Genomic DNA, 96,383 nt, shown 5'->3' with positions numbered 1-96,383 from the left:
GTATAAGTATAAGTGCCATCAGGATTTACCACTACAGTACCATTGGCTGGATCTGTACCTTTCGTAAAGGTCAGTGCATCTCCATCTGGATCTGTACCAGATACGGCACCACTTACCGGAGTATCCCGGATAGTGGTCTTAGTATCACCAGTACCAGTAGGAGGATTATTTGGTGGAGTATTTACTGTGATGTTTACAGTAACGGTTGCTGTACCGCCTTTACCATCACTGATAGTGATAGTGAAAATGTCAGTACCGGTATAACCTGCGGCTGGTGTATATGTATACGTTCCATCAGGGTTTACCACTACAGTACCATTGGCTGGATCTGTACCTTTCGTAAAAGTCAGGGCATCTCCGTCAGGATCTGTACCAGATACAGCACCACTTACCGGAGTATCCCGGATAGTGACCTTAGTATCACCGGTACCCGTAGGAGGATTATTTGGCGGAGGGGTTACTGTAATATCAACAGTAACGGTTGCGGTACCGCCCTGACCATCACTGATAATGATAGTGAACTGGTCTGTACCGGTATAACCTGCGGCTGGTGTATATGTATATGTTCCATCCGTATTTACCACTACTGAACCATGCGCTGGATCAGTGTCCTTCGCAAAGGTCAGTGGATCTCCATCAGGATCTGTACCAGATACTGCACCATTTACCGGGGTATCCTGGATAGTGGTCTTAGTATCGCCGGTACCGGTTGGAGGAGTATTTACAGATGTGATCTGTATAGGGAAGGTTTTTGTATCCTGCAATGGCCCGCCTGCACCAGTATTCCCGTTATCGGAAATATTCACTGTCACTATCACCGTAGCCGGCGGATTGTGCACTGAAGTATAACTGAGATTATTGGCAATAAATGCGTTGATATCTGTTAATGAACCGTTCAGCACCAATGCGTCAGGCGTACCACTCACGGTTACACCTCCGCCGGAAGTGGCGCTGAATGCTCCTGAAGGTACGCTAATGGTAACAGTCACAATACCTGTACCTGCATCAATATCAGTAAAGGATATGCCTGTAATAACTGTTGCCGTTTCTTCGCTGACAGTAGCGCTTGCGGGAACGGTAACCACCGGAGCATCATTCACTGGATCGATAGTGATCGTCATCGTGGACGGCGTAGTGGCATATCCTGCACCATCACTGGCTACCCAATCAAAGCTGGTCGTGCCATTCCAGTCAGCATCCGGTACAAACGTAATATTGCCCAGATCAGCAGCAGGTATTTCCTGTCCAACTGTAACAGCAGCGCCATTTAGCATCAGCGTACCATGCTGTGGCAGGGAAAGCACCTTTATCTTATTCAGTGGGGTGCCGTCAGGATCTGTATAATGACCGGTGAAATCAGTATCCTTGAAAACGAGCGTATTATCCTCATTGGCAGATACGCTACCGTTAGTTACTGTTGGCAATTGATTCGACCCGGCAGTAACCACAAATGTGTAATCTGCTTTGTCTGCATCTGCATCACTATTCTTAATAGTAATAGTAGCAGAATAGATACCTGCCGAATGAGAAGCAGGATCGAAAGTGACTTCAAAAACGGTATTGGCGCCGGCATTTAAGGAACTGGCAGCTGGTTGTATCGTTACCGTAAACCCAGGATCTCCGCTGATGCTTACCAATGGAGTACCTGTCAGCGACAAAGTACCGGTACCGCTGTTCTGAATCGTGAAACTATGCGCGATCGTAGCGCCGGTAGTCTGACCGAAATCAGTTCCGTCGGCAGTATTGGAGGTAGTGCTATTATCCGGAATGGAAATGCCATTACCCGTTACATCAATTTCCGGCTCAGTCAGTACCTTGATGGTAGTCGTGCCAGTGAGGCCGTTGTCAGTACCATCGTTCAGGACCATAGTAATGATACGGTCAGTAGTATTAGGAGTACCGTTCGTGTTTTTATAGCCAAGCAATTTTATGGCGGCTATATAGTCAGCCTGTGATGCACGTCCTGACAGGGTAACTACTCCTGTACCATCACCGGAAATGGTGATACCTGCAGGTAATGTTCCTCCCAGATAAACACCTTCCTGACCTGCATCCAGGATATTGGTCAGCGTAATAGTAGCTCCATATATATCACTACCAGCGGGCGCTATAATAGCCAGGTCTACATCTGCGATATTCGCTGCTGTAGTGCTACCCGCCGTGAAATAGTTCAGGTAGGTGTAACTACCAGTGGCGCCTGAACTTTTATCAGGGTCAGGATCTATAGCAGGACAACTATTTACATTAATTGTCTTTGCAAAGAGATTATTATCGTAATAACATTCTTTATAGAAAGCATCCCGGCCATCCAGGGAGGCCAGGGTGAACGGCGTACCTACTGCATGTCCTACACCACCCGCTACAAAAGTGCCATCATCATTAAGGATCATGTTCAGGTTTATACTCGGATCACTAATGCTGCTGAGATCCACAACAAAGCTGAAAGTCTTGCACTCGCCAACCTTTATGGCCTGGTCAAGCGTACCAACGTACAGCAAGGTGGCAGCAGGATTCACAGTCGGGTCTCCATTATAAAAGGCAACCGGCATTCCCCCTGTAGCATTACCTGCACCAGGATTACATACATTCACCGTTACTTTCAACTGCTTACAGGTGCTTCCTTTTGAGAAGCTCATACCTGACGGGTTAAAGGCAAGATCCGGACGGGAGCCATAGAAGTCTGCAGAAAGCAGGAACTGGTAAGTCTGACTCGCCAGTCCGGTTTGGTTCGTAACAATCAGTTCACTCTTATCTTTAGACAAGGTAAATCTCAGATCATAAGGATAACCTGCCCGGAATCCGACAGTATTAACATGGTCGTGCGTACTAGAGCTGTCCAGCGGCACATTTTGAAACGCATAGTTGTCCTCACGCCTTCCTGTCCCCGTGTTAGATCCCACCTGCTGATAATAATAGCCTGTGGCGGTTTCCGCCGACAGGTCGATATATCCGTATGCTGCCAATGAGTTCTCATTACTTTCTACACTCAGATTTATGGCGTTAGCTGTTTCATTAAAGTAGATAAAGCTGGTACCTGAAGGTATTTTGAACGTCCTGGTAACGCCTGCGGCAGTATAAGTACTGGCGCCAATTGTTCTGATATCAGAATCAATGAATTCGGCGCTCATCCCCTGCCCTGTCCTTTTATAAAATTCAACTGTGTATGCATCATCAAAATCCCTGGCATAGGCCGCATCCCTTTTGATAACGAGGTTCGATCCGGAAATATAGACTTGTGGATTATACAGTCCGACAGCGCCTGTACTGGAATTTTTGGTAGCATAATCTCCGGTGATAGCACCTGAACCCACCAGCGTTCCGGAGTAAGTGCTGCTAAGATTGCTGATCACATAAGTAGATCTTCTGTCTACGGAACCTCCGTTTGCGAGAGTCACAAATCCATTCGTCAACCCCGCATCCAGGTCCATTGTAATATGCAGATTAGAATATCCTTCCTCCGTACCATTGGCGCTATTAAGATCCGCATTACTGGAGTTGATACCTTTTCCGGAAATAGTGAGCAGGCTGGTACCCGCCGGTATCGGAATAACGAGATCCGTATTCAGCGCAGTAGCACCGTGTAAAAGCGCCCGGATCTCTGTAGGTAAAGGATCGAATGAGTTGGTGGTGGGAGAAAGATATTCCACATAATAAGAGGAATTGATACTCGTAGCATTCTCCGTAATCGTCAGTGTCGAACCGGAAACGGTGAAATTCACGTTGTTGAGGTCCGGCGTCTTATCACCCAGCTTACTGGCATTAGGTATCTGCGCTCCCAGAACAACATCCTTCCAGCCATAAACGTTCGTTCCCGTACCATTCGTGAATGTGTTCTTAGCGTAGTTAACAAAACCGGAAGATGTGGATGACGTTAAATCAAGAACAGCATTGATCGTGATAAAATCTTCATCGCCTCTCTCCGGCTCAGGACCTACCGACAGATCTCCCGTTTCAGAAGATACAAATACTATTATCGACTTGGTGCCGGCAGGGATTGTAAAGGTCGGGGCTCCTCCGCCTGGCGCCCTGTATTTGGTTTCCACCCCTAATATATTCGCTTTTTTACCTCCCATGGGGCTACAAGGACTGTAGGGTAACTGGCTGAATACAAGGAAAGGAAAGAGCACCATACTAATGCTTAACAGCACTCTGATGAGATGTGATTTCATAGGTACAACAAAATTTACAGCTGCAGCAAACTGCATGTTCACAGATAGAAAGGGATTACGCAATCATTACTTAAATGAGTAGCCAAGTGCTATTTACCATTTACCGAACAACGTCCCATTAAAATAAAAAATGCCGAAAGTGAACCATTCACACATTCGACAGCACGAAATCCGTACGCAAATATAGATAATATACTAATATATTAAGAAAAAGAAAAGACAAGCCATTTTCACGACTTGTCTTTTCCGCAATTTAATTGCTATTCTAAGCTAAATAAGCACACTTGTTCTCTCCATCTTCTCTGCTTCTTCTCTGCTTGTTCTCTCCGTCTTCTCTCTGGTTCCGGGTGTGTTCGATATAGCCTCCGCGAGCGTCTTACAGCGATTCCTCGTATACATTACCGAACCTGTCGGTGGCTTTTACCGTGATCTTCTTTGCATCTGCAGAAGATTTGGCAAAGAACATATGGTCTGTCAGCGTAGGCTCCACGAACTTATGCTTCTTTGGCAACTGCGGACCTGCGTACAGCTCCACCGCCCAGGGATCATAAGCTACACGGCGTTCCATCTGTCCTTTCAGCACGCCGTCTTCGTACCATTCCACTTTCCACTTATTATCCCAGTTCCATACATTGGCTGAGATTTCATCCGGCGACTCCTTCACTTTTCCTTTCGGATAGACGCGGAGCTGCTTCTCTTTCGGCAGGCCGGTGGATTTGTAATGCCATTTGATATCGGAACCATCCACATCATACACTCCATAACCACCTGGCGTACCATCGCCACAGATAGGCCCCGTCCACCAGGCGCCGCAAACGGTACCGTGGTTATGCTCCATTATATTTCCTTCCTCCCAGTTATCATTAAAATGCGTATGACCACTCATAATGTGCACTTTATATGGCGCCAGCATCTTGTAGAGCTGTTTCCTGTTGGCCACTGTACCACCGCCAATTTCTTCCGGCTTCCCGGCTCTTCTCTGTGCACCGGTGAAAGTCGGGATGTGCAGGCTCAATACGATAGTAACACCAGGTTTCACCATGGCCAGGTCCTGTTCAAGCCATTGCAGCTGATTTTCAGCGATATAGCCGACATAGCTCTTAGCAGCACCCACAAAGAATACGTCATCCAGCACGATATAGTGAATCTCTCCCCTGTTATAGGAATAATAGGTAGGACCAAACTGTTTTTTGAAAGTATTGGAAGATCCCTCATCCGTACGGGCCTCGACATCCATATCATGGTTACCGATCACGTTGAAGAACGGAATGCCGGAGAGGGCAACCGCCTGCTTATAGTCAGCGAATAATTCGAACTCGTCCCACACCAGGTCTCCGCAGCCAATACCATGTATCAGTGTATCTTTAGGGTAAGATTTCACTACTGCCTGCAGATCAGGTACTGATTCCGCCATTAATATCTCCACATCCTTCTTTGATTTCATCTGAGGATCCGCCCATACCACAAAGCTATGTTTACGGTCGTCTACAGTCAGTTTCTCCAGGCTGAAATCATTTTTAAATGAGCGGCTGTCTTTGGTGATCGGTCTGAAGAAATTAGCGATCCCTTTTTCTTCCGGGAAAGCATATCCTGCAGGTACACTGATATACACAAATTCCGCGGTTGCATTGCTCTGTAATTCATACTGTCCGTTCCTGTCTGTCAGCACAATGTTGATACCATCTGTCACCTGTACGCCCGCAATACCTTTCCCTTTGTTGTGTACCTTTCCCTTCAGGGTAATATTTGAAAGATCAATACTTCCGCGTCTGAATAATGGCTTTGCGTTCAGCATTGCCGAAGGCAGCGTCAGCAGCGATCCGGTAATACCTAAGTTCTTTAAGAATTTTCGTCTGTTAAGCGTCATAAACTGTTAATCTTTTGTTTTGAGTACGGTAGATCCCTGGCCTTCAATCTCGGTAATAGCGGAGGATTTGGTCAGCAGGACATTTTTCTGTAATCTTACTCTTGCCCATTTTCCAATTGAAGGATTATAAACCCCACCCAGCATATTGAAATAGCCAAGGTCAGCGGTATTATAGCTAAGCGCACGGACATTGGAACCCTGTCTGTAGAACGGCTGGGATGCCTGTGTGATCGGGTGCTTGATATCGTAGAAGTCAGTATTGGCAATACGATATCCTTTTCCGCTGGAGTACAAACTACCACCTGTAGCAATAAAGACCACATCCACCGGCTTTGAATCTGCTGTAACGGTAGAATCTTTGAATACCGCGATGCCGAATGCGTTACCACTATTCGCCAGTAAACCACCGGTTTTCAGACCGAAACCATCTCCATCATTTTTGGTATAATCGAAAGCTCTGATCCAGTTGCTGCTGCTCATACTGGTAGACCCGGAACCATTGATCGTTTTACCGGAACCTCCAACATAGAAGAAGGAGCCCCTGGCTGCTTTACCTTTGCTCAGGCTGAACTTGTAGGTACGCATATCACCAGTTGCCCAGCCTTTAGATGGATAGCCTGTCGGAGTTGATGCATTGGCATTATTGGTAACAACTACTGCATAAGGAGTAGCCGCAAAATCGATATCGGTTGTAGCCATCATCTGCACATATTCATAGTTTCCATCTCCTCCTTTTACATCACTCATAAAACCGGTAATGATCACAGGCGTTACTTCAATTGTGGAGCTGAGTACCTGTACATCTTTTCCTGTACGTATCCTGAATTCTGGGTTCGTACCGCTTGCATTATTAAAGAGAATACCGTAGTAGTTAGCGTTAAACACTGTCTTTTGCTGAGCAAAAGCAGCGTTAGCTTCTGTATGCAGGGTAATGTTCTCATAACTGTCATTCAGGCTCCTGTCGCCAGACAATACGGCATTTGAATCAGGCAGTGGATCAAAGGTTCCTTTTGCAATCACAGACAATACACTTTCATAAGCGTCGGGATCGGCGATCATTTTGTCAGATGATATTATTGTAATAGGAATGGCATTTCCCGAAGACACTTTTTTAATATCACTGTTTTTGATACCAATGAGCTGCAGGACGCCGTCCACTTTTTTCAATACAGCACCTTCCACGTGAATGATAACAGAATCGCCAGGTACATAACTGGCTGCATCTGCACCCAAAGGAATAGCAATACCCCGCAGCAGGGATAAACGGCGCGCATCCTGTACGATCAATAATCCGGCTGGCAGATTGCCGCCGGAATGATCTGATACTACCATCGCTGCAATGCTGGTAGATCCCAGCATGTTGGCCGTGTTCAGTGTCACATCACCATGTCCTTTATAGAGATTCCTGATATCGTAAAGAGCTATGTAAGGGCTGATCTGACCACCAGGATAGGTTTCTTTTTTGCATCCCCATAAAGAGATCACAGACGATAAAAAGAAGGAGTATATTAAGATCTTTTTCATGACAGTATTTTTCATAATTAATATCAATTATGGTTTTTGCCACCAAACCTGTGTATAGATCTGATCAGGTCCCTGATTGGCAACAGCCAGTTTATAATTTGTAGGATTGGTAGATTGTACATATACCGGATATACCATCCTTGCAGGCATTACGCCGTTGTTCTTCAGACCTGCGCCTTTAGGCAATACCGGATGGCCGGTACGGCGGTACTCAAACCACTGCTGGAAGTCTACGAGGAACAAAGCATAGTATTTCTGCAGATGGATCCTTTCCATCTTTTCATCAAAGGTTAAGCTCTCCATCCACTGAATATCCGCCTCCACCAGGAAGTCCTGTATCTTTTTAGGCCATGAAGGCAGCCAGAGGGTAATACTTGCCAGGGCGCCGTCATTATAATACGTTTCTGCAGAACCGCTTATCCAACCCTTTAACGCCGCTTCCGCCAGGATGAACTTCAGCTCAGCATAGTTCATCATCAAACCCGTCAATGGTTCTGTCATCAGGGAAGAAGATGATGTATTGGAATAGAAATAGCATTTCTTTACAGGATTCTCTCCCGGCGCGTAACCGCTTGGTATACCCTGGTAATTACCGGAATAGGGAGCTATACCCCACCTGTTAATGCCACCAACACCATAGGTCGGGATATCAATGCGGGGATCATTCCAGTCTGACAGGTGGTCTATGAAGAAACTGGCCAGTCCCGGCTGTCTGAAGTCCTGTTCCCTTACGCTCAGTAAAGGAGAAGAATAAGGACCAACACCTGTCCATCTCAGGATAGCCGATTCATCATTGCTTGCCATGATAGGAAAGGTTTCCACTATCTGTTTGATCTTGGCCTTGCAGAACTCCGCCATTTCAGCTTTGCCTGATACTCTCATCAGCAAGCGCAGGTAGAGAGAGTTACCAAACTTGCGCCAGTTAGCTACGTTACCACCATACACAGGATCGCTGGAAGGCAGGATGCCTGTACCCGCTGATAACAGTACGTTTGCCGTATCCAGCTTACTGAAGATATCGGTATAGATATCTTTCTGTGTGTCAAATTTTGGCTCATAGATAGCACTGTCTTTTGCCAGGTTGGATTCAAAGTATGGGATATCACCATAGGTATCTGTCAGTATGGAATAGATCCATGACTGACAGATCAGCGAAATACCCATATAGGACTTATTGTTGTTCAGCTCCTGGCTGGCTACCTTATAGATGTCCTTAAAGTTGGTCAGTTCAGAATATAGGCCGTTATATAAAGCATCTGATACGCCGGGACGATAATCATATCTGAATACCCTTCCTTCTGCATCACTCGGATCTACTGTTACCTGCATTAACTCATTATTAAAACTACGGTTACGCAACATGGTATTTGTCAGTGCTCCCACCAGTGCAGGGGCCAGCAGCTGCTGTGGCAGGGCCGTAGGCGTACCATTTGGATCTGTATTGATCCTGGTGAAATCTTTCGTACAGGAAGAGAGCATAATGCTGCTCACCAGTGCAAGGCTTGTTATTGTGTATATAATCTTCTTCATTGTTTCAAAAATTAGAGTGCAAGTACCAGGTTGAATCCAATTGTACGGGTGGATGGGAACTGACCTATTTCAAACCCTTGCATAATGTCAGAACCATTCAGCGTACCAAACTCAGGATCGAATATTGGCCAGTCTGTCCAGATGAACAGGTTACGGCCATACACGCCGAATGTTGCACGCTGGAAACCGATGCGTTTAGCCAGTTTTGGATTCAGTGTATAATCCAGACGCGCCTCTCTGAATTTAACGAAGTCAGTACGGAAGGTGCTGCCTTCTGCGTTGTCTGTACCAAAGTGAGAGCGGTAATATTCATCGATATCCGTAGCGATCACGTCGTTCTTTCTGAACTTACCATCTCCGTCTGCTATTACACCATTACCAATGATACCATTATATCTTCCAGGCAGTGTGTTGGTTGTTTTACCCTGCTCTGCCAGTTTATAGTGTGTCAGTGAATGTGCTACGCCGCCATATTGTGCATCAAACAAGAGGTTCAGGTGGAATTGTTTGAAGTAGAAATCGTTGCTGAAGCCCAGTTTCCATTTAGGATTGGTGTTACCCAGGTATTTCACACCTTCTGTGAGCAATGCTACACCAGTGGTGCCATCGTAGATTATCTGTCCGTCAGGGGCACGTTGATAACCTCTTCCATATAGATCCCCCATGCTGCCACCTACCTTTGCTAGGAGCTGACCGCCACCTACAGGGCCTGTCTGCAGTACGAGGGAGCTGTCCAGCAGTTTCTCGATCCTGTTACGGTTAGAGGAGAAAACAATGTTTGTATTCCATTTGAATCCGCTCTTCGTGGAAACAGGTGTACCATTCACCGCCAGCTCAATCCCCCTGTTGCTCACCTCACCTGCATTGATCAGGATAGAGGTATAACCGGAAGCACGGTCAACGATACGTTTCAGGTGCTGGTCTTTACTAAGACCTCTATATACCGCCAGATCAAAACCTAAACGGTTGTTAAAGAACTTTGCATTAGCGCCGGCCTCATAGGAAACTGTTCTCAGTGGTCTCAGATCCGGGTTAGCCAGCAGTGATGGGTTTTCCAGGCCACCGCTATACAGGCTGCCCGCTGAAATATAGCTGTAAGCTGTCTGGTAAGCAGTTGTACCACCGCTACCTACACCGGCCGCCGACAATCTGAGTTTTGCAAAGCTCACCGCTTTAGGCAGTTTGAATACTTCTGAAGCAATGAAACTCAGGTTAGCTGATGGATAAAAGAAACCGGCATTGGTAGTACGGCTGGGAGTAGCCAGGGTACTGGTCCAGTCGCTACGGCCTGTGAGGTCGAGGAAGAGAAACTCCTTATAGCTCATCGCCAGCAATCCATAGAAACTGTTGATAGTATAAGTGCTTTTCGCAGGAATCGTTACCAGGGGACCTGCAGCATTCGCCATTGTAAAGATGCCCGGATATGTCAGGGAGTCGGCGCGCACCTCGTCCTTATTATAGTTGTTCTTCAGATTGCTTCCACCCGCAGTCACAGAGAATTCGAAATCTTTTGATACTCTTTTGGCATATTTCAACAGGAAGTCACTGCTGGCCTCCATCGCGAAGATGCTCTGTGTACGGTAACTACCTTTGGGCAGTTTGGCGCCGGCGTCATAAGGACGCTCCTGGGCACGTTGCTCATAGGCAAAGTCTACGGAAGTCCTTACCTGGAAGCTTAATTCTTTAGTGAAATTATAGGTAGCCTGTACGTTACCGGTAATACCATGACGGTTAGTCCGGTTAAGGAACTCATAAGACACCGCGTACGGGTTCTCAGGGAAGGAGCTGAAAGGATATTTGATCACTTTATTCTCCTGACCATTCGCCCAATAGTTTCTCAGCCAGTCCAGGTTGGCATTCGGCTGCCAGAAAATGTACCAGTACATCAGTGACTGGTTACCATAACCGGAACCTGGCAGGTTGTCGCTCCATTTATTGGTATAGTTTACCTTGGAAGAGATCTGCAGTTTGTCATTTACTTTAGAGTTAACAGACATGGATACGGTGTTACGTTTGTAACCGGTATTAGGCACGATCCAGTCGTTGTACACATTAGTGAAAGAGAAACGGGCAGTTGTTTTATCAGTACCACCGTCCAGGCTGATGGTATTAGTTACAGTATTTCCGGTATTAAAAAACTTCTCCAACTGGTGAGGATAAGCCACCCATGGTGTTTTTTCTTTTCCCTGCGCCTGCGTTACAGGATCGTACTGGTAGAACATCTGTCCTTCGAAACGCGGACCATAAGCGGAGCTTGTACCGCTGGTGCTCGCCTGACCGTCCGGAGAAGTGCCATAGGAGTAATAAGTAGCGCCGTCCAGACCTTGCCCATACTCATACTGCAGGGAAGGCCAGCGGTTTACAGACTCCCTGGATGCATTGGAGTTGAAGGATACACCTAAGCCCTTTCTGCGGTTACTACCGGCCTTTGTCACAATGATCAGGGCACCATTGGCGCCACGGCCACCATACAATGCAGCTGCACCGGGGCCTTTTAATATAGTGATAGACTCAATATCTTCAGGGTTGATATCATTCAGACCGCTACCATAGTCAGCCGGCATATTATCACTGCTCGTACCATAGGAAGACTCTCCTGTTACCGCGCTACGGCGACCGCTACTCTGGTTGATCACCACACCATCCACCACGATCAGCGCTTCATTGTCGCCGCTCAGGTTACTCTCACCACGCAGGATGATCTTGTTGGAACCGGTAGGACCTGCATTGGACCGTACCAGGTTCAGACCAGCTACTTTACCGGACAATGCATCTGTCCAGTTGCCTGATATGGCGTCTGTCAGCTGTTCATTCTTTACTACAGTGGCGGCATAACCCAGTGCTTTCTCATCACGTTTGATACCCAGTGCAGTAGTTACCACCACTTCATTCAGCGCTTTGGCATCAGGAACCATCTGCACATTCAGCGCTTGTGTTTCCGATACAGGGATAGCACGGTTGGTATAACCCAGGAAAGAGAATACCAGCGTAGTGCCGGGAGAAGGTATCGCAATGGTATACTGACCGTTATTGTTGGTAATAGTACCCCTGCCGCCATTTTTCGGACGCACATTCACACCGATCAATGCCTCACCTTTTTCATCTGTTACTTTACCACGGATGACAATATCCAGTTGCTTACGCATGATCACGAATGCATTCCCATTGCGAACAAATTCATATTCGGTACTGCGCAGCGCTGTTCTTAATATTTCAGCAACAGTAGCGCCTTTCATATTCACCGATACCTTTACGCCGGTGTTCACTTCATCTTCGCTATGATTAACGAGGTAGGGGGTGTTCTTCTGAATAAACTGGAACACGTTTTTAAGCGGCTGGTTTTCTATTGCAATGTCCAGCTTAGGCTCATTTGATTGTGCATTGACAGATGGCACGAATGCTGCTAAAAATAATAGTACTAACAGCCCCGCAGATCTGATTATTCCTTTCAGTTGCGGACAGCAATTCCCTAGCGGGCCTCCCCGCCTATTTGTACTTTTGTCCATTCATTAAAAAATTTAGCTTTTGTACCGAATTGTTACACCCTGTTACAGTAGGGTAGTTTTTTTATTGTATTAATATCAGGTTGTCTGTAATAGTGTATTTGATATTGCCCATCTGCATCAATTGCTGCATGATATTCTGGATACTGTTGTTCCTGAAAGTAGCAGTAAATCTGCGCTTCAGCAGTGTTGAATCCTTCACGTCAAAACGCACCGCATACTTGTGTTGGAGTACCTGCAATACCTGCTGCAAAGCGGCATCCTGGAAGGCAAACTCTCCCCTTATCCAGGCAGTTGTAGCTGTAGTGTCTATGTCCTGTTTTGTAATTGTCCCTTTATATTTATCTATTACCGAACCATTGCCTGCTGTCAGTTCAAGCCAGGGGCCTATTGCCAAAAGGTTTTCCAATGCGATCTTACCACTGTTTACAGATACGGATGCATGCTTTTCGTCTCTGTAATCTCTTATGGAAAAGGAGGTACCCAGTACCCTCACTCTCATTTGCGGGGTCTTTACAATAAATGGATGAGCCGCATCTTTCGCTATATCAAAATAAGCTTCCCCGTCTTTGAGGTATACCAGACGTTCTGCTCCGTCAAAGTTTTCAGGATAGAGTAATTCACTTCCTCCGTTTATAATAATGCGTGTACCGTCTTTTAATATCAATGTCCCGTGGTTACCATCAGGTACTTTCATAGCACGGAAACGTTTGGCAATCTGCCCTGCGTTCCCGTCCTTGCTAAAAAGACCTGTAGTCTTCCTCAAGAGAAATGTACTACCCACCACCAGCACAAGAATGGCGGCATACTTACTCACCTTTCTCCAGCGTGTCAGCAGCATCACCCTGCCTGCAGGTTTTACCGTCTGCTTTAAGCGGGCCAGTGCAGCGGTCACTTCATCCTCCGGCAACTGGAATTTCCCTTGCTGTAAATAATCCTCCACAGGGAATAACGCCGCATGCTCATCTTCAGTGAGAGCAGACAATGCATGGTGTAACTCCTCTTTTTCAGCGGAGGTCAATTTACCTGATCTGCAATCTTCCAATCTTTTCCGGATGTCCTGTAGGTCCATTTAGCTGACTTTGTTTTGTGTTTATTAAAAGAACCACAAAACAATTGTGTTACCGTCAGCTAATAAGGTTAAGGAATTGTTACCAAAGGAAAAGTAAGCTGGCAAGGCGGGTGCGGAGGGTACGGAGCACTCTGCCGATGTAGCGCTCCACAGTTTTTTCAGAGACGCCTTCCTGCAATGCGATCTCTTTATACGTAAGGCCTTCTTCCCTGTTCAGCAGATAGAAACGGCGGGCGGCTTCTTCCTGGGTATTAATGGTATGGTCGATGATCTGCTGTTGTTCCTTGACTTCCATATGGTTGACAACAGCGCTTGTTTCTATATATACAGTGGCGTAGGCGTCCTGCTGTTTCTTCTCTTTCAGTGTCAGCTTAAGATGGTCCAGGAAGCAGTTCCGCGATATGATCAATATATAACGCAACGCTTCCTCCTCCGCTGCAGGCAGCAGATCCAGTTTCTGCCAGACCTTCAGGTATGCTTCCTGTGCGAGGTCGCGGGCAAGTTCTTTATTATTGCCGATTTTCTCCAGGTATGCGATGGTATTAGCGTAGGTATCTTTGAATAACCTGTCAAAATACATCTCAGGGTCCGATGAAGCACTATGTGTGGTATTGGATCGCATTTTTATTTAACCTGGTATTTACGAACAAAAGTACGCTGCCTTTGTAAAGACAATGTTAAGACTATTGAAACACGAGACCCTGTTGCCGGCATGATAGACATTCAATACATTGACATTCTTGACAATACGCTAATACTCTGACTGGTACTATTTTTCCGGGCGCTAAAATATATGTGCAATGTTAAGCTTGCATTAAGTCATTGTTAACTTTAGGGGATATTTTTATGCTTCTTCCAATCCCGGGAACTGTTGCATATTCCTGCGGAATGTTGAGCCATGTTCTACGCTGTCTTCTGCCGCCCATACGGCCATGGCATATAATACCGGCTTCAATCCCATCCCTGCTTTAGTAAGGCTATACGTAACGTGTGGAGGTACAACTGGTTTAGCTTCCCTGATCAGCAGGTCTTGTGCTTCCAGCTGTTTTAACTGTTGGATCAATACTTTCTCTGTAATATCAGGAATCCCCTTTTTGAGATCACTGTATCGTTTAGGACCGGACAATAACTGGAATAAGATGATAGGCTTCCAATAGCCGCCTATCTTCTCCATTACATATGTTACAGGGCATTCTTCAAAAGCAGATCGCTTATTGGCCTGTATCGTCGAGTTTTCTTTTATCGTTGCCATAGTTATACATACTCCAGGGTAAGTACTTGTACAAAAGTAAGTACAATTCTACTTTTGTCAAACAAAATATAAATGACATGAAAATCACTATTACAGGTTCCCTGGGGAACATCGGACAAAGACTCACCAGCCAGCTGACCGCCAAAGGACACGAAGTAACCGTCATCAGTCACAGCCCTGAAAGGGCTGCCGCTATTACCGCCCTGCAGGCCATCCCTGCCATTGGCCAGGTAAACGATCCTGCGTTCCTGCAGCGCGCATTTGCAGGTGCAGACGCGGTATTTACCATGATCCCGCCTCACTATACAGATGTGATCAATTATATGAAAACAGTAGGCGATCATTATGCCACCGCCATTGCTGCTGCAGGCGTAAAGTATGTGGTGAACCTGAGTGCTATCGGCGCCCATCTGCCAGATGGTCCAGGCCCCACAAAAGGGAACTATTATGTTGAGCAACAACTGAATGCGCTGCCTGGCGTACATGTTTTACACCTGCGCCCCGGCATGTTCTATACCAATTTCTTTGGGGCTATTCCCATGATCATGCACCAGCATATTATTGGTAATAATTTCGGCGCAGATGTAAAAATGGTACTCTCCCACCCACGCGATATTGCAGATGCCGCTGCTGATGCATTAGATTCCCTTTCTTTCAGCGGAAAGAGTGTACGCTATGTAGCAGGCGATGAGAAGAACGGTGCTGAGATTGCAGACATTCTGGGCCGGGCCGTTAACCAGCCGGCACTATCATGGATAACATTTCCTGATGAGGCCCTTTTACAAGGGATGGTAAAAAGCGGGATGAGTGAGGAAATGGCGAAAGTGTATATGATCGAGATCGGCGTTGCTTTAAGAGAAGGAGGACTGTTCGATGATTACCGTCGCAATGAAAGCGACGCTTATGGCAGCATCAGACTGGAGGACTTTGCCGGTGAGTTTGCAGGAGCTTATGCATCACATGCCTGATAAACAAACAAGCCGCGTAATGATTACGCGGCTTGTTTGTTTCAATTATTTCTGAGCGTTCTTAATGCTATCTTTTTTGGCCTGTTCTTCGCGTTTGGCCTTTTTCTTAAAGTATCCTCTCAGCAGGAAATTATGTTGTGCTGCCTCCAGGTCTTCATTCAGTTTGCCGGTACTGATGTTCAGGTTCTTCAGCATCTGTTTCAGATCTTCGCCTGACTGCTGGTCATTCAGTAACACGCCTACGGGAGAATTTGTGCTGTTCAGGTTCTCATTCAGTCCCTGGGTAGTGCTTTTCAGATTGGCGACTACATCATTGGCATTGTTAGCCACAGCATTCATCTGCGTCACTGCAGAACGAAGATTCCTGAATATAGTGGTATCCGTAACCAGGTCGTTAGTGAGCGTACCTTCTTTACGCAGACTGGCGGCATAATCAGCCAGTCCCTGGGTAAGGCGTTCCGTATTATTGGCAGACTTCTGCAGGGAAGCAACGGCCAGGGACATGTTGCTATACAAGGTCTCGTCATTTACCAGTTTACCAATGGAACCTTCTCCATTTAAGATCTTTTTGCTGAGGGTATTCAGATTGCCTGTAATACCCACCAGGTTTTTATTGTTCTCCTGCAGGGTGGCCAGGATCTCATCAGGGCTGACATTTACGGCAACTTTCAGCTGATCGCCGTCCTGGATAGCAGGCAAATTGTCTGAACCGCCGGACAGCGCAATGATCTTGTTACCAACAAGACCATCGGAACCTACTTTTGCCAGTACATCCTTATGTATGAATTTAGCTGAACTTTCTTCTATGTTCATTGCTACTTCTATCTTATTATGCTCGAGAAAAGTGATCTTCTTCACGTTTCCCACCTTTACGCCGGAGTACCACACATTATTACCTGTCTGCACACCGCCAACGTCATTGAAGATGGCGGTGACGCGCACCGCCTTTACAAATGCCTTCTTTTGTCCACCAAGTGTAAGTACGCCTGTGATAACGATCAGCAAACCTATAACTATAAAAATGCCTACGATAACGGCGCGTCTGTTGCTTGATTCTTTCATATCTTACTGTATAAAATTATAATCATAAAATTCCTTGATGAGGTCATCCTGTGTACTGAATACCTCTTCAAAATTACCCTGCTTTACAAATTTCCCTTCTTTCATTACCACGATCTTATCTCCCGTCTGTTTGGCGCAGGCAAGATCATGCGTAATGATGATGGAACTGGTATGAAAGCGGCGTTGTACCTCATTGATCAGGTTATTTATTTCAGTGCAGGTAATGGGGTCCAGTCCTGCAGTGGGTTCATCATACAACATAACATCAGGACGCAGGATCAGCGTACGGGCAATGCCGATACGTTTACGCTGTCCGCCAGACAGCTCTGAAGGCATCTGGTCAATAGTCCTGGCCAGGCCAACGGCCTCCAGTACCACCGTTACCATTCTTCTAACCTGCGCATTGGTGATCTTAGGCGTATTCCGTTTGAGCGGAAAAGCCAGGTTCTCTCCTACCGTCATACTATCGTACAACGCACCATGCTGGAAGCAAAATCCTACTTTGAGACGCAATTCCCTCAACTCCACGCTATCCAGTTTGTCCACTTCCCGGCCCAGTACATTCACCGTACCGGAGTCCGGTGCCAGCAAACCGGCTATGATCTTGATCAATACCGATTTTCCGGTGCCTGAACGTCCCAGTACCACAACATTTTCCCCCTTATGCACGTCAATATCAATACCGCGCAGCACATGATTGCTTCCAAAAGACTTATACAGGTTATGGATGTCAATCACCTTTTCGTTCATATTTATTTCCGGCGTAAATGACTTCATATTTTAACGGATAGAGTTGGCTATTTGAACAATAAATACCTCTTCGAGAAAGATCAGGAACATGGATATCACCACGGAAAGGTTAGCAGCCTTACCCACTCCCTGCGTACCCTGGGTGGCATTATAACCCTGATAACAGCTTACCACACCAATTGTAAAACCAAATACCACCGCTTTAACACCTGTGGTAATGAAGTCGATGAAGTAAATATTTTTAAAGGCTTCCTGGAAAAAGCTGATGAAAGAGGTCTGTTCATTCAGATGGATATCCAGGAAAGAACCCAACATTCCAACGAGGCCCGTGTAGGCCACCAGGATGGGAATAGATATGGTTGTGGCCATTACCCTTGTTACTACCAGGAACTTGAATGGATTGATCGCAGAAACCTCCATAGCGTCTATCTGTTCGGTTACCCGCATAGATGCCAGCTCAGCGCCTATACCCGATCCTACCTTACCGGCTGTGATCAGGGCTGTTACCAGTGGCGCCAATGCCCTGATCACAGCGATCGATATCAGGGAAGGCAGCCAGGAAGTAGCGCCGAATTCTGAGAGGGAAGGTCTGGACTGTTTAGTGAATACAAGACCGGTTATAAATCCCGTCATCGTGATCAGGGCGAGGGACTTATATCCCACCTGATAACACTGACGGATCACTTCACGCACTTCTATGGGTCGTTTAAAGGCTTCCGTAAAGATCCTGGCCAGAAATAAGAAAATGTTGTAAATGTCTTTGAAAAAGCCATCAATACCCTTCGAGATAACTGGTTTCTCCGGTTGTTCAATATTTGAGTCCATTCGCTGTTTTTAAGGAATTGCTAATACAAGTAGCCTGGTATTTAATTACTAAATACAATTTTAGTTCTCGTTTGTTAAACCGGCGGCAAAGGTATCAACAATTCACGGTAAAATTCCAAGATACGGACTTATCTGCAATGGGATTGCATATGTAACTATTTAATAATAAAAATTTAAATGCAGATGTCTTTTAATAGCAGCTAAAATGGCGGGACCTGTAGTCAAAGTTGCACAGTAAAATCCGTTCTGTGCAACTTTGACTACGGATGAGATATTGGTTTATCGTATTGAAAGTCAGCGACAATGCTACGGATCAGCTTACCGGGTCTATCCCCCATTGCTTCATGACGTCATTGCTGAAAATACCTGCTACCGCAGGTTCAATGATCCTGGACCTGACCAGGAGAAACTTATCAAGGCTGTTGCCATACATCCGGCGCAAACGGTCGGGGCCAATAGTGCTCATTTTACCCCAATGAAATGTATAAGGAATATTCAATTGTTCCAGTTTGTTCCATACCGCATCATAAAAGCCCAATGTCTCCGGAGAGAGCACGGCATCCAGCTCCAGCACACAGGTAACGGGTGCAAAACGGGTGAAAGCCAGGGTAGCGGCAGACGATTTCACAAAACGGAAGGCAAAGAGTCCTACAAAGGGTCCTTTCGCTTCATTCGTCTCCATCAGTACATTCACGACCTGCTCTACGGCAGACAGCGGTAACCCAATAGCGGCACTGGCCAGTTTTCCATGTAAAGTGGTATTGTTGAAGATCTCACTCAGCCGGCCAAACTGTTTTTCGTGGATGTTGAGGCTTCCCGCCAGCACCTTGTTGACCATCAGTGGCACCAGTCCTGGTATTACTCCTGCCAGTTTTCCGATGAAACAGGGTGCGTCATCCCCCGGACCTATCCCCGCTGCATTGGCCGTCGGCGGTGTATAATCACTCCGGTAGGGACGTTTATACATAGCGGTCATATAGACCCCGTTTTTCATGTCGTAAGGATTGATCAGCACCTGCATATGAAAAGGCCTCACTCCCGGAAAGGGCAACTTCGGATTACTGAAATCCAGTGTTTTCATCTGCCTGATCAGGGCATCATCATATGGCACACGGCGCTGGTAAGATTCCAGCAGGAAATCGTCTTCTGCCTCTATTAACACGCCATGTACAAAACCCATCGCTCCGATGCCCACCAGTGCCGCATAAAATGCCTCGTCGTCCCGCAATAATGTGGCGCCCAGCTTGTCCGCGAAAGTATCTGCCATGACAGGGTAGGATGAACGTTCCAGCCAGATATGTGTATCCGGACCGGTAATAATATGCAGGGCCACCACACTTTCCTGTATAGCCCCGAAATCCAGCGCCGCGCCATGGGTGCCGGTAGCAATAGCGCCTGCAATGGTTTGTCCGTTACTGGCCCCACTGGCAGAAAGAGACTGTCCACGATCGTGCAGGTGTTTGCTCAGTTCCCATATCCGGTTGCCACACTGTGCCATACACAGGTATTTCGGATCGCGGGTATATTTGGGCGACACGCTGCCTGCTGACACCGTAAAACGGATGTTCAGTGGTTTGGTATTAAGAATGATCCCCTTAGTAGCCGCTATGGGGCTAAATGACCAGCTACCGCCCAGGGCTTTCAATGGGGTATTGGTCTGTATCGCTTCTTTGATGATCTGCTGTATGCCCCGGGTAGCGTCGTTATAAATATCCAATGCCTGACCTGTCGTCTCATTGGCAAGATCATAAAGGTCTTTTATCGGCTGAGTAAACGTACTATGCTCATTTTGCCAGTTGAAGGCGCCGTTTTTAATAATTTTCATAGTGGATGAATGTTGGGGTGAAAGAAATAAAAATGCTTACAAAGGGTCTGTCTGCGGCTGACACGGAGTTGCACACTTCCATTCCAGCGACAGCGGGCAATAGATCCCAAGTGTACAAACAGTTAAGAGCGCATTTCCGAAGTTATTCTTAACACGGACTTCCGCCACACCGTTTACGCCCAGCGAATCGCATACAGGCGTATGGATGATCTGCGGCTTGTTGAGCAGGCCCCAGAATAGGCTGTAAGTCCTGACTTTGTTCATGGGTGTAACACCTGTAGAAGGAAGCGCGTGAGTAGCAATACGATAAGAATAGCAACTACTGGCGCATAGTACCATAACTGTCAATATAACAGCCATGGCAAGATGGTGGAATTTGGGGTAACGCATAGCAATATTTTCTACTAAAATAGGAAATAAAAAGGGTGAAAAGTACCTTCAGATACCTTCCACCCTTTTGAAAATCTCTTATTTTTTAGTAGCGGCATAAGTAACGCCTCCGGCGGAAGCCGGACAGCGCCAGTTAACCAAAGCATAGGAACCGGTGCGCTCGCCTTCCAGACAATAAGCGCTATAGGCATAATTAATATACCCAAGTGGACTTTCCGTCTGGCCCTGCAGCTCCCTGAAAAAGGTGTTCCCCGGATATGAACTGCTGGTCACTTCCACCCTGTAACGGGGCTGCGTATCAATGTGTCCCAGGTAAGACAGGATCTCGACATTATCTGTAATACCCAGATAACCCTCCGTTAAATAATAAGCTCCCTTGATAGGAATTTCATCTATTACATGAGACCATCCCATCCCCCCTCCATTGATGGTATCGATCATCGTGGCAGGGTCTCCGTTTATGTCGTAGGTAAATTTAAATTGTGCAATATTATTGATCCTGTTAAACGAGTTATAGGTGTAAGCCTGTTCCGGATACCAGCCTGCATCATGCGGATGTCTGAGCTGGGAACTGATCGCCCTGTTCTGCATATCGATGGTAGCCCGGAACACGGTATCCATCGAGGCGGAATCTAGCAGGAACAGCTTCCTTCCATTCTTTGCGTACAACACTTTTACGTGATAGCTTTCTTTCTGATCAAACGCTCCGACCGTCACCTGCATGAACCTGATAGTGCCGTCAGGAGCATATGTTTTGTACATCCTGACATATCCCGAATACTGGGGGCACTGGAAATCAGAAACACCCACAACAAGACTCTGGGCATCACAAACAGTTGAATCAACCGGTGGATGATAAGGATCTTCATGTGGAGGTTCTTTAATACAGGCACTCATAAACAGACAGCCAATGACGCTGGTCAGAAAAAGGGGCATCTTTTGCATAGAGGAGATTTTAAGGGGTGATAACGATAGCACAGGAACATAGACGTTGTAAATGTAGGTCAGACTGGCGACACTTTCTAAACAAAAAAACGGGAATACCTTAAACAAGTACTCCCGTTTAATGCACCGGATTTATCCTCACCGGTCATCTCTCTCTATCTGCTGCTGGTGATCCCGGTAACACCCATATCCGTGTCCATGTGCAAAGGCAAAACGCATAAAAAATGCATTCGCCGCAATAAACAATACGATCACCAGTATTGCCGCGACCTTACTCAATGTAGTCAGTGCCGGTTTCTTCGAAAATCCTCCGAAAATATACCCGATAATGAACACCATACAGGTAACGAACAGTATCCGTATGATGATAATAAATGCGAGTCCCATATGTTTACAGTTTTATTTGTAATGACTTAATAGTTCCATATTCTCCGCCTTTCCCCAGTGAGGTGCAGTACCTGCGGTAGCATGTTGCAACTGCGCAAGGCTTTCATTGGCCAGTTGTCTGGCGAGGTTTTTATCGCCTCCCCACATCTTAGGCGTGTAGTACTTTACCCATGCATCTACATATATCGCCCTTGGGTTTTGCGGGCTCAGTTCTTTTGCTTTCTGCAGATACTGTCCTGATAACACTCCAAACTTCCTCCCATATGTCATGGGATTGATGAATACTCTGGTACGGTACACCATACTCATCACGGTGTATAGTTCCGAAAGTTCTTTCTTCTGAGTAGCCGTATCCAGCAGGGCTTTGGCTTTTAATGCCTGTTCCTCTCCCCTCTTACTGTATGGTTCTATTCTCTCTCCATCGTCCTGGTAAAGGAATCCGATCTTTGCGTTACAGAAAGCCGCATAGTAGTAAGGCAGCCAGTCTGCCTGCCGGGCTGCGATCCCGGCAAATTCCTTTTCCAGCGCTTCATAATCCGTCACGCCGGAAGCCTTATCCAGTCTGGCAACTGCATTTTGCAGTTCATTTGTATTGCCGGCCGACTGCGCGAAGTTGCTGTAATAACACAACAGCAGTACCAGCATGGATAACATTGTTTTCTTCATGTTCTTTCTTTTTTGGTTAAAGATGTATTTATAAATGCTCGTTCAGAAAATCGTCCGTACGGTCAATGCCTATACTCATGAATATGCCCAGGTAATAGCCCCGGGTGGCGGGCAGGGTAACGGCTACCTTGTTGCCGTCATCAGCACTGTAGCGATAACCGAATACCTGCCTTGTACCCAGCAGATTGGTTACCCCCATGCCAATGCCTGAAAAGTCCTGCCATTTTCCTTTCTTAAATAACCTGGTGAGATAGGCGATGTGCAGGTTCAACACATTATAAGCGCGCGTCTTACCCTGGTCGAACACCTTGTACCCATCCCCATCTGCGCTGTAACGGATATCATAATAAGGCCGTCCTGCAGCTACAGAATAAGAGACGTTCACATTGGTATTGATGGCCTGGAACATTTTCTTGATGGCAATGGTAGCCGTATGAGGCGCGGCAAAAGCAGGTTTTAATGCATATGGATAATCCAGGAAATTCCGCTTCGTATCCAGGTAAGTGTAAGTGATCCAGTAATCCAGGTCTTTCACGGATCGCTTATCCCGCCAGAAGAGCTCAATGCCTTTGGCGTACCCGTTCCCGCCATTACTAAAAACGGGATAAGTCTTTACGAGTTTGTTATACTGTTTGTAATAGGCTTCCACCCTGAAGAAGCAGTTGTTCTTCTTTCTGGTATAGTTCAGCACATAATGTGTTGCATTCGTAAAATCCAGGTTCCTGTTACTGTACAACAGATCACTCACCGGCTCCTGGTAGAAAATGCCGTATGCCAGGTTGAACTGTCCGCCGTCCTTTAAGCGATAGGCTATACTGGCCCTGGGGGCGATCACCATTTTGTCCAGTAAAGAGGAATATTCCAGGCGGGCGCCTATTCTTGCAGCCAGATTATCTGCAAGACGAATGTCCCCCTCCGCAAAAACTGCCGTCAGCTGATCTGTCAATGCCAGATTGGTATCGTTTCGTACTCCTTTGTCGTTGGCATAAAAATGTTCCGCTCCAAAACGTATTGCCTGGTTGTTGTAGAACATACGGGTGAATACCGCCCTGGCCTGCGCGAAATAAGTGTTGATGTTCCTGTAGAACGCCTTGCTTCTGAAAGGCTCATCAGGCAGATACTGTGTCTCTCCAGCCGCATCTGCCAGCTGATTGACCGTTTTATCCTGGTTATAGCTGAAGGCAATACCGGCGTCTATTTTCCAGTTATCTGACAGAAAATCCCGGTAACTGAGATTCGTATAAGTATTCTTTCCCTTTAACTGAAACCTGTCTTTTAAGTTATTACTGTCTATATCAGGATTGGACATGCCCACATCGCTGTAGCTCCAGTTGGTATACAATTTCAGCATACCCGTCTTGCCTGTTTTCATCCGCAGATTGGCGTCTCCCTGCAGGTACCGCGGACCGCTGAAATAATCCGGCGTCTGCCGCACTATCGAGTTATAAAACGACTGATCACTATAGTTGATATTAATGCCATAACTGCTCCTGTTATTCTTTGCCAGCCGCTGACCACCAATGCCCCAGTTAGCCGGAAAGATGTTGAACCTGGCAGATGATTTCTCCGGCAGGTCCACGCTTTCCATGATCAACGCACTGCTCATGGCCTGACCGTACAAAGCGGAATAACCACCGGAACTGAACAATATTCCCTTAAACAGGAAGGGGTTAATACGTGCATACTGACGGATACCAGGTACAGCAGGATAATTGGGGTTCTTCAGTAGTGTACCGTCAACAAACTGTTTAGTCTCATCGTTGGTACCTCCACGTACAAATAAACCATCCTGCTCCCCGATCTGCTGGGCGCCGGGCAACGCACGTAAAGCCTGGGTAATATCAGCATTGCTGCCCGCCACCGTCACAGCGTCTATCGGCGTCAGGGCAGCTCCCTTGGCCTTGTCGCTGGCGTCAAATGACCCCGCACTGACGCTGACTTCATTTAAGGTCCGCGTATCATGCTGCAGAATAATGCCCAGCAACAGCGGCACACCTGTAAGAACAAGCTCCTTTTTAAATGGCTTATATCCTACGGCAGAAACAGATAATACCCTTTTGCCGCTCGCCTTTGTTTCCAGGCTGAAATAACCTGCACTGTCCGCCTGTGTCTGCGCAACTCCGTTAAACGAGACAGAAGCAAACGGCACAACAGCGCCCTGATCGTTTTTAACAGTTCCGGAGACCTTTTGCTGACCGGCAGCAATATCACATAGTAACGTCAGCAGTAAGACCGGCAGATAGTATTGTAGGGTTGCTTTTTTCATTACCTGTAGTATTTACAGGCAAAGCTAGTTGCTGAAATAGCGGGACGTTTTATAGCGTAGATAACATGGGAAAGTGTTACGACAAGACCGGAAAATGAGTATGATCAGTCTTTGGATAAATTAAGCATCCGCGTCACATTTTCCTTATAGAACTCACTGACAGGTATTTCCTTGTCGCCGATCACAACAAGGTCTCTTTTAACAGCCGTGATCTTCTTCGCAGCCACAAGAAAAGATTTATGTGTGCGTATAAACGCCGGAGCAGGTAATTTCTCTTCCATTGCTTTCATGGTCATGCGGGTGAGCACAGGCTTTGGGGATGATGAGAGGTAAATCTTAATGTAGTCTTTCAGCCCTTCGATATATTCAATATCTGCCACCACAATTTTCACCTGCACATATTCCACGTATACAAAGAAGTCTTTGGGCGCTTCAGATGCTTTATGTTGTAAGCGGAATAACTCATATGCATGGTTGCAGGCCTTCAGGAAACGTTCAAAACTAAAGGGCTTTAACAGGTAATCCACCACACGCAGTTCAAACCCTTCCAGGGCGTATTGTTCATAAGCTGTTACCAGGATCACCATTGGCGGTTGTGCCAGTGATCTTAAAAACTGTAATCCGGTTAGTTTGGGCATCTGTATATCAAGGAAGATGAGATCCACCTGTTCCTGCTGCATTACCTCCATTGCTTCCATGGCATTTTTGCATGTTTTTACCAACTGCAAAAAAGGCACCTGCCGGATGCTGTCTTCCAGCAACTCCCGCACCAGCAGTTCATCGTCTATGGCAATACAACGCATCATGTAAGCACCAAAGTTAAAGTAATATGAAATACCCCGTTCTCATTCCTGATCAGTAGTGTATGTTTATCCCTGTACAGCATGTCCAGCCGCGTTCTTACATTGGATAAGCCAATACCGGAATTCTCATCCTTCTCGGTAACGTTCTCCTCATCAAACCGGTTCTTTACATCAAAAATAAGCTGGCCATCCTTTACCGAAAGCTGAATATCTATCTGCGGATGTACCAGGTAATTTACCCCATGTTTAAATGCATTTTCCACAAAGGGTATCAGCAGCATGGGCTCTATTGTATAGGATTCCGTCTCCTCTTCTGTATCCATCACCGTATTGACCAACACCTCACTGCCAAAACGCAGTTTCTGCAGTTCTATATAACTCTTCAGATAGGCTATCTCTTTGGTGACAACTACCTTCTTTCCCTGCGTATCATACAGCATGTAACGCATCAGATCTGACAGCATGATAAGGGAAGACTCCAGCCGGTCTGATTTCTTCCTTGCCAGTGAAACCAGGTTGGTCAGGACGTTGAACAGGAAATGTGGACTGATCTGGGAACGGAGGAACTTCAACTCAGTAGACAGCTGTTCGGTCCGTCTCTTCTCCTGTTCCTTTTCAAACCGGATCTTGTCTGCTACCCTGCGATAAATGATGCTGATAAAGAAGATGCCAACCGAAGGGCCAAAAATGAATTTGTACGCCGTCATGTTTTTCAATACATCAGGGAACCAGAAAGCCAGTATGTGATATTTCAGCTGGAATGAGATGAACAGGAGCAACATGGCCACGGGAATATACAGCCACCAGTATTTCCGGTTCATCAGCCTGGGATAAAAGAAGAAAGCATTACTATAAAAAATAGCCATATGTATAAACCCCGATATCGTGAAGAACAAACCGGGAATGGGGCCTAACTTATAGTCGTTGGCGGGAGTAGAAACGAGATAGGGCAAAAGCAGTAACATAGCCCAGATAAGGGCATGAATTCCTCCTTCTGTAAGTGCATATTTATTACGTAGTACGATCATTGCTAATAGTAACAAAAATAGCCATTTTAACAGCTATTTAACGGAAGGCGTAGACAAAACGGGAATATGTGTAGATTACCTGCTATCCCGTATCTTCGCGTCAAATCATCCATTAGCAATGAAGCACCTGCTTTATATATTCATCGCCGTTTGTATCTGCTCCTGCTCGCCTAAACGCTCTCCCGGCACCGGGGATAACCACATTTCACCCCTTCCGGACACTACCTTTATATTGGTTCTCAGCCAGGAAGACCGCTTCAACGGTAACGGTAACGGCAAAATAGCTGTCATCAACTCTTCAGACAGTACTATCTCTCCTGCCTGCACCTACGAAGAGATCATTGCCAGGTTTAAACAGATTGCCAGGGCACAAGGCGCAAACCTCGTGAGAATAACCAGCTACAAAAAACCAGGTTATAAAGGGGATTGTGATAAGATCACCGCGCGGCTTTATAAAGTCGATAATGTAAAAGCTTTTGAGCAGAAATTTGAATGGAGCCCTGACCGTAAACTGACCTGGGATGATTTTAAAGGAACGCCTGCACCCAACAGTGATACCAACGTTGCAGCCAGAACCTCCTGCCGCTTCGGTATTCGGATCGATACCATGTATGCATCAGGGAACCGCGTAGTGGTGACCAATGAATTTATCTGTCGCCAGAGCAGCGTAAGACCTGAACGAAAAACGGCAGCCCTGCTGGCGCATGAACAATTACACTTTGACCTTTGCGAAGTATATGCAAGACTACTGCGGAAACAACTGGCCAATACACAACTGACTCCGGCCAATATCAACAGGGTATCAACAGACATCTTTCTGGAAACATACAGAATATACAAGGAAACCCAATGGAAATATGATGAAGAGACGCAGCATGGACTGAAGCCGGAGCCCCAGGCACGCTGGAAAGAAAATATAGGGAAAGAACTCGCCGCCCTGGCCGAATATGAATATTAACCTTGTTTAACATTAAAGCAAGGCATATTAACCTGCTTTTGCAGATGGTGGATCTACCTTCATGTTATTCACGAAGTAACGACCATCATGAGAAAACACTACCTACTACTCCTTGCCTGCTGCTTCACACTCGCCGCTTATGCCCAGCGAAACGGGACAGTTAAAGGCACTGTATCTGACACCATTTCCGGCCAGCCGGTAGCATCAGCTACCATCACGCTCTTCAGGAAAGCAGATTCCTCCCTGATCAGCTTTACCATGACTGACAACAAAGGCGCTTTTCAGCTGTCCGGCATTCCTAACGGAGACTACCGCCTGCTTATTACTCATGTCAAATACCATAGTGTCAGCCGGCCCATTAACATCAACGCCGGCAACCATGACATCAACCTCTACAACATCATATTGAATGACCTTAGCAGAACACTCAATGAAGTCGAGATCAGTGCGGAAGCGCCCCCCGTTACGCTTATTGGCGATACTATTCAGTATAATGCAGGATCATTTAAAACACCACCCAATGCCAGTGTGGAACAACTGCTGAAGAAATTGCCCGGTATACAGATAGATAAAGACGGAACTGTAAAAGCCCAGGGACAGAAAGTCAACCGCATACTCGTAGATGGAAAGGAGTTTTTCGGTACCGATCCTAAACTGGCTACCAAAAACCTGCCGGCAGATGCAGTCGACAAATTGCAGGTATACGATCGCCTGAGCGATGCCGCCCAGTTAACTGGCTTCGACGACGGTAACAGTGAAAAGACCATTAACCTTAAACTCAAACAGGATAAAAGAAAAGGTATGTTCGGTAAAGTAAACTCCGGTGGAGGTACGGATGACAGATATGAAGGACGGTTTAATATCAACTCTTTCAAAGGCGCCAGGCAACTATCCGCTATTGGCATGGGCAATAACTCCAACGCCGAAGGCTTTTCCTTCATGGACCTGATGAACTTTAGCGGGGAACTGAACCGTATGCGTCAGAGTGGTAACGGGACTGCCAGCCTCTCCATCACTGCGGATGATCCTGGCAGCGCCTTAGGAGGGACAGGCAACAATAATGGTATCAAAACTATCTGGGGAGGCGGGATCAATTACAATAATATCATCGGTAATAAAACCGACCTCAGCTCCAGCTACTTCTATAACCGCTATAACCCCTACAAGGAAAGCACCGTGCAACGTCAGTATTTTCTGCCCGATTCCTCCTATTTCTATAACCAGCATTCAACCAGCGATAACCTCAATAACAGTCACCGCCTGAACCTCGGGGCCGATATTGCCATAGATTCCTTTCACTCCCTCAAAATATCGTCTTCTGCAGGCTACCAGGAAGCCCGTACTAAAAGCCACAGCAGCTATGAAACTTTGTGGGAAGACAAACAACTGGCTAACCAGGGATTCAGCGATAATTATTCCAGCGGACATGGCACCAATTTCCGTAACGATATATTATTCCGGAAAAGATTTCCGCTCAAAGGCAGGACCTTTTCACTGGGACTGCAAACAAGCCTGAATAACAGTGAGAATAAGGGCAAATTGCTTTCTGCCAATCACTTCTATAACCATGGAGCCTCCCAACCTGACTACGACTCCATCAACCAGGTCAATACCACCCAGGGCGATCTTAAAGCTTATACGCTCCGCGCCGTTTATACAGAACCGCTGTTCAGACACTCCCTGCTGGAATTGAGCGTCAGCCGAAGTAATACCAGCAGCACTTCCGATAAAACAACCTATGACTATAACAGTCAAACCGGTAAATTTGACCGGCTGAATGAAGATCTGACAAACAATTTCGAAAACACTTACGGTTACACCAACGCAGGCATTCGCTTGCGTACCAAACAAAAGAAATTCAGCCTGGCGGCAGGGCTAAACTGGCAATATGCCACACTAGATGGAAACATCATTGCGGGTACAAAAGATTCCGTCATCCGTAAGACATTCACTAACCTGTTGCCATCTCTCCGGTTTAAATACGATTTCAGCCGCTACCGGAATCTCAGCATCAACTATGCGGCCATGACCAACCAGCCAAATGTATCACAGTTACAGCCCGTTCCCGACATTTCGGACCCGCTTAACATCCGTGACGGCAACCCTTATCTAAAGCAGGAATATACGCATGCGGTACAGCTCAACTACATATCCGTCGATCCTTTCAGGAACAAGAACCTGTTTGCCTTCTTCAACCTGCAGGAGACGCAGAACAAGATCGTAGATGCTCATATGGTGGATTCATCCGGTGTCAAACATACCATGCCGGTGAACGTGAACGGCGTATACAATATGACGGGCGCCATCCACTGGGGTTTACCCCTGCGGGCATTGAAAGGCACAGTCAATTTTAGCAGTAATATGGGATATAGTAAAACAGAACAGTTCATCAATACGGTTTCCAATGCCATCCGCACCTTTACATTGGGGCCTTCAGCACGTATGGACCTGGCCCCTACCGGCAAACTGGATCTCTCATTCAATGCAGGATTCAATTACTATAACACGGCCTATTCCCTGCAGTCTGCCCTTAGCACCAACTATTTTTCCCAGCAATATGAAGGAGAGGTCAACTGGCAATTACCTGCCAGTTTCTATCTGAATACCAGCTTTACATACACTATTAACAACCGCCGTGCAGAGGGCTTTAACAGCAGTATTCCACTGTGGAATGCCTCATTCAGCCGCCAGTTCCTCCGTTTTAACAGGGGAGAATTAAAACTGAGCGTCAATGACATCCTGAACAGGAACATAGGCATCAACCGCAGCAGTAACCAAAACTATATTGAAGACAGCCGGACAAAGAACCTGCAACGCTTCTTCCTGCTGAGCTTCACCTACAGCATTAGTAAGCGTCCTGTCAGGGAGGAACATGGCGGGTTCAATATCATACGGCGCTGAAAGAACACTTTATAACGCAAAAAGGGCTGACCTTTCGGGTCAGCCCTGGCCGTTTGGAAGTCCGCCCACTTCCGGCCAATTCATTCATTGAGCGCTGTCTTTATTTTTGTTTGCAGGTACTATTTGGCGAAGTTGTTCACTTCAATGATCGCATCTGCAAATGCCTGAGGCGCTTCCTGGGGAAGATTATGACCTATACCTCCTGTGATGGTATGATGCGCATATTTGCCTTTAAATTTAGCAGCATATACAGCAGGATCTGGATGAGGGGCACCATTTGCATCTCCTTCAAGAGTTACACTTGGTACTGTAATGGCTGGACCGGTAGCCAGTTTCTTTTCCAACTCATCATATTTTGATTCTCCTTTAGCCAGGCCCAACCTCCAACGGTAATTGTCAATCACGATCTGTACATGGTCAGGATTATCAAATGCAGCGGCTGACTGATTGTAAGTAGCTTCACTGAAGTGCCATGTTGGAGACGCCAGCTGCCAGATCAGCTTATTAAATTCGCGGGTATTAGCCTCGTATCCGGCGCGACCACGTTCTGTTGCAAAGTAGTACTGATACCACCATAACAGCTCAGCTTTAGGCGGCAGCGGTGTCTTATTTGCCTGCTGACTACCGATCAGGTAACCACTTACTGACACCAGTCCTTTTACACGTTCAGGCCACAGTGCTGCCATGATATCGGCAGTACGCGCACCCCAATCAAATCCACCTACCAATGCTTTCTTAATTTTCAATGCATCCATAAAGGCGATGATATCTACTGCCACTACTGATTGTTGTCCGTTACGGGGTGTTTCTGCAGAAAGGAAACGGGTAGTACCATAGCCCCGCAGATAAGGTATCAGCACCCTGAAGCCTTTGGCAGCCAGTATATCTGATACTTCTTTATAACTGTAGATGTCATATGGCCAGCCATGCAGGAGAATAACAGGTTCGCCATCAGCAGGTCCTGCTTCTGCATAACCTACGTCCAGTACGCCGGCCTTAATTTGTTTGATATGATCGAATGAGACGCTGGTAGCTGTAGTGCTTTCCTCACTGGCAGCCTGCCTGTGCTGGGCATTTGCACTATTAAGATTGCCCAGTCCTAATGTTGCGAAGATAAAAGCTGCTGCTCCTAAAAAACGACGGCCAAAAGCTGTTCTGTTGTTCATAGTATTTTTAATTAAAGTTGTCAGGTAATTTTTCGTTCTTCTCATTTGCTCACCCTGCACAACAAAAGTAGATTGACACAGGTTCAACGCAAATCATGGATACCGTAAACCGGACATAATCATCCCTGAATTAGACAATACAAGGACCCAAATCTGACTAAGAACAACATATTGGGGCTGGAGTCGGGCAGAACAATAAATATCCCGGAGCTACACCAAAAAGAACGGCCCTTTTCCTGGTAGAAAAGGGCCGTTTAATAAGCTGAGTTACTGGTCCATGCGTATCATTTTCATTCTGCCTCCATTATTACGCTGCATCTCTGCAAATACCTTGTCCCGCTCCCGGTCAAATTCCCCCGCAGTCACCTTTTTACCTTTGGATGGCGGTTTGATGCTTGCCAGCTCCACATCCCCGGAGATCTCAACCGCTTTATAGGCCGTGCGGCCATTACCAATATCGAGCCCCAATATAAGCCCTGGTAATTGTGCCTGGTATTCCGGGCCAGCCGGTACCGGAATGGCCAGCGTAAACCAGGCAACGATCTCCGACGTATCTGCTACCTCTTTCGTTTTCATCTCTCCGTTTTCCATGGAGGTCGTGGCACGTTTGCCGATAAGCCGGGCCACCGCCTGCTGACAGGGGTAATTGAGGATAGTGCTTGTCTGTCCTGTCAGCTTCCAGTCCAGTTTTCGTACACTGTCTGCCACGATGTAATTCTTTGCCCCAAACTCACGCTGTTCCACCACCTGGCCCGTAGCAAGATTTACATAAGTGAGGTCGTCCGCACCGGCTATCATTGTCTGCACCCGTAATCCGCCGCCACCTTCCTCCATCTCTTCCGGCCTGTCTTCATCCACCGCGCGGCGAAGGCACTGATCATTACCAAATAATACTTCCAGTTTGCTGGTATGTGTGCGCGGAAGCGGTACCGCTCCTGGTTCCATGGCAATGTCCAGCATCATCTGTACCGTACGCGTATACAATACCTTACCCTGTTTTTGCTGACCGTTGACAGTAATGACCGCCAGCCCCAGGGAAATCGTAAAAAATATCTTTTTCATCCTGTGTAATTTTAAGGAAATAAAGCTATCCAGATCTTCCCGCAACACAGGTTAACATGACTTGATTTAATGTTAATTTAGGTTAATGTTCTGATGCCGGGCTCAAAGGAAATAATACATTTGCAACATAGCTATCAATAGCTATACTACCCAACAGCTATATATTCATGCGCTATAAACTTTCCATACCAGTCACCATTTCCCTGATCGCACTCACGATACTGCTGATCACAGCGTTCCAGGTATACTGGCTGAATAAGAATTACCGGGAAGAAGAAAAACTATTCTCCACCCGGACCAATATACTTTTCCGGGAAACCCTCTTCCACCTGCAGGCGTCCAAGCTAAAGCTTGATTCCGGCCTTAGTATCACGGTACAGGACCGCCAGGGCGTAACGCGTATCACCAACGTATTACAGGAACGGCTCAGGGATTCTGCCGGTGCTGCAAGGCCTGCAAAGCGCGCAGTATTTCTGACAGTAAAGGGCAGCCCCGCTTTTCACGATTCATTAAATACGATATACAGTGACACGAACAAGGTCCACCGCGTCAGGGTCGTTGACTTCCTGGCCGGCGTGGATTCTCTCCGCGACTCTCTTACGGTAAAGGAGATCACCAGCCTTTACAGCGAGACCCTCAGGAGAGAAAAAATAAACACGCCATTCACCATTCATACAGTTCCTGTTGATACACCCCGGGATGAAATAATGCCTTTCCCGAACGACTTCGATGGCAATATCGTCACCATTGGTTTCACGAAACCTGTCAGCTACCAATTGGCTTTTAGTAATAACACATGGTACCTCCTGCAACGTATCAGCCAGCCTATCCTTATTTCTACACTGTTACTGAGCATAACAATACTGTCCTTTCTCCTGCTCTACAGGAACCTGAAGCAGCAAAGAAAGCTGGCACAGCTGAAGAATGATTTTATCAGTAATATCACACATGAGCTGAAAACACCCATTGCCACGGTGAGCGTCGCTATCGAGGCACTCAGGAGCTTTGACGTACTGGAAGACAGAGCAACCACCAATGAATACCTGGAAATATCCGCCAACGAAATGCAGCGACTCAGCCTGCTGGTCGATAAAGTACTGAAACTATCCATGTTCGAAAACAGGGAGATCACCTTAAGTAAAGAACAGTTTGATCTCAGAGCACTGGCTGCAAGTGTAATGGAATCTATGCGGCTCCAGTTTGAAAAACACCGGGCGCATACCAGTATCAAAACAAGCGGGCATAACTTCATTATTACGGCAGATAAGCTGCATATCACAAGTGTACTATACAACCTGTTGGACAATGCACTCAAATACAGCATCAAGGATCCTGAAATCCTTATTCATATCCTTGACCATGGCCAATACCTGGAGATACGCGTAACAGACAACGGGATGGGCATTGCAAAAGAGTACAAAGGAAAAATATTTGAAAAGTTCTTCCGTATTCCCAATGGGAACCGGCATAATATTAAAGGTTATGGCCTTGGCTTAAGTTATGTATCACATATTGTACAAAGACACATGGGCTTTATAGAAGTAGAGAGCGAACTGCATAAGGGCAGTACCTTTTCCGTAAAACTTCCCTTTGTAGAAGCCCCTGTTATTTATTACGATAAAAACCGCCAGATCAGGTCTAAAATATTCTAAGGTGAAAACAAAGATTCTATACGTTGAAGACGAACCATCCCTGGGCAAGATTGTAAAAGAAAGCCTGCAGCGGAGAGGATTTGAAGTGGTCATGGAAACTGACGGGGCCAATGTATTGTCCCTGTTCAAACAGATCAACCCGACTGTATGCGTGCTCGATATCATGTTGCCTAACAAGGATGGCTTTGAAGTAGCAGAAGAGATCAGGGCCATTGACCCGGACGTCCCTATCCTATTCCTGACAGCTAAAACACAAACAGAAGATCTTGTTAAAGGCTTTACACTGGGCGGTAATGATTACATCCGCAAGCCTTTCAGTATGGAAGAACTGATTGTACGTATCGACAATGTATTGCGTAAACCAGCAGCAACATCTTCTACCTCCACTGATCATATCAGCATCGGAAAGTTCCGCTTTTATGCCAATCGCCAGGTACTGGCTAATGCCCGGGAAGAGAAAAAGTTGTCGTATAAGGAAAGCGAATTGTTAAAGCTGTTGTACGAAAAACGGAATGGTATCATTGACAGGAAAGAGATATTAGATTTGCTATGGGGGCATGATTCTTTCTTTAATAGCAGGAACCTTGACGTGTATATTACGCGATTACGCGTGCATCTGAAAGAGGATGAAAATCTTCAGATCCTCACAATAAAGGGGATTGGATACAGGTTTGTTTTAACCTAGAGACGATCTACACTATAAAAGCAGAAAGCCCCGTACTTGTACGAGGCTTTCTGCTTAATGCGCTATATCGCTCTCTTTGCGGCATATCTCCTTTACCTCTTCTCCCGACAATGGTGTAGCAAACACCTTCACCTTATCCATATACCCGTTAAATATCCTTTGAAAAGGGAACTCTTCATTCCTTCCCAGCGTCCACCTGTTCAACACGGATAAGTTCTCATGCCCTTCAGGTATTGCATATCCTTTCATTTCTCCGTCTATATATACTTTCAGGCTATCTCCATCACATACGCCCGCAATATGATGCCAGTGATCTTTCCAGTTTTCCGGCAATGGCACGGTACAATCGCCTCTACCCCATCCACCGGCAAAGAAGGTCAGTGTTCTGCCATCAGCTACCTGCAGCACATGTGTATCTCCCTTGGTAAAGATGTCCACCAGTCCGTTGTCAGTACTCTTCGGATAAACCCATGCCATCATTGTAATAGTCGTTCCCATCACATCAAGACTACGGGCATTAGGCACCTCCACATAACAGTCTTTTCCCAGCAGTAATTTACCGGGCTCTTTACGGCCACCTTCCCCGAAAATATGCCCGTGATTCCCTAAACCAGAATTGTCTGATATAAGACTGTCAGATGCCTGTCCGGCTGCCGACAGATCCAGCAGTATCGCATCTTTATTAGCTGTATATACCTTACATCTTTGAGCCACATCCCCAATACTTACCGTATGCCATCCTTCTTGCGCCATAGGGAACTGCCTGGAAAGCGTTTTTTCCTGTCCCGGCTCCAGGATGATCTTTTCTGTCATCAACACCTGCTTGTCCAGCTTTAGCGGCACCTGGAAGGTATGGGTGGTCCAGCCGGTATTCTGTACTGTAAATACTACCTGCTGCCGATCACCTTTCCTGACAAGCGCCCGCAATATCAGGTCTTTAATCTCCGGACGATCGGGCAAGGGATGATCAGGTTTGTTCACCTGTACGGTCATTACTTGTTGTCCATTCAGTGTGAGATGCGCATTTCCAAGCCGGTAAAGACGGCAAGGGATGGAATCAGTCACCGTCATCCCCTGCGCCACCATACAGTTCTTATACGCATATAATTTTCCATCTACCAGCAATTCTACACGCTTAGTACCGAGACTGCCCTTGTTCTGCACGGAGAAACGCACATAAAAAGGTTCATCAGGCAGCACACTTTTTTTAGAAACTGACTGATCAAAGATCTCAAAATATGCCTGTCCTGCGGTATCCCGTACCAGCCATTTATTAGCAGGAGATGCGTCCATATCAAATACCAACTCTCCACCTTTCGCCATCAGTGCATGTGGTATGCTGATGCTGCTGTAAGGACGATGATTGACGGTCAGTGATTTTATATAAGGATACTGGGCATGTGTACGCTTTATCACGAAGTCCCTACCGTTCTGCAGGTGAATACGCAGGGTATCAAAAGCGGGAACACCGATAGTGTATTCCGGTAATCCCGGACAGATAGGATACATCCCCATGGCGCTCAGCACATACCAGCTGGAAGTCGATCCCAGGTCATCATTCCCCGGTAATCCACCAGGTGTTGCCTTAAATCTTGTCTGCATAATATTCCTCACCCATTGCTGCGTTTTATGCGGCGCATTGGCGGCGTTAAAAAGATAAGGCACATGGAACACAGTCTCATTATCAAATGTAATATGTCCCCGGCTCAGGGCTGTATCCAGGCGTTCCGTGAACAGTTTATCGCCTCCCATCAGGTTCACCAGGTCTCTTGTATGCTGCGGCACGAAATAAGAATAGACCCATTTGTCGCCTTCTTTATAACCTGTATTGCCTGGTTCTATTTTAAACTCGTACTCCTGTCGTGGCAATGCGAACAGATCCTGCGGATGAAAAAGATTCCGGTACTGGTAGCTCCTGTTCATCAGCAGCTGCTGATCATGGTCATTATGCATGACCTGCCCGGCAAACGCCGCAAGCGTCCAGTCATCATAAGCATATTCCACGGTGCGTGTAACAGATTCGGGATAAGAGAAAGGGATATATCCTTTTTGCTGGAACACCGACAGATCACTTTGTATAAATGGCGTATCCACAATGCTCTTTTTCATAGCAGCATACGCCGCTGCACTATCAATACCCGGTACTCCCTTCAGGTAGGAATCCACTATGATGGGCACAGCATGATTACCTGTCATACTCTCGATAGGCAGATAACCCGTCTGCTGGTAAATGTCGAGCATAGACAATATCATATCCCGCTGCTTTTCCGGGTACAACAGGCTCAATAAGGGATGCAGGGAACGGAAAGTATCCCAGGGAGAGAACCCGCCATATGCCGCCCGACCGCTCACTGTATGCACCTTTCCATCCCGTCCGCGGTAATTACCATCTACATCAGAGATGATCCAGGGCATTAACATGGCATGGTATAAGGCCGTATAAAAGATGGTCTTATTCGCTTCGTTATTATCAGCTATATCTACAACAGACAAGACTTTCGCCCATTTCTGCCGGGTGTCCTGTCTTAGCCGGTCAAACCCGGCCGCACCTTCTACAGCAATATTCCTTTCAGCGCTTTCTTTACTTACGCCGGAAGCGCTTACACTCAGGATGACTTGCCTGGGTTTCTCTCCGGCAGCAAATTTCACCAGGTATCCGCCTGCTACGGGCTGCTTCTCCACATAAGATTCACTAAAATGGATAGCAGCATTGAATTCATCAACATTGTTTATAAATATCTGTGGTACGACATGCGCCGGGAACGTAAAACGGAACATGCCCATATGCTCACTGGCCGTAGCTTCCACAAGCGTATTGTTATCCCGGAAAAGTACACTGTAATAACCCGGTGAGGCCTTTTCATCTCCATGCAAAAATGCCCGTTGATAATCTACCAGGCGGAATGCAGCGCTGTTGGCCACCGGCATCACCTGTAAGACTCCTGTAGACCCGCTGGGAAAACCACTGTTATGCCCCAGGCAAGTGAAAAAGCCAATCGTCTTTTTATTGTAGTCATACCCTCTGACGCTTCCACTCCCGTTTTCGGGCGTAAGCTGGATATATCCCCAGGGTGCTACGGCGCCGGGATAAGTCCCGCCTTCACTTCCCCATTTGGTAAATACACTGCTTTTGGCAGTGCCGATAAAAGGATCTACATAATCAACAGGGGCCTTTTTCTGCGCGGACAGCTGACTGCCTGCAAAAAAGCATGATACGATTGTCCACCCGGTAAATACACTGATACGCCTGACGTTGGCAGAGAAGATTACATTCACAGTTATATGACTTACTTCTCTTAAAAGTAGAAATATTTTCTTGTTAAAGGAATATATTTATCTGCAGCCTATCACCACTTCAATGCCACCTGCCGCTCCAGGAAGCCGTAGCCATAGCCCACAGCGATACGGTCATTCTTACGGACAGGCACGGCTCCACTATCCAGTATTAATCCCTCCTGGTTCGTACGCAGCTTCGCTTTAAAGGTCATGCTGTTATTTTCCGCTACCGCGGATGCTATGCCTCTCTTTACGCCATTCACATACACGGTAAGCGGCAGGGTATTACTGTTCGTCACCGGCGCCTGCCAGCTGATATACAGGCCGTCATTTTTCTTTTCAAATAACTGCGGACGGTTATCATACCAGCTCAATACGGCAAGGCTCATATTCCAGGCAGTATTGTGGTTTATCCATCCTTCCAGGTGCCTGTCTTTCCCCAATGGATTAAACGGGTACATTTCTGTTCCCGGCAGGCAACTTATGGAGCCGCGGGATAGTTCCAGCCTGGCACATACATCCTCCTGGTAGCCTTTCGGATACCCTTTGGTGATGCCGCTGAAGCCATTTTCCGGGTGATGGGCGGCGTGTACATTCAGGGGATTACGGCCATACAGGTTGTCAAAATGAGCAAAACCTATCTGTTCCAGCCGCTGTTTTTTCGGTGCATCCTTTATAACGGAAGCCGCCAACAGCGCAGAAGCAGGAAAGCCAGCCACGTTGCCCACCTCGTTAAATTCCGGCACTGTCCAGTTACTATCCGTATCATATCTCCTGAAGTCCCAGGCATTATCAGATCTGCTGATCACAACATCCGCCCATTCCGCAATTTTCTTCAGGAGCCCTGCAGGCGCCTGATCTCCATGCCACAGCTGGTACATCGCCATTCCTGTCATCAACATATGCTCGCTCATACGCTGCCCCTTTGTTACCATAGGGTCTTCCATTGAAAGAGAGTCAACCATCCATGTGGCCTGTTTACTGGCCGCTTTCATATAATCAGCCGCCTCAGGCCATTGCTCCCGTTTTGCCACCTCGTACATCAGCAGGTTGGGCAACACAGAGAAGCCCGGTGTATGCCTGCCCTTGGAAGTCCCTATCTCCCGTTGAATATCCAGTAATCCCACCTGCGCCCAATGCTGCCGTGTAAATCGTAACACATGCTCATAAAAGCTGTGAGAGAACCATTTATCCAGGTAGGGATATGCATACAGGAAGAAAGCCAGCTGCGCCAGCGTCTGCGGATGCAACTGACGTGGCAAAGGGTCCTTACTGGGGTCCCTCGTTTCAGGATTCACCATGTAATAGCCTACGCCCCAGTGCAGGTCCATGATCACATCAGGTATATGATTACCGGTGGGCTTTTCAATAGTGGTAAAATACTTCCTGGCAGCATCCATGGCAGTTTCGTCGTTGGGCGATTTTACCAGTTTGTAATCCGGACTTAACACTACTGCCTTCAGGCTATCGTAGGAAATAGTAGCAGGCATCGCATCGTATACTGCCGGATTGGAGAGATACATCCAGATCAAAGAAGGGATTTCATACGAGTAATAAGTCCCATCTCTCCACGGACAACCGCCATACGCGGAATGATGTGTTCCCGTCACACTCCGGGTATCGTTCATAAACCATACTGATGGATGTAAGCCCTCTTTCTCTATCAGGTAAGGCCCTATCTTGAAAGGATAGGATACCCCTTCCGGCAAAGACCCTCCTTTTACATGCACAACATATAACTGGTGGGTATCAGCAGGTTTGAAACCACTAAAATCGCCCACTCCCTTCACCGTTTTTCCCTTGTATACCGGTGTGTTGCTTCCAGCAGCCGTGATGTAAAAATCAGCCGTTCCATTCATCGCCGTTGGCGCTGTGAATCTTTTAGGTGCATCACTGTTATAGCCGGTCTGGCTCACACATACCCAATGCTTATCAGGATGAAAAGTAGTATCCTGTGAATAAACAGCTGCTATCGCCAGCAGCTGTATGCTCATTACTCCCAAAACTGATCTGAATTGCTTTAACATAAATATCGGTTAACATGATTCGTTAATAACATCTTACTGCAAACATACCCGCCGGCGTTCCGCCATGTGTGCTTTTTAAATGCACCGTCAGCTTGCTTGTCTCCAGCGGATCTTTTAATACGATCCGCTGTAATGACTGATGGTTAGCTGTCACTTTGATCACCGGTTCATTCCTGTCATTACAGATCACGAAAGTGTCTACACAAAACGGCATCGCTCTTTCAGGATGATGGTAGATGACGTTCTCCATCGGATGATCAAAGTCGGTATCAAACACCAGTTCTATCTCCCGGATGGTCTTCTTTTCCGGCCAGGTAAGGGTCAGCTTAGGATCTGCATCTGCCTTATCTGCCAGCCAGATATTAGGCTGATGTGTAGGACGATTGATGCCGTTCCGGACATGCTCAGCGCCAAATAAGGCAATACCTGCGGGAATATCCATCGCGAGGTTCTTACCCGCCGGACGGCGTTCCGGGCACCAGAACTCAAATGCTTCCACGCCAATATCTTCAGTAGGTGTCTGTGCGCCGTAATTGGATACAGCGGGATTGGTCTTATTGAACACTGAAAGAATACCACTGATCCGTTCACTGCTGCTATGCAGGCTTATAACCTCGTTCTTCATAAAACAGAGGAAAATATAATTATCATCAGGTAATACTGCATCAAAGGATAATGTCACCGCCTGTGTCCCTTTTTTTAACGGAACTACAAGCTCCTGTAGAATAAGGTCCGGCGTATGATGCACTTGCCTGCCGCTGGCACGGAGGGATACCTGCAAAGCTGTATCTTCCTTCGCATCAGCATACACGGTCATATGAGGAATATTACCTGCTTTTAAAGGCAGCATTTGCCCCATGGCTGCGTTCAGACAGATACTGTCCCCATCAGGATGAAGATGACGTAATACATACTCACTGCTGGCCGCAATAGCTGCTTCCTTTACCAGGTCATGCTTATCGGCTGGAACAACCCCTGGAATATGCTGCCCCGTCCTGATCAGCCTTGACTGCAACTCATGCAACCATTCCTCTTTTAACAGCGCACCGGGATGTACGTCGTATTGCCTGCACAACACTGCCGCCATCCCCACAGCCTGGGCTCCGCAGGCGCCCGTACCCATTACCCTGCTGGAGCCAAAAGCCACATGTGTAGCGCTGATGATACGCCCGGCCAGGAACAGGTTACTGATATTATGACTGTAAAAACAGCGGTAAGGTATCTGGTAAATACCCTTGCTGTGCCACTGGTTACAGGAAGGTTTTTCGCTGAAAACACCATCCGCCGGATGCAGGTCGATCGACCATCCTCCATACGCCACCGCATCGTGGTGCGTACGCTGCTCAATGATGTCCTGCTGCCGCAACATATGATCACCTTCAAAACGGCGGCTTTCCCGCTTGCCCGGTATCTGCCCTACCCACTCCAAAGTCATGGTTTCCGCTTCCGGGAAATGCCCCGAGTTCTTGATATAATTCCAGATACCATACACTACCTTCCAGAGTTCCCATTTGATAGTCTCCGTTTCATGTACTGTATCCAGCCTTCCACCATATTCTATCCACCACAGCTGACACCCATGGTCCTGGCTGTTGATGCGTTTATACTTGGGGATGGCTGTAATATCTTTCAGTGCATAGGCGGGAGGAACAAAGACAGTAGGCCGTCCAGTGTCTTTTGTATAAAAATAGAGGGAATGCCCCAGCAGCTCTCCATATTCAGCAGTTGGTGCGAATTTCTCACCAAATTCCTTTTCACTTTCTGCCCCCATCCGGAAGGCTGCTCCTGCCAGAAAACCAATAATACCATCGCCGGAAGCATCACAGAAAAGAGGTGCTTTCAGCTCGTACAAAGTGCTGTTCTGACTACAGAATGCTTTCACATGATCGATGATATCAGCATTCTTTTTTGTCACTTCAAATACGGCTGTATTCAGCAATAACCTGATATTGGGTTCACTGCTTACTTTCTCCAGCAGGATGGTATCATAGATCAGCGGATTGCCATCAGGGTTCCGCCACATATTCTCCGTCATGATCTCATCTGCCACACCGCCTTCTCTTGCCCAGCGGTTATTATTGCCCATATGTGATGTTGCTCCCAGCACCCATAGCCTTACCTCGCTGGAAGAGTTGCCTCCCAGCACGGGTCTGTCCTGTACCAGCACTACCCGAATGCCTTCCCTGGCAGCAGTGATAGCACAGCATACGCCGGCCAGTCCGCCACCCGTGACTATCAGATCTGCATCATACTGATATGTTCTTAAATGCCTGCCTTCGCTAGCTTGTTCTTTCATCATACATTTCTTTTTTGATTTCCCCTTTAACGGGATGACGCCACATCATTTCGTTCTATAGCATGCGTCCTTTTGAGGATATGTTTTTCACGGTTATTGAGTTTTCTTATTGCAAGCAGCGGAATAACAGCCGTCACCAATACCACGCTTGCTATGCCTCCTACCAGCATTTTTCCGCTTGCCGCCAGTATACACAGGATGTACAACAGCAAAGCTGTAAATGCCAGCGCAAAAGCGATCACCCGCAATCCAAATAAGTTCTGCCTGCGGATAGCGGCCGCTTCTTCGGCTGATTGTCCTGCTGCGGCCTTTTGCTGAAGGCGGAAAGAGTGGTATTGCACATAATCATCTGCAGGCGCTTTGCCGGCACACAATATAAATTCATATACCACCAACATGATAAAAGGCAATACTACACCCAGCAGCATTTCCTGCGAGCGGCTTAACTTCAGCGTTGTCACGAAGGGTACCAAAAACTTGAATAGCAGGTTCACTGCCAGGCATACGCCAGATATAATAAACGCAGCCTTACCAGTCAGCTTTTTGGACATCAAAGCCCAGAGCGTCGGCAATAATGTTGGTCCGCCGGTAATAGCAGCAATACTCAGCACCACTTCTATCATCCCACCCACCGCAGGCACCAGTAACGCAATGCCTATCATGCCGATACCCAGCAACAACCCTGACATACGCGCCATCCGGATCAGCTGCTTATCAGTAGCATGCGGATTGATCACGCCCTTATAGATGTCATTGGTAATTACGGCAGAGGTAACATTCAAAGTAGTATTCGCGGTAGCGGAAGTAGAAAAATACATACCCGTCAGCATCAGTCCCATAAGCCCCGGAGGCAATACCAGGCGACATACCTCCAGGTACGCATTCTCTGTATTCAGGCCGCTCAGCGCCGGGTTGATACTTTTATAGATCATCGGTGGCAACATCCATATAACAGGACTCACCAGGTAAAGCGCAGCGAACAGGAATGCCACCTTCTTCGCTGCCACAGGCGATTCCACGCTGGTATACCGTTGTACAAAAGTCCAGTTCCCGCCGATATAGCTGATATGATACAATGCAAATGCTGCAATGAATCCAATGGTATACTCCCCATTGGTAATAGAGAAGAAATCCTCAGGTACATTATGCGCAAAACGCTCCCAGCCTCCTGCAGCATCCAGCGATAAGGGCAGTACGATCAGCACAGCGGCTGTCAGTATCACAAACTGCAGGATGTCTGTCACCATTACCGCCCACAAGCCGCCAATAGCAGTATAGGCGATCATCATCAGCCCCAGTACAATCGTACAGGCAGTTAAAGGAAAGCCCAGCGATACGCTCACCAGCTTTGCCACCGGGTACAACACCGCGCCTTTATTGACCAGTGATACGATCAGGAAAGTATAGACATAGAATTTCTGTACCGGTGCGCCCAATCGCTGGCGGATAAACTCCGCAGCGGTCAGCGCCCCTGTCCTCTTCCACCGCGGCGCCAGTAAGAAAGCTGTGATGATCCCTCCCAGGCACATCGTCCATTGGATGGTGACAGACACGAAGCCGTATTTATAAGCGATGCTGCCCCACGCCACAAAAGTGCCGGCAGAAAAGAAACTCATAAAGAGGGACAGTCCCCCGATAAACCAGGGCACCGCTTCCCCTCCTGCAAAGAAGGATTTCATATTCCTTCCCGTGCGGGCAAACAACAATCCGATGAACAGCACAAAGGCTGAAAAAACGAATATAACAGTGGTATCTATGGTCGACTTCATAATAAACTGATCTCAAGTATTTTCAAGCCAAATGGCGGTATCTGCACCTGCCATTCCGGGCTGGTAATTTCCATTCCTTCCTTCCTCCCTGTCTCATCCAGGATGCTGGCAGTAATGCCTTGTCCCTTCTTCACCTTAGCAGCGTCAAACTGCAGTACCGTCTGCTGCGCCTCGTCATCATCATTCAGCAGCATGATATATATTTTGTCATTTGTTGTACTTAATGCAGCGATGTAGTCTACCTGCGGATTAATTACTTTTAGCATACCATCCGGCATATATAACCGGGCCGCTTTACCGAATATCTTTCCAGGGGCAAATCCGTAACAGGTATGCGGCCCTACTTTGGGCGTAATAAAGCCATGAGGAAAACTAATGTTTCCTCTACTGCGGAGGCTAGTTTCCGATACCAGGTAATCCGTCAGCAATCCCACCTGCCACCATGCATGATGCGGATAAGGGCCGGCTCCGGCGTTCATCGTCGTCCAGTAGTAAGACGCCACACGCGTAGTTTTATCGACAAAAGCATCCCGCCCCCAGATGGCTGCACGGGCCATGTTGATAAACAGGGAATCATGTGTAAGCGCAAAAAGACGTACGAACATACCGGCATGACTGGCCAGCATAATAGGTCCATGCAAATTCGCTGACCCCAGGCTGCCGCCATGTTCAAAACTCAGCCCCGCCTGGCTGATCTGCCAGTCTTCCCATTCCTGTCCCTTCACCATCTTTTTTGCCCTTGAAGGAATTGGGTGCGTATACACAGATGCGGTATATATCCGCGCAGCGGCGATAGCGGCCTTTTTATACCGTTCTTCGCCGCAGAGATCATACAGGTCCAACAAAGCCTGAACGGTCTGCCCTGTGGCAAAATCGGCCACAAAACGGGCATCTCCGCATACCCCAAGGAAAGCTCCCTTGTCAACGCCCTCACGCATCAGCCAGTCAGCCCCCTTGCGTGCTGCCGCCAGGTACTTTTTATCATTCAGTATACGATAAGCCACCAGTAGCCCATAGAAGGTCGGACGCAGATCGGGAATATCTTTAAAGACAGCCTTTGTCGTAGCGTCGTCATAAGCTACTTCCCAGTGACCGTCAGCATGCTGCCATTGCAGTAACTTATCCGCTCCCAGGCGAAGTCGTTGCAGCAAGAGCTTATTGTCAGGCTCAAACAGTAATATATTTCCCATGTCCAGCATGGTATAGTAAGTCAATGCGACAGGCTCCACATAAGTGCCCCATTCTTCCGTAAAACGTTGCTTTTTCCACAGGTAGTACTGGCCGACAGCTGCACCCTGGAAAAAGCCCGGTTCCGCCTGTTGCTGCGCCAGTTTAAAATTCAGGGCGGCCGGCAAACGTTTCTTCAGCAACACACTGTCGCCGGTAATAGTTGCCAGCATCCACATAGCTCCATAATCAGAATTCTTCATAGCATCCCTGCCGGAACCTACTACCCCGCCCAGGTATGCCTGTGCACCGATCTCAAGTCCCTTATATTGGAAGGTATGCCACATGGAAGTACTGTCGTTATCCAGATAGTGCAGCATGGACATGATCCTGTCAGATACAGACTGCCGCGTTGTTTTCAGTTTCAGCTGATCCGGGAAACGGTATATATCATTCACCGCGTGATTGTACACTGTATACCAGTCTGCCGGCTGCACCGTATATCTGAAAGAAAAGGTGCGTTGTTCTCCCGCATCCATGTACGAACCGGTTTGTCCCAGTACTGGATGATAAGCGACCGGCGTATAAGCACCTTCCCTGTTCATCACGGACAGTCCCAGTTTCCAGAGATTATGTGTATTCTCATCTTTTTCCCAGGGATCACGCCCTGTTCCCGGTTCGGGTATGACAGCAAGAGTAATACCGTCTTTCGTTACCAGCGGACTTAATGTACTGGCGGTACGTTCCCGGAAAATAACCGGTTTATCGGGTATCCCCTGTCCATAACCATAGCTAAGTACGAGATCATGTTGTACGGTATTACTTTGAAAATACCCGGGTATCATGGCAAAATCAGGCTGCTTATCTTTCACCGTTGCCAACGTAGGCGTAGCGATCGAATAATAACCCGCCCGCTTTGCCCTTAGCGTGATATTCACCAGTATATCATGATGGAATCGCTCATCCAGCTGCCATTTGGCGCTCAGGTCCCAGTCTTTGGATGTTCCTGAAAATACCAGCCCATCTGCTGTCTTTTCTACTTTATCCGGATAAAAGTGGATAGCTGTACCGGCGGTGTTCATACTCACCGGGCTTAAATTACTCTCCCAGTTCCGCACCAGGTAGTTGTATTCTTTCAGCGAAAAACCACCGGGATGTGTATCCGCATAATGCAGGTCCGGTGTGCTGTCGGGCTTACCTGCACTATACAGTAACAGGTACTCGCCCGACAGATTGCTCAGCCCCCTACCAGCTATGTTAAGACCTTTAAGCCGGTATCCTTCTTTCGTATGCGACCATTCCAGCAACAGCTTATCATTCTGCAAACGTTGCGCATATACACGCTGTCCGCAGAAGAGGATGATCACACTATAAAACATTACTATCCATCTCATGCCTGTTTCATTTTACTGCCATGCAGGGTTTTGTTTCAGCAGATTGTTAGCATTCACTTCACTTTGAGGAATGGGAAAATACTGGTTCCTCGCTTGCGGATTTCTCACGCGGTATACATCATTGACAGCCCCGGGAATCACCTGCCGGAAGGTATTGGTACGTGTAAGGTCATACCAGCGGTCACCTTCAGCAAACAGCTCCCAGCTACGCTCCTGTAATACCGCTGCAATGAACGCATCGCCACCCAGTCCTTCTGTCAGTCCATCCAATCCTGCGCGGGTCCTTACCCTGTTGATGTACTGATAAGCATTAGCCGTTGCGCCATTCAGCTTCGCTTCCGCTTCTGCAGCGATGAGATATACATCTGCCACTCTTAAGATAGGAATGTTGGTGCTATGAAGCCCACCAACAGAATTACGGTCTGCATATTTCTTCACCAGCACGCCATGTGTGGTAACAGGTGTAATAGCCGACTGCCGCACTGTCACACCTTGTTTGTTGACATAATTGGTATCCAGCAGCAGTCTCCGTTTATCCTTCGGATCGAATGAATCGAAGAAAGCCTGGTAAGCAAACGCTGATCCATAGGATGTGGCGCCATACGCAGGAGCAGCGCTTCCCGGCGGACCATACAAACTCATGATCTGAGAGCTGCGGCCATTGGTAACAGACTCTGCTTCGAATGCCCACAGGTTCTCCTTCCTCGCTGCATCTTCACGGGTAGCATCGTATACATCGGTCACATTGTCCATCAGCCCTATGCCTGTAGCACTGTTCAGCACCTTCTGCGCTTCACGCAGCGATACTGCCCAGTTCTCATTATAGAGCGCTGCCTTGGCATATAAGGCCGCAGCGGCTTCCTTACACGGACGGCCTTTTATCAGCGATCCGCTGTAGTCAGGCAGATTAGCCTCCGCAGAATCAAGATCCTGGAAGATCTGTCTGTATACATCTGCCTTAGGACTTTTGCTAACATAAGCATCATTGATCGACTGACTGGCTTTGATACGGATCACAACATCACCGAAGTTCTTTGCCAGGAACCAGTGGAAGAATGCCCGCAAAAAGTAAGCCTCTCCAATAATCCCCTTCTTACGCGCCTCATTACTCATCTTTGTATTGGGCACCTTCAGCAATACCCAGTTGGCATTTTCAATGCCTGCATAACAATTGTTCCATATATCAATAGGTGATTCGTTGGACCGGCCGTAGCTAACCACCGCACTATACTGGGGATCAAAACTAAAAAGTGTGTACGTATCCCGTCCCACAACGGGACGCGGATACACCTGGTCTGCACTGAAGTCAGGAACCAGCAATGCCGAAGGACCAGCATACAGATCGGCCAGCTCACTATATACTGCAGCCAGCGCGGCTTCCGCATCTTCTGCAGTCTGGTAAAAATTTTCTGTATAAATGGATGAATAGGGCGTCTCTTCCAGTTTACTGCAGGAAAAACAGGATAAGGTGAAGAGAGAGACAACACTATATCGTAAAAGTATGTTTCGCATGTTGAAGCATTTTTAAGAATGAGATATCAGAAACCTACCTGCAGTCCCAGCAGGAAAGAACGGGCAGTGGGATACACAAGGTTGTCCACTCCTATCTGTTTGTTGGAGTTGCCAAACGTGTTCACTTCCGGATCAAAACCGGTATAGTCAGTGATGGTGAACAGGTTGTTCGCACTTACATATACCCTTGCAGAACTGATATTCCTGATCTTTGGTAAACGGTATCCTACCGTGATATTCTTGCAACGCAGGAAGGAGCCGTCTTCCATGAAACGGTCTGTCAGCGGAATGCGTCCTCCCTGGAAACCGCTTACATATTCATTACTGGGATTCGTAGCTGACCAGCGATTCACCAGCGCTTTGTACATATTCCTGCTGCCCAGCGGGTTCTCGAAGGAATAACGTACAAGATTGTACACCTTATTCCCCTGTGTACCGGCAAAGAATGCACTGAGATCAAAACGTTTGAAACTCAGGTTAGTGGAAAATCCATAGATGAAGGAAGGATTGGCATTCCCTACAATTTCCTGGTCGCTGGCGCTGATCACATTATCCTTATTGAGATCCCTTACCTTTACCCCGCCAATACGGCTACCGGAGCCTTCCAGCACAGTTTCATCCTGTTGGTAGATGCCATTAAACATGTAGGTCTTGAACAATCCCAGGGGCTCGCCTACTCTCATTACCTGGTAATTACTCACCGCATATTCTGTTAGTCCGCCGTCAAGTCTGGTCAGTTTATTTCGATTCAGGGAGATGTTTCCTGCCACAGACCATCTTACTGCTTTATCGAGAATGATCGCATCCATTGACAACTCTATACCCTTGTTTTCCATACTTGCAAAGTTGCCGGTCACTTCATTGTATCCTGAAGAACCAGGCAATGTCTTCACAAAAAGCAGATCGTCTGTTTTCTTATGATAGATATCCGCTGTGACGTTTACGCGGTCTTTCCATAATCCCAGGTCAAAGCCGAAGTCAGCCTGAAGAGAGCGTTCCCATTTCAGGTCCTCATTGGCGATACCTGTAGGCCTGATACCGGTCATGGCTGCGTGATTAAAATAATACATGCCGGTAGTACCCTGTAGAGACAGCGATTTATACGCATCGATAGCACCTGCATTACCCGTCAAACCATAACTGAATCGGAACTTCAGATTACTGATAGTATTGCTGCCTTTCATAAAGGGTTCTTCCGAAGCCCGCCATGCGATAGCAGCTGCAGGAAAGAAACCGTATTTATTATTCTTACCGAACTTCGTAGAACCATCCACACGGGCAATCAGGTCCAGCATATATTTATCGCGGAAGCCATAGTTGATACGTCCCATGTAGGAGTCCAGCCTATCCCTGGAACGGCCGCTGCCCACCGTCCTTTCCGTGGCCAGCTGCACCGCTTCGTTGAGGGTGGCGTCATTAGGAAATTTACTGGCGCTGATCGTATTGGAGTTGGAGCTATTGGCCTGCGTAGCGAACAGACCAGTCACTTTCAGTGAGTGCTCTTTTGCAATACGCGTTTCGTATGTAATGATGCTTTCATGCAGTAAAACAATAGTGTTTGCATTGGTCTTTCCCGCAGTACCACCACCGGCAGCAAGATCGCCGCTGTTCATAATAGCGCGGGGAGAATAATAATCGTTCAGCGATCCTGATAATACAGGGTTGAAGTTAGCACGATAGGTAAGTCCCTTCAGAGGACTGATCTCTGCATAAATATTTCCCAGCGTCCTGTTGATCTTATCCCTGTTGAGGATCATAGACAGGCCTATGGGATTCACTACCTCGCGGTAACGGCCATTCTCCTGATCACCAAAGGGCCATATTTTGCCGTCTTCCCTGTAAGGCTTTAAGGTAGGCGGCGCACCCATAGCAGCCCCCAGGATGCTTTGGGTAATCACTCCCGCATCAATGCTGGTAGCCCCCGTAGGGATCGAGTTATTCACGACATAACTGGTCAGGATACTGGCCCCTACCCTTAGCAGGTCATTGACCCGGTGATCAAAATTCAGGCGGAAAGAATAACGGGTAAAGTCAGAGTTGATCACCACACCTTCCTGTTTGAAATAGTTACCAGACAGGGCAAACTGTGTTTTCTCCGAACCGCCTGCTACTGTGACCTGGTGATTCTGCATAGGTGCATCGCGGAAAATAAGATCCTGCCAGTCCACCCCCTCACCCAGTGCAGCAGGATTATCATAAATATTCGTCTTGAACACTTCATTCTCCAGCGCGGCAAATTCAGCCGCGTTCATCATCTCCATTTTCCGGGTAGTTTTCTGTACACCGTAATAGCCATCATAGCTGACCACCGTCTTACCGGCCTTACCGCGTTTAGTGGTGATCAACACTACTCCATTCGCCGCTCTCGCACCATAGATAGCCGTAGCAGAAGCATCTTTCAGTACCGCGACAGATTCTATATCATTGGGATTGACGATGGACAGGGAACTAACATCGTTAACTCCACCGGAATTTGACAGCTGTACACCATCCACTACATAAAGCGGCTCCGAAGTACCATTGATAGAGTTCACACCTCTGATGCGCATACTAATACTGCCTCCCGGGGCTGCGGAGTTCTGTGTGATCTGCACACCAGATACACGCCCCTGTAAGCCCTGTACCACATTAGAGATAGGCGTCTGTTTCAGATCAGCTGTTTTGACAGACGCAATCGCACCTGCCACATTTGCCTTCTGTTGTGTACCATAGCCCACTACCACCACCTCATCAAGATCTTTTTTACTGGCCTGCAGCACCACATTCAGCTGACTCCTGCCCGCAACAGGTATCTCCTGCGTGACGTATCCCGTGAAAGTGAAAACCAGTGAAACGTCTGCCTGTTTAAGCGACAATGAATAAGCGCCATCCGGCCCGGACACTGTTCCTGTGCCGGCCCCTTTTACCCTGACCGTAACCCCTGGCAGCGCCTCCCCGTTTTCAGCGCCCGTTACCCTCCCTTTCACAGTCAACTGCTGCGAAAAGGCAATTATTGGGAGCAGTAAGATTGGGAAAATTCCCATGAAATGAATAACGTGTTTTTTCATAACTGTGGTTCTAGGTTGTTAAGCCGGCATAAAATGAATAGTACCAGAATGCTGTATTTACCGGCATTTTCTACGTAACATGGAATTAAGATGGTTCAAATTTTCACAAACAATTTGATGGATCAAAATATTTTCAGGAGTTTTTTTGATGGGAACGGTTCCAATTTTTTGGGATAGTTCCCAAAAGCTTATTTTTATATCCCCGTTCACTAAAATCGTCCACGTATGAAGTCGAAGTACACGACCATTATAGATATCGCGCGTCAATTGAACATCTCCAAATCCACGGTTTCCCGGGCGCTCACGGGTCATCCCAACGTAAAGGAGCCCACCCGCAAGGCGGTGCTTGAACTGGCCAGTTCCATGGAATACCAGCGTAACTCGCTGGCGCTGGGCTTCAGCAAACACACCACCAATACCATCGGTATCATGGTGCCTGAGTTTATGTCTACGTATTTCCCATCTGTTATTGTAGGCGTGCAGGATGTGATGCAGGCGGCGGGTTACAATGTGGTGATCTGTCAGCAGAATGAATCCTATGAATCAGAAGTATCCAATATGAAGCTGTTGCTGTCTTATCGTGTGGATGGTATCATTGTATCGCATACAAAAGAGACGCGTAATTTCGATCACTTTACGCTGGCGCAGCGGAGAGGCGTGCCACTGGTGTTCTTCAACCGTGTACCAGACGATATGAATGTACCGAATGTGGTGGTCAACGATTATGAAGCTGCCTTCCAGGCAGTGGAACACCTTATTGCCATAGGGCGTAAGCGCATCGCTCATCTGGCAGGGCCGGAATCACTGGTAAATACGCGTTTGCGCAGACAGGGTTACCTTGATGCATTGAAGAAACATGACATCCCTTACAATCCTGATCTTGTATTGTCATACGACCTGACCACAGAAAAGGTGAAGATCTACATGAAACACTTCCTGGACCTGGCCACCCCGCCGGATGCCTTGTTCGCCATCAATGATCCTACTGCTATTGCAGCTATGGAAGTAGTAAAAGCAAAGGGATTAAGAATTCCTGAAGACATTGCCATTGTCGGTTTCAGCAATGACTTCTCGGCGCAGCTGGTATATCCTGGTCTTACAACAGTAGCGCAGCCCACTGCTGATATTGGTCGTACTGCCGCAGAGATGCTATTGCAGGAATTAAAAGCGAAGGTTAAAAATGATTATACTATCAAGAAAGCGCCTACGATACAGTTGCCCACGAAACTTATTGTTCGCGAGTCAACTGTATCGCCATCAAAATTGAGAAATAAATAAAGTTACTGTGCGATCTTTGTTAATAGTACGGTTACTGAATCCGGTTTTGATAAAAACGGAGAATGGCTGGTATTAAGCTGATAAAGGGATTTAATACCAGCTGCAGCGGCCATATGGTCCTGCAAAGCAGGTGATATTACATGGTCCTGTAAGGTCTTTATATATACTTTAGGAACTGAGCCATACTTTGCATCAGTAAGTATTACCTTATTCGTAAAAGGTATTGCCGGCTCAACCCTGTAATTGCTCAGTAAGCGTTGTTTCACTTCTTCTGAACCGTCCTGGATAAAGATATCAACAATGTTTTCATGTACGACATCGAGCGTCAGTTGATCAGATGAAGGCAACAGTGATTTGCCTAGCTGTGAACCGGCATCTGTTTGTGCAATATCTAACAAAGATTGGCCACTAGCGGGCAGGAAAGCACCTATGTAAACCAATTTTTCAATTTTTGAGGGCACCTGTTCAGCCACAGCTGAAATAACAACACCCCCCAGACTATGGCCTACGAGAATAGCTTTACCATTTACTTTCGACAATGCATCAATGACCTTATCCCTGTAAACATCAATAGTTAAATTTTGAGGTGCGGTCTGGTCAGCAGCATGACCTGGCAATGTTACAACGATCACCTTATGCCCTTCCCTTTCAAGGCCCAGCTTTACGGAATCCCAAACATACGGCGCCTGCCATGCCCCGTGTACAAGTACATAAGTTTTAGACGATAAACTTACATGATCATCATCTTTTGAACATGATGAAAGTACCACATTGTAACTAACTGCAAATAGCAGCATTAACATTATTTTATTCATAATTTATGTTGCCTGCTTATAAAGGCAACACAAAACTATCTTTGAAAACAATGGATAATTTTAACCGAAGTTAAAATTACAATGTACCCGGAACAACAATATATCATCTCAGAGATTGCTGCTTCTGCAATATACGTTTCCGGATCCTGCTTAGTGATGGACCTTCTATGCCGAGGTAGGATGCGATATGATATAAAGGCACAGACTGAACAATATCAGGATGTAACTTCAGCATTTCTGCATATCTGGCTTCCGGAGTTTTAAACAGAAAACCTTCCGTATTACTCATGACAACGTTAAGCGCCGACTCAGCGAATATTCTGCCGAAGCGTTCCCAGGCTGGTGAGGTTTTATAAAGGTGCTGAAGATCATCATAATGAATGTACATGATCTCCGATTCAGCCATTGATGCTGTAAAATATTCACAGCCTGTCTGGCTTAAAAAACTTTTGAACGAACTCATAAACTGGTCACTGGTAAAGAAAAGCATATTCCTTTCCGTACCGGACAGCTCATGATATTTGTATACGCGAAAAACACCTGAGAGCACAAAACCGAGATATTTGCAGACGTTTTTATACTCATTATAGAATTCCCCTTTCTTATAAGACCGATGTTGCCAGTAAGGAATTGATATAGCAAAACTCTCCTCATCCATATCAGACAACTGATGAATGACGTTCTTCAATCGTTCAATTCTGTCCATACGCTGGTTGTCCTTTTTTCTTACCGTAAGTGCCGTTCACATACAACGACTTGTTAAAATAATGATGTCTGCGCTTTGACGCTATTTCCGGACGATGGTTTGTTCATCTATTTCACGTTTCAGAATGTCAACCAGCATTTTCATCTGGGTAATATCTTTTGAAACCCGGGCAACCAATATCCCCCCTTCTATCATGGCATATGCTTTCAGGGCAAACTCACGGTAATTCCAGTTGGGGTTAAATATTCCGTCCGCCATTCCCTGCTCCAGGATATCCACCATTCCCTGCTGAACTGTACAAATAGTCTGATGTACTTTCTCCCTGATCACCGGGCTGGTATCATCCGCTTCCATACCAAAATTCATCATGGGGCAACCACCTTGTACCGGCGGATTAAGTGGATCACTTAAATAGTCCAGCAGACCAAAAAATTTCTCCTTCGCACCGGTATATTTTTCTGCTTCTGCAGATATTTTATCCATGAACTGTTTCAGATTCCAGTCAACCGCACAATAAGACAGCTCCTCCTTATTTTGAAAATGGACGTAAAGGCTCCCTTTTGCCATCTGCGTCACTTCCATAATGTCAGTAACTGCCGTGGCAGCGACGCCTTTTGTATTAAACAGTGGTGCTGTCTTTTCAATAATAAATTGCCTGGTTTTCTCCGCTTTGTTCATTCCTGATCGATTTTTGTCTTTACAAATATAGAATGAACGATTGTTCATTTTGTCATTTCCACGTAAAATAATACCCCATCCGCACAAATGAACGATCGTTCATTATATATTTACATCGTCAATCATAGCTGTGATACAGTAAACAATAAGTAATAACGCGTACAACAATACGCAGCTCTGCCAGGCTAAGCCTGATCAACTATCCCGGCAGACCAAAACTATCAGAATAGCAAGAAAGGAGTTCTTAAAAGGGACTATCTCAAATCCAAACACGATAATATAGTTAGATAAAATGAGTACTTACAAGACTTTAACTGCACCTACCCTGTTTGTGGATGTTGCAGGCGTAAAATTTGCATACCGCCGCTTTGGCAACAAGAATAACCTGCCATTAGTATTCTTTCAGCATTTTACGGGAACGCTGGACAATTGGGACCCTGCTGTACTGGATCCTCTTTCGGAAGAACGTGAGATCATCATATTTGACAACCGTGGCATTGCCGGTTCCGAAGGAGAACCTGCCACCACTACTGCTGAAATAGCCAAAGATGCAGTGGCTTTTATTGACAGCCTTGGACTGAAGAAAGTGGACCTGTTCGGCTTTTCCATGGGTAGTTTTGTAGCCCAGCAAGTGGCTGCAGACCATCCTGAACTGGTCAACCGTATTATATTGGTGGGTTCAGGTCCCAGGGGTGGTGAAGGACTGGAAACATTCCTGCCACAGGTATGGGCATTATTCGATAAGCAATACAATCAGCCGGATGAATTATTGCTCGATACCTTTTTTGCCCCCACAGCATCCAGCCAGGCAGCAGGATGGCGTTTCCTGGAACGCATCAGATCAAGAAAAGAAGACCGCGACCTTCCAATCAGTGACAAAGTTATTCCTGCGCAGCTTGCGGCCATTTCCGAATGGGGTAAAAAACGGGAGGGTTCTTATGAATATCTCGGCAAAATTGCTCATCCGGTCCTTGTCGTTAACGGAAAAGAAGATATTATTTTTCCGACAGTGAATTCTTATATTCTGCAACAGCATCTACCCGACGCACAGCTGATCATCTATCCTGATTCCAATCACGCTTCTCATTATCAGTTTCATGAGAATTTTGTGCTTCAGGCAAGACTGTTTCTGAACGGAACGCTATGATACAAGCAGCATATTTTATCTGCCAGGCATCAATATTTTGACCTGGTTCAAGACCACGGGTAAAGCGATTTGATCGCTTTACCCGTTAACACCTGGTATTTTTTCAGCAGGAAACATACTACCGCGATTAGTAAAATACTGTAACGCGAAAAGCTACCCGTATAAAACGGGCAGCTTTTTTTTTGCCATTGTATAAACCCCGATCAGATCATTCAAAATATGATCTATGCTTTCTGATAAATTCGCGTACACCCACCGGCTCCCGGCCAGTGATGTCTTTTACAGCAGTATTCGTTCCGGCAAACAAACCATTGCGGCAATCCTGCGCAACGTTTGAAATATGCTGTATAAAGTGTGGATGATATCCCTGCTTCGCGGCCTCAGTCTGGTAAGTCTCAATACTGATGGGCTCATAAGTAATCTTTCTGCCTAACTCCTCACTCAATATTTCCGCAAGCTCAAATACGTCATATTCTACGGGACCAAAAAGCGGATAAATTTTCCCTTCATGATCACCAGGCTTAACAAGCAAATCAGCAATCACCCTTCCCTGATCTTCTGCGGCAATAGGCGCATAACGCCCTTCACCAAACGGCAGGATGACTTTGTCAAGCTTCTTTATCGAATCACTGTAGATCAGCCATTCCGCAAAAAACGTGGGGCGAATATGGGTTACTTTCAATCCGGAGAGATCAAGCATACGCTCCGCCATCCAATGGTCCTGCGCAGCATTGCTCTTTGCTTCCCGCCTTGCTGAAATCTGAGACATGTTCACAATGCTGGTTACGCCTTCCTCTCTTGCAGCCTGAATAATATACGCGGTTCCTATAAGTATGCCGGGCGTTAATATCGGATAGATAAAGTACACACCGGTAATGCCCTTCATTGCCCGGCATACTTCGTGAAAGTCCAGCAAATCGCCCTGAACTACTTCAACTCCCATTTTTTCAAGTTTTGCAGAACGCTCGTCGAGTTTATGGACGAATGCTCTTACTTCTACTCCCTTCTCCAATAATGCCGGAATTGCATAACCGGCAGTGTAACCTGTTGCTCCTGTCACCAGGATTTTTTGCTTTTGGCTCATTATATACATATTTAATTTGCACGACACCGTCATGCAGAAAACATACCGATCGGTATATTTACAGTCAAAAAAAAGGTTTTAAATGTTCCATTCACAGAATAAATCCATCTGTCAATGACCGATTTATTCCATGTTAGATGAGACGATCATCCATCTCATTTTCAGAATACAAATCTAATAAAAAAACCAATCGGTATTTTTTATGAGGAAAATATTTTCAAAAAATAATTCCACCAGTAAGATAATTTACTGTTCAAATACTTCTCGATATTAATTACCATTTCATCAAAATACCCTACCACAAACAGTTTCTGTCAACATTACACAATTTATTTATTGGATCATATCGTTTTTCTTAAACAAAGAAAAACACATTCCTCCATCGTGTAGTTCAGGTATTTTAATACCTTTTGGTATATTTGTAAAATGGAAAATAAACTTTCTAAAGCAGATCGGACACGTCAGCATATTGTTGAAACCACTTCAGTTATCTTTAATATCAGAGGGTATGCCGGCACGTCTTTGTCCGATCTTACTGAGGCCTCCGGCCTGACCAAAGGAGGCATCTACTGCAATTTTTCTAACAAGGAGGAGATCGCACTTGCGGCGTTTGATTATAATTACGATAAGGTTTTCAATCAGATCTATAAAAAAGTAGCAGAGGCGACTACTTGCTATGACAAAATAATGGCTTATGTCAGGGTATACGAACAACTCTCCCGCAAGGGCTCACCCCAGGGAGGATGCCCAATTCTTAATACCTCCGTCGAAGCGGATGATACCAACAGTCTGTTGAAAAACCGGGCAGCCAAAGCTATTAATAAATGGAAAAAAGAATTGCAGGAATTACTTCAAACAGGTATTGGAAAGGGTGAATTTAAAACGAACTTTGATATAGTACAAATGGCGTTATCGATCATCGCGCTTATCGAAGGCGGGGTTATGATATCGAAAGTAACCAACAGTCAAACCAATCTGGACAAAATCCTTAAAACAGTTGGCATATTGCTGGAAGAGATCAAAATATAAGTCGAAAAACGTCCTACGGTGCTGCTGCCGACGAAGCTGATCGTCAGGGAATCTACCATGGTGAAAGAGAAAACAAAGAAACGGTAAGGACTACTTATCAATACCGTATTTGATCCCCACTTGCCTGAATAGCGCTTTTAGCATGTCCAGCTTCTGCTCGCACGGCTCTCCCAGAGATATTTCGTCGCTGCTTTCTCTTGTATTCTGGCATTCAAAACATATTTCAATGAAGGCTATCACTTTGCCATCACTGTCCCGAAACAATATCGCATTCCGGGGTATATAACATCCTGATCTACTCGTGGTCCAGATATTTCCCGTGTGGCCATAATTGTATAAAATATCCGTCAATGTGTCAATCTGAGCAAGCGTCATTGTCCTGATCTCTTTCATTCCCACTGGTATAGCCTTAATCGTGTCAGGGCTGTCCCTCTCCAAAAGCAAGCCAACATCTCTCATCTGCTCCTCTCCTTTAGTGAAGCTAAATTCGCCATTGTCGGTAATCTTCACTAGTCCATCAAAGGATATCATCTGGATCTGAGCAGACAGGTTAAAAGGATAATGCTTTATTCTTGACGCAAATGAAAAATGGGTTATCTGCGCGCAGTCCGGTTTATAGATCTTCCTGGGAAGTGGAGGTGGTGGTTTCTTCTGCGCATACAGCGATTGTGCCGTGAAAAGCAATACTGCATATGCAGGTATTTTTAATAGTCTTAAACTAATGCTGGGATGATGGGTTACTTCTTTCATAGTAGGGTTAGATTTAATAGTAAAATACGAATATAATCAACAAAACCAAATAGACTCCGGAGGAGCCATGGATCCATAATCCTGGGAACTGAATGATCCCCCTGCCCGTAAAAACGTAAAAAATACCCAAATACCAGTATGTTAATTCCCCCGGCATTAACTAACTTTGCCATATGTTCAAGAACGTGCGTTTTATTATCCCCTTGTTTATTATCTCCGTTTTATTGTCATCATGTTTTGAGATCGTTGAAGATGTAACAGTGAAAAAAGACGGTAGTGGAAGTATGAAGTTGACCCTCAATTTCAGTCAGAGCAAAACAAAGATCGGGGCAATTATGCTGATGGACAGCATTAATGGCTATAAGGTACCAAACCGCAATGAAATAGAGGACCAGATAGAACAGGCAGCGGCAAGGCTCAAAACCATCAGGGGTATCTCCAATGTAAGCCATACTGCCGACTTCACGAATTTCATTGCCAGCATCAACTTCTCTTTCAGGAATGTAGCAGATGTGAACAATCTTGTCAAAGAACTATTGGCTGAAACGGACATAAAGACTAAAATTCCCCTTTCCTACCGCTATAACCGGGAAGAAGCGCTGTTTTCAAAGGACTATACCTTCTCCCCGGATGTCAAAGAACAGTTTAACAGGCTGAAGGAACGGGACAAAGAAGTTTTCCGGACAGCCTCCTATATCAGCATCTTACGTTTCGAAAACACGATCAGCAGCTATAGCAACCAGGGGGCAAAGATGTCTAAAAATCAGCTGGCTATTATGCAACGTCTTCCGGTATCAGACCTGGTGAGTGGCAAAGCCAACATATCTAATCAAATCCAATTATCACGATAGAGCATGAAACGATTATTACAATTGGTAACCCTGGTAACCTGTGCCAGTTATACCGCCACAGCACAAGATCTTGCCTATAAGATCCCTGAAAAAGCATTCAGCGTATTTTCTGTAAAAAGCGATCAGCTGTTCAAACTATACCCCGCCGCCGAATTCAATAACAGCACGCTGGGAAAGAAGTTGCTCGCACAGTTATCCAAAACCACCGATAAAGATTACAAAAGCATAGAGGACCTGGGCATGAACCTGTCGTCCAGTGTTTACTACTATTACCTGGTGACGGATAGCATCAACTATCACGGCCTTTTAATACCACTTGCAGACAGCAAAAAGATAGACGCACTGTTCGCCAAACAAGCTGACAGCATCCAAAAAGTGAACGGTGTAAATATCCTGCCACGCACTAAACAGAAAACTGTGATCGCATGGAATGAGCAGTTCCTGTACCTGACCTATGGCACTGTAAACACCTACTTCCTCAAGGATTCTGCCAACGCTGTAAGGTATGGCATGCCTGTGTTGTCCAGCGACGACTATTACCAATACAACGAGGAAAACACTGACGCCACTGCCGCACCGGCAATAGATACCGTTGCTATGGCAGATATCCCCCAGGAAGGTGTAATGGATACAACAGCTTACCCGGATAGTGCTGTAGTGGAAATGCCTCCACCTCCGCCTGTAATTGAAAGTGCACCTCCTGTATCTGAAGCTCCTTCAGAAGAAACACCTGCTGAGGAAACACCCGTTGAAGATGTACAACCGTACGATTACGAGGAAAGGAAAAGAATGATAGACAGCATTGCCACCATCTGGCTCACCACTGCCACCCGGCAGATATTCGATAAGCGCAATACAGCGCCTTCCATTCTGAATAATCCATCTTATCTGCGCAGTGCTGACAACAGCGCCGTTGCTACTTACTGGATGGCAAACCTGGAAAGCCTTTATACTTCCTTCATCCCCTACAAGCTATTGAAATATGGCAACATCATGCGCGGCTACGGCAACATCAACGCCAGGCTGTACATGGGGAAAGAGAACATCCGCCTCACCAGCGAAATGGGATTGGATGCGGAGAAATCAGCCATGTATGAAAAGATCTGCGATCATAAGCTCAACAAAGATTTCCTGAAATATATCAAGAGCGACAGCCTGATAGGATTCATGAGCTATTCCTTCAATACAGAAGCATACATGAACGAAATGCCTAAACTGCTGCTACAGTCTTATGGTAGTAACAGGTATTCAGAAGAAATGGCCATCGCTGCCGATTTAGTATCTGTCATGCTGGATGAAAAAGCGATCGCCCAGGTAATAAAAGGTGATGCGTTGTTCCTGTTGACTAACCTCAGCGAGAAACAGGTTACCTATCAGACCTATAACTACAACGAGGAGACATTTGAATACAAGGATACTGTCATGACCAAAACAGAAACACTACCAGATTTTCTGTTTATGCTCTCTTCTGATGATACCCGCTTGTTTGAACGGCTGTTGAACTATGGCATCAGGAAAGAGAAGATCGTGCTCAATAACGGTATTTATTCCATCGCCCAGTCAAAGAAAAATCCGTTCACCATGCGTGCACTCATCAAAGACGGTATCGTATTCCTGGGCACCTCCCTGCAGGATCTCACTCAGATCCATGACGGTTCTTTCAAAGGTAGCCTTGACAAACAGCACAAAGAACTGCTGACGAAGAACAACATCGCCATGTTCTTTAGTCCAAAAAGTCTCAGCGCCAAAATGCCGGCGCGGGAGCTGGAAGACACAAACGAGAAGATCAGCAAACTGCTGGCCGGCGCCGGAAATGTATACATCACTTCCGCAGGATTAAAAGATGGGTATATCTCCGGTGATCTGACCATCGATGTTCCGAAAGGAGAAGAAAATGCACTGAAATACTTCCTTAACCTCATTGAGGATATGGATAAACTTAAATAGTGCAGCTTCAAGATAAACATGCTGACGACACAGCATAACAACAAATACGAATAAATCCGATTCATCTTAGTTGATTTTGAGGGTTTATAAATAATAAAAATTCACTTCATCAATGCCTTTGGGAAAGTCTCTTTCTCAAAGGCATTTTTCTTTCTATTTCTCTTGCACAATGCAATGTTAGGGAAGAATTTAAAGCGGTTTTGAAGAATGTATATAAAAGCCTCTAATCCTGACATAAAAGCCTTAAATCGCGTGATAAAAGCCTCTCGTGTATAAACTGTAATGCAAGTTTTTCGCCGTCACTATGCAAAACCTGCCAACACTGGTTCAAAAATGGTCCTTAACTGCGGAATATTATCCCTTAACGACGAAAAAGGTGAACTCATGATTTATGAAATAATTGCATATCGTATGTATATCGCCTGCATGTAACCAGGATACAACTTGCATGTAACTAGCATCTTCCTCCGTCTTTCCTCCGTTCTTCCTCCGTTCTTCCTCCGTTCTTCCTCCGTTTTTAACGTAAGAAGAACGGAGGAAGATCCTAATCATATGCTAGTTGTATGCAACTCATGTGAACGTGTTTTGATCCGGATCAGATTGACCCCCTGGGGTACATTTCATCCCCGGGGTGCCCCCGTTCCGGAATCCGGAGCGTACACCCATTCCCGTCCCGTCGTTATCTCCCCGCGCTACAAACACATGCAGAAGACAATTTACCAGCGTCAGACTGTTATTACTGCGGGTTAGATGGAGACTGCGGGCATTAGCCCTTGGAGAGCCCCTATACGATTGACAGGGGTTAAATAGTGTTCCAAAAGCCCATACGCTTGATAAGGCCAATACTTAGTGCTCGCAAAGGGGTACAGCCCGTAGTCCCATCTAACGCCGCAAGTATGTCAATCTTCCAATACCTACACGCTTGACAATGCTCAATACTTAGTACTCGCAAAGGGGTACAGCCCATAGTCCCATCTAACGCCGCAGGTATGTCAATCTCCCAGTACCCATACGCCTGGCAATGCTCAATACTTAGTGCTCGCAAAAGGCACATCCCACACGACAAGCATCTTCCTAATCCAATAATTCCAAAACTTTTGTATTTTCCCCCTCCAGGGGAACTACTTAGCATGCACGCTCATTCATACAGCGATAAAGAATTATTCCGGTTAATCTCGGAAGGCGACGAAAATGCCTTCCGCCAGCTGTTCCATCACTACGTACCCCAGTTGCAGCCACTGGCCCGGCATATTACAAAGATAGACGCTGTAGCTGAAGACATCATCCAGGAAACATTCCTGAAATTATGGATCAGCCGGGATAAGCTGTCAACAATAGAAAATCCCCGCTCATGGCTGCTGAAGATCGTTTTTCACCAATCATTCAGTTACCTGCGACGACAGGCGGTACATGACAAAGCAATAAACAAACTGGGAGAAGACCAGGAATTATTCACCCCGGAAACCAATCTCGCCTATACGACCATGGTGAAGCTGATCGGGGAAGCAGTAGCGCAATTACCGCCACAGGCAAAACGAATCTACCTCCTGAGCCGGGAAAAAGGGATGAAGATCCCGGAGATTGCAGATGAGCTGTCACTATCCCCTAATACCGTAAAAAATTCACTTGTACGATCCCTGCAAACGATCAGGAAATACCTGGAACAGGCAGGACACCTGCTCCCTTTTCTCTTGTTGTGGTTGCTGGAACTCTGACGCCTGAAATTTTTTTTTCACCCAATAGGTCCTTTTCCCTTACTTACGCGTCTGTTGAAACGAAGGCCAGTTGTTCCGGGGGGAACAAAGACCACGTTTCATGAGAAAAAGCCACGTTAAAAAACTGATTTTCAGTACATGACAGACCGTTTATCATACCTGGTAACACAGGTGTTACAGCAGGCTGCCACGGCAGATGAGCTGCAGGAGCTTTCCAATCTCCTGGAGGCTGATGGAGATGGTGTCATTTCCCGGCAAATAGAGGCATTATTAACGCAGGATATTGGAACAGGCAATATACCATATGATCATCAGCACTGGGACAATATCGCCAGCAGCATTTTGACGGCAGACAAGCCTGCTCAGACGCCATTAGTCCCCATCCGCGGCAATGGCAGGTGGCGTTGGGGTGTAGCTGCCTGTGTAGCATTATTCTTAGCGTCAGGCGGCGCCTGGTATTTGTTGCAGTATAAAGTTGTAAGGCCTATTGCCAACGTTGAGCAACAACAACACCAGGCAGACATTCCGCCCGGTGCAGACAGGGCCACGCTTACACTCGCAGATGGTACCGAAATTCCATTGGATAGTGCAACGCAAAACACATTGGCAAAACAAGGCAATACCATCATCAGTAAGCCCGGCAATGGCCGGCTGGCATATCAGTCAGGGTCTGTCCTATCCCAGGAAATCCCGCAATACAATATCCTGCGCACGCCCAGAGGCGGACAATTCCAGGTGCAACTACCAGATGGCAGCAAGGTATGGCTGAACGCCTCCAGCAGCCTGCGCTATCCCGTTGCTTTTACAGGCAACGCCAGAACCGTGGAGCTGAACGGAGAAGCCTACTTCGAGATCGCAGCCAATGCAACACAGCCCTTTATTGTGAAAGCCGCCCACACCAATATACAGGTGCTCGGTACACAATTTAATGTAATGGCCTATGAAGACGAGGCCAGCATTAAAACCACGCTGCTCACCGGCGCTGTGAAAGTGAACGATAAACGGCTGTACCCCGGTCAGGGCGCGAGTATCGACAGGCAGAGCGGAGCTTTATCCATGCAGGAGCATGTGAATACAGAAGCCGTCATTGCCTGGAAAAATGGTCTTATACAGCTTGAAGGCGAGGACATCCACGCCGTTATGCGGCTTATCACCCGCTGGTATGATGTGAGCGTAACATACAATGCACCTGTTAATGCACACTTCAGAGGTATCATTCCCCGGAATGTACCCTTATCGCAGGTGTTGAAAATGCTGGAAATGACAGGAGAAGTACACTTTACAGTAGCGGACAAACGGATCATTGTTTCACCATAAAATTCCACCTTACAAAAGCCTATAGATAGCATGAGTACCTGATATCCTTTTACCACAGATTGCCTGAGAACAAGTAACCGGAAGCGTCTGGACCACCTCCGGTTATGTTCAGGTTCTTAAGTACAATCGTTTACAGCAATTATTCTCTACTTACCCAAACCATACAAAAGTATGCAATTGATGCCTTTCTCCGAAAGCAATATGTTTTGCTTTGCCTGGAGCCGAACAATTCCACGATTACCAGTAAAACTATCACCGGCTATGAAACTAAAGCTGCTTTGTGTCATGATGATATTGTTGCAGATACCCGCCTGGGCGAATGCGCAAACGGTCAGCCTCTCGCTGCGGAATGCCTCATTGAACAAGGTTTTCGATGAAATACGAAAACAAACGGGATATACTTTCCTGTATACTGATGAGCAACTATTTCAGGGACGTGAAGTGACCATTGACGTGAAAAATGTGTCCTTACAACAGGCCCTGGATGCATCTTTCAAAAACCAGCCACTCTCCTACACCATCTCTGATAAGACGATCATTGTAAAGAGAAAACCAGCACAGTCCGCACCTGCACCTCCGGCTCCCGACAAGGAAGTAAAAGGCACTGTTGCCAATGAAAAAGGAGAGCAACTACCGGGCGCCACCGTACAGGTGAAAGGTACTGGCAAAGGAGTGATCACCAATGAACGGGGAGAGTTCAGCATCAGTATACCGGATGATAACGCAGTGCTGGTGATCTCCTCACTGGGTTACAACAAAATAGAAATACCCGTACAGGGGAAAACACAATTACCCGTTACGCTGACTGCATCCGCTTCGAGCATCAATGAACTCGTGGTAGTCGGTTACGGCGAACAGCGGAGAGCCACCATGACGCATTCCATCACAACCGTATCAGCAGCGGCATTTCAGGACCAGCCGGTAAACCGCTTAGACCAGGTATTGCAGGGAAGAGCGGCAGGCGTACAGGTCACCAATGCTGCGGGCTCTCCCGGAGGCGCAGTAAGGATACGTATCAGAGGTGCCAACTCCATCAACGGAGATAATGGCCCGCTGTATGTAGTGGATGGTTTTGTAGGCGCGGAATTTTTCGCCATCAATCCTGATGATATTGAATCTGTACAGGTATTGAAAGATGCTTCGGCTACGGCTATATTTGGTAGCAGAGGGGCGAACGGCGTCATCATCATCACCACCAAAAAAGGAAATAAAGGCGGATTGAAGGTGAATTTCACCTCCCGCTTATCTACTGCTACCGTCATCAAAAAAATGGACCTGTTGAATGCGGCCGACTTTGCAGAAACCGCTAATGCACACGCGCAGGCAGTAGGCACCGCCCAACCATTCACCGCGCAACAGATCAGCGATTTCCGCGCCAAGGGAGGGACTGACTGGCAGGATGAAATATTCAGAAGCGCTCCTGCACAGGAATACCTGCTGAGTCTTGCAGGTGGTAGTGATAAGACCAGTTATTTTATATCCGGCAACTATCTCGACCAGGATGGCGTGATCAACAACTCATTTTATAAACGCTATACCTTACGATCCAACATCAGTTCCACACTGTCCTCCAAAGTCACTGCCTTCCTCAATATCACAGGTTCTTACAGTGAAGCGCAAAATGTAGACATTCCTGCCGATGGCCCCAGCAGTCCGCTGGCACAGGCTATCACATGGTCGCCCACAGTACCGGTGAGGAAAGCTGATGGCAGCTTTACTATTACAGATCCCGTAGGTTCTGTTTTCTATAACCCGGTTGCACTCACCGTAGACAGACTGGCAGTAACAGACAGGATGCTGGCTAATGCCATAGGTGGTTTCAAATTTGAACTGCTGCGTGGACTTACCTTCAATACTCAATACGGGGTCAATTATCTGGAATACGAAAACAAAAGTTTTGCGGGTAAAGCCACCAATTCCGGCAGCGCCACCAGCAGTCTTCGTTCTAATAAAGAAATAAGATTACAGAGTACCAATACGCTGAATTATCACCGGGTATTCAACAATACACATAACCTGGATATCACTGCGGTATCAGAGTATCAGCAAACCACCTACAACTATCTTTCTGCAGGCGCTTCCAACCTGACATATGAATCGTTCCTGTGGAACAACCTTGCTTTAGGTACGCCCGGCAGCCCTGCTTCCGGATACTCTAAGTCTGCACTGTTCTCACTGGTAGGTCGTGTGAATTATGGCTATAAAGATAAATACCTGCTCTCCGGAGCACTGAGAAGGGATGGTGCATCCAAATTCCTGGGCAACAACAAGTATAGTTATTTCCCGTCTGTATCTGCCGGCTGGGTCATCACCAATGAACCTTTCATGCAGCAGGCACGTTTCATCAGCAACCTGAAACTGCGTGGCAGCTGGGGTTCTACCGGTAGTCAGAGTGTCAACGCCTATAGCACCTTTTCTTCATATTCCAGGATGATCGCCTCGTTTACCAATTCCACTTTCCTCAATGGCATTGTGCTGGGCAACATCGGCAATTCCGATCTCAAATGGGAAACCACAGAACAAAAGGACATAGGCATAGATGCTGGCATCCTTGATGACAGGATCAATATTTCTGCGGATTATTTTGTGAAAGATACCCGCGATCTGTTGCTGAATGAAAACCTCCCCATGTATCTTGGCGGCAATACCATTACCCGGAATGTCGGCGCAGTACAGAATAAGGGCTTTGAATTTTCAATAGAAGGGGCGGTTATCACTAAAGGTCCCATCACCTGGAATACCAGCCTGAATGCTTCCTTTATCAAAAACAGGATACAAACACTCGGGGCAGGAAAAAAACTGATCTTTGACCCCACCGACAGAAAGATCGGTGGCGGTATGTCGCCCCAGTCAGAATTCGTGATCATGCCGGGACAACCGCTGGGCGCTATCTGGGGATTGACCTACCTGGGCACCTGGAAACCCGGCGATAGTAAAGCACAGGAATTTGGGGCAGTGCCGGGCGATGCCAGATACCTTGACAAAGATAACAATGGTGTGATAGACGCTAACGATTATGGCGTGATCGGTACCGGTATTCCCCGCATATCCGCCGGATGGAACAACACCATCACTTACAGGTCATTTACCTTAAACCTATTCTGGCAGGGACTCTTCGGATTTGATAAACTGAACTACAACAAAGCTGCCGCTATGTATTACGGTGGTGATGCCCGTGAAGCTACCTTTGTAGATATAAAGAACCGCTACATACCCGGTGTGAACGAGACATCAGACATCCCCGGATTCAGCAGCACCAACAGGAACTTCACACAGAGCACCCGCTTCCTGGAAAAAGCAGACTTCGTGCGACTGAAGAACGTTAGCCTGTCTTATGATATCAGGAAACAGCAGTTAAAGAACCTCCTGGCTGTAAAGTTATTCCTGAGCGCCACCAATCTTTTCACCATTACCAGTTATAGCGGGATAGATCCTGAGGCCAATTCATCCGCCGGCGATATCAGGCAGGGCATCGATTTCGGCTCCTATCCAAATGCAAAGACCATCACCGGAGGTGTTACACTAAGCTTTTAAAGAATTGTTTATGAAAAGAAGATTCCACATGAAGAAAATATACATGGTCATTTGCCTGCTGTTGACAGCAGGATGCAGCAAACAGCTGACAGAAGATCCCCGCGGACTTGTTGGTGGTTCACAGGCGTTAAGCAGCGTAGCGGGGCTGGAATCGGCCCTTACAGGCGCTTATGGCAGCCTGATGGTACCCTGGAACAGCGGCTTCACTACCGTGTCACAGATCGCCATGACGATGGGCGCAGAAGATCTTACCACGCACCCCGGCTCCAACAAAGAAGAGTTCAGGGAATTTGACCGCTTCAATGTATCCTCGCTCAACAGCAGGATGAATCCCATCTGGTTGGGATGCTACAAGACCATACAATCCACCACCAATATCATCAACAATTACCACCAGGTGCAGGATGGCACTACCGCCACCGTGAACGCTATTGTGGGCGAAGCCAGTTTCCTGCGGGCCCTGTGTTATTACTGGCTGACAAGGCTATGGGGCGAAGTACCTGTTCTTCCTACGGAACAATATTCACCTGATCTGCTAAACCTGAGCAAAAGCGCTCCTGCTGTTATTTATAAGCTTATAGAGGAAGATCTGGCCAGAGCTGAAGAGATGGTGCCAGATAAGAAACGCGACCCGGGAAGGCCCAATAAAGGTGCTGTAAAGGCATTGCTGGCGGATGTATACCTGACAGAAGCAGGCTGGCCCCTGCAAGACCAGTCAAAATATGCACTGGCAGCTGCAAAAGCGAAAGAAGTGATAGATAACAAAGCTGCTTACAATTTCGATCTGTTCCAGGATGGTTATCTGAAGATCTTTGCAGGCGGTACTACAGAAGATGTTTTCACGCTATTCACCCGCGGACAATGGTCTACTTATAACTCTTTCTATGGCTTATCTACCATGCCCGAAAATGAAGGCGGCTGGAGTGACTTCTTCCCTGAGCTGAAATTCTTCCGGGGCTTCCCCGCAGGCAGCAGAAAAGATGCCACATTCTCCACAGAATTTGTTGTAGGCGGCGATACTATTCCCTGGCAGGAAACAACTACAAAACATCCTTACTACAAAAAGTTCACCATACAGTCTGGCGCTAAAAATGTATACATGTCCAACAATCCGGTGATCATGATCCGTTATGCCCATGTATTACTGATCTATGCTGAAGCACAGGCCCGTGCTACCGGCAGCCCTGATGCACAAGCCTATGCTGCGGTAAATGCCGTACGCCAGAGAGCCGGCCTTCTTCCATTGCCCGAGGGTTTGTCAGGAGCCGATTTTGCAGCAGCAGTAGTACAGGAACGTGCATGGGAATTTGCGGGCGAGTGGAACCGCTGGTTTGATCTCGTTAGACTGGAACAGGTAGAAGCCGCCAATGCAGACAAAGACCCGGGCGACCTGGCGCCTGCGGGAACGATCACCAAAAAGCAATACTGGATGCCTGTGCCGGGGGCAGACGCGATCATTAATCCGAATTTATAGCGTATATAACCCACACTTAAAATTTCCGTTATGAAAAACATCTCAACACTTCTCGTGTTGCTGGGGCTATTGTTATGCCATAAGCTCAGCGCACAATTTATGTTACTCGACGACATGGAGGGTAACGGTCCCTGTTCCGGAAGATGGACCTATTATGCCGGCAACACTACCACCGGAAAGGTGCAGTTTGGCGTGCCGAACCCGGCGCCCTCCACCCTCAATCCAAGCCCCCTGGTGGCAAAGTTCATCAAAGACACCAGCTGCTTTGAGTACATGACCGCCGGTTGCTCTCTTACTGACTCCTTTGACCTGAGCACTAACAGTGTGTTTAAAATGCTGGTATACGCCAGCACCAAAGACGAGATCATGTTTAAGCTGCAGCCGGGAAGCAACTACGGCAAAGCGGTGTATTTCACGTACAAAGTAAGCCAGGTCAATCACTGGGAAGAAGCCACCTTCAACTTCCAGAGCGTGAAAAACAGAACAGACCTGAACCGCGTGGAAGTCCATTTCATTGATGGTAAAAAGGCGGATGGCATTTTGTATTTCGATCTTGTACAAGCGCCTAATCCGACAAACATCACCATCTCCGGTCCCAACATACCTATGGGACAGGAAGATGGTAAAGTGATCACCGCAAAGGTCAACGGTACCACCTTTAAACCCGCACTGACACTCAGCAACTGGACCTCTTCCAATCTGCCGGCCGGTGTATCCATTGGTAGTGTACAGCGCCTCAGCGACTCCACCGCCGCTATTACGCTAAGTGGTAACTCGCCTGATAATTATTCTACCAAAACCTTAAAGCTGACTATATCCGGGCAGGAACTGACCACCGCCAATGCCGCTACCTATCCCGCGAAAGGAACTGTCACATTTGATGGTAATCCCGGATGGACCATGATCTATGACGATGAATTTGACGTAGCTGGTAAACCCGATCCTACTAAATGGACAGTTGACCCCAGGCCTAAAGGATGGATCAATGGCGAACAGCAAGTGTATACTGATACCACGTACGACAATGCAAAGGTCAGGAACGGGGAACTGGTCATCACCGGGAAAAGAGACTATCCGACAGGCGACAGTACAATACCCTGGTCGTCCGCACGCCTCATCTCACAGAACAAAATGGACTTCAAATACGGTAAAGTAGAAGTCAGGGCCAAACTCCCACGTGCCCGCGGTTCCTGGCCTGCCATCTGGCTCATGCCTACCACCAGCGCCTATGGCGCATGGCCGAAAAGCGGGGAGCTGGATGTCATGGAGCATGTCGGAAACAATTTCGGTACCGTCCTCTCCACTGTGCATACGCAGAATAACAACTGGACCAATGGCAGTCATCTTTCTGCTTCAAAAAAAATCATGGATGCAGATACCGTATTCCATGTATATGCCATGGAATGGACGCCTGACTCAATACGCTTTACCTACGACAGCATGAAGTGTTACACCTATGTCAATCCACATACCGACTGGAAAGACTGGCCATTCGACCAGAAGTTTCATATCATACTCAATGTTGCCATTGGCGGCGGTATGGGTGGCGCTATTACACCGGCCGACTTCCCGGACAGCATGACGGTAGATTATGTGCGCGTATACCAGAAAGGACTGGGTACTCCCATACTGGATACGATTATGCTTAGTCCTGCCGACATAAGATTTATAGCAGGCAAACAGCAGCAGTATACTGCAAAGGCATATGACCAGAACGGACAACCAATAACTATCACACCGACCTGGAATATCACCGGCAACGGCAACAGCATTACTTCCGCAGGATTAGCCACACTGGATACATCAGGTATTATCACGGTAACGGCAACAGTCAATGGTGTGACAAAATCAACGAGCACATATGCTAATCTGCGTATACCGAACTACAAACTTATACCTGTAAAAATACAAGCAGAGCAGTTTGACAACTCCAACTCCTGCTGTACAGAACCTACCTCCGACACCGGCGGTGGTCAGAACATCAGCTTTATAGGCCCCGGTACCTGGTTTGAATATGATATTGCCGTACCAGCAGACACTGTAGATTACAAGATACAATTCAGAGTAGCTGTAAGCACTGCATGCAGCCTGAAGATACAGATCAACGACAGCACCCTCCAAACAGTCAACCTTCCTGTTACAGGTGGCTGGCAGAACTGGAGCACCGTTACCTCAGCGCCTGTTACCCTGAGTCCCGGCAACCAGACGATCCGTATCTATTCTAATGCTTCCGGCTGGAACTTCAACTGGCTGAACATTGTACGGGACAGTTCAGCAGCGCGCATCGCTTATGTTGCTCCTGTTATTGTGAAGGACGAAAAACTGCGTATCTATCCTAATCCTACTTCAGGGCAGCTGACAATAGATTTGCAGGGCAAGACTTATAAAATGCTTACACTGCTGGATATACAGGGTAACGTGATCAGGCAATGGGGTATAAGGGCAGGTGAAAAACAGGTCTCCCGCGATCTTGGATTCCTGCCGGCAGGTACTTACTTCCTGCGGTTTGATCGCCAGAAAACATTAAAGTTCCTGAAACTTTGATAGGTTACTGGTGCCCTATCAATCGTACGAGCATGCTTATTGGCTTTCGCTTATGTTTGGGAGTCCTGCATATCATACCGATGGGTAGTACCGCGGTCTCAGGCTGGGATCACTGGCTGTAGTTCTTTGAAGCTGCATGCTATTAAGCATTTGGAATCGTATGGGCTTTTGAATAGGTATTAAACCCCTATCAATCGTACGAGCATGCATATCGGCTTTCGCTTATGTTTTGGAGTCCTGCATATCATACCGATGGGTAGTACCGCGGTCTCAGGCTGGGATCACTGGCTGTAGTTCTTTGAAGCTGCATGCTATTAAGCATTTGGAATCGTATGGGCTTTTGAATAGGTATTAAACCCCTATCAATCGTACGAGCATGCATATCGGCTTTCGCTTATGTTTTGGAGTCCTGCATATCATACCGATGGGTAGTACCGCGGTCTCAGGCTGGGATCACTGGCTGTAGTTCTTTGAAGCTGTGTGCTATTAAGCATTTGGAATCGTATGAGCTTTCGAATGGGTATTAAACCCCTATCAATCGTACGAGCATGCTTCAAACAACTAAGGCCAGTGATTCCCACCTGAAACCGCTATACTTATTGGCTTTCGCTTATTGATTAGGGGGCTGTAATACCTGACCGCAATGCATTGACGTCATTATTGAGGACAATTAATGTGTGTTATTGGCAGATTGGCAGAATACTCATCATCGTCCTGATAAATGGGACCCAATACATAATCGTTGGGAGAGCATAAGTAGCACCGGTTTCAGATGGGAATGGCGGGCCTTCGGCTCTCGGGTGACACGACCGATGCCGCCCAATCTGATTCAAAATCTCATTCGATTGACAACGATCAATAGCCTTCCAGAGAGGCGCCGACCGACATCCCATACTGAAACCGAAGCTACTTAGCGTGTACAATAATAAAAACAGGGTGTGCCAAAAATAATTGACACACCCTGTTTCATAAATCGAATGGCGTACTACTTCTTATGAATACTATACAACCTACCATTATCAGTAACCGCATACAACGCACCATCACTCCCCTCAGTAATATCACGGAAACGCTGTTCCTCTTTTTCCAGCAACCTCTCCTCTCCCACTACTTTATTGTTCTCTATCACCAGCCTGGCTATATGAATGCTGCTCAGGCCACCTATAAACAAGTTGTTCTTCCATTCAGGAATGCCCTTACCAGAGTAGAAGGTAATACCACTCGGAGACAATACAGGATCCCAATAATAAACAGGCTGCTCCAGCCCTTCCTTCTGCTGAATACCTTCCCCTACTTTATCACCTTTATACTCAATGCCATAAGTGATGATCGGCCATCCATAGTTCTTACCTGGCTGGATGCGGTTCAGCTCATCTCCACCCCTTGGCCCGAACTCTGTTTCCCATAGGTCGCCTGTTGCAGGATTAAAGGCCAGTCCCTGTACGTTACGATGGCCATAGCTGTATATCTCAGGACGTTTATCGGCCTGTCCTTCAAATGGATTACCAGCAGCGGGTTTACCGTCTTTGGTGATGCGCAGTACCTTTCCAAGCGCAGAGTTCAGGTGTTGCGCCTGAGGCCTGGTTTCAAGGTCAGAGCGTTCACCTGTGCTGATCACCAGGTTGCCTTCTTTATCAAAGACAATTCTTCCCCCATAGTGCAGCGTACCTTTATATGCAGGAGTAGCACGGTATATAACCGTAGCACCTTCTATTTTCTTTTCATCTGCGGATAGTTTTCCTTTCGCCACAGCAGTTAAATTACCTTCAGGAAGCGGGTCTGAAAATACCCAATATACGATCCTGTTGTTACTGAAGTCAGGATCTACACGTACGCCCAGCAATCCTCCCTGTCCGTCAGGATTCACCTTGGGGAGACCGGTAATAGGTTCGCTCAGTTGTCCGGTAGTGGTGGCGATACGCATTACACCCTTCTTCTCGGTAATGAGCAGCCTTCCATCTGGCAGGTTGGTAATGCCCCAGGGACTTTCCAGTTTATCTGTCAATACAGTACCCTCATACGGTGTCCTGGTCTTCACACCGGCAATGCGTGTCTGTCCCGGGAATGCCGGTTTGTAGTCTGTATTAGGTGCTTTCGTCTCCACGGGAGCAGTAGAACTGTCGGGGGGAGCCGCTGTGGAATCTGTTCCATTGGGTTGACCGGATGGTCCGCTACAGGAGGCGAGGGCCAGTGTGGCCCCTGCGATAATAGCCTGAATGTATGTTCTCATACGTTCAATTTAATTTAAAAAATTGATTTGTCTGTCAATGATATGTTGGGTGGTTGCTACAGGGAACTGACGGCCGCTATCAGGGATTGGGAAGGTATATCTTAAACTCCGTTCCCACTCCCGGCATGGATGTAAGCTGTATATCCCCGTTCAGTTTCTCTATGGTTTCTTTCACCAGGTAAAGCCCTAAGCCGGAGCCTTTGGACTTTTCGGATATCCTGTAGAACATATTGAAAATATACTGGTGATAGTCTTTGTGAATACCAATGCCATTGTCTTTGACACCTATCAATGCGCCCCCAGCCCTGGCAACAACAGTCACCTCCACATAGGGAGCTGGTTTAGCAGGATCGCAATAACGCACAGCGTTGGATATAAGGTTATTGAGAATGATGGATATCCGGCTTCTGTCAGAACAGAAAGTACCGTCTTCGTCTATATTGATCCTGATCTCTACATTGGAATTGCCGGTACTGATAAATTTCAGGCTGTTCCTGATATCTATCAAGAGGCCGGAAAAATCGATAGGCGTTCTTTTTACTTCCAGCCTTGCATTCCTGGAATAGTCGAGAATATCGAGGATAAAAACGTCCAGCTTTTTGATACTTTCTTCCATCATGGAGAGGTTCTGCTTTATGTCCCCGTCATCTGTCTCTGAAGCTGTAAATTCGATCAGTCCCAGGATAGAGGCCAGTGGCGCCCTAAGATCGTGGGATACGCTGTAAACAAACCTGTCAAGTTCGGTATTCGTTTTCTTCAGTTTGTCGTTGGCATCTTCCAGTTCCCTCCGGTACCTGATCTCTTCAGTTACGTCCCTGAAATTGACAATATACCCCTTTATCACTTCTTCTTTCGAATGATTGGTAGCAACACCTTCGAGCCATACCCAGTGACCATCCTTCGCACGGAAACGCACTTCAAAAGGCAGCGGTTCTTCCGGCTTCGTATTGAGGGATAACAGTGAATGAGCGATGAAACCACGATCTTCCTCATGAATATAATTCAGCATGGAAGTACCCACAAATTCTTCCGTAGCATATCCTATGATACGCCCGATAGATTCTGTTGCGAAGGTATAATCAAGGTGTTCGTTGATGATAACAATCGCGTCGTTGGAGTTTTCCAGCAGGGTACGCAATTTCAGCTCACTGTTAGCCAAAGCCAGTTCGGCCTCTTTTCTTTCTGTAACATCAGCGCTGATACCATCAATACGGATAAGCTTACCCGCCACGTTCAATGTTGGCCGCATCCGGGTCAGCAACCATTTTATCTGACCATTCTTATGACGGATCCTGTATTCTACCTGGCTGTTCTCACCCTGGCTCAGCAGCAGGTTACTTTCATGCATCTTCTTTTTGTCTTCATCGACAATGACAGTGAACCACAGAAAGGGATCTTTCGTGAACATCTCCGGCGCATAACCATACAAACGTGTACATGCCGGCGATATCTGCAGTAGTTTGTCCTGGTCAACATTTACGGAAAAGAAAACTTCATTCATGGTATTGAACAATGTGCGCAGTTCCGTATTGGCATCAACGATAGCTCTCTCAGCCAGTTTGATCTCTGTGATGTCCATCGTAACACCTATCAGGCTTACCGGTTCTCCGGTATGTTCATCTTTGATCACCTCCGCTATTTCCCGCACTATCCTTGGATTGTTCAGATCTCCACCCGGTATGATACGATACTCCGTATCATACCGTCCTGTCTCCATATAAGCCCTGTTCACTTCTTCCAGCATAAATCCCCTGTCGTCAGGATGGACCAGGCCGATATATTGTTCGTAGGTTATTTTAGTCTCTGAGGGATCTATTCCCAAAAGATGGAACAATTCGGCTGACCAGTAATTCTGTACCGCAGACAAGTCACGCGTGGCCGGTACATCCCAGCTGCCTGCCTTGGCCACACGCTGTATCGTTTTCAGGTGTACTGTTTCCCTGAGTGTCTTCTGTTCATTGAATACGATATTCCTGCACTCGGCATTTAACAGGTCTGTCGCATTTACGATTGATCGCATTGTTTCGCCATCGCCGATTACGGGTGAAGTCTCGGCGCCAAGTAAATTCAGCGTCTCCCATAAAATATGATAGAGTTCTTCCAGTGTTCCGGTTTCCTCGTTACTCTTCCCAATCTCCTGCTGCATTGTCGTGGTGTCGTTCAATAACACATCCAGCTCATGTAACAGATCGGGAGGAAGAGGAAGATCGCTGCCGGCAAAATGTTTATTTAACAACGCTTCTAGTATAACATTCATATGACGCAGTTGTACCGGGTAGAAATATGTTATTTGGGGGGAATACCTGTTGTCATGGATTGCCAACGTCCTTCAGCTTATCACCTGTCAGCGGTTTGTTGAGAAACTGGCAGACATAAGGATTGTTCATCGCCAGTTCCCGGTCTTCAGGAAGCAGGGATGAGGAAAGCATCACGATGATACATTTCTTTTTTACTGATTCCGGCAGCTTTTTATATTCTTCCAGGAAGTCGAAACCATTCATCTTAGGCATGTTGATATCCAGGAATATCAGGTCGGGCAGCGCTTCTTTGTTTTCCTGGTTTTCCGAAAGATAATTAAGCGCATTTGTTGCCGAATCAAGCGGCAGTACCTCTCTGGCAAAGGCATGTTTAGTGAGTACTTTTTTTGCAAGAAAACGGTCTATCTCCGCATCATCTACAACCATTACCTTCTCGAAATTAAAGTTGTTACTATCCATTAGCGTTTTATTTAAATAAGCTAGGTAAAAATATGTTGAATGTCGTTCCTGTACCAGGCGCTGACGCAAGGGTGATCCGGCCTTTCAGTTTATCAACCGTCTCTTTCGCAAGGTACAAGCCCAGACCGGAACCGTTGGACTTCTCAGACACCCGGAAGAACATATCGAAGATCCGCCCATGATATTCCTTCGCAATCCCGATCCCGTTATCGCGGACGGTGATATCCGCCCCTTCAGGACCAGCGGCAATATTCACTTCCACAAAAGGATCCGCCTTCTCCGGATCAGCATATCGCACAGCGTTTGATACCAGGTTGTTCAGCAGTATTGAGATCCTGCCTGCATCCGAGCCGAATGTACCATTCTCCTGTATATTTATGTCAAACCGCACAGCTGACCTGCGGGAGTGCAGAAATTTAAGATTGTCTTTTATATCTGCCAGTAACTGGTGAAAGTCCACTGCCTGCACTTTTATTTCCAGCCGCGCATTACGGGAATAGTCCAGGATATCCAGGATGAACCTATCCAGCTTTTCTATACTCATCTTCATCATTCCCAGGTCCTGCAATACGTCTTCATTTTCCGTTTCTGACATGGTATATTCGAGCAATCCCAGTACTGATGCCAGCGGCGCTCTCAAATCGTGAGACACGCTGTATACAAAGCGGTCAAGTTCATTATTGGTCTTCTTCAGCCTGTTGTTGGATGCTTCCAGCGCTTTCCTGTACCTGATCTTATAGGTAACGTCCCTGAAGTTACCAATGTATCCTCTTACAATATCTCCATTTAAATGGTTGGTAACCGATCCTTCGCACCATATCCAGCCATCGTCCTTTACTCTGAACCTTATCTCAAAATGGACCGGGGTTTCCGGTTCTTTCTCCATTGCGTTAACAAGACCATTTACAGTAACATGATCGTCCGGATGAACAAAATCAAATACCGAAGTACCGGTAATTTCCTCTGCAGCGTAGCCGATCATACGGCTCAGGGATTGGGTGACAAATAAGAACCTGAGTTCCTCACTTGTTACAGTGATGGCGTCATTAGAATTTTCCAGCAGTGATCTGAACTTCAGCTCACTGTTCGCCAGGGCCAGTTCAGCCTCTCTTCTTTTAGTGACATCGGTAACGATCCCGTCTATTCTCACGAGCTGTCCGTCGTGCCCTAATGTCGGCGTGATTCTCATTTCCACCCAGCGTACTTCTCCGTTTTTATGACGGATCCTGTATTCAACCTGGTTACTTTCTCCCTTATTCAGACGCTTGTTGCTTTCCAGCACCGCTTTCTTATCATCGTGATGGATAACAGTGAACCACAGGTCTGGAGTGCTGAAAAACGCTTCCACGCTATAGCCATACAATTGTACACATGAGGGCGATATCTGTAATAGTTTCTCCTGTTCCATATTGACGGAAAAGAACACATCCTCCATCACGTCAAACAGCTTTCTCAGTTCCACATTCGCTTTAAACAGCGCCCGCTCGGTGTTTCTGATATCACTGATATCAAAAGTAACGCCTATCAGGCTGGTACTTTTCCCCGTAGCCCCATCCTTTACCAGTTCGCCGATCTCCCTTACGGTACGCTCCTGTTGGGGATCTTCCCCACGCCACATCCGGTATTCAATATCATATCGTCCTGTCTCCTTAATAGCTTTGCCGACGGCTGCAGCCAGATAAGACCGGTCGTCAGGATGTACATAATTTTTATACACCTGAGAAGTAGGGTGTACTGTACCAGGTCTTACGCCCAATACAGCAAAGAGTTCATCTGACCAGTAACCCGGCATCTGCAGTTCATCATTTATTACCGGCAGTTCCCAGCTGCCGGCGCTGGCGAGCGACTGTATTGTTTTCAGATGTTTCATTTCCCGGAGTAGCTTCTGCTGCCGGAAAATCCTGTCCGCGCATTCCTTCTTCAGCCTTCTGGCCAGCCGGATCAGAGAAGGGGCATCCCGTCCATACTCATCCATATCCTGACTGCTCCCGAAAACATTCAGACTATCCTTTAGTTGCCGGCGTACAGTCTCAAGGGCTGCATCTGCCACAGACGTCAACCGGGATGCTGATGCCTGTCTGGCATCAAGTAACTGACTGATATCGCCAAAAAATGCAGCATATGCCGGAGGGATACGGTCTTCATTGAAGTATTTGCTGATCAGATGCTTTACTTCCTTATTCATTGTATTCGATAAATGTCTTAATAGATGCTATGCATGCTGGATAGTAAAACCGCGGAAACCTTTATAAATCAGAGCAAATCTCAAGCCGGAAAACCCTGACAGACCTTTATTCTTTTTTTGATATTATCACTATTACGGTTACATGTTATATCAGCAACCAGATATATTAAACAATATACCGAACATTCCATTATCATATTTAACCATAAAATATCCAAGAGAAACAGTAAAATTGGAACCCGACGAATGACTTTTTTGCCTAAATTAACGCTTTAAAGCTCAGCTATATATGAAACAAGTAAAAAAGTACCCCGCGGCGGCTGCTATTACCATCTTCGGGGCGAAAGGCGATCTGACGAAACGTAAGCTCATTCCCGCACTGTATAATCTTTTCACCGATAATCATCTGCCTCCTGCATTTTCCATCTACTGTGTAGATTTCCTGGAAGTAGACCAGGACGAGTTCAGACAGGATATGTTATCAGGAGTAAATGAATTCAGCCGGAACGGCATTGCTGAAACTACGAAATGGAATGAATTTGCCGCCAGACTTTTCTACTTACAGGGCGATTTTGTTAAAAAGGAAACTTACGTTAATCTTAGCGAAAAAATAAAAACTTTTGAAAAGGGAGCCGGTCAGGCTGTTTCAAGGATCTATTATTTTGCCGTTGCGCCCCGCTTCATTGAAACTATTTCAGACGCATTATACGAGCACAATCTGTGCAACAAGGAGAACCTGGACCGTATTGTGGTAGAAAAGCCATTCGGTACCGATCTGGACTCTGCCAGGAAGCTAAACCGTTTTCTGGCCAGGCGATTCGATGAGAAACAGATCTATCGTATTGACCACTATCTGGGTAAAGAAGCCGTACAGAATATCATGGCATTCCGCTTTGCCAATTATGTGTTTGAGCCATTGTGGAACAAAAAGTACATCGATCATATCCAGATCAGTGTTTCTGAACAGGTGGGTGTGGGTAAACGTGGCGGTTATTATGACAGCAGCGGCGCCCTGCGGGATATGATCCAGAATCACCTCCTGCAACTGCTTTGTATCGTGGGTATGGAATGTCCGGGCGCATACAAATCCGAGCAGATCAGGGATGCCAAAACCAAAGTGATGAAGAGTGTAAGACCGTACACGAATGCAGAGGTCTTTAAGAACGTGGTACGCGGACAGTATACAGCCGGTATGATCAATGAAGATCCAAGACCAGCCTACCGCAAAGAAGGACAGGTAGCTGCTACCTCCCTCACCGAAACCTTTGTGGCAGCCAAATTGTTCATCGACAACAAACGCTGGCAGGGCGTACCGTTTTTCCTGCGTACCGGTAAGTCCATGCCTGCACAATCGTCTGTGGTGGTGGTACAGTTCAAGAACAGCCCGCACAAAATATTCAGGGACGATATTGTTCCCAACCGCCTTATCATCAGCATTCAGCCTGAACTGGAAATTAGCCTGCTGTTTGAAAGTAAGGTGCCCGGCCTCCAGATGAAACTGAAACCGGTGGAAATGGACTTTACCTACAAGGAATCATATACAGAAACGATCCCCGAGGCATATGAAGCATTGCTGCTCGATGTGTTACATGGCGATGCCACCCTGTTCATGCGTGCAGACCAGATAGAGGCAGCCTGGAAGGTAGTGATGCCAATTCTCGACGCCTGGAAGAAATACCCTGCCAGGGACCTGAATATGTACAAAGCCGGCAGTTGCGGGCCTGAAGCTGCCCAGAAACTCCTGAAGCCTTATGCGAAGGAATGGTATGAACTGCCTTTCAGCAAAACAGTAAAAGCCATACCCGATCTGAAAAGCGTACAATAAATATTCTAAAGAAAAATAGGCACCGGGTCATTCAATGACCATCTGTTCCATCAGGTATTCAAATGAAAAAAGCCTGTCCGCCAGAGGTGGACAGGCTTTTTTCATTATGACCAAGCAATTATTAAGCTGCCTGCGCGCTTTTCAACTTCTCCACTGCCGTATCTTTCTTCTTTCCCACCATTTCCTTCACAAACTTGTTCATAGGCATCTCATACAGCTTATACAGAAAATAACTTGCCACGAGGGATATTACCAGCATGATGAACGCCAGCAGGTAATAGTTGTGCAATATCCCCAGCCTTCCGTTGATATACGCCAGGTACCTGATCACCAGCTGATGTACAAGGTAGAACCCGAAACTTATTTCTCCGCCTAAAACCAGCCATTTATTGGAAAGTACGTCTGATATAGCTCCTCTGGCATAGGCGAAGGTCAGGATCACCACGGTCATCGGCAGCCAGTAATAACAGCTGTGCCGGAATCCCTGTGGAACGTATTTATGCAGCATAAAGAAGCCCAGGAACAGGCTGATGGCAAATAGTTCCTGCGCGGTTCCTGCTGCCCTGGAAACAGGCTTAAAAATGCCTCTTTCATACAATTCATAAAGTAATATGCCAAGGAAGAAATCAAAAGACCTGAAGAACGGATTGATGTAGAACAACCTGTGCTGGTACATCTCCGGCGTGATTAAAATCAGTGCAGGGATCAGCAGGAGAATTACGGCAGTCCACATCTTCCCGGGCCTTGCCAGCAATATTAAAAGCGGGAAAACCAGGTAAAAGAAAAGCTCGGCCGATATACTCCAGGCAGGACCATTGAAAGAAAAGTAATATGCCGGATCGGGTACCCAGCTTTGAATCAGCAGCAGGTCGGCAAAGAATTTTGCAGAGAAATTAACTACTGAAGTCTTTAATTCCGGGAATGACAGCGGTACTGAAATAAGTAAAGTCAGCAGGTGTAAAGGATATATTCTCGCTACCCTGGCTACCAGGTATTCGCGGTAGGTGATCCTGTTCTCAAAGAATCTTTGCTTATAGGACAGGGATAATACAAATCCCGATAAGATGAAGAAAAAGCCCACTCCCAAAGAGCCTTCATAGAAAACGGAGGCATATACCTGTGCAAAAACAGTATCTGTTTTCGGAAAGAACTGTAGGTGTGAAAGAAATACCATCAGGGCGAAAACGATCCTAAGAGATGTCAGCGGTTTGATCATAGGTTATATATAAGACAGCGCAATATAGATATAAATTATAAAATATAATATATCTGTCGGTGCAATGAAAATAAGCGCTTGCATTAATCTTCCCGCTTGACTAACTTTAAACCGCAAAGCAATACTCTACAATTTTAGTAGATTTTATGTAATATTGCGCACCAATCATATCAGGGTACAGGGACAATACGGTATAATGCTATGCCAGCATGCTGATTTGATCATTTTATTATATTTATCAATCGAAGGATGGACAGGAGTTATTTCAGTGAAGATGAGTTACTTATCTCTATGGCAACAGGAGATGAGGCTGCATTTACTGAGATATACCACCGTTACTGGCGCAGGCTGCTGGCCATCGCCTATCATCATACACAGGATGAATCGGCTGCCAAGGAAATAGTGCAGGAAGTATTGATCAATCTCTGGGACCGCAGGGCGGAACTGGAGATCAGGCAGCTATCCCAATATCTCGCTACCGCCATCAAATTCTCCGTATTTAAGACCATTACCCGCGAGAAGCGAAGGAATACCATAGCACAGGATGTTTTTGGCGAAACGACCTCCCAGGACGATGAACGGATCTATGCCCGCTTCCTCCATGATTATATCAATGGCATTGTAGAGCAACTGCCGGAGAAATGCAAACAGGTATTTAAAAGCAGCCGGATAGAAGGCAAAGGCACCGCACAGATAGCCCGGGAGCTGAATATTTCGGAAAAAACAGTAGAAGCCCATATCACCAAGGCATTGAAACATATCCGGTACGGTATCCGGAACGCAGGCCTTTTTTTAATCATGTTACTCACCTTCTTCAGATAATCTTCCCCCTCTTTCAAAAAAATTTTTAATCCGGCTAAGGGGTCCCCCCTATGTTATGGTACTTACTATTATAGCGGCTGAAAAGATCTGCTTATACCAGGTCGCCACCATTCAGTACTATCCGGCATATGGACAAAAACAGGTTACATACACTTATCCAGAAATATATTGATCAAACGGCCACTCCTGCCGAACAGGAGGAGCTGAATAACTGGTACCGGCAGCACAATGAGGAAGCTGAATGGGCATATTTGTCCCCTGAAGCGGAAGAACAGGCAGGTAAGGATATCCTGCAGCACCTGCACCGGCATATCGGCCAAACGGCGCAACCGCCTGTACGCCGGATGCGTCTTTATGCCGGACTGGCCGCAGCTTGTGTCATAGCAGTGGCTATCACCACATGGTGGCTCACGTCCTATGAAGACAGGCATATCAATCAGCCGGTGGCTGCCCTGAATATCACCACTTCCGCACAAACGGAAGAGAACAAATTTGTGGTGTTACCCGACAGCAGTACAGTGATTCTGCGTCCGGGCAGCCACATTACCTATCACGATACTCATAAGAGCCGGGAACTGACGCTGGAAGGAGAAGCCTATTTCGATATCCGGCACCGGGCAGAACAGCCCTTTGAGATCCATGCCGGCAAAGTGAAAACCACAGTGATGGGAACCACCTTTAACATCAAGGCATATTCCCGCGACAGCGTTACCGTATCGGTGATCAGTGGCAGCGTAAAAGTAAGCGACGCACAAAATCATACTGCGATCCTGCATTCCAGGCAGGAAGCAGTTTACAATATTACGACCAACCTTAGAAAACAGGAACAGCCACTGGCGGAAGGTACAATTGCCTGGACGAAGGCCGACATGCAATTCCAGGACATGCCCTATGCACAACTGGCAGAGCGTTTAAGCAGGAGATACGACGTAAACATTTCATTTAAGAATCCGGCCCTCGAAAAATGTCCTATCACGGGAAGGTTCAGCGGAACAGAAACGCTGCGGGAAGTGCTGGATATCTTATCACAGACAATGGGCACCACCTATACCATGCAGGACCATCAGGTAGAGCTGGATGGCAGTGGTTGTTTCTAACACAACATTTATCAACTTAAATCAGGTACATGAACGCCAGCAAGCGATGACAATCAACCAAAAGAACGTGCAGTAAACTGCAAAAAAAACTCCCCAGGCCCTGGTAAGCAGTGAGGAGTTTCCGAGTAAAAACTTTTATCATTTTTAAACGTCTGTAAAGTTATGCCAAAAGTCCTGCTTTTGCAAAAGGGGACGCATTGTCCCATTCGTAAACAAAGAGTCCAACTATTGTTTCTTATGCGTTTAAGTCTGTGTGTGTGTGCATTGTTCGCTTTGAGTCTGAACTTATTTGCAACAGGTCTTGTTTCAGGACAAAGTATCAACAGCACTATTGTCACTTTTGAGGTGCACAATGAAAATCTGAAAGCCTCCATCGAGAAGCTGCAACAACAGTCCGGATTCAGTATCTTCTATTCTTCCAGCCTGCTCAATACCGACAGGAAAGTCAGCCTCGACAAAGCATCCAGGACCGTAGCACGTACCCTGGACCTGTTACTGCAGGGTACGAACCTCTCCTATGTGGAAAAAGGCAATAAAGTGATACTGCAGGAGAAAAAACAGGCCACTCCCGTTCTGGCGCCTGTTGATGCTGATGATAAGACACTCACCGGTATGGTTACTGATGACCAGGGCAACCCTGTTCCCGGGGTAACCGTACGGTTAAAAAATAACAGCCGGCATACTGCCACTGATCAGAACGGGCATTATTCCATTGAAGTGGCAGAAAATGATGTGCTCCTGTTCAGCTATATCGGTTTCACTACCGCGGAAGTTTATGTGGGAGATAAAACAACCCTCGTGGTAAGGTTAAAACCGGCATCCAGCAACCTGAATGAAGTACAGGTGATCGGCTACGGCAGCACCACCAAAAGAAATAATACGGGGGCGGTAAGCTCCATCACCGCACAGGAGATCTCCCGGCAAACAGTCACCAACCCATTAACAGCCTTACAGGGCCGTATTGCGGGCATGCAGATCACCCAGGATAATGGACTGCCCGGCGGCGGTATCCGGGTGCAGATACGCGGCTTAAACACTGCTTCTGCAGGCTTTGTTCCCCTGTACGTAGTGGACGGAGTGCCTTTCACCCTGTTCAATGGCGGTCAGCCTACTTCCGATGCATTGAACGCATACGGTATCTCCGGCGCCAGTGGCAACATCAGTCCTTTCAGCATGATCAATCCGGAAGATATTGAGCGTATCGATGTACTGAAAGATGCAGATGCCACCGCGATCTATGGCTCCAGGGGATCCAACGGTGTTGTGCTGATCACCACTAAAAAGGGCAGTCAGCGTAAAACACAGGTGAACGTGAATGTCTATCACAGTCTGGGCACTGTGAACCACTATATACCTATGATGAACACACAGGAGTACCTGCAAATGCGCCGGGATGCTTTTGCCAACTCCGGCGCTACTCCTACCGCCAGCAATGCCAAAGATCTGACCATATGGGATCAGAATGCCTATACCGACTGGCAGAAATGGGCTTTGGGTGGCACCGCGCATACGACCAATGCGACAGCTTCCATTTCAGGTGGTAACGCACAGAACAGCTTCCTGTTCAGCTCTACTTACCGTAAAGAAGGCATGGTGTTTCCCGGCGACTTCAGTGTGAATAATTACTCCGGAAGGCTGAATGCTTCCCATAGCAGCATGGATGGTAAATTCAATATCAGCTTCTCAGGGAACTACGCCTATATGGGCAGTAATCTGCCTACCGTGGACATTTCCAGCATCTACAGCCTTCCACCGAACTTCCCGCAGTATAACAGCGACGGTAAGCTGAACTGGGATATCGGTAGCAATCCGCTGGCCTACCTGATGCAACAGTATAACGCGCAGACCACCAATCTACTCACCAACCTGAACCTGGGCTATAAAGTAACAAAGGAACTGACGCTGAAAGCAAACCTGGGGTACAGTCTGACGAGACTACAACAGACCAATGCCTCACCTGCAAGGTCTGTCAACTCTACGAGAACCAGCGATAACAGGCTGATTTATGCCGACAACCAGAATGGCAACTATATCATAGAGCCATTTGCGGAATATAACAAAATGATCAGCAAGGGTAAGCTACTGGTAGTAGCAGGGGCTACTTTCCAGCAGAATAAATCCACCGGTGTTACCATCGCCGGCAGCAATTTCAGCAATGAATCCCTGTTAAATTCCATTGGTAGCGCAGGTACTATAAATATACAGAGCAACAACTATTCGCTATATAAATACTCCGCCGTATTTGGCAGGGTGAATTACAACTGGCAGGAGAAATACCTGCTGGATGGTACTTTCAGAAGAGATGGTTCCTCCCGCTTTGGTCCCTCCCACCGCTTTGGTAATTTCGGCGCAGTCGGCGCGGCCTGGATCTTTACGCAGGAAGATTTCATGCACACACTGCCCGTACTGAGCTTTGGTAAACTGCGCGCCAGCTATGGTGTGACCGGTAATGACCAGATCAGCAATTACCAGTACAATGCATTATATAGCGGCGGCGGTTCTTTTTATAGCTACATGGGATCTTCAATCCTGGTGCCCAGCACCATCGCCAATCCTAACCTGCACTGGGAAAGTACCCGTAAGACAGACATCGCGCTGGAACTGGGCTTCTTCAAAGACAGGATATTGCTGAAAACAGACTTCTACAACAACCGTTCTACCGACCTGCTGGTGTATGTGGGAACAGCCGCTCAGACGGGTATTACCGCCTACACGGGCAACCTGCCTGCCGTAGTACAGAACAGGGGCTGGGAGTTTGAACTGAACACCATCAATATCAGTACCCGCGATTTCCGCTGGACCACTGCATTCAACCTGACCCTGAACAAGAACAGGCTGAAATCATTCCCTAACCTGGCATCTTCCTCCTATGCTTCCTCTTACGTAATCGGTTATCCGATCGATGTAACGAAGCGTTATCATTTCCAGGGAGTAGATCCAGCAACAGGATTACCGGTTATCCAGGACCAGGATAAAGATGGCGCCATTTCCTATACAACGGATATGCTACCGATGAAAACCGGTACGCCTTATTATGGTGGCTTGTCCAACAGTCTGACCTATAAAGGTTTTGCGCTGGATTTCACCTTCCAGTTCAATCATCGTTATGGTAATGTCAACAACACCTTAACCAGCGTTTACAGTCCTTATGGTTCCGGTTACACCAACCAGAGTACAGCAATACTGGACCGCTGGAAGAAAGCAGGCGATAATGCACCGTTCCCTGCAGCAGCCACTACGAACAACAACGCTTATTCTTACCTGGCTTCTTCTGACTACAACTGGGGCAATGCTTCCTTTATCAAGTTCAAGACGGTAAGTCTTACGTATACATTGCCCGGCGACTGGCTGAAACAGGCCAGGATCTCGTCTGCATCAGTATATGCCAGGGCGCAGAACCTGTTCACATGGGCGAAACAAAAGTATACGCTTGATCCGGAGACAACAGTGCCCGGCACAGGTTCCAACCTTGGAACAGGCCAGTATATTGCTTTCCCGCAGCTACGCACCATTGCAGTCGGACTTAATTTAACACTCTAAAAGAACCGGACATGAGAGGTAAAACAAACACGCTGAAATATATAACACTGGCCCTGTTGCTGACCAATGGCCTGCTGTTTTCATCCTGCGAAAAATTTGTGGACATAGACAAAGCGCCTAACCAGCTGCCCGCAGCCGACGCCTTTAAGGAAGACGGTACCGCTACCGCTGCAGTACTGGCCATGTATTCCTATTACAATACAACTGGCAGTCTGCCTTACTATACGTTTGCAGGTGGTGTGGAAGCTGATGATATACAGTATACTTATACCAGCAGTACTCCCGCCATGAATGAGCTGCAGCAGTCGACGGTCAATCCCAACAATGGTACTGTTACCAGTTATCTCTGGATATACCCATATGGCGTGATCAGGCAAGCCAATCTGGCTATTGAAGGCCTGAAAGCCAGCACTACACTCACCAGTTCCGTGCAGGCGCAGTTGCTGGGAGAGGCTTATTTCTTCCGTGCATTTAACTATTTCTACCTGGTGAATTACTTCGGAGCCGTACCACTGGTATTGAGTTCCGATGTAATGGAAACGGGCAATATGCCACGCACTGGTACTGATTCCGTGTGGGCGCAGATCATCAGCGACCTGAAAGCAGCAGAAGCATCGCTTCCTGCTGCCTATACCGGCACTTTAAGGACCAGGATAAACAAGTATGCCGCCAGCGCCTTACTGGCCCGCGCTTACCTGTACAGGGAAGATTGGGAGAATGCAATTACCTACAGCACTGAAGTGATTGCGGCCGGTACTTATAGTCTGCCCGTGCCCGACAGTGCATTTGTCAACATCAGCAATGAAGTGATCTTGCAGTATGGTACTACCAATGGTTATTCCTTCCTGGGTAACAACTACCGCACGAGCAGCAGTGCAGGCATCCCTGGTTTTTACCTGTACCCTGCTACAGCCAATGCTTTCGAGAGCGGCGATAAAAGAAGAACAGCATGGGTGGACAGTGTGATATCAGGCACTACCACTATCTATCGCATCAATAAGTATAAACTCCCTACCGCTACTGCCGGCAATGAATACAATGTGATATTACGCCTGGCAGAACAATACCTGATCCGTGCAGAAGCCAATGCGCAGCTGAAAAACCTGGACGCAGCTGCGGCGGATCTGAACGCCGTACGCACCCGCGCAGGACTGAGCAACACCACAGCAGCTACTCAAGACGCTCTGCTGGCGGCCATTGCGAAAGAAAGGAAGCTGGAGCTGTTTGGAGAATTTGCCCATCGCTGGTTTGATCTTAAACGTACCGGCAAAGTGAATGAAGTGATTGGTGCGATCAAATCCAGCTGGGTATCTACCGCGGCCCTGTTACCTATACCTAACACGGAAATTGCCAAAAACAAGGCACTCAAACAAAATGATGGTTACTAATCTGTTCACTTTCATCTAAACTGTTTTATGCAGATAACGCACAAACTACTATTCACTGGCGCATTATCGCTGTCTGCAGTACTTGCTGCAGCGCAGGATAAAAAGGCATTGCAAACGGAAAAGGATTACCAGGAAGCTTCCAGGGCCGCTTATAAAAACAATAATTCCAATGCAGGAGATTCATTGGTAGAAGTGGCTATCGCCCGTTTTCCCAAAGGTGCGTTTGCCCGCAACGACTTCTATAATAAGCAGGTCAACAAACAGATGCCTTCCGCAGAAAAGCTGAAAAACTACAATAAGTGGATCAAAGCATTTCCGGAACCCAAAGACAGCGCTGACATCGTATATGATTATGCCCGTTCAGGAATATCCTGGGCCTATGCAGAAGAGAACAATCCGAAGCAGAACCAGGCATGGCTCAAAAAGATCAAATCACAGGAATACCGCGCTATAGTAGAAGTACACGATGGCATGCGGTTCCTGGGTCATAAGGATACTGTTACTGCAGAAAAGCTGGTAAGAGCAGGTGTGGCAGATGCTGAAAAGTCCTATCCTGTCAGCAAAAATCCAATGGCAAAGAACGACTATTATCATGCGCTGAATACGCTGTCTTCACTTTTATATCAGCAGGGCAAGTATGCAGAAGCATTGACTCATGCCAGTGTGATCTATAATGGTGGTGGCAACAGGGACAATGCTGATATTAAAAAGAACTACGCGCTACTCCTGGCGGCCAACGGTAAATCAGACAGCGCCCTCGTACTGTTGTCTGAACTGATCAGCGGTGGCAAAGCAGATAACGAGGTAAAAACAAAGCTTCCTGCTATCTACAAGTCTGCCAAGGGTAATGATGCAGGTTATACTGCTTTTGCTGCCGGGCTGGAAGCTGCTATGCGCAAACACATACAGGAACAGGTAAAAAAAGATATCATCTCCGAAACAGCGCCTGCATTTACGCTAAAAGACCTGGACGGCAATACCGTATCTACTGCAGACCTGAAAGGAAAGATCCTTGTGCTTGACTTCTGGGCTACCTGGTGCGGTCCCTGCAAACGCTCCTTCCCTGCTATGCAGAAAACGGTGAACAAGTATAAGAATGATCCTAACGTAAAGTTCCTGTTCATTGATACATGGGAAAGAGTGCCGGATCCGTCTACGGGCGTGAGGAAGTTCATCGAGGACAACAACTATTCCTTCCAGGTACTACTGGATGATAAAACAACCGGCGTTGTAGGACAGTTTAATGTACGTGGTATCCCAGCCAAATTCATCATTGACGGCACAGGCAACACCCGTTTTAAATTAACCGGTTTCAGCGGCGGAGATGATGCGGCAGTAGAAGAGTTATCTGCAATGATAGAGATGATCAGGTAGACGAAGTTAAACCTACAATACATATAGCACAGGCTATCCGGGTAATACCGGATAGCCTGTTGTCGTAATCCCCCCCTTGTTAGTCTAATTCCCCCACCTTGTCTTTTTATAAGCTGGCCTATGTTTGCAATATCAAAAGACATTTACATGAAAACAATACACTCTGCCAGGGCTATTTTACTGGCGCTACTCATCCTCACCACATTCGTTATGAAAGCCGGCGCACAACAGGCAAAGGCAACAAGCCCGGAAACCCTGAAATCATCGGGTTATGCGCCTGTTAATGGCCTTAAACTGTATTATGAGATACATGGAGAAGGACAACCACTGGTGCTACTGCATGGAGCCTATATGACCATAGATCTTAACTGGTCACAACTGATACCGGAACTGGCAAAGACGCACAAAGTAATTGCACTGGAAATGCAGGGACATGGTCACACTGCTGATATTGACCGGCCTGTCACCTTTCAGGCCCTGGCAGATGATGTAGCAGGTTTGTTACAATATCTGAAGATAGATAGTGCCGATGTACTGGGTTACAGCCTGGGCGGAACGGTTGCCTATGCATTGGCGATACAGCATCCTGCCATGGTGAAAAAGCTGGTACTCGTATCTACAGTATACAAATACCATGGCTGGCAGAAGGAAGTAACAGATGCCTTCCAGACTTTCAAACCAGCGTTTTTTGATCAGACACCATTGAAAACTGCTTATGAGAAAATAGCACCTGATCCGGGCCACTGGAGAGCCTTCCTGACCAAATATATGGAGTACGGTAAACAGGACTTTGACTTTGGCGCAGATAAAGTGAAGGCGATCAAATCACCTATCCTGTTCATCATGGGAGATAACGACGGCGTATCGCTGGAGCATAAAGCGGAAATGTACCGCGCAGCAGGTGGTGGTGTTCCCGGAGATATGGCCGGACTTCCCAAATCACAGCTGGCGATTCTACCGGGCACTACGCACATGAGCCTGATGATGGAAACAGCAAAACTGCTTGCGATCATTGAGCCCTTCCTGAGTAAATAGCATTAGTAAGAGAATAGTCCACCGGCGGCCTTTGTCGCAAAATGCCTTCTTCTTGTCTGAATCACACCGCCTCGGAAACACCCCTATCTTTTAGCTTTGTAGTGTAACAACAAACTAACACATCATGAGAAAGATCATTGTTTGCACGTTTATGACTATGGATGGAGTACTGCAGGCGCCGGGCGGACCTCAGGAAGATACTTCCGGCGGATTCAAATGGGGCGGTTGGATGTTTCATTACGGGGATGATATAACAGACAACAAGCTGGGACAGATTATGTCTAAGCCCTTCGATCTGTTGCTGGGCAGGCGTACGTATGAAATATTCGCAGCTTACTGGCCCTACCAGAATAGCGATAATCCCATCGCGGCATTATTCAACCGTATCCGGAAGTATGTCGTTTCCAGCAACAATATTGATCTCCCCTGGGATGGTTCCGCACTGATCACCGGCGATACGATCAGTGAACTAAAAAAGCTGAAGGAACAAGACGGACCTGATTTACTGGTGCATGGTAGTAGTGTACTGATACAATCCCTCCTGGCCAATAACCTCATAGATGAGTTACATATCTGGACATTCCCGGTTACGCTGGGTGAAGGCAGAAAGCTCTTTCAGAATGGAACACAGGCTGCTCAATGGAAACTGACGGATGCCCTGATAGCCACTACCGGCGCTATTGTCGCCAGTTATGTACCTGATGGAGATGTTGTTTTGAGTGAACTTCCATCGGATGTAGTAAGTGAAGCTGAGATAGCCAGAAGAGAGAAATTCGCAAAAGAACCATATTAAGTATCATCACCGGCAAAGGATCATCCCGCCTTGCTGGTGATCTGATCTTTAATGGAATGTAATACGCCCATTTTCAGATCGTACATGGATAGGCTCAGTGCACTAAGGCCAATGTTATCCAGGATATAACTGGTCAGAATAACCGCGATCACGATCATATCTACCCGCAAAGAGATCAGTCCTTTCATCTTCGTTCTTTCTTCATGAGTAGAGGCCAGCAGTCGCTCAGCCAGCTTTTCATACGACTTTATATCCAGTGTCATGGAAGCAACGTCTCCAATATCATCTCCATTATTCAGGAGTACGGCAAATGATTCAAAGGCTCCGGCAGACCCGATGAGCATCTCAGGTTTATAACGGGCGCAAGCTGCTTTTAAGTCTCCCAGTGTTTTATCAAGGAGATCAGTGATAGTATTGCGCGCTGCATCGCTGATAGGATCCGAATGAAAGTATGCCTGCATTAAGCGGGCAGCGCCGATATCATAACTCTTTTTCCAGATAAGACCATCTTCATTGCAGATAATAAACTCTGTACTGCCACCTCCTATATCCATGATCAGGGATGTTTGCTGAATGATGCCAAGCGCTCTTACGCCATTGAAAATAAATGCGGCTTCTTCATCTCCTGTGATCACCTGGATGTCAATACCCACAGCATGTGCGGCTGCTACAAACTCCGGCCCGTTTACCGCATTCCTGACGGCAGAGGTAGCAATGGCCCTTACTATATCAACATCGTGCGCATCTATGATACTTCTGAATTCTTTTAACATACTTATTCCTCTTTCAAATGCCTCGGGAATAATTATGTTCTCATTAATGCGTCCCTGGCCGAGAAGCACTGGTATCGTGGTCTTATAAACGATCTGTAGATCTTTGTCAGCAAGGTCTCCTATGATCAGGTGAAATGTATTTGTGCCCAGGTCTATAACAGCAGCCCTCATGATATCGATTGATTTCTGCAAATCTATTAAATTAGTTTATTCCTGCCGGAAGGATTGCAGGATAATGGCAACAAACGTATTTTATACCTTTTTCTTTTTTTTAATTTTCTTCACATTTTTTTGGTTTTGATTTAAAACAAATCGTACTATTGCACATGAAATCCAGAGGGATTCGTATCCCTGGATACTCTCAACAACGGTCTGCTTTTTTCTCCACATACATTTTTTAGCCAAATACTATAGAATACCACCTACTGTCTGCTTGCCATCAAGAGTATGCAAGGATACTTTATGCAACTAAAATTTTCATTGTCTCCAGTGACAAATGAACGTATTCCTTATGCCTTTTATGGTCACATGTTACAGATCAATTGAACGCCAACTGCAATAATTATAAGCACCGAAACACCAATGTCAGAAGGCTCAATCATCAACTAAAATCTGATCTATTATGAACGCAGTACTTTTACGCTTTCGTAGTATTTTCAGGGCCGCTGTACGAAGATTTCCCGTACCTATTCTACTGGCCCTGCCCTTATTACTCCTACTACAGCGAACGGCCTACGCACAATCGGCAAACCTTGACCAGGGCTCTAACGACAAGGCAACCACGCCTTTAAATCCCGTCAGCTGGATCAATGGTAACCTCAACGCCAATATGGCGCATTTCCTTGAAGGATACTCGGTGCCTTACCGGGCTGTCCTTGAAGGGCTTGTCGTCAACCAGACGTATACACTGGTCATTGGGTTCGATGTCAGGAACAGTAGTAAACATGCGTTGGATTACCTGACGCATTTTCAACGGCTGAGTCCTCACAACGTGTTTAGTCATGGGCAGGAAACAGTGAATCCATTGCTCAGCGCTCCTCAACCGGCATCCTACTTTACTACTACGGATGTTTTTACCATCCCGGCTCCGTCCAGCACCGGATCACCGGTTGCCGGGCAACCTGCTACCAGTTTTAACGCATTACCCGCCGGTGAGAAGCAGTTTACAGGATACAATGCGGATATAACGAATATAACCTATGCTTCCCAGGGTAGTTTGACTGCAGCCAATTCAGAGACTGTGGTCAATATTACTTTTACAGCACTCAAAGCTACCGCTATACTGGCCTGGGGCGCTCATATTGCCAGCATCATAGACTGGGGGAAAGACCCGGTCACCGGCGAACCTAATTCTGCCAGCGCGATCAATGGTTCGCCCTACCATATGCGACTGAAGAAATGGATCATTAATGGAGCGGATGTCAACATCGGCAACCAGGACAGATCTCTGAAGACAGATGCTGTTTTCATTCCTCCTACCTGTAGCGTTGCAGGACCGGCTAATGCTTGCGTACAGACGACGAAACTGGCATATACGGCAACGGTTGATGATTCTACCGGTATTACTTATGCATGGAGCATCATAGGGGCTAATACCGCCAATGCAAAGATTGTCAATCCGGCATTAGGTACTATAACAGTAATACCAATAGGTACTGCATTTACTTTCGGAAGTTTTAATCTTCGGTTAATTGTCACCCGGGATGGTCTGAAAGATACCTGTTATCTCGCCAGCCATGACACCCCTGGTACAACTGTCAATATATATAACGTAGATGTTAATGCCGGCAGTGATCAGACTATTACAAATCTTGATACTGCCCATCTTTCTGCCTCCATTACAGGAGGTGACGGCACATATATCTTCACCTGGACGCCAGTCACGGGTCTGAGTAATCCTAACGTCAACAATCCTGACTTTATACCGCCATCTACCGGCGTATTTCAGTTTATTGTGAAAGGAGATGATGGCAATTGCCAGGACTTTGATACGGTTGCTATCACAGTCAACCAACATGCAACGGCTCCTTGTGGTATCACTGGTCCGAGCCCTGTATGTCCAGGGTCTCAGAATCAGTATACGGGCCCGGCTCCTGCACTGGTGGGTTCTTACCTGTGGTCTGTGACCGGAGATGGCACCGTTTCCGGCCTTAACAATACACAGAATGTACTGATAAATGCCGCGAACAATTGTGGTTCATATCAGCTCCGGCTTATCGTTTCAACGCCTGATGGAAAGCGGAAGGACACCTGTTACCAGACTGTACTGGTGAAGGATAGTATCAAACCGGTGCTCACCGGACAAGTTTCCGATGCAAATGTCGCCTGTACGAAAGACGTACCGGCTGCGCCTGTTATTGGGGTAACTGATAACTGCACCGCCGGACTGACGGTCCAAACGAGTACAACCGTATCTGACAGCACCTGTGTCAATAAGTATAAGATCACCCGCAAGTGGTGGGCTGTTGACCTCTGTGGCAATAAATCTGATACGCTGAAACAGGTGATCACCGTGAATGATAATATCAAACCGGTAATAACAGCAAACTTTAACAATACTGTCAATGTGCAGTGCCTGAAAGATGTACCTGCTGCGCCTACACCAACCGCTACAGACAATTGTAGTAATGGCAATATTGCGCCTGTATACAGTGAAAAAGGCAGTGGATCTGCATGTGACTCTACAATCACCCGCAAGTGGGTATTTGCTGACGCATGTGGTAACAGTGACTCCGTAAGCCAGGTTATCAATATCAAGGATGATATCAAACCAAT

The 96,383-nt window shown here is 46.8% G+C and carries 63 protein-coding genes; 24 read left to right on the top strand and 39 right to left on the bottom strand.

The window, feature by feature from the left end; all coding sequences use genetic code 11:
* From F3I09_RS19970 to F3I09_RS19935, 8 genes are all read right to left on the bottom strand, one after another.
* Positions 1 to 4,169, bottom strand: a 4,169-nt coding sequence (locus tag F3I09_RS19970; protein ID WP_188133881.1) for an Ig-like domain-containing protein, incomplete at its 3' end; no start/stop codon positions are given.
* A gap of 376 nt (positions 4,170 to 4,545) precedes the next feature.
* Positions 4,546 to 6,036 carry a calcineurin-like phosphoesterase family protein gene (locus tag F3I09_RS19965; RefSeq protein WP_149696810.1) on the bottom strand — a complete coding sequence of 497 codons (1,491 nt, stop codon included), beginning with the start codon at positions 6,034 to 6,036 and terminating at the stop codon, positions 4,546 to 4,548.
* A 6-nt stretch (positions 6,037 to 6,042) separates the two neighbouring features.
* Complete coding sequence (locus F3I09_RS19960; protein WP_149696809.1) at positions 6,043 to 7,560, bottom strand: DUF5689 domain-containing protein; 1,518 nt, start codon at positions 7,558 to 7,560, stop codon at positions 6,043 to 6,045.
* A gap of 27 nt (positions 7,561 to 7,587) precedes the next feature.
* Entirely contained in the window at positions 7,588 to 9,090 is a 1,503-nt protein-coding gene (locus F3I09_RS19955; RefSeq protein ID WP_149696808.1) for a SusD/RagB family nutrient-binding outer membrane lipoprotein, read from the bottom strand.
* Between the two features lie 11 nt (positions 9,091 to 9,101).
* Positions 9,102 to 12,596: a SusC/RagA family TonB-linked outer membrane protein gene (locus tag F3I09_RS19950; protein WP_149696807.1), complete on the bottom strand. Its 3,495-nt coding sequence runs from the start codon at positions 12,594 to 12,596 to the stop codon at positions 9,102 to 9,104.
* 61 nt (positions 12,597 to 12,657) lie between these two features.
* The gene (locus F3I09_RS19945) at positions 12,658 to 13,665 is read right to left on the bottom strand and encodes a FecR family protein (RefSeq protein ID WP_149696806.1); all 1,008 of its coding nucleotides are present in this window, start codon (positions 13,663 to 13,665) and stop codon (positions 12,658 to 12,660) included.
* Positions 13,666 to 13,744: 79 nt separating this feature from the next.
* Entirely contained in the window at positions 13,745 to 14,287 is a 543-nt protein-coding gene (locus F3I09_RS19940; RefSeq protein WP_149696805.1) for a sigma-70 family RNA polymerase sigma factor, read from the bottom strand.
* 222 nt (positions 14,288 to 14,509) lie between these two features.
* Entirely contained in the window at positions 14,510 to 14,917 is a 408-nt protein-coding gene (locus tag F3I09_RS19935; RefSeq protein WP_149696804.1) for a helix-turn-helix domain-containing protein, read from the bottom strand.
* Positions 14,918 to 14,994: 77 nt separating this feature from the next.
* On the opposite strand from F3I09_RS19935, the gene F3I09_RS19930 reads away from it, so the two are divergent.
* Positions 14,995 to 15,885, top strand: coding sequence for an NAD(P)H-binding protein (locus F3I09_RS19930; protein WP_149696803.1), 891 nt, complete (start codon positions 14,995 to 14,997; stop codon positions 15,883 to 15,885).
* Positions 15,886 to 15,930: 45 nt separating this feature from the next.
* Here F3I09_RS19930 and F3I09_RS19925 read toward each other — a convergent pair whose 3' ends face one another.
* The 11 genes from F3I09_RS19925 to F3I09_RS19875 form a co-directional block, all read right to left on the bottom strand.
* Positions 15,931 to 16,947 (bottom strand): MlaD family protein, encoded by a 1,017-nt coding sequence (locus F3I09_RS19925; RefSeq protein WP_149696802.1) that lies wholly within the window; start codon positions 16,945 to 16,947, stop codon positions 15,931 to 15,933.
* Positions 16,948 to 16,950: 3 nt separating this feature from the next.
* Positions 16,951 to 17,724, bottom strand: a complete 774-nt coding sequence (locus F3I09_RS19920) for an ABC transporter ATP-binding protein (RefSeq protein ID WP_223233308.1) — start codon at positions 17,722 to 17,724, stop codon at positions 16,951 to 16,953.
* Positions 17,725 to 17,727: 3 nt separating this feature from the next.
* Positions 17,728 to 18,522 carry an ABC transporter permease gene (locus F3I09_RS19915; RefSeq protein ID WP_149696801.1) on the bottom strand — a complete coding sequence of 265 codons (795 nt, stop codon included), beginning with the start codon at positions 18,520 to 18,522 and terminating at the stop codon, positions 17,728 to 17,730.
* Between the two features lie 313 nt (positions 18,523 to 18,835).
* The gene (locus F3I09_RS19910) at positions 18,836 to 20,347 is read right to left on the bottom strand and encodes an FAD-binding protein (protein WP_149696800.1); all 1,512 of its coding nucleotides are present in this window, start codon (positions 20,345 to 20,347) and stop codon (positions 18,836 to 18,838) included.
* A 36-nt stretch (positions 20,348 to 20,383) separates the two neighbouring features.
* Positions 20,384 to 20,737, bottom strand: coding sequence for a Bor family protein (locus tag F3I09_RS19905; RefSeq protein ID WP_149696799.1), 354 nt, complete (start codon positions 20,735 to 20,737; stop codon positions 20,384 to 20,386).
* Positions 20,738 to 20,815: 78 nt separating this feature from the next.
* On the bottom strand, positions 20,816 to 21,682 hold the full coding sequence (locus F3I09_RS19900) for a hypothetical protein (RefSeq protein ID WP_149696798.1): 867 nt from the start codon (positions 21,680 to 21,682) through the stop codon (positions 20,816 to 20,818).
* Between the two features lie 138 nt (positions 21,683 to 21,820).
* A complete protein-coding gene (locus tag F3I09_RS19895) occupies positions 21,821 to 22,069 on the bottom strand; it encodes a hypothetical protein (RefSeq protein ID WP_149696797.1) in 249 nt (82 codons plus the stop codon).
* Between the two features lie 12 nt (positions 22,070 to 22,081).
* Positions 22,082 to 22,735: a hypothetical protein gene (locus tag F3I09_RS19890; RefSeq protein WP_149696796.1), complete on the bottom strand. Its 654-nt coding sequence runs from the start codon at positions 22,733 to 22,735 to the stop codon at positions 22,082 to 22,084.
* 28 nt (positions 22,736 to 22,763) lie between these two features.
* The gene (locus F3I09_RS19885; protein WP_149696795.1) at positions 22,764 to 25,001 is read right to left on the bottom strand and encodes a carboxypeptidase regulatory-like domain-containing protein; all 2,238 of its coding nucleotides are present in this window, start codon (positions 24,999 to 25,001) and stop codon (positions 22,764 to 22,766) included.
* A 104-nt stretch (positions 25,002 to 25,105) separates the two neighbouring features.
* On the bottom strand, positions 25,106 to 25,807 hold the full coding sequence (locus tag F3I09_RS19880; protein ID WP_149696794.1) for a LytTR family DNA-binding domain-containing protein: 702 nt from the start codon (positions 25,805 to 25,807) through the stop codon (positions 25,106 to 25,108).
* The gene (locus tag F3I09_RS19875; protein WP_223233307.1) at positions 25,804 to 26,847 is read right to left on the bottom strand and encodes a sensor histidine kinase; all 1,044 of its coding nucleotides are present in this window, start codon (positions 26,845 to 26,847) and stop codon (positions 25,804 to 25,806) included. The genes F3I09_RS19880 and F3I09_RS19875 overlap by 4 nt, the downstream gene beginning before the upstream one ends.
* 103 nt (positions 26,848 to 26,950) lie before the next feature.
* On the opposite strand from F3I09_RS19875, the gene F3I09_RS19870 reads away from it, so the two are divergent.
* Both F3I09_RS19870 and F3I09_RS19865 read left to right on the top strand, forming a co-directional pair.
* Positions 26,951 to 27,790: a hypothetical protein gene (locus tag F3I09_RS19870; RefSeq protein ID WP_149696793.1), complete on the top strand. Its 840-nt coding sequence runs from the start codon at positions 26,951 to 26,953 to the stop codon at positions 27,788 to 27,790.
* Positions 27,791 to 27,877: 87 nt separating this feature from the next.
* Complete coding sequence (locus F3I09_RS19865) at positions 27,878 to 30,691, top strand: outer membrane beta-barrel family protein (RefSeq protein ID WP_149696792.1); 2,814 nt, start codon at positions 27,878 to 27,880, stop codon at positions 30,689 to 30,691.
* A gap of 119 nt (positions 30,692 to 30,810) precedes the next feature.
* Here F3I09_RS19865 and F3I09_RS19860 read toward each other — a convergent pair whose 3' ends face one another.
* Together F3I09_RS19860 and F3I09_RS19855 are read right to left on the bottom strand one after the other, a co-directional pair.
* Positions 30,811 to 31,857 (bottom strand): alpha/beta fold hydrolase, encoded by a 1,047-nt coding sequence (locus F3I09_RS19860; protein ID WP_149696791.1) that lies wholly within the window; start codon positions 31,855 to 31,857, stop codon positions 30,811 to 30,813.
* Between the two features lie 267 nt (positions 31,858 to 32,124).
* Complete coding sequence (locus tag F3I09_RS19855) at positions 32,125 to 32,919, bottom strand: GLPGLI family protein (RefSeq protein WP_149696790.1); 795 nt, start codon at positions 32,917 to 32,919, stop codon at positions 32,125 to 32,127.
* 167 nt (positions 32,920 to 33,086) lie between these two features.
* On the opposite strand from F3I09_RS19855, the gene F3I09_RS19850 reads away from it, so the two are divergent.
* Complete coding sequence (locus tag F3I09_RS19850; protein ID WP_149696789.1) at positions 33,087 to 34,571, top strand: cell wall metabolism sensor histidine kinase WalK; 1,485 nt, start codon at positions 33,087 to 33,089, stop codon at positions 34,569 to 34,571.
* A gap of 1 nt (position 34,572) precedes the next feature.
* Positions 34,573 to 35,256 carry a response regulator transcription factor gene (locus tag F3I09_RS19845; RefSeq protein ID WP_149696788.1) on the top strand — a complete coding sequence of 228 codons (684 nt, stop codon included), beginning with the start codon at positions 34,573 to 34,575 and terminating at the stop codon, positions 35,254 to 35,256.
* A gap of 54 nt (positions 35,257 to 35,310) precedes the next feature.
* Here the strand turns inward: F3I09_RS19845 and F3I09_RS19840 are convergent, their stop codons facing one another.
* The 7 genes from F3I09_RS19840 to F3I09_RS19810 all read right to left on the bottom strand — a co-directional run bounded on the left by F3I09_RS19840 (position 35,311) and on the right by F3I09_RS19810 (position 51,744).
* Complete coding sequence (locus F3I09_RS19840; protein WP_149696787.1) at positions 35,311 to 38,532, bottom strand: GH92 family glycosyl hydrolase; 3,222 nt, start codon at positions 38,530 to 38,532, stop codon at positions 35,311 to 35,313.
* Positions 38,533 to 38,603: 71 nt separating this feature from the next.
* Positions 38,604 to 40,559, bottom strand: a complete 1,956-nt coding sequence (locus F3I09_RS19835) for a hypothetical protein (RefSeq protein ID WP_149696786.1) — start codon at positions 40,557 to 40,559, stop codon at positions 38,604 to 38,606.
* A 22-nt stretch (positions 40,560 to 40,581) separates the two neighbouring features.
* Positions 40,582 to 42,858: an FAD-dependent oxidoreductase gene (locus tag F3I09_RS19830; RefSeq protein WP_149696785.1), complete on the bottom strand. Its 2,277-nt coding sequence runs from the start codon at positions 42,856 to 42,858 to the stop codon at positions 40,582 to 40,584.
* 23 nt (positions 42,859 to 42,881) lie between these two features.
* A complete protein-coding gene (locus F3I09_RS19825; RefSeq protein WP_149696784.1) occupies positions 42,882 to 44,624 on the bottom strand; it encodes a sodium:solute symporter family protein in 1,743 nt (580 codons plus the stop codon).
* Positions 44,621 to 47,185 (bottom strand): glycerophosphoryl diester phosphodiesterase, encoded by a 2,565-nt coding sequence (locus F3I09_RS19820; protein WP_149696783.1) that lies wholly within the window; start codon positions 47,183 to 47,185, stop codon positions 44,621 to 44,623. Before F3I09_RS19820 ends, F3I09_RS19825 begins: the two co-directional genes overlap by 4 nt.
* Before the next feature lie 12 nt (positions 47,186 to 47,197).
* Entirely contained in the window at positions 47,198 to 48,697 is a 1,500-nt protein-coding gene (locus F3I09_RS19815; protein WP_149696782.1) for a RagB/SusD family nutrient uptake outer membrane protein, read from the bottom strand.
* A 26-nt stretch (positions 48,698 to 48,723) separates the two neighbouring features.
* On the bottom strand, positions 48,724 to 51,744 hold the full coding sequence (locus tag F3I09_RS19810; RefSeq protein WP_149696781.1) for a TonB-dependent receptor: 3,021 nt from the start codon (positions 51,742 to 51,744) through the stop codon (positions 48,724 to 48,726).
* Between the two features lie 225 nt (positions 51,745 to 51,969).
* On the opposite strand from F3I09_RS19810, the gene F3I09_RS19805 reads away from it, so the two are divergent.
* Entirely contained in the window at positions 51,970 to 53,022 is a 1,053-nt protein-coding gene (locus F3I09_RS19805) for a LacI family DNA-binding transcriptional regulator (RefSeq protein WP_149696780.1), read from the top strand.
* 2 nt (positions 53,023 to 53,024) lie between these two features.
* Here F3I09_RS19805 and F3I09_RS19800 read toward each other — a convergent pair whose 3' ends face one another.
* The 3 genes from F3I09_RS19800 to F3I09_RS19790 form a co-directional block, all read right to left on the bottom strand.
* The gene (locus tag F3I09_RS19800; protein ID WP_223233306.1) at positions 53,025 to 53,819 is read right to left on the bottom strand and encodes an alpha/beta fold hydrolase; all 795 of its coding nucleotides are present in this window, start codon (positions 53,817 to 53,819) and stop codon (positions 53,025 to 53,027) included.
* A 121-nt stretch (positions 53,820 to 53,940) separates the two neighbouring features.
* Positions 53,941 to 54,543 carry a Crp/Fnr family transcriptional regulator gene (locus F3I09_RS19795; RefSeq protein WP_149696778.1) on the bottom strand — a complete coding sequence of 201 codons (603 nt, stop codon included), beginning with the start codon at positions 54,541 to 54,543 and terminating at the stop codon, positions 53,941 to 53,943.
* A gap of 81 nt (positions 54,544 to 54,624) precedes the next feature.
* Positions 54,625 to 55,221, bottom strand: a complete 597-nt coding sequence (locus tag F3I09_RS19790) for a TetR/AcrR family transcriptional regulator (protein ID WP_149696777.1) — start codon at positions 55,219 to 55,221, stop codon at positions 54,625 to 54,627.
* A gap of 292 nt (positions 55,222 to 55,513) precedes the next feature.
* On the opposite strand from F3I09_RS19790, the gene F3I09_RS19785 reads away from it, so the two are divergent.
* Positions 55,514 to 56,368 carry an alpha/beta fold hydrolase gene (locus tag F3I09_RS19785; RefSeq protein WP_149696776.1) on the top strand — a complete coding sequence of 285 codons (855 nt, stop codon included), beginning with the start codon at positions 55,514 to 55,516 and terminating at the stop codon, positions 56,366 to 56,368.
* A 208-nt stretch (positions 56,369 to 56,576) separates the two neighbouring features.
* Here F3I09_RS19785 and F3I09_RS19780 read toward each other — a convergent pair whose 3' ends face one another.
* The gene (locus tag F3I09_RS19780) at positions 56,577 to 57,452 is read right to left on the bottom strand and encodes an NmrA family NAD(P)-binding protein (RefSeq protein WP_149696775.1); all 876 of its coding nucleotides are present in this window, start codon (positions 57,450 to 57,452) and stop codon (positions 56,577 to 56,579) included.
* A 426-nt stretch (positions 57,453 to 57,878) separates the two neighbouring features.
* Here F3I09_RS19780 and F3I09_RS19775 point away from each other — a divergent pair, with 426 nt between their 5' ends.
* Complete coding sequence (locus tag F3I09_RS19775) at positions 57,879 to 58,481, top strand: TetR/AcrR family transcriptional regulator (protein WP_149696774.1); 603 nt, start codon at positions 57,879 to 57,881, stop codon at positions 58,479 to 58,481.
* A 90-nt stretch (positions 58,482 to 58,571) separates the two neighbouring features.
* Here F3I09_RS19775 and F3I09_RS19770 read toward each other — a convergent pair whose 3' ends face one another.
* Entirely contained in the window at positions 58,572 to 59,231 is a 660-nt protein-coding gene (locus F3I09_RS19770) for a hypothetical protein (protein WP_149696773.1), read from the bottom strand.
* Positions 59,232 to 59,404: 173 nt separating this feature from the next.
* Between F3I09_RS19770 and F3I09_RS19765 the strand changes: the two genes are divergently transcribed.
* The 7 genes from F3I09_RS19765 to F3I09_RS19735 all read left to right on the top strand — a co-directional run bounded on the left by F3I09_RS19765 (position 59,405) and on the right by F3I09_RS19735 (position 72,613).
* Positions 59,405 to 60,082 (top strand): hypothetical protein, encoded by a 678-nt coding sequence (locus F3I09_RS19765; RefSeq protein ID WP_149696772.1) that lies wholly within the window; start codon positions 59,405 to 59,407, stop codon positions 60,080 to 60,082.
* A 3-nt stretch (positions 60,083 to 60,085) separates the two neighbouring features.
* Positions 60,086 to 62,029 (top strand): hypothetical protein, encoded by a 1,944-nt coding sequence (locus F3I09_RS19760; protein WP_149696771.1) that lies wholly within the window; start codon positions 60,086 to 60,088, stop codon positions 62,027 to 62,029.
* Positions 62,030 to 63,159: 1,130 nt separating this feature from the next.
* The gene (locus F3I09_RS19755; protein WP_188133880.1) at positions 63,160 to 63,744 is read left to right on the top strand and encodes an RNA polymerase sigma factor; all 585 of its coding nucleotides are present in this window, start codon (positions 63,160 to 63,162) and stop codon (positions 63,742 to 63,744) included.
* A gap of 138 nt (positions 63,745 to 63,882) precedes the next feature.
* Positions 63,883 to 65,061, top strand: a complete 1,179-nt coding sequence (locus tag F3I09_RS19750; protein ID WP_149696769.1) for a FecR family protein — start codon at positions 63,883 to 63,885, stop codon at positions 65,059 to 65,061.
* A 261-nt stretch (positions 65,062 to 65,322) separates the two neighbouring features.
* Positions 65,323 to 68,595: a TonB-dependent receptor gene (locus tag F3I09_RS19745; protein WP_188133879.1), complete on the top strand. Its 3,273-nt coding sequence runs from the start codon at positions 65,323 to 65,325 to the stop codon at positions 68,593 to 68,595.
* Between the two features lie 10 nt (positions 68,596 to 68,605).
* Positions 68,606 to 70,069 carry a RagB/SusD family nutrient uptake outer membrane protein gene (locus tag F3I09_RS19740; RefSeq protein ID WP_223233305.1) on the top strand — a complete coding sequence of 488 codons (1,464 nt, stop codon included), beginning with the start codon at positions 68,606 to 68,608 and terminating at the stop codon, positions 70,067 to 70,069.
* A gap of 30 nt (positions 70,070 to 70,099) precedes the next feature.
* A complete protein-coding gene (locus F3I09_RS19735; RefSeq protein ID WP_149696767.1) occupies positions 70,100 to 72,613 on the top strand; it encodes a family 16 glycosylhydrolase in 2,514 nt (837 codons plus the stop codon).
* Between the two features lie 985 nt (positions 72,614 to 73,598).
* Here the strand turns inward: F3I09_RS19735 and F3I09_RS19730 are convergent.
* The 4 genes from F3I09_RS19730 to F3I09_RS19715 all read right to left on the bottom strand — a co-directional run bounded on the left by F3I09_RS19730 (position 73,599) and on the right by F3I09_RS19715 (position 79,745).
* Positions 73,599 to 74,843 (bottom strand): PQQ-dependent sugar dehydrogenase, encoded by a 1,245-nt coding sequence (locus F3I09_RS19730; protein ID WP_149696766.1) that lies wholly within the window; start codon positions 74,841 to 74,843, stop codon positions 73,599 to 73,601.
* A gap of 79 nt (positions 74,844 to 74,922) precedes the next feature.
* Entirely contained in the window at positions 74,923 to 77,100 is a 2,178-nt protein-coding gene (locus F3I09_RS19725) for a PAS domain-containing sensor histidine kinase (RefSeq protein WP_149696765.1), read from the bottom strand.
* Positions 77,101 to 77,152: 52 nt separating this feature from the next.
* Positions 77,153 to 77,560, bottom strand: a complete 408-nt coding sequence (locus tag F3I09_RS19720) for a response regulator (RefSeq protein ID WP_149696764.1) — start codon at positions 77,558 to 77,560, stop codon at positions 77,153 to 77,155.
* Between the two features lie 7 nt (positions 77,561 to 77,567).
* A complete protein-coding gene (locus tag F3I09_RS19715; protein WP_149696763.1) occupies positions 77,568 to 79,745 on the bottom strand; it encodes a PAS domain-containing protein in 2,178 nt (725 codons plus the stop codon).
* Positions 79,746 to 80,034: 289 nt separating this feature from the next.
* Here F3I09_RS19715 and zwf point away from each other — a divergent pair, with 289 nt between their 5' ends.
* The gene (gene zwf / locus F3I09_RS19710; protein WP_149696762.1) at positions 80,035 to 81,570 is read left to right on the top strand and encodes a glucose-6-phosphate dehydrogenase; all 1,536 of its coding nucleotides are present in this window, start codon (positions 80,035 to 80,037) and stop codon (positions 81,568 to 81,570) included.
* Positions 81,571 to 81,691: 121 nt separating this feature from the next.
* Here zwf and F3I09_RS19705 read toward each other — a convergent pair whose 3' ends face one another.
* Positions 81,692 to 82,786 carry an acyltransferase gene (locus F3I09_RS19705; RefSeq protein ID WP_149696761.1) on the bottom strand — a complete coding sequence of 365 codons (1,095 nt, stop codon included), beginning with the start codon at positions 82,784 to 82,786 and terminating at the stop codon, positions 81,692 to 81,694.
* 249 nt (positions 82,787 to 83,035) lie between these two features.
* Here F3I09_RS19705 and F3I09_RS19700 point away from each other — a divergent pair, with 249 nt between their 5' ends.
* The 7 genes from F3I09_RS19700 to F3I09_RS19670 all read left to right on the top strand — a co-directional run bounded on the left by F3I09_RS19700 (position 83,036) and on the right by F3I09_RS19670 (position 92,835).
* The gene (locus F3I09_RS19700) at positions 83,036 to 83,608 is read left to right on the top strand and encodes an RNA polymerase sigma-70 factor (protein WP_149696760.1); all 573 of its coding nucleotides are present in this window, start codon (positions 83,036 to 83,038) and stop codon (positions 83,606 to 83,608) included.
* A 128-nt stretch (positions 83,609 to 83,736) separates the two neighbouring features.
* Positions 83,737 to 84,705, top strand: a complete 969-nt coding sequence (locus F3I09_RS19695) for a FecR family protein (protein ID WP_149696759.1) — start codon at positions 83,737 to 83,739, stop codon at positions 84,703 to 84,705.
* Between the two features lie 237 nt (positions 84,706 to 84,942).
* The gene (locus tag F3I09_RS19690) at positions 84,943 to 88,245 is read left to right on the top strand and encodes a TonB-dependent receptor (RefSeq protein WP_188133878.1); all 3,303 of its coding nucleotides are present in this window, start codon (positions 84,943 to 84,945) and stop codon (positions 88,243 to 88,245) included.
* An 11-nt stretch (positions 88,246 to 88,256) separates the two neighbouring features.
* Positions 88,257 to 89,633, top strand: coding sequence for a RagB/SusD family nutrient uptake outer membrane protein (locus F3I09_RS19685; RefSeq protein ID WP_149696757.1), 1,377 nt, complete (start codon positions 88,257 to 88,259; stop codon positions 89,631 to 89,633).
* A 27-nt stretch (positions 89,634 to 89,660) separates the two neighbouring features.
* Positions 89,661 to 91,007 (top strand): TlpA disulfide reductase family protein, encoded by a 1,347-nt coding sequence (locus F3I09_RS19680; RefSeq protein WP_149696756.1) that lies wholly within the window; start codon positions 89,661 to 89,663, stop codon positions 91,005 to 91,007.
* A gap of 147 nt (positions 91,008 to 91,154) precedes the next feature.
* Positions 91,155 to 92,042 carry an alpha/beta fold hydrolase gene (locus F3I09_RS19675; protein ID WP_223233304.1) on the top strand — a complete coding sequence of 296 codons (888 nt, stop codon included), beginning with the start codon at positions 91,155 to 91,157 and terminating at the stop codon, positions 92,040 to 92,042.
* A 124-nt stretch (positions 92,043 to 92,166) separates the two neighbouring features.
* On the top strand, positions 92,167 to 92,835 hold the full coding sequence (locus F3I09_RS19670) for a dihydrofolate reductase family protein (RefSeq protein ID WP_149696755.1): 669 nt from the start codon (positions 92,167 to 92,169) through the stop codon (positions 92,833 to 92,835).
* A gap of 20 nt (positions 92,836 to 92,855) precedes the next feature.
* Here the strand turns inward: F3I09_RS19670 and F3I09_RS19665 are convergent, their stop codons facing one another.
* A complete protein-coding gene (locus tag F3I09_RS19665) occupies positions 92,856 to 93,800 on the bottom strand; it encodes an exopolyphosphatase (RefSeq protein WP_223233303.1) in 945 nt (314 codons plus the stop codon).
* A 430-nt stretch (positions 93,801 to 94,230) separates the two neighbouring features.
* Here F3I09_RS19665 and F3I09_RS19660 point away from each other — a divergent pair.
* On the top strand, positions 94,231 to 96,383 hold a 2,153-nt coding region (locus tag F3I09_RS19660; protein ID WP_149696754.1), incomplete at its 3' end, for a hypothetical protein.

The sequence above is a fragment of the Chitinophaga sp. CF418 genome (assembly GCF_900142925.1).
Taxonomy (GTDB): domain Bacteria; phylum Bacteroidota; class Bacteroidia; order Chitinophagales; family Chitinophagaceae; genus Chitinophaga.
This window is presented reverse-complemented; position numbering and strand designations above follow the sequence as displayed.

Coding starts and splice junctions, on each gene's coding strand:
- F3I09_RS19965 (WP_149696810.1), bottom strand. CDS start 6,036: ATGACGCTTAACAGACGAAAATTCTTAAAGAACTTAGGTATTACCGGA.
- F3I09_RS19960 (WP_149696809.1), bottom strand. CDS start 7,560: ATGAAAAAGATCTTAATATACTCCTTCTTTTTATCGTCTGTGATCTCT.
- F3I09_RS19955 (WP_149696808.1), bottom strand. CDS start 9,090: ATGAAGAAGATTATATACACAATAACAAGCCTTGCACTGGTGAGCAGC.
- F3I09_RS19950 (WP_149696807.1), bottom strand. CDS start 12,596: ATGGACAAAAGTACAAATAGGCGGGGAGGCCCGCTAGGGAATTGCTGT.
- F3I09_RS19945 (WP_149696806.1), bottom strand. CDS start 13,665: ATGGACCTACAGGACATCCGGAAAAGATTGGAAGATTGCAGATCAGGT.
- F3I09_RS19940 (WP_149696805.1), bottom strand. CDS start 14,287: ATGCGATCCAATACCACACATAGTGCTTCATCGGACCCTGAGATGTAT.
- F3I09_RS19935 (WP_149696804.1), bottom strand. CDS start 14,917: ATGGCAACGATAAAAGAAAACTCGACGATACAGGCCAATAAGCGATCT.
- F3I09_RS19930 (WP_149696803.1), top strand. CDS start 14,995: ATGAAAATCACTATTACAGGTTCCCTGGGGAACATCGGACAAAGACTC.
- F3I09_RS19925 (WP_149696802.1), bottom strand. CDS start 16,947: ATGAAAGAATCAAGCAACAGACGCGCCGTTATCGTAGGCATTTTTATA.
- F3I09_RS19920 (WP_223233308.1), bottom strand. CDS start 17,724: ATGAAGTCATTTACGCCGGAAATAAATATGAACGAAAAGGTGATTGAC.
- F3I09_RS19915 (WP_149696801.1), bottom strand. CDS start 18,522: ATGGACTCAAATATTGAACAACCGGAGAAACCAGTTATCTCGAAGGGT.
- F3I09_RS19910 (WP_149696800.1), bottom strand. CDS start 20,347: ATGAAAATTATTAAAAACGGCGCCTTCAACTGGCAAAATGAGCATAGT.
- F3I09_RS19905 (WP_149696799.1), bottom strand. CDS start 20,737: ATGCGTTACCCCAAATTCCACCATCTTGCCATGGCTGTTATATTGACA.
- F3I09_RS19900 (WP_149696798.1), bottom strand. CDS start 21,682: ATGCAAAAGATGCCCCTTTTTCTGACCAGCGTCATTGGCTGTCTGTTT.
- F3I09_RS19895 (WP_149696797.1), bottom strand. CDS start 22,069: ATGGGACTCGCATTTATTATCATCATACGGATACTGTTCGTTACCTGT.
- F3I09_RS19890 (WP_149696796.1), bottom strand. CDS start 22,735: ATGAAGAAAACAATGTTATCCATGCTGGTACTGCTGTTGTGTTATTAC.
- F3I09_RS19885 (WP_149696795.1), bottom strand. CDS start 25,001: ATGAAAAAAGCAACCCTACAATACTATCTGCCGGTCTTACTGCTGACG.
- F3I09_RS19880 (WP_149696794.1), bottom strand. CDS start 25,807: ATGATGCGTTGTATTGCCATAGACGATGAACTGCTGGTGCGGGAGTTG.
- F3I09_RS19870 (WP_149696793.1), top strand. CDS start 26,951: ATGAAGCACCTGCTTTATATATTCATCGCCGTTTGTATCTGCTCCTGC.
- F3I09_RS19865 (WP_149696792.1), top strand. CDS start 27,878: ATGAGAAAACACTACCTACTACTCCTTGCCTGCTGCTTCACACTCGCC.
- F3I09_RS19860 (WP_149696791.1), bottom strand. CDS start 31,857: ATGAACAACAGAACAGCTTTTGGCCGTCGTTTTTTAGGAGCAGCAGCT.
- F3I09_RS19855 (WP_149696790.1), bottom strand. CDS start 32,919: ATGAAAAAGATATTTTTTACGATTTCCCTGGGGCTGGCGGTCATTACT.
- F3I09_RS19850 (WP_149696789.1), top strand. CDS start 33,087: ATGCGCTATAAACTTTCCATACCAGTCACCATTTCCCTGATCGCACTC.
- F3I09_RS19835 (WP_149696786.1), bottom strand. CDS start 40,559: ATGTTAAAGCAATTCAGATCAGTTTTGGGAGTAATGAGCATACAGCTG.
- F3I09_RS19830 (WP_149696785.1), bottom strand. CDS start 42,858: ATGATGAAAGAACAAGCTAGCGAAGGCAGGCATTTAAGAACATATCAG.
- F3I09_RS19825 (WP_149696784.1), bottom strand. CDS start 44,624: ATGAAGTCGACCATAGATACCACTGTTATATTCGTTTTTTCAGCCTTT.
- F3I09_RS19820 (WP_149696783.1), bottom strand. CDS start 47,185: ATGAGATGGATAGTAATGTTTTATAGTGTGATCATCCTCTTCTGCGGA.
- F3I09_RS19815 (WP_149696782.1), bottom strand. CDS start 48,697: ATGCGAAACATACTTTTACGATATAGTGTTGTCTCTCTCTTCACCTTA.
- F3I09_RS19810 (WP_149696781.1), bottom strand. CDS start 51,744: ATGAAAAAACACGTTATTCATTTCATGGGAATTTTCCCAATCTTACTG.
- F3I09_RS19805 (WP_149696780.1), top strand. CDS start 51,970: ATGAAGTCGAAGTACACGACCATTATAGATATCGCGCGTCAATTGAAC.
- F3I09_RS19800 (WP_223233306.1), bottom strand. CDS start 53,819: ATGCTGCTATTTGCAGTTAGTTACAATGTGGTACTTTCATCATGTTCA.
- F3I09_RS19795 (WP_149696778.1), bottom strand. CDS start 54,543: ATGGACAGAATTGAACGATTGAAGAACGTCATTCATCAGTTGTCTGAT.
- F3I09_RS19790 (WP_149696777.1), bottom strand. CDS start 55,221: ATGAACAAAGCGGAGAAAACCAGGCAATTTATTATTGAAAAGACAGCA.
- F3I09_RS19785 (WP_149696776.1), top strand. CDS start 55,514: ATGAGTACTTACAAGACTTTAACTGCACCTACCCTGTTTGTGGATGTT.
- F3I09_RS19780 (WP_149696775.1), bottom strand. CDS start 57,452: ATGAGCCAAAAGCAAAAAATCCTGGTGACAGGAGCAACAGGTTACACT.
- F3I09_RS19775 (WP_149696774.1), top strand. CDS start 57,879: ATGGAAAATAAACTTTCTAAAGCAGATCGGACACGTCAGCATATTGTT.
- F3I09_RS19770 (WP_149696773.1), bottom strand. CDS start 59,231: ATGAAAGAAGTAACCCATCATCCCAGCATTAGTTTAAGACTATTAAAA.
- F3I09_RS19765 (WP_149696772.1), top strand. CDS start 59,405: ATGTTCAAGAACGTGCGTTTTATTATCCCCTTGTTTATTATCTCCGTT.
- F3I09_RS19760 (WP_149696771.1), top strand. CDS start 60,086: ATGAAACGATTATTACAATTGGTAACCCTGGTAACCTGTGCCAGTTAT.
- F3I09_RS19755 (WP_188133880.1), top strand. CDS start 63,160: ATGCACGCTCATTCATACAGCGATAAAGAATTATTCCGGTTAATCTCG.
- F3I09_RS19750 (WP_149696769.1), top strand. CDS start 63,883: ATGACAGACCGTTTATCATACCTGGTAACACAGGTGTTACAGCAGGCT.
- F3I09_RS19745 (WP_188133879.1), top strand. CDS start 65,323: ATGAAACTAAAGCTGCTTTGTGTCATGATGATATTGTTGCAGATACCC.
- F3I09_RS19740 (WP_223233305.1), top strand. CDS start 68,606: ATGAAAAGAAGATTCCACATGAAGAAAATATACATGGTCATTTGCCTG.
- F3I09_RS19735 (WP_149696767.1), top strand. CDS start 70,100: ATGAAAAACATCTCAACACTTCTCGTGTTGCTGGGGCTATTGTTATGC.
- F3I09_RS19730 (WP_149696766.1), bottom strand. CDS start 74,843: ATGAGAACATACATTCAGGCTATTATCGCAGGGGCCACACTGGCCCTC.
- F3I09_RS19725 (WP_149696765.1), bottom strand. CDS start 77,100: ATGAATGTTATACTAGAAGCGTTGTTAAATAAACATTTTGCCGGCAGC.
- F3I09_RS19720 (WP_149696764.1), bottom strand. CDS start 77,560: ATGGATAGTAACAACTTTAATTTCGAGAAGGTAATGGTTGTAGATGAT.
- F3I09_RS19715 (WP_149696763.1), bottom strand. CDS start 79,745: ATGAATAAGGAAGTAAAGCATCTGATCAGCAAATACTTCAATGAAGAC.
- zwf (WP_149696762.1), top strand. CDS start 80,035: ATGAAACAAGTAAAAAAGTACCCCGCGGCGGCTGCTATTACCATCTTC.
- F3I09_RS19705 (WP_149696761.1), bottom strand. CDS start 82,786: ATGATCAAACCGCTGACATCTCTTAGGATCGTTTTCGCCCTGATGGTA.
- F3I09_RS19700 (WP_149696760.1), top strand. CDS start 83,036: ATGGACAGGAGTTATTTCAGTGAAGATGAGTTACTTATCTCTATGGCA.
- F3I09_RS19695 (WP_149696759.1), top strand. CDS start 83,737: ATGGACAAAAACAGGTTACATACACTTATCCAGAAATATATTGATCAA.
- F3I09_RS19690 (WP_188133878.1), top strand. CDS start 84,943: ATGCGTTTAAGTCTGTGTGTGTGTGCATTGTTCGCTTTGAGTCTGAAC.
- F3I09_RS19685 (WP_149696757.1), top strand. CDS start 88,257: ATGAGAGGTAAAACAAACACGCTGAAATATATAACACTGGCCCTGTTG.
- F3I09_RS19680 (WP_149696756.1), top strand. CDS start 89,661: ATGCAGATAACGCACAAACTACTATTCACTGGCGCATTATCGCTGTCT.
- F3I09_RS19675 (WP_223233304.1), top strand. CDS start 91,155: ATGAAAACAATACACTCTGCCAGGGCTATTTTACTGGCGCTACTCATC.
- F3I09_RS19670 (WP_149696755.1), top strand. CDS start 92,167: ATGAGAAAGATCATTGTTTGCACGTTTATGACTATGGATGGAGTACTG.